Annotated in this window: 91 protein-coding genes and 1 other annotated feature (2 of these 92 cut by a window edge); of the genes, 37 read left to right on the forward strand and 54 right to left on the reverse strand. The window is 45.9% G+C overall.

The features are described 5' to 3' along the window. The 8 genes from ribD to MKS89_RS11625 all read right to left on the reverse strand — a co-directional run. A protein-coding gene (gene ribD / locus MKS89_RS11590; protein ID WP_072956237.1) for a bifunctional diaminohydroxyphosphoribosylaminopyrimidine deaminase/5-amino-6-(5-phosphoribosylamino)uracil reductase RibD crosses the window boundary here: on the reverse strand, window positions 1-124 show its start. The gene continues 998 nt to the left of window position 1, outside the view; the window shows 124 of its 1,122 coding nt (coding positions 1-124); its start codon is at window positions 122-124; its stop codon lies beyond the left edge, outside the window. A gap of 12 nt (window positions 125-136) precedes the next feature. Continuing rightward, a complete protein-coding gene (gene nrdR / locus MKS89_RS11595) occupies window positions 137-586 on the reverse strand; it encodes a transcriptional regulator NrdR (RefSeq protein ID WP_072956235.1) in 450 nt (149 codons plus the stop codon). 111 nt (window positions 587-697) lie between these two features. Continuing rightward, window positions 698-1,948: a glutamate-5-semialdehyde dehydrogenase gene (locus MKS89_RS11600; protein ID WP_072956232.1), complete on the reverse strand. Its 1,251-nt coding sequence runs from the start codon at window positions 1,946-1,948 to the stop codon at window positions 698-700. Window positions 1,949-1,962: 14 nt separating this feature from the next. Then, window positions 1,963-3,099, reverse strand: a complete 1,137-nt coding sequence (proB, locus tag MKS89_RS11605) for a glutamate 5-kinase (RefSeq protein ID WP_242656016.1) — start codon at window positions 3,097-3,099, stop codon at window positions 1,963-1,965. Window positions 3,100-3,220: 121 nt separating this feature from the next. Beyond that, a complete protein-coding gene (gene crl, locus MKS89_RS11610; RefSeq protein WP_072956226.1) occupies window positions 3,221-3,613 on the reverse strand; it encodes a sigma factor-binding protein Crl in 393 nt (130 codons plus the stop codon). A gap of 83 nt (window positions 3,614-3,696) precedes the next feature. After that, window positions 3,697-4,941 carry an esterase FrsA gene (gene frsA, locus MKS89_RS11615; RefSeq protein ID WP_072956223.1) on the reverse strand — a complete coding sequence of 415 codons (1,245 nt, stop codon included), beginning with the start codon at window positions 4,939-4,941 and terminating at the stop codon, window positions 3,697-3,699. 98 nt (window positions 4,942-5,039) lie between these two features. Continuing rightward, window positions 5,040-5,504 carry a xanthine phosphoribosyltransferase gene (gene gpt, locus MKS89_RS11620; RefSeq protein ID WP_072956220.1) on the reverse strand — a complete coding sequence of 155 codons (465 nt, stop codon included), beginning with the start codon at window positions 5,502-5,504 and terminating at the stop codon, window positions 5,040-5,042. 38 nt (window positions 5,505-5,542) lie between these two features. Then, the gene (locus MKS89_RS11625) at window positions 5,543-6,832 is read right to left on the reverse strand and encodes an NCS2 family permease (protein ID WP_072956217.1); all 1,290 of its coding nucleotides are present in this window, start codon (window positions 6,830-6,832) and stop codon (window positions 5,543-5,545) included. A gap of 888 nt (window positions 6,833-7,720) precedes the next feature. Between MKS89_RS11625 and MKS89_RS11630 the strand changes: the two genes are divergently transcribed. The 3 genes from MKS89_RS11630 (at window position 7,721) to rimK (ending at window position 10,896) form a co-directional block, all read left to right on the forward strand. Continuing rightward, window positions 7,721-9,202 (forward strand): aminoacyl-histidine dipeptidase, encoded by a 1,482-nt coding sequence (locus MKS89_RS11630; protein WP_072956214.1) that lies wholly within the window; start codon window positions 7,721-7,723, stop codon window positions 9,200-9,202. Between the two features lie 351 nt (window positions 9,203-9,553). Then, window positions 9,554-9,994, forward strand: a complete 441-nt coding sequence (locus MKS89_RS11635) for an ATP-dependent zinc protease family protein (protein ID WP_072956211.1) — start codon at window positions 9,554-9,556, stop codon at window positions 9,992-9,994. After that, the gene (gene rimK, locus MKS89_RS11640) at window positions 9,991-10,896 is read left to right on the forward strand and encodes a 30S ribosomal protein S6--L-glutamate ligase (RefSeq protein WP_072956209.1); all 906 of its coding nucleotides are present in this window, start codon (window positions 9,991-9,993) and stop codon (window positions 10,894-10,896) included. The genes MKS89_RS11635 and rimK overlap by 4 nt, the downstream gene beginning before the upstream one ends. 122 nt (window positions 10,897-11,018) lie before the next feature. On the opposite strand, the gene MKS89_RS11645 is transcribed toward rimK, so the two are convergent. From MKS89_RS11645 to MKS89_RS11655, 3 genes are all read right to left on the reverse strand, one after another. After that, the gene (locus MKS89_RS11645; RefSeq protein ID WP_072956206.1) at window positions 11,019-12,377 is read right to left on the reverse strand and encodes a sodium-dependent transporter; all 1,359 of its coding nucleotides are present in this window, start codon (window positions 12,375-12,377) and stop codon (window positions 11,019-11,021) included. A gap of 218 nt (window positions 12,378-12,595) precedes the next feature. Beyond that, window positions 12,596-13,654, reverse strand: a complete 1,059-nt coding sequence (dinB, locus tag MKS89_RS11650; protein WP_072956466.1) for a DNA polymerase IV — start codon at window positions 13,652-13,654, stop codon at window positions 12,596-12,598. Window positions 13,655-13,935: 281 nt separating this feature from the next. After that, a complete protein-coding gene (locus tag MKS89_RS11655; protein WP_072956203.1) occupies window positions 13,936-14,865 on the reverse strand; it encodes a DMT family transporter in 930 nt (309 codons plus the stop codon). Between the two features lie 93 nt (window positions 14,866-14,958). Between MKS89_RS11655 and MKS89_RS11660 the strand changes: the two genes are divergently transcribed. Further along, window positions 14,959-15,858: a LysR family transcriptional regulator gene (locus tag MKS89_RS11660; protein WP_072956200.1), complete on the forward strand. Its 900-nt coding sequence runs from the start codon at window positions 14,959-14,961 to the stop codon at window positions 15,856-15,858. A 491-nt stretch (window positions 15,859-16,349) separates the two neighbouring features. On the opposite strand, the gene MKS89_RS11665 is transcribed toward MKS89_RS11660, so the two are convergent. The 9 genes from MKS89_RS11665 to MKS89_RS11705 form a co-directional block, all read right to left on the reverse strand. After that, window positions 16,350-17,417, reverse strand: coding sequence for a PA0069 family radical SAM protein (locus tag MKS89_RS11665; protein WP_072956198.1), 1,068 nt, complete (start codon window positions 17,415-17,417; stop codon window positions 16,350-16,352). Between the two features lie 283 nt (window positions 17,418-17,700). Next, on the reverse strand, window positions 17,701-17,934 hold the full coding sequence (nqrM, locus tag MKS89_RS11670; RefSeq protein ID WP_072956195.1) for a (Na+)-NQR maturation NqrM: 234 nt from the start codon (window positions 17,932-17,934) through the stop codon (window positions 17,701-17,703). Between the two features lie 276 nt (window positions 17,935-18,210). After that, on the reverse strand, window positions 18,211-19,434 hold the full coding sequence (nqrF, locus tag MKS89_RS11675) for an NADH:ubiquinone reductase (Na(+)-transporting) subunit F (RefSeq protein WP_072956192.1): 1,224 nt from the start codon (window positions 19,432-19,434) through the stop codon (window positions 18,211-18,213). A gap of 32 nt (window positions 19,435-19,466) precedes the next feature. Further along, entirely contained in the window at window positions 19,467-20,063 is a 597-nt protein-coding gene (gene nqrE, locus MKS89_RS11680) for an NADH:ubiquinone reductase (Na(+)-transporting) subunit E (protein ID WP_072956189.1), read from the reverse strand. Between the two features lie 6 nt (window positions 20,064-20,069). Beyond that, window positions 20,070-20,702, reverse strand: coding sequence for an NADH:ubiquinone reductase (Na(+)-transporting) subunit D (locus tag MKS89_RS11685; RefSeq protein ID WP_072956187.1), 633 nt, complete (start codon window positions 20,700-20,702; stop codon window positions 20,070-20,072). Beyond that, a complete protein-coding gene (locus MKS89_RS11690) occupies window positions 20,702-21,487 on the reverse strand; it encodes a Na(+)-translocating NADH-quinone reductase subunit C (protein ID WP_072956184.1) in 786 nt (261 codons plus the stop codon). Before MKS89_RS11690 ends, MKS89_RS11685 begins: the two co-directional genes overlap by 1 nt. Beyond that, window positions 21,474-22,724 carry an NADH:ubiquinone reductase (Na(+)-transporting) subunit B gene (locus MKS89_RS11695; RefSeq protein ID WP_072956182.1) on the reverse strand — a complete coding sequence of 417 codons (1,251 nt, stop codon included), beginning with the start codon at window positions 22,722-22,724 and terminating at the stop codon, window positions 21,474-21,476. The genes MKS89_RS11690 and MKS89_RS11695 overlap by 14 nt, the downstream gene beginning before the upstream one ends. A 5-nt stretch (window positions 22,725-22,729) precedes the next feature. Then, complete coding sequence (locus MKS89_RS11700; RefSeq protein WP_072956179.1) at window positions 22,730-24,070, reverse strand: Na(+)-translocating NADH-quinone reductase subunit A; 1,341 nt, start codon at window positions 24,068-24,070, stop codon at window positions 22,730-22,732. Between the two features lie 463 nt (window positions 24,071-24,533). Further along, window positions 24,534-24,848 carry a BolA family protein gene (locus MKS89_RS11705; RefSeq protein ID WP_072956176.1) on the reverse strand — a complete coding sequence of 105 codons (315 nt, stop codon included), beginning with the start codon at window positions 24,846-24,848 and terminating at the stop codon, window positions 24,534-24,536. A 183-nt stretch (window positions 24,849-25,031) separates the two neighbouring features. Between MKS89_RS11705 and MKS89_RS11710 the strand changes: the two genes are divergently transcribed. From MKS89_RS11710 to csdA, 7 genes are all read left to right on the forward strand, one after another. Continuing rightward, entirely contained in the window at window positions 25,032-26,168 is a 1,137-nt protein-coding gene (locus MKS89_RS11710) for a methyltransferase (protein WP_072956173.1), read from the forward strand. A gap of 205 nt (window positions 26,169-26,373) precedes the next feature. After that, a complete protein-coding gene (locus MKS89_RS11715) occupies window positions 26,374-26,943 on the forward strand; it encodes a YajG family lipoprotein (RefSeq protein ID WP_072956171.1) in 570 nt (189 codons plus the stop codon). Next, window positions 26,943-27,542: a peptidylprolyl isomerase gene (locus tag MKS89_RS11720; protein WP_072956168.1), complete on the forward strand. Its 600-nt coding sequence runs from the start codon at window positions 26,943-26,945 to the stop codon at window positions 27,540-27,542. Before MKS89_RS11715 ends, MKS89_RS11720 begins: the two co-directional genes overlap by 1 nt. A gap of 11 nt (window positions 27,543-27,553) precedes the next feature. Further along, window positions 27,554-28,924, forward strand: a complete 1,371-nt coding sequence (locus MKS89_RS11725; protein ID WP_232471951.1) for an AmpG family muropeptide MFS transporter — start codon at window positions 27,554-27,556, stop codon at window positions 28,922-28,924. A 58-nt stretch (window positions 28,925-28,982) separates the two neighbouring features. After that, window positions 28,983-29,873 (forward strand): 2-dehydropantoate 2-reductase, encoded by an 891-nt coding sequence (gene panE, locus MKS89_RS11730; RefSeq protein ID WP_072956164.1) that lies wholly within the window; start codon window positions 28,983-28,985, stop codon window positions 29,871-29,873. Then, window positions 29,870-30,469, forward strand: coding sequence for a DJ-1 family glyoxalase III (locus MKS89_RS11735; RefSeq protein ID WP_072956161.1), 600 nt, complete (start codon window positions 29,870-29,872; stop codon window positions 30,467-30,469). Before panE ends, MKS89_RS11735 begins: the two co-directional genes overlap by 4 nt. A gap of 15 nt (window positions 30,470-30,484) precedes the next feature. Next, window positions 30,485-31,687 (forward strand): cysteine desulfurase CsdA, encoded by a 1,203-nt coding sequence (csdA, locus tag MKS89_RS11740; protein ID WP_072956159.1) that lies wholly within the window; start codon window positions 30,485-30,487, stop codon window positions 31,685-31,687. A 45-nt stretch (window positions 31,688-31,732) separates the two neighbouring features. Here the strand turns inward: csdA and MKS89_RS11745 are convergent, their stop codons facing one another. The 3 genes from MKS89_RS11745 to mltA form a co-directional block, all read right to left on the reverse strand. Continuing rightward, window positions 31,733-32,167 (reverse strand): SufE family protein, encoded by a 435-nt coding sequence (locus tag MKS89_RS11745; protein WP_205409090.1) that lies wholly within the window; start codon window positions 32,165-32,167, stop codon window positions 31,733-31,735. Between the two features lie 12 nt (window positions 32,168-32,179). Next, window positions 32,180-32,989, reverse strand: a complete 810-nt coding sequence (tcdA, locus tag MKS89_RS11750; RefSeq protein ID WP_072956153.1) for a tRNA cyclic N6-threonylcarbamoyladenosine(37) synthase TcdA — start codon at window positions 32,987-32,989, stop codon at window positions 32,180-32,182. A gap of 103 nt (window positions 32,990-33,092) precedes the next feature. Then, a complete protein-coding gene (gene mltA, locus MKS89_RS11755) occupies window positions 33,093-34,175 on the reverse strand; it encodes a murein transglycosylase A (protein ID WP_106406927.1) in 1,083 nt (360 codons plus the stop codon). A 219-nt stretch (window positions 34,176-34,394) separates the two neighbouring features. Here mltA and argA point away from each other — a divergent pair, with 219 nt between their 5' ends. Both argA and MKS89_RS11765 read left to right on the forward strand, forming a co-directional pair. Beyond that, on the forward strand, window positions 34,395-35,738 hold the full coding sequence (argA, locus tag MKS89_RS11760) for an amino-acid N-acetyltransferase (protein WP_072956147.1): 1,344 nt from the start codon (window positions 34,395-34,397) through the stop codon (window positions 35,736-35,738). A gap of 321 nt (window positions 35,739-36,059) precedes the next feature. Continuing rightward, window positions 36,060-36,245, forward strand: a complete 186-nt coding sequence (locus tag MKS89_RS11765) for a hypothetical protein (RefSeq protein WP_072956145.1) — start codon at window positions 36,060-36,062, stop codon at window positions 36,243-36,245. 57 nt (window positions 36,246-36,302) lie between these two features. On the opposite strand, the gene recD is transcribed toward MKS89_RS11765, so the two are convergent. The 3 genes from recD to recC all read right to left on the reverse strand — a co-directional run bounded on the left by recD (window position 36,303) and on the right by recC (window position 45,844). Continuing rightward, on the reverse strand, window positions 36,303-38,387 hold the full coding sequence (recD, locus tag MKS89_RS11770; RefSeq protein ID WP_072956143.1) for an exodeoxyribonuclease V subunit alpha: 2,085 nt from the start codon (window positions 38,385-38,387) through the stop codon (window positions 36,303-36,305). After that, window positions 38,384-42,013, reverse strand: coding sequence for an exodeoxyribonuclease V subunit beta (gene recB, locus MKS89_RS11775; protein ID WP_072956140.1), 3,630 nt, complete (start codon window positions 42,011-42,013; stop codon window positions 38,384-38,386). The genes recD and recB overlap by 4 nt, the downstream gene beginning before the upstream one ends. A gap of 327 nt (window positions 42,014-42,340) precedes the next feature. Next, entirely contained in the window at window positions 42,341-45,844 is a 3,504-nt protein-coding gene (recC, locus tag MKS89_RS11780) for an exodeoxyribonuclease V subunit gamma (protein ID WP_072956138.1), read from the reverse strand. Between the two features lie 137 nt (window positions 45,845-45,981). Between recC and MKS89_RS11785 the strand changes: the two genes are divergently transcribed. The 8 genes from MKS89_RS11785 to MKS89_RS11820 all read left to right on the forward strand — a co-directional run bounded on the left by MKS89_RS11785 (window position 45,982) and on the right by MKS89_RS11820 (window position 54,943). Continuing rightward, on the forward strand, window positions 45,982-46,878 hold the full coding sequence (locus MKS89_RS11785; protein WP_072956464.1) for a LysR substrate-binding domain-containing protein: 897 nt from the start codon (window positions 45,982-45,984) through the stop codon (window positions 46,876-46,878). A 66-nt stretch (window positions 46,879-46,944) separates the two neighbouring features. After that, window positions 46,945-47,256, forward strand: a complete 312-nt coding sequence (locus tag MKS89_RS11790) for a YebG family protein (RefSeq protein ID WP_072956136.1) — start codon at window positions 46,945-46,947, stop codon at window positions 47,254-47,256. 203 nt (window positions 47,257-47,459) lie between these two features. Then, window positions 47,460-48,488 carry a 2,3,4,5-tetrahydropyridine-2,6-dicarboxylate N-succinyltransferase gene (gene dapD / locus MKS89_RS11795; RefSeq protein WP_072956133.1) on the forward strand — a complete coding sequence of 343 codons (1,029 nt, stop codon included), beginning with the start codon at window positions 47,460-47,462 and terminating at the stop codon, window positions 48,486-48,488. Between the two features lie 279 nt (window positions 48,489-48,767). Next, on the forward strand, window positions 48,768-49,781 hold the full coding sequence (locus tag MKS89_RS11800; protein ID WP_072956130.1) for an adenosine deaminase: 1,014 nt from the start codon (window positions 48,768-48,770) through the stop codon (window positions 49,779-49,781). A gap of 31 nt (window positions 49,782-49,812) precedes the next feature. Beyond that, window positions 49,813-50,367 (forward strand): gamma-glutamylcyclotransferase family protein, encoded by a 555-nt coding sequence (locus tag MKS89_RS11805; protein ID WP_072956461.1) that lies wholly within the window; start codon window positions 49,813-49,815, stop codon window positions 50,365-50,367. 232 nt (window positions 50,368-50,599) lie between these two features. Beyond that, a complete protein-coding gene (locus MKS89_RS11810) occupies window positions 50,600-51,601 on the forward strand; it encodes a substrate-binding domain-containing protein (RefSeq protein ID WP_072956128.1) in 1,002 nt (333 codons plus the stop codon). Between the two features lie 168 nt (window positions 51,602-51,769). Next, window positions 51,770-52,915: an HD-GYP domain-containing protein gene (locus MKS89_RS11815; protein WP_072956125.1), complete on the forward strand. Its 1,146-nt coding sequence runs from the start codon at window positions 51,770-51,772 to the stop codon at window positions 52,913-52,915. Between the two features lie 312 nt (window positions 52,916-53,227). Next, entirely contained in the window at window positions 53,228-54,943 is a 1,716-nt protein-coding gene (locus MKS89_RS11820; protein ID WP_072956122.1) for an AMP-binding protein, read from the forward strand. A 59-nt stretch (window positions 54,944-55,002) separates the two neighbouring features. On the opposite strand, the gene MKS89_RS11825 is transcribed toward MKS89_RS11820, so the two are convergent. Next, window positions 55,003-55,209, reverse strand: coding sequence for a DUF1127 domain-containing protein (locus MKS89_RS11825; RefSeq protein ID WP_072956118.1), 207 nt, complete (start codon window positions 55,207-55,209; stop codon window positions 55,003-55,005). A gap of 100 nt (window positions 55,210-55,309) precedes the next feature. On the opposite strand from MKS89_RS11825, the gene MKS89_RS11830 reads away from it, so the two are divergent. Next, a complete protein-coding gene (locus MKS89_RS11830; protein WP_072956115.1) occupies window positions 55,310-56,248 on the forward strand; it encodes a LysR substrate-binding domain-containing protein in 939 nt (312 codons plus the stop codon). A gap of 147 nt (window positions 56,249-56,395) precedes the next feature. Here MKS89_RS11830 and fusA read toward each other — a convergent pair whose 3' ends face one another. Next, a complete protein-coding gene (fusA, locus tag MKS89_RS11835; RefSeq protein WP_072956113.1) occupies window positions 56,396-58,483 on the reverse strand; it encodes an elongation factor G in 2,088 nt (695 codons plus the stop codon). 179 nt (window positions 58,484-58,662) lie between these two features. After that, window positions 58,663-60,042 (reverse strand): DNA repair protein RadA, encoded by a 1,380-nt coding sequence (radA, locus tag MKS89_RS11840; RefSeq protein WP_072956110.1) that lies wholly within the window; start codon window positions 60,040-60,042, stop codon window positions 58,663-58,665. Window positions 60,043-60,178: 136 nt separating this feature from the next. Here radA and MKS89_RS11845 point away from each other — a divergent pair, with 136 nt between their 5' ends. Next, on the forward strand, window positions 60,179-62,527 hold the full coding sequence (locus MKS89_RS11845; RefSeq protein ID WP_072956109.1) for a PilZ domain-containing protein: 2,349 nt from the start codon (window positions 60,179-60,181) through the stop codon (window positions 62,525-62,527). A gap of 72 nt (window positions 62,528-62,599) precedes the next feature. On the opposite strand, the gene serB is transcribed toward MKS89_RS11845, so the two are convergent. Further along, window positions 62,600-63,541, reverse strand: a complete 942-nt coding sequence (gene serB, locus MKS89_RS11850) for a phosphoserine phosphatase (protein WP_072956106.1) — start codon at window positions 63,539-63,541, stop codon at window positions 62,600-62,602. A 102-nt stretch (window positions 63,542-63,643) separates the two neighbouring features. On the opposite strand from serB, the gene MKS89_RS11855 reads away from it, so the two are divergent. Then, window positions 63,644-64,255 (forward strand): YtjB family periplasmic protein, encoded by a 612-nt coding sequence (locus MKS89_RS11855; RefSeq protein WP_072956103.1) that lies wholly within the window; start codon window positions 63,644-63,646, stop codon window positions 64,253-64,255. Between the two features lie 43 nt (window positions 64,256-64,298). Here the strand turns inward: MKS89_RS11855 and deoD are convergent, their stop codons facing one another. From deoD to MKS89_RS11890, 7 genes are all read right to left on the reverse strand, one after another. Further along, window positions 64,299-65,018 (reverse strand): purine-nucleoside phosphorylase, encoded by a 720-nt coding sequence (gene deoD / locus MKS89_RS11860; RefSeq protein ID WP_072956101.1) that lies wholly within the window; start codon window positions 65,016-65,018, stop codon window positions 64,299-64,301. Window positions 65,019-65,052: 34 nt separating this feature from the next. Further along, complete coding sequence (gene deoC / locus MKS89_RS11865) at window positions 65,053-65,832, reverse strand: deoxyribose-phosphate aldolase (protein WP_072956098.1); 780 nt, start codon at window positions 65,830-65,832, stop codon at window positions 65,053-65,055. A gap of 212 nt (window positions 65,833-66,044) precedes the next feature. Next, entirely contained in the window at window positions 66,045-67,307 is a 1,263-nt protein-coding gene (locus tag MKS89_RS11870) for a NupC/NupG family nucleoside CNT transporter (RefSeq protein ID WP_072956096.1), read from the reverse strand. A 750-nt stretch (window positions 67,308-68,057) separates the two neighbouring features. Continuing rightward, window positions 68,058-68,888: a TatD family hydrolase gene (locus MKS89_RS11875; protein WP_072956094.1), complete on the reverse strand. Its 831-nt coding sequence runs from the start codon at window positions 68,886-68,888 to the stop codon at window positions 68,058-68,060. Continuing rightward, window positions 68,872-69,015: a DUF5363 family protein gene (locus tag MKS89_RS11880; protein WP_159439607.1), complete on the reverse strand. Its 144-nt coding sequence runs from the start codon at window positions 69,013-69,015 to the stop codon at window positions 68,872-68,874. Before MKS89_RS11880 ends, MKS89_RS11875 begins: the two co-directional genes overlap by 17 nt. Window positions 69,016-69,036: 21 nt before the next feature. Beyond that, a complete protein-coding gene (gene yaaA, locus MKS89_RS11885; RefSeq protein ID WP_072956092.1) occupies window positions 69,037-69,810 on the reverse strand; it encodes a peroxide stress protein YaaA in 774 nt (257 codons plus the stop codon). A gap of 165 nt (window positions 69,811-69,975) precedes the next feature. Continuing rightward, window positions 69,976-71,403, reverse strand: coding sequence for an alanine/glycine:cation symporter family protein (locus MKS89_RS11890; RefSeq protein WP_072956089.1), 1,428 nt, complete (start codon window positions 71,401-71,403; stop codon window positions 69,976-69,978). Window positions 71,404-72,073: 670 nt separating this feature from the next. Here MKS89_RS11890 and MKS89_RS11895 point away from each other — a divergent pair. Beyond that, window positions 72,074-72,253 (forward strand): DUF3545 family protein, encoded by a 180-nt coding sequence (locus tag MKS89_RS11895; protein ID WP_072956086.1) that lies wholly within the window; start codon window positions 72,074-72,076, stop codon window positions 72,251-72,253. Window positions 72,254-72,292: 39 nt separating this feature from the next. Here the strand turns inward: MKS89_RS11895 and MKS89_RS11900 are convergent, their stop codons facing one another. The 3 genes from MKS89_RS11900 to nfo all read right to left on the reverse strand — a co-directional run bounded on the left by MKS89_RS11900 (window position 72,293) and on the right by nfo (window position 74,771). After that, window positions 72,293-72,844 carry a hemerythrin domain-containing protein gene (locus MKS89_RS11900; RefSeq protein WP_072956083.1) on the reverse strand — a complete coding sequence of 184 codons (552 nt, stop codon included), beginning with the start codon at window positions 72,842-72,844 and terminating at the stop codon, window positions 72,293-72,295. Between the two features lie 102 nt (window positions 72,845-72,946). Next, window positions 72,947-73,624, reverse strand: a complete 678-nt coding sequence (gene ung / locus MKS89_RS11905; protein ID WP_072956080.1) for a uracil-DNA glycosylase — start codon at window positions 73,622-73,624, stop codon at window positions 72,947-72,949. A 268-nt stretch (window positions 73,625-73,892) separates the two neighbouring features. Beyond that, window positions 73,893-74,771, reverse strand: coding sequence for a deoxyribonuclease IV (nfo, locus tag MKS89_RS11910; protein WP_072956077.1), 879 nt, complete (start codon window positions 74,769-74,771; stop codon window positions 73,893-73,895). 295 nt (window positions 74,772-75,066) lie between these two features. Between nfo and grcA the strand changes: the two genes are divergently transcribed. After that, entirely contained in the window at window positions 75,067-75,444 is a 378-nt protein-coding gene (grcA, locus tag MKS89_RS11915) for an autonomous glycyl radical cofactor GrcA (RefSeq protein ID WP_072956075.1), read from the forward strand. Between the two features lie 98 nt (window positions 75,445-75,542). Here the strand turns inward: grcA and thrC are convergent, their stop codons facing one another. The 5 genes from thrC to MKS89_RS11940 form a co-directional block, all read right to left on the reverse strand. Beyond that, window positions 75,543-76,826: a threonine synthase gene (thrC, locus tag MKS89_RS11920; RefSeq protein WP_072956072.1), complete on the reverse strand. Its 1,284-nt coding sequence runs from the start codon at window positions 76,824-76,826 to the stop codon at window positions 75,543-75,545. Beyond that, complete coding sequence (gene thrB / locus MKS89_RS11925; RefSeq protein ID WP_072956069.1) at window positions 76,823-77,794, reverse strand: homoserine kinase; 972 nt, start codon at window positions 77,792-77,794, stop codon at window positions 76,823-76,825. The genes thrC and thrB overlap by 4 nt, the downstream gene beginning before the upstream one ends. A gap of 4 nt (window positions 77,795-77,798) precedes the next feature. After that, window positions 77,799-80,261, reverse strand: a complete 2,463-nt coding sequence (thrA, locus tag MKS89_RS11930) for a bifunctional aspartate kinase/homoserine dehydrogenase I (RefSeq protein ID WP_072956067.1) — start codon at window positions 80,259-80,261, stop codon at window positions 77,799-77,801. A gap of 28 nt (window positions 80,262-80,289) precedes the next feature. Beyond that, window positions 80,290-80,406, reverse strand: a sequence feature (Thr leader region). Window positions 80,407-80,590: 184 nt separating this feature from the next. After that, on the reverse strand, window positions 80,591-81,076 hold the full coding sequence (locus MKS89_RS11935; RefSeq protein ID WP_072956065.1) for a putative 4-hydroxy-4-methyl-2-oxoglutarate aldolase: 486 nt from the start codon (window positions 81,074-81,076) through the stop codon (window positions 80,591-80,593). Between the two features lie 108 nt (window positions 81,077-81,184). Next, the gene (locus MKS89_RS11940) at window positions 81,185-81,589 is read right to left on the reverse strand and encodes a DUF3293 domain-containing protein (protein WP_072956063.1); all 405 of its coding nucleotides are present in this window, start codon (window positions 81,587-81,589) and stop codon (window positions 81,185-81,187) included. 312 nt (window positions 81,590-81,901) lie between these two features. Here MKS89_RS11940 and arcA point away from each other — a divergent pair, with 312 nt between their 5' ends. After that, a complete protein-coding gene (gene arcA / locus MKS89_RS11945) occupies window positions 81,902-82,618 on the forward strand; it encodes a two-component system response regulator ArcA (RefSeq protein WP_072956062.1) in 717 nt (238 codons plus the stop codon). Between the two features lie 57 nt (window positions 82,619-82,675). On the opposite strand, the gene arcB is transcribed toward arcA, so the two are convergent. From arcB to mnmL, 3 genes are all read right to left on the reverse strand, one after another. Further along, window positions 82,676-85,057: an aerobic respiration two-component sensor histidine kinase ArcB gene (arcB, locus tag MKS89_RS11950; RefSeq protein ID WP_072956060.1), complete on the reverse strand. Its 2,382-nt coding sequence runs from the start codon at window positions 85,055-85,057 to the stop codon at window positions 82,676-82,678. 90 nt (window positions 85,058-85,147) lie between these two features. Continuing rightward, complete coding sequence (locus tag MKS89_RS11955; protein ID WP_072956058.1) at window positions 85,148-86,545, reverse strand: GGDEF domain-containing protein; 1,398 nt, start codon at window positions 86,543-86,545, stop codon at window positions 85,148-85,150. 164 nt (window positions 86,546-86,709) lie between these two features. Beyond that, window positions 86,710-87,642: a tRNA modification radical SAM protein MnmL/YtqA gene (gene mnmL, locus MKS89_RS11960; protein ID WP_235862478.1), complete on the reverse strand. Its 933-nt coding sequence runs from the start codon at window positions 87,640-87,642 to the stop codon at window positions 86,710-86,712. Window positions 87,643-88,235: 593 nt separating this feature from the next. On the opposite strand from mnmL, the gene gltB (MKS89_RS11965) reads away from it, so the two are divergent. The 9 genes from gltB (MKS89_RS11965) (at window position 88,236) to MKS89_RS12005 (ending at window position 105,002) form a co-directional block, all read left to right on the forward strand. Continuing rightward, entirely contained in the window at window positions 88,236-92,765 is a 4,530-nt protein-coding gene (gltB, locus tag MKS89_RS11965; RefSeq protein ID WP_072956055.1) for a glutamate synthase large subunit, read from the forward strand. After that, entirely contained in the window at window positions 92,765-94,234 is a 1,470-nt protein-coding gene (locus MKS89_RS11970; protein ID WP_072956053.1) for a glutamate synthase subunit beta, read from the forward strand. Before gltB (MKS89_RS11965) ends, MKS89_RS11970 begins: the two co-directional genes overlap by 1 nt. Before the next feature lie 344 nt (window positions 94,235-94,578). Continuing rightward, window positions 94,579-99,042 (forward strand): glutamate synthase large subunit, encoded by a 4,464-nt coding sequence (gene gltB / locus MKS89_RS11975; RefSeq protein WP_072956051.1) that lies wholly within the window; start codon window positions 94,579-94,581, stop codon window positions 99,040-99,042. A 20-nt stretch (window positions 99,043-99,062) separates the two neighbouring features. Further along, window positions 99,063-100,475: an FAD-dependent oxidoreductase gene (locus tag MKS89_RS11980; RefSeq protein ID WP_072956049.1), complete on the forward strand. Its 1,413-nt coding sequence runs from the start codon at window positions 99,063-99,065 to the stop codon at window positions 100,473-100,475. Between the two features lie 154 nt (window positions 100,476-100,629). Continuing rightward, the gene (gene mtnN, locus MKS89_RS11985; RefSeq protein WP_072956046.1) at window positions 100,630-101,331 is read left to right on the forward strand and encodes a 5'-methylthioadenosine/S-adenosylhomocysteine nucleosidase; all 702 of its coding nucleotides are present in this window, start codon (window positions 100,630-100,632) and stop codon (window positions 101,329-101,331) included. A gap of 20 nt (window positions 101,332-101,351) precedes the next feature. Next, window positions 101,352-102,305 (forward strand): cobalamin biosynthesis family protein, encoded by a 954-nt coding sequence (locus MKS89_RS11990; protein WP_072956043.1) that lies wholly within the window; start codon window positions 101,352-101,354, stop codon window positions 102,303-102,305. A gap of 61 nt (window positions 102,306-102,366) precedes the next feature. Then, the gene (btuF, locus tag MKS89_RS11995) at window positions 102,367-103,212 is read left to right on the forward strand and encodes a vitamin B12 ABC transporter substrate-binding protein BtuF (protein ID WP_072956040.1); all 846 of its coding nucleotides are present in this window, start codon (window positions 102,367-102,369) and stop codon (window positions 103,210-103,212) included. 114 nt (window positions 103,213-103,326) lie between these two features. Next, entirely contained in the window at window positions 103,327-103,938 is a 612-nt protein-coding gene (locus MKS89_RS12000; protein ID WP_072956037.1) for a TRIC cation channel family protein, read from the forward strand. Between the two features lie 197 nt (window positions 103,939-104,135). Then, entirely contained in the window at window positions 104,136-105,002 is an 867-nt protein-coding gene (locus tag MKS89_RS12005; protein ID WP_072956034.1) for a LysR family transcriptional regulator, read from the forward strand. Here the strand turns inward: MKS89_RS12005 and MKS89_RS12010 are convergent. From MKS89_RS12010 to secA, 6 genes are all read right to left on the reverse strand, one after another. Then, a complete protein-coding gene (locus MKS89_RS12010; RefSeq protein WP_072956032.1) occupies window positions 104,932-105,714 on the reverse strand; it encodes a TSUP family transporter in 783 nt (260 codons plus the stop codon). The two genes, MKS89_RS12005 and MKS89_RS12010, sit on opposite strands and share 71 nt — an antisense overlap. Before the next feature lie 189 nt (window positions 105,715-105,903). Further along, window positions 105,904-109,128 (reverse strand): carbamoyl-phosphate synthase large subunit, encoded by a 3,225-nt coding sequence (gene carB / locus MKS89_RS12015; protein WP_072956029.1) that lies wholly within the window; start codon window positions 109,126-109,128, stop codon window positions 105,904-105,906. 17 nt (window positions 109,129-109,145) lie between these two features. After that, on the reverse strand, window positions 109,146-110,285 hold the full coding sequence (gene carA / locus MKS89_RS12020) for a glutamine-hydrolyzing carbamoyl-phosphate synthase small subunit (protein WP_072956027.1): 1,140 nt from the start codon (window positions 110,283-110,285) through the stop codon (window positions 109,146-109,148). Between the two features lie 482 nt (window positions 110,286-110,767). After that, the gene (dapB, locus tag MKS89_RS12025) at window positions 110,768-111,577 is read right to left on the reverse strand and encodes a 4-hydroxy-tetrahydrodipicolinate reductase (RefSeq protein WP_072956460.1); all 810 of its coding nucleotides are present in this window, start codon (window positions 111,575-111,577) and stop codon (window positions 110,768-110,770) included. 154 nt (window positions 111,578-111,731) lie between these two features. Beyond that, window positions 111,732-112,133, reverse strand: a complete 402-nt coding sequence (gene mutT / locus MKS89_RS12030; protein WP_072956024.1) for an 8-oxo-dGTP diphosphatase MutT — start codon at window positions 112,131-112,133, stop codon at window positions 111,732-111,734. A gap of 97 nt (window positions 112,134-112,230) precedes the next feature. Continuing rightward, window positions 112,231-114,951, reverse strand: a complete 2,721-nt coding sequence (gene secA / locus MKS89_RS12035) for a preprotein translocase subunit SecA (RefSeq protein WP_072956021.1) — start codon at window positions 114,949-114,951, stop codon at window positions 112,231-112,233. Window positions 114,952-115,269: 318 nt separating this feature from the next. Here secA and MKS89_RS12040 point away from each other — a divergent pair, with 318 nt between their 5' ends. Then, window positions 115,270-115,343, forward strand: the start of a protein-coding gene (locus MKS89_RS12040) for a DUF721 domain-containing protein (protein WP_072956019.1). It continues 391 nt past the right edge of the window; the window shows 74 of its 465 coding nt (coding positions 1-74); it begins with the start codon at window positions 115,270-115,272; its stop codon lies beyond the right edge, outside the window.

The raw sequence follows: 115,343 nt of genomic DNA on the forward strand, positions 1-115,343 counted from the left end.
TCTGACCGGCTTTGGCGAGCACACAGCCTACATTAGGGTTGGGAGTCGTGGTGTAAACACCCCGCTTTGCTAATGCGATCGCTTTTGACATCATTTGATAATCAAACGCGCTAAAAACACTCATCAATACAGCCTTCTAGTCTTCCAATCTGGCAATTTCTTCACCAAATTCCCGAATATCTTCGAAACTCCGGTAAACCGAGGCGAAACGAATGTAAGCAACTTTATCAAGCTCTTTCAGCTGTTCCATCACTAAGTTACCAATCAAGTCACTCGGAACTTCTCGCTCACCCGTCGCTCGCAGCCGCGACTTAATCGTGCTAATGGATAGATCAATAGAATCAGCACTGACGGGCCGCTTTTCCAACGCCCTCAGCATCCCATTGATCATTTTATCCTCATCAAATGGTTCACGGTTACCATTTGACTTAATCACTCTGGGCATGACCAACTCTGCGGTTTCAAATGTGGTAAACCGCTCATGGCAAGCCAGACACTGTCGGCGACGACGTACTTGGTGTCCATCGGCAACCAAACGCGAATCGATGACTTTCGTATCATTTTCCGAACAAAAAGGACAATGCATAACACCTCCACTCCAATGAGAGTGAGTTTAACGGAATTGCTAACCGGAGGGAAAGAAAAAGGGGCAAAAATGCCCGCTTATCACACAATCCATTTGATTCATCTAAAAATATCAACTTCTGGACAAATAATCGGCTCGACCGACCCACTTATAGCTGGTGAGTTCTTCGAGTCCCATCGGTCCTCGGGCATGTAATTTCTGCGTAGAAACAGCGACTTCAGCACCTAAACCAAACTGTGCACCGTCAGTAAAACGCGTTGAAGCATTGACATACACCGCAGCAGAATCAACAGCATTAATAAATTGTTCAGCATGATCGAGTCGGTTGGTCAAAATCGCATCCGAGTGACTCGCATGATGCGCTCGCATATGTTGAATCGCTTGCTCGATATTCTCCACAACTTTCACACCCAGCGTATAACTGAGCCATTCGGTATCAAAGTCACCGTCCTGAGCCGCTCTCAGAGATGCTGCGCCCGTCAGACCAGCCAGTGCTGATGCATCGGCAACAAAAGTCACCTTATCACTCAAACGTTGCACCAATTGGGGTAAAAACTCAGCGGCAACCTGCTGATGAACTAATAATGTATCTAAGGCATTACAGGCAGATGGACGCTGCACTTTGGCATTTTCAATCACATCCAGAGAGCGATTTAGGTCAGCACTAGCGTCGATAAACATATGGCTGATACCAAATCCACCAATAATCACGGGGATTGTACTATTTTCCTGACACATTTTGTGTAGTCCGGCACCACCGCGTGGAATAATCATATCGACGTATTGATCCAGTTTCAGGAGCTCACTGACCAGAGCGCGGTCAGGATTTTCGATATATTGAACCGATGCGGCCGGTAACCCGGCTTTTTCCAATGACAATTGAATGACTTTGACCAGTGCCATATTTGAGTTGAACGTCTCTTTTCCGCCCCGCAATATACTCGCATTACCGGTTTTCAAACATAGCACGGCAATATCGATTGTTACATTGGGACGCGCTTCATAAATGACACCGACAACCCCCAACGGCACACGACGACGAGAAAGAGACATGCCATTTTCCAGAATACGACGATCCATTTCTTGACCCACCGGGTCCTGTAAACCAACCACATTCCGTACATCACTGGCAATGCCGGCTAAACGCTCAGTGTTGAGTAATAACCGATCCAACAAAGCCTCGCTTAATCCTGACTGACGCCCTTGCTCAATATCTTGTGCATTCGCTGCCAAAATTGCATCACGGTTTGCTTCCAGCTCATCGGCAATAATGGTTAAAGCCCGGTTTTTCTGTGCCGTTGTTGCTGTTGATAATTGGAAAGCAGCTTCTTTCGCAGCTTTTCCCATCGATATTAGATCCACGCTATGCTTCCTTTTTATTCCTGAATCACGACCATATCATCCCGATGTACAACTTCGGAACCATAATCATGCCCCAGCAGTTCATTAATTTCTTTACTATGTTTTCCCTGAATAATCTCTAGATCCTGACTGGAATAGGAAGAAATCCCTCGGGCGATCACCTGCCGTGACTGATTGAGAATAATGGCCACATCACCTCGGGAAAACACACCATAAATACCGATAATCCCTTTCGCCAGCAGGCTACTTCCCTGAAAAACAACTGCGTTCACGGCGCCATCATCAATCATAATTTCGCCAGATGCTGCCGGCCCGGCCAGAATCCAACGCTTGCGATTCTCCAACGCTTCTTCCAATGGTAAGAAACGCGTCCCTTGAGGATGTTCGCTCAATGAATCCGAAATCACATTTGGTGCCCGCCCTGAAGCAATAATCACTTCAATACCAGCCCGACGAGCAATATCTGCGGCTTGTAACTTAGTTGCCATGCCGCCAGTACCGAGTGTCGTACCGCTTCCCCCTGCAATTTTCCGCAGCGTATCATCAATTTTTTTGACTTCCCGAATCAACTCAGCATTTGGATCTTTACGCGGGTCTGCTGTAAAAAGTCCCGATTGATCGGTTAAAAGCAGAAGTTTATCTGCACCACATAATATACCGACTAACGCGGATAGGTTGTCATTATCACCCACTTTAATTTCAACGGTTGCGACAGCATCGTTTTCATTCACGATTGGAATAATGTCATGGGCGATTAACGAATTCACGGTATCTCGTGCATTTAAAAAACGTTCACGATCTTCTAAATCAGCACGAGTCAGTAACATCTGACCGATTTTGAGATCGTAAATCGAGAATAGAGATTCCCAGACCTGTATGAGCTGGCTTTGACCGACGGCTGCCAGCAATTGCTTACTTGCGATCGTATTCGGCAATGCCGGATAGTCAAGATGTTCCCTTCCGGCAGCGATTGCCCCCGAAGAGACTAAGACAACTGCATGCCCTTGCCGCTTCAGCTCAGCACACTGCCGGACAAGCTCTACCATTTGTGCCCGATCAAGCGCTAGCGTCCCGCCAGTCAGAACACTGGTTCCCAACTTGATAATAATTGTTTTTGATTGTCGTTCGTTTTCAGGTTGTTCTATCGCCATCATCAATCATACGATCTAAGTAGAAAAGGAGAGATTCTTTTTAGCAATCAAAAGGGCAATTCACAAGTAGAAAAAGGTGCAACCGCACCTTTTTTAACAGAATGAGAAAATAAGAGGAGAATTATTTATCGACTAACAGAGGATCGCAGGTGACTAGCGCATAGCCAAATTTATCATTGAGTAACGTTTCAAGCTTTTCGTGGAACGCTTTTTGAGTTCGATGAACTTCTGCTAATGCCTTAGGTTGAGGCTCTTCAAGGACCCAGTTTCCGACGTGATCATATCGCCCAATCGCATATTTTGCTTCAAACTGCTGTTCATCCGTGTGTGATAATGACATCCACCACCCCCAAAATTCCCTCACTTCCGGTGATTTTTTATCATCGACGCAAACAGCCAAACAATCAAATTGATAAGTGCCACTCTGATACTGTTCTTCTCTCAAATATGGACCTAACAATTTAAAGGCTGCATTCAGTCGGTGGTAGGTTGGTTCCTTGCTCAATCCTGGCATTTCAGCACTCCTTTTTTACAGAATTGCATGTCACTTTAAAACTCAACAAAGCGCATATCTTGTACATAAAATAGCACAAAAATTCACTGAATCAGTTCATCTTCTAGCCAGTTTATCGCCAAATCGAGGGCTTGCTCATATCCGTGAAATAATGTCTTTGACTTAATCTCTTTTGCCTGCCCGCCAACACTATAAGTTGCAACCAATCGATTATCTGAAGGCGGTGATACCGGATCGCCCTCTAATCCCAAAGCCAAGATAGGCGTTTTTGTTTTTCTACCGGAAAGAAACCCTTGCGCTTTCAGTGACCACGCTCGCAACTGCATGGATAGACTGTCAATATCGACCACATTTTTCCCTAATCGAGATGCCAGCACATCCAAATACATCTTCGGCATCCGTTTTAATTTTTCAGGAGAAGACAGAATATCATGCACGGGTGCTCCCAAAACGATACAGGCTTTGATTTTATTGGATTCAATAAATGACAGTCGGACCATCGCGTTGCCGCCAAAACGAAAACCGATCAATCCGACACGATGGTGATCAACCCAGGGCAAACGAGCCAGTTGATTCAGCACAGTTTGGTGGAGAACGGAGGTATCTTCGGTTAAAGGCCATTGCGAGTTGTATCCGATAGACGGCATGTCAATCGTCAACATCGCAATATCCCGATGTGCCAGATAATCTCGGAATAAGCGCCACATATCGGTTTGCAGACTATCAAGACCAGCCGTCACAATGACAACGGGCTGGGGACGCTCGGTATGTGATAAATGCAGATGAGCAATAATGTTCTTGTTCTTATACGGAAATTCTAATTGTTTCACAATGTATCCGGAACGTTTCGCGGCTTCCGTATAAGCGGTATTTGCCAATGCCTGAGCCTGAATAGCAAGCGTGTCATTTTTCAGATGAGGATATCCGGCGATACTAAAACATAAGGACGCAGCAAACATTCGCTCAGCTGAGGCTTCGCCCTCAAGCCGAGCGGATTCATGTTGATAACGGGTACCTAATTTATTCCATTCATAAGCCCAGTTTCCTTGCCGATATCCCATCACTGTATCCAGCCATTCATCAACAGTTCTCGAATGTGATGAAGATGCGATCCGCGCTAAAACTTCTTCCTGATCAATCGAATCAATGCCCTGCCATGCCCATTGCATTCGCCTTAATGTCCGATACCAAGCGCCCTCAATTTTCTGAGTCACAAACCCTTGACTACTTGACATGTACTGGGTCAATGCAGAGGTTTCCTTCGCCTGTTTATGGTTATCAAACAATCGCTCAGAAAGGTTGTCACTGTTCTTGTTACTCTTAAACATAAATTGGGACCACTTCGAAAAACGTTTAAATTCACCAAAAAAAAATGGCCCATAACAGGACCATTTTCTCAAATTAGTATCAATTCATACGAAAAGATCTATTTCAGCTTACGATTCACTGGCTCAACATAGGATAGTACAGTATCCCAAGGTTGTTCAATCCATGTATCCTGAGCCACATCGACGATGTATTCATCAACTAAATCTTTACCGGCCGGTTTGGCGCACACGGTCACGAGTTTAGCTTTTGGGTACAACTCGCGAATTTTACGTGCGGTATCACCACTATCGACCAAGTCATCAATAATCAAGTACCCTTCACCATCATGCTCAGGGGCTTTCAGCACGCTCATATCACGCTGATGGTCATGGTCATAGCTGGAAATACAGATCGTATCAACGTACCGAATACCCAATTCTCGGGCAAGAATTGCTGCTGGCACAAGTCCACCGCGACTCACCCCAATCAGACCTTTCCACTGTTCTGCAGGCATTTGGCGCTCAGCAAGTTGACGACAATACATCTGCATATTATCCCAGGTAATCAGGAATCTTTTGCTCATTGTTTTCTATCCAATTTTTTATCTAAAATCTAAATTCGTTAACCTGCGATATATTTTACAACAAAAATCGCAGCCATGAACCACACGCTGAGTGAAACATGACGGGCTTTACCACTTAAAAGTTTAATCACCGCATATGAGATAAACCCTAAAGAGATACCTTCTGCAATTGAAGATGTAAGAGGCATCATTAAACAAGTCACAACAACGGGGGCAGCCTCTGTGAGATCACGCCAGTCAATACCAACCAACCCTGATAGCATCAGAATAGAAACATAAAGGAGTGCACCAGCGGTTGCATAGGCGGGAATCATCCCTGCAAGAGGCGCAAAGAATAAAGCAAACAGGAAGAGAATTCCAACAACAACAGCAGTCAATCCTGTTCGTCCACCTGTCGCAACACCAGCAGCACTTTCAATAAAAGAGGTCGTATTCGATGTTCCGAACAATGCACCCGTAACTGTTGCTGAAGAATCAGCCAATAACGCCCGGTTCAGACGAGGAATTTTTCCATCTTCACCAATTAGATCTGCTTTTTGAGCGACACCGACTAATGTTCCGGCAGTATCAAACAGATCCACGAACAAGAATGCAAATACAACCGAGATCATCCCAACATCTAATAACGCTGAGAAATCGAGCTGTAAAAATGTCGGAGCAATACTTGGTGGCATCGAAACCACACCGGCCCAGTGAACATCACCAAGCATCAAGCCAATGGCACTGATCGCCAGAATAGAAATCATCACACCGCCTTTTACGTTGCGATAAACCAGAGCGATAGTGAGAAAGAAACCGAGAGCACCTAAAACACAGTGAAGCGAGGTAATATTGCCAAGAGAAACCAGTGTGGCTGGATTATCAACGATGATACCTGCATTTTTTAATGCAATAAAAGCAAGAAATAAACCGATACCCGATGAAATGCCGGTCCTTAAAGACATCGGAATTGAATTGATAATCCATTCTCGAATCTTGAATAAACTCAGTATGATGAACAATACGCCTGAAGCAAATACCGCAGCCAAAGCAACCTGCCACGTATACCCCATGCCAAGCACGACGGTATAGGTGAAAAAGGCATTCAGCCCCATCCCCGGCGCCAGCGCAATCGGATAATTCGCGATAAATCCCATGATGAAGCAACCAACAGCTGCCGCCAAACAGGTTGCAACAAAAACGGCGCCACGATCCATTCCCGTATCGGCTAAGATCGCTGGATTAACAAAAATGATATAAGCCATGGTCAGAAAAGTCGTGATTCCCGCAATGACTTCTGTTCGCATGGTTGTGCCATGTTCACTCAGTTTAAATAGCTTCTCGAGCATGATAGTTCCTGTATAGATTCAAGTAAACGGTTGCGTAAACGATTGGGAGGCGATTATAGAGAGTAAAGACGGCAAATTCTAGCGTAATTCATATAAAAACTGACCTAATAGTCAGTTTATGAAACCTTGCAAATATTCCGATTTACGTAACAAAAGTCATCAAAAATGCACTGGTCATCTTCATCACTGACAGCGTCAGGCCAGCCAATACCATGCGAAAGGATAAAAAAACGCCACTTCACATGAAGTGGCGTTGGAAAGGGATTAAAATCTTCCAAAAAATTAGGGGTGAACAAAAATGTCCGAGCTGCAAGTTTCCATCGTGTCCAATTCTACAACAGACCATCAGAGCAAATTGGTCTAGTCTGAGTCCTGAATCTCCCCCCCATCAACTTCGCAGGGGAATGCTTCATTCAGGCAACTCAATAAATGGGTTAAATAGAAGCATCGCAAACACTGTTGAATATACCATAAAGAAAATTTATTACAATAATAACGTAATCAAAACCAAATAAAGTGAATTGAGACACTTTTTATTGAGATTTGTGTAATTTAATTACCAAAAACAAACCAAACGATGAAAATTTATTCCTTAATCACAACAGTTATAGTCAATACAACTCATATCTGATTTTTTAAAAAAACATGTCTCATGCTATCCCCTGCATGATGAGGGTGATATTCTCTTGCTATCGACTGGTGCGCATGGTCTTCAGTACTCTCGATTTCTTAAGTACAGACGATTTCTCAAGTACAGACGAATTCTTAAATACAGATGAAACATGAAGCACCAACTCAGTTTAATTTGATCCACTTTTTATCAACCACATTGTTTTTCATCAACCATATTGTTTTTTCATCAACCATATTGTGGAACAGGAGTCTTCAGTGTCAGAATTCCAATCCGAAATTAGTCATCTCTCACCATCTCTCGTCTGGACGTTTTTCGATAAAATATGTTCTATCCCACACCCTTCATATCATGAAGAAAACTTAGCTCAATACATTATCGAGTGGGCCGAGGAACAGTCACTTGATGTCAGACGTGATCCGACGGGTAATATCTTTATTAAGAAACCAGCAACATCAGGCATGGAAAACCGCAAGGGTGTCGTGCTACAAGCACACTTGGATATGGTGCCACAAAAAAATGAGGAGACCGTACATAACTTCGCACAGGATCCAATTCGTCCTTATATTGATGGTGACTGGGTCACCGCTCAAGGCACCACTCTCGGCGCAGACAATGGGATCGGGATGGCAACTTGCCTTGCTGTTTTGGCTTCAGACAATATCCAACACGGTCCTTTAGAAGTACTGTTAACGATCAATGAAGAAGCTGGTATGACCGGTGCATTTGGTCTGGAGCCGGGTTATCTGGAAGGAGAAATCCTGCTGAATACCGACTCTGAACAGGAAGGTGAAGTTTACGTCGGATGTGCCGGAGGCATTAACGGCTTGCTCGCTTTTGATATTGAACGCAGTCAAGTTCCGGCAAATCATGTGGTTCGCAAACTCCAGCTTAAAGGTCTCAAAGGCGGCCATTCTGGTTGCGATATCCATCTCGGCCGAGGCAATGCTAATAAACTATTTGCTCGTTTTTTGGCACAACATGCCGAGCCTCTGGCGTTACGATTGATTGATTTTCAAGGCGGCTCACTGAGAAATGCCATTCCTCGTGAAGGCACTGTGACCTTATGCCTCCCTGAAGAAAATGTCTCCAAACTGACTGAAGCATTCCAACATTTCACCGCAACGATTCGTCAGGAGCTGGAACAAACAGAAGGCAATATCATCACCGAATGCCATGACGTTGAATTGGTTCCGGAGCAGCATCAGGTAATGGATTTACCGACTCAGCAACGTTTCATTGCAACACTCAATGCAAGCCCCAATGGGGTGATCCGTATGAGTGATGATTTTCCTGGTGTGGTCGAAACGTCACTAAATCTGGGGGTCGTCAAAACTGATGCTTCAACTATTTCTATCCTCAGCTTGGTCCGTTCTTTAATCGACTCCGGTCGTCAACAGGTAGAAAGCAGTTTGAGATCAATTGCCGAACTCGCAGATGCGACAGTCGATTTCTATGATGCTTATCCCGGTTGGAAGCCTGACACGAATTCCGCCATTATGGCTATCTTCAGAGAGCAGTACGAAAACATCTATGGTCATAAACCGAATATCATGGTAATTCACGCAGGCCTCGAATGTGGCTTATTTAAGCGCCCATACCCAAATATGGATATGGTGTCGTTCGGTCCGACGATTAAGTTCCCACATTCCCCTGATGAAAAAGTGCAGATCAGCACGGTTCAGCAATTCTGGGAACAAATGATCGTTATGCTGAAAAGCATCCCTGAAAAAGATTAAGTCCAATATGCCGTAGCGGAAAGAATCGTGTCCGCTACGGTGACCCTATTTTATATGGCGTAAATTCAATCAACCTATCCCATTGAAAACAAAAATTATTTGGTGGCAAGCTTCCATGTTTGGCATCTATCATGATTATTTATCGTCACGGATAATTTTTTTATTCGCTCAATACTGAAACTGCTGGTAGTGTTCCCTCAGGCAACGTTGCATCTGTTTAAAAATTAAGCGCATTTCTGTCTAAGGTTCACCCTAAGAGCTATGATTGTTGATGGGGGGTAGCCTTACAGGAATAAAATTGCCCAGCGCCTTTCCTATCGATTCACGTCTATTAATCGAAGAACACAAAAGATGAATGAAAAAATTATGATTGGCTGGAGAGAGACTCTCAGTCTCCCAGACTTAGGAATTCCCGCGATCAATGCCAAGATCGATACTGGCGCAAAGACATCGTGTCTCCACGCATTTAAAGTGAAAGCCTTCAAAAAAGAAGGCGTACAATGGGTGCGATTCTGGTTACATCCCCGTCAAAAGGACGATTCGGAAATTGTCATTTGCGAAGCGCCAGTGATCGATCGACGTATCGTTAGAAACTCCGGTGGCTATGAGGAAAAGCGTTATGTAATCCGCACAGAGATCAAGATTGGTACGGAGCAATGGCCGGTCGATATTACACTGACCAATCGTGAAAATATGGCATTCCGAATGTTACTAGGCCGGACAGCGATGCGCCCAAAAATTATCGTTGATCCGGATGCATCATTTCTACTGACCTCTGGTGATAACGTATGAAAATTGGCATTCTTTCGAGAAACAGCTCGCTTTATTCAACTCAGCGACTGATTGAAGCGTGTAAAGAGCGGGGACATGACTACAAAGTGATCGATGCCTTACGCTGTTACATGAATATCAACTCAGAAAAACCAGAAATTCACTTTAAAGGAGAACAGTTGTCTGAGTTTAACGCCATCATTCCACGTATCGGTGCCTCTGTGACCTTTTACGGCACCGCAGTCTTACGTCAGTTTGAAATGATGGGGGTTTATCCGGTCAATGAATCTGTCGCAATCAGTCGTTCCAGAGACAAACTTCGTTCCATGCAATTACTGTCCAGAAAAGGCATTGGTATGCCGATCACCGGATTTGCCAGCAAACCCGATGATATTAAGGACTTATTAAACATGGTTGGCGGAGCGCCGGTTGTGATCAAACTTCTTGAAGGAACACAAGGAATTGGCGTCGTTTTAGCAGAAAACCGCAAAGCTGCGGAAAGTGTGATTGAAGCCTTTATGGGGCTCAAAGCAAACATTATGGTGCAAGAATACGTGAAGGAAGCCGGTGGTGCTGATATCCGCTGTTTTGTGATCGGTGATAAAGTCATTGCATCAATGAAGCGTCAAGGCGCTGAAGGCGAGTTTCGTTCAAATCTGCACCGTGGCGGGACAGCAACACTGATCAAGATTTCTCCTCAAGAAAGAAAAACAGCCATTGATGCAGCAAAGATTATGGGACTCAATGTTGCCGGTGTTGACCTACTCCGCTCTGCTCGTGGCCCACTGGTGATGGAAGTCAATTCATCTCCCGGTTTAGAAGGTATTGAGAAAGCGACAGGTAAAGATATCGCAGGCATGATCATTGAATTTGTCGAGAAGAATGCGCTTTTGAAAACAACAAGAACACGGGGACGAGGATAATACTCCCCCTCAAGAGCCATGTGACAGGCTCTTGAGGGGATATCGGTAACGGAAGGAACATCGATAACGAAAAGTAGTCACTGACATTAAAAGACAAATAAAATCTCAAGTTCCCTCTTCAACTAAGAAAATAGAGAGAACCACATCACAGCAACAACAAAGAAAGGGCAAACATATTTAATATATGCCGGCCATAAACGTCCAAACCAATGTTGAGATACGCCCGGAAAACCATGCTGAAGTTCTGTAATTTTAGCGCGATGACGCCAAACCCATCCCCCGAACAGACAGAACATCAGGGCTGCAAGCGGCTGTAGATACTGCGTCGACAACATGACCACCAATCCAAAAAGTGCCGAGAAATGATAGAGCACCACGACACTCAACAGGGCAATAACCGCCCCCAGAGCCCAAGTTGTACTATTTCGGCTGGTATTCCACCGCTCACTCACAAGCGTAACCGGACATTCAAGCATTGATATTGATGACGTCAGCGCAGCAATCGTCAATAACAAAAAGAAGACGATAGCAAAAAATTGCCCGAAAATTCCCAAACTCTCGAACATCATAGGTAGTACACGGAAAACTAAGGTATCGGAATTGAGTAAGCTTCCATCCGCCGCATAAATTTCAACGCCTTGTTTCATTGCCACAAACATTGCCGGCATAACAACCAATCCCGCGATGAAAGCAACGCCGGTATCAACCAGTGTGACACTCAACGCCATTTTGGGAAGATTTTCTTTTTTACTCAAATAGGAGCCATACACCAGCATCGAGCAGCCACCGATTGTCAGCGAGAAGAACCCTTGCCCCATCGCAGCAAGAATCAGGTCTTTATTCCATATTTTTGTGAAATCAGGGATCAGATACTGCTTGAGCCCTTCAACGGCTCCGTCTTGCATCAAAATATAAATAAACAATACGGCAAAGAGAGCAAACAGAGCAGGCATCAAACGTGTCGACCATTTTTCGATGCCCTGCTTAACCCCCCCCTGAACAATCAGAATTGTTAGAACATAGAAAATCACGGTTCCGAACAAGTTGCGCTCAACAGAGAAACCTTCTAACCACTGGGATAGTTCTCCCCAACCCAATAACTGACAGAAAGCGGCCAGAAAGAAACAGATGATCCAGCCCCCGACAATACTGTAAAACGCAAGTACGGCACAGGGAACACTTAACCCCAACCACCCCACACCCACTGCGAATTTCTGAGCTTTCGGATCAGAAGAAAGAGCACGCATACTATCAACTGGATTCGCTTGACCGTGGCGTCCAATTGCCATTTCAACAACCAACATCGGAAATGCAACAAAAGCAATCAGCACCAGATAGACCAACAGGAAAGCACCGCCGCCATTACTGGCAACCTGAGTCGGAAATCCCCAGATATTGCCCAAACCCACCGCAGCACCGGAAGCGGAAAGAATAAAACCAAGTCGAGACGCGAAAAAATCACGCGAAGAAGATTGTGCCATACCACTTATACAACATATCAATAAACTAGTTGATGAGTACAATAATCAAAAAATTGGCTTTTCACAATCAAAAAAGTGTATATCCGATATGCAACGCTCAAATGTTCCTATATTCAACTGTAAATAAACATAAACAAACAATAAGTCTCTATTTTCATCCACCAATGAATACAACATTGTGAGTGGCAACAATCGGTGGTAACGCTGATTACTGTAAATTACCAATCAAAACTCATCTGCTCTTTTTCACTTTGCTCGACATTCAGTCCAACTGACAGACCGATAAGACGAATCCCTCGACTTTGTTGTCTCAACAATGCATCTCGCAATAATGCAGTGAAAAAGTCTTTATCTAATGTCTGTTGTTTATGCTCAACTGTCGTTTGCTTAAAATCATCAAACTTCAACTTTATCCCTTGGCGGATGATTTCCTTTTCCGGGGATACTTTTTCGAGTCGAGTGACTAAGTCTGGATATAGTCGGTCAATCACCGCTAAGCATTCTGCTTCCGTATAAATATCTGCACTAAATGTCCTTTCAACACCGACGGATTTTCTCACTCTGGAAACGTCAACGGTTCTCTTATCGATGCCGTGGCATCTGTCCCATAGCGTTTGACCAAACCGGCCAAAATGTTTGACCAGCAGATGATGTTCATATGCTTTGACATCCTTGCCATAAAACAGACCTAACTTGTGTAGTTTTTCTAATGTGACTTTTCCTACGCCGGGAATTTTCCCCAGATCCAACACTTCAATAAAAGAATGCAACTCGCTCGGAGGAATGACACAAATCCCATTTGGTTTATTGATATCTGAAGCCACTTTCGCAACGAATTTAATCGGGGCAACCCCTGCACTCGCGGTTAAATTCAGCTCAGATTCAATGGTCTTTCTGATATCTTGAGCAATCAACGTCGCAGAGCCTTGAAACAACTTGGTATGTGTTACATCCAGATAGGCTTCATCTAAAGACAGTGGTTCAATCACATCGGTATATCGGGTAAAGATTTCACGGATTTGCTGAGAAACCGCTTTGTATTTCTCCATGTTTCCAGAAATCACCGTCAGATGCGGACATAATCTGAGTGCATGAGCAGTTGGCATTGCTGAACGAATACCATATTGACGCGCTTCATAACTACAAGTAGAGAGAACCCCGCGTCCAAACTGAGACCCTCCGATAGCCAATGGAATACCTCTCAGGCTGGGATCATCTCGCGCTTCAACCGCTGCATAATAACAATCAAGATCTATGTGAATGATTTTATTCGTCATCGTCATTCTCGATACTGAGTCACGTGTATTAAATTGGCTATCAAGCAGCATAGATATGCTCTGCCAGTCAATCATGAACAATATATACTGTTATTATATACAGTATATAGTTTTTCAGAGCCTCTTTTAAGTCATCATCAGTAAAAAACTGATTGATGAAATGTCAGAAGGGAGTACGTTCCGCCACTATCGAGATGGATATAAAAATTCTGTCGTATACGCTGAACATGATAAAGGCGGGAATCGCCCGCCTTTATCATAAGTTTACAGAGTGAGTTCAATTAAAATTCAGAGCAAGGTTTAGACCCGCGTTTCAACAACCGAATTCGTGGCAGTAACAAACCGGTAATCACAATCACAATCCCGAGTAACTGTAACTGAGTCACAGCTTGACCAAACATAAACGAAGTGAGCACAGAAAAGATCGGAACAAAGTTGAAAAACAGTGCAGCATCCGCAGAGCCAAGCTGACGTACGCCGTTTAACCACAGTAGATAACCCGCAACTGTGCCAAACACACCAATATAAACGATTTCCGAGATCCCCAATGCTGAACTCTTCCACAATTCAGTAAACGGAGACACTTCCGGAGATATCAGACACATAATGCCAATCACCGAAGCGCCGCTCAACATACCGATAAAGGTATAGGGAATCATAGGCATCCAGCGACTAATCCCCTGACTAAAATATGTATAAAGACTCCAAGCAAACATTCCACCAAAGATCAACTGATCACCGTGATTGATCTGCATGGAGAGTAACGTGTCAAAATGCCCATTGGTGAGCACCATCAATACCCCGGCCAAACTGACTAGCAGACTTAAGCATTGTACAAAAGACGGTAAAGTACGCTGTGCTACACTCGCAATGAGAGATGTCATCAATGGGCTAAGCGCCATAATGAGTGAACCGTTGGTCGCATTGGTGGTTGCCAGACCGGTAAACAGACCAAGATTGAGGCCACCAACCCCGATAATACTAACCGAAATAACCCAACTCCACTGAAATACACTCAAGTGCATTGCTGGCATACGTTTAACCTTGAGATACACCGCCAGACATGAAGCGGCAATAATAAAGCGCCAGAACACTAAAGTGAGAGCATGCACCTCACCTAACGCATGTTTACCTACGGGAAAGCTGCTGCCCCAAAAGAAGGTACAGATAATGAGAAGGACAACCGCTTTTATGATTGAATTAGATTTCATCGTTACTCCGACTGACTTGCCAAGACTTATTGACTAGTGTATTAATTTCAATAATTAGATAAACAAGCAATTTTAAGACGGTAAATACCAATAATGAAACCTAGCTATTCGTTAGACGACCTGCGCTGTTTCTGTACTGTGGCACGAGCAGGCAGCTTCAAAGATGCCGCTCAGTCTTTGGGAATGCCCCTCTCCACGTTAAGTCGTCGTATTCGTCAGTTAGAGACGGATTTACAGCTTCGCCTACTCAACCGAGACGCTCACCGAGTGTCGCTGACTAGCACCGGTGAACAGTATTTTCAGCGCTCCGCCATGCTGTTTGATGAACTCAATGATATTGACGAAGATCTACATCGGGATAAATATCAGCCACAGGGAAAAATCCGGATTTCCGCGCCAATCAATGCTGGCTCACAGTTTCTGCGAGACATTTTTTATGATTTTTTACTGCAATATCCAGATATTCAGTTAGATCTGAGTTTTTCCAACTCTCTGATTGATATTGAAGCGGAAGGGATGGATGTGGTGTTTCGAGTCGGAAACCCAATCGTCGACAACTGGATCGCGAGACCGTTAAAGCACATCCACTTTATTTTATGCTCTCATTCCGATTACGATATTTCCGACATAACTACACCAGAAAGGTTGTGTGGTCATCCAACCATCATTTGTCGTCCAATAATACCGTGGCAGTTAGTACACAAAGAAAGTCATGAAACATTTGATTATCACCCGCAGAAAGGAGTCAGACTGGAAGTAGACGAGATTTTGACGCTGGTTCACGCCATTACGGCAGGGGTCGGGATCGGATACGTACCAGATTACTTTGCACTACCGATGATAGCTCAGGGTGAGATCAATCATGTGTTACCTGACTGGCGCAGCCAAACTCGCACACTATTTATGCTATATCGCGATCGTGACAACTTACCCATGCGGGTACGCTTGTTCATCGAATTCGTCATCAAACATTTTGATGAGCGAACTCACTAAAATAAAAATCACCTGCTCTTGCTTTAGCGCCTGCTATTTCTAATGCGCATGATGACCTCGGCATCACCCAGTGGCCATGGATGCAAGGCTATTCATGGATACCCAACGGCCCACATTCGCACACTGGGGATGGATATCCTTTATCATCTAATGGTTCGATATAGTTGGTTATACGACACGCGAACTCGACGCAAAGTGTGCCGGAATCAAAGTGTTGACAACCCAGCTCGTTAGAACTTCGGTTTGCCTCATTTTATAAAAGGATAAATTCTAATGTTCAATTTCCCACGACTTGGGGAAGATTGAACATATCAAGTTGCTTTCAAGTTCTTATCCCCAAGTCCTCAAGATTGCTTTCAACTTAAAGCGTCTTTTTATAACACAGCACCTTCCTGAGCATAACGTTTCATGCTGACCGTCTCAGGTGTTATTGATTCGTCACAGCCTCAGAATATCTCTTAGAATAGCCATCATTAGCAAAAATGCTTAACTCAGAATAGCGCGATTTGTTCCCCACAACGGGGAGGTAATCGGAAATGACTGCTATCTAATATACCTGACTCACGCCGATCGCCCCCAGATTTACGCCTTGCCAGATGAAAACGTTGTCGAATGAAATCAGCATAAACACCACTGCCGGTCATTCGTTTACCAAATCCGCCTTGATAAAGCTGTCCGCCATGCATACTACGAAGATGACTAAGAACTCGCTCAGCCCGTAGCGGGAAATGTATGTTTAACCAATCTTCAAATAAAGGAGCAACTTCATGAGGCAAACGTAACATCACATATCCAACACGCTCAGCACCAGCTTCAACACTCGCCTGTATGAGAGTCTCCATTTCATGATCGTTAATAAATGGGATCACTGGTGCGATCATCACGGTCACTGGTATATTTCTCTCCCTCAACGCACGAATCATTTTCAAGCGGACAGATCCAGGAACGGCTCTTGGTTCAAGCCTGCGCGATAAGTCATTATCGAGCGTCGTCAAACTAACGCCGACATGAACCAGGTGTTCTGATGCCATCGATTGTAATAAGTCGATATCTCTCAAAATCAGAGAGCTTTTCGTGATCAACGAAATTGGCTGTTTATATTCATAGGCAATATTCAACAATTTCTGAGTAAGCTTTAGCTCTTTTTCTATGGGTTGATAGGCATCAGTATTAATACCAAGCGCGATGGGTTGGCACTGATAATTCGGATTTCTGAGTTCTTTTTCAAAAATCTCAGGAGCATTGATCTTGGCTGTCAGACGTGTCTCAAAATCAATGCCGGGAGAAAGATCCAGATACGCATGTGTCGGCCGAGCAAAACAATAGATACAACCATGTTCACAGCCTCGATATGGATTCACTGAAAGTCGAAACGGGACATCCGGTGATTGGTTTGATGTAATCAAAGTCTTTGCGTATTCGTAGCGAACCTCAGTATCCGGTGAAGATACTGAATGAAAATCATCCTCTGTTTCTACAATACGGACGTCAAAACGCCCGGGGATAGCTGACATCGTTCCACGATTTTGAAACCGTTTCCCTGATACATCGCGTGACATAACAACCCACAATACTGTTTATATACACAGTATATGATAAGCAATTTTTCTCTAAATCGCGATCTAATTTTTGTTATGCCTGACACAACAGACATTAGAACCGGTAGACGAACTGACAGATAGAGACTGGTCAGAATGGGAAGAATGGATACTTTCGAAACAATCGAGGACGATATATCAGTCAGAAGAGAAATAACGAAGTCAAATAGAGAAATTTAGGCAGGATGCCGCTCTCAGCATCGAACCGTTAAGAGCAGCATAAACATCGGCAAAGCCAGATCAATTAAACAATACGGTCTTTGTTCCATTCAGCTAAACGATCAGCTCTAGCCACCGCTTTGGCTTCACGCTTCTTGCGAGCATCACAAGGCTCTGGACAGTTGCAGACTTTTTCAATACCGACAGCCCCCAGACCACCACAGCTACCACTCACCATTTTCTTTTGGAATATATATCCAACCGCCATCGCTGTAATCACAACAACAAACATTGCAAAAGTGATTAGGAAAGTACTCATATTTATACCTCATTCACGGTTTAAACAGGCGGGAAGCCTCCAAAGAGAGCTTCTTTGAACCAAAAATTTCGTTTCACCAGCCACACAACTTTAGTGATTCATCCACAAGCGAGTCACCTCCCCTGCTTTTACCAAATACCTAAATCTCAACAGCAACAAATTTTGTGCCGATAATCATGGGAAACTCTGTCATTAACCATAACAAAATACAGCATTTAGATAAAACAATGGCTGACTTTACAGTCAGCCATATCGTACGGGGAATGAAATGACAGCTTAACCGCCAAAGTCATCAAGAAGAATATTTTCTTCTTCGACACCCAGCTCTTTCAGCATGTTAATGACAGCAGCATTCATCACTGGTGGCCCACACATGTAGTATTCACAATCTTCAGGTGCTTCATGCTCCTTCAGATAGTTCTCATACAGAACATTATGAATAAAGCCGGTATAACCATCCCAATTATCTTCTGGTAATGGATCGGACAGCGCACAGAACCACTTAAAGTTGTCGTTATCTTCTTGTAAAGCATCAAAATCTTCTACATAGAACATTTCACGCTTCGAACGTGCACCATACCAGAAACTGATCTTACGCTGAGACTTCAGGCGTTTCAGCTGATCAAAGATATGTGAACGCATTGGTGCCATACCTGCACCACCACCGATAAAGACCATTTCTGCGTCGGTATCTTTGGCAAAGAACTCACCAAATGGACCAGAAATTGTAACTTTATCTCCCTCTTTCAGAGACCAGATATAAGATGACATTTGACCTGGCGGTACATTTGGATTATTCGGTGGCGGCGTTGCAATCCGAACATTCAGCATAACAATGCCAAATTCTTCAGGGTAGTTTGCCATCGAATATGCCCGAATGATGTCTTCGTCAACTTTCGACTCGTAACGGAACAGATTAAATTTTTCCCAGTCAGAGCGATACTCTTCAGGAACATCAAAATCTGAGTACTTAATATGGTGCGCTGGCGCTTCAATCTGGATATATCCACCCGCACGGAACGGTACAGATTCACCATCAGGGATTTGTAACTTCAGCTCCTTAATAAAAGTCGCTTTGTTATCATTAGAGATAACAGTACAGTCCCATTTTTTCACCCCAAAGATCTCTTCCGGTAATTCAATTTCCATATCTGCTTTTACGGAAACCTGACATGCCAGACGCTCACCTTCACGAGCTTCGCCTTTGGAAATATGGCTTAATTCTGTAGGAAGAATGTCACCACCACCGGATTTAACTCTTACTTTGCACTGGCCACAAGAGCCACCACCACCACAAGCGGATGATACGAAAATACCAGATCCCGCCAGTGCGCCCAGAAGTTTACCACCCGGGCTCGTGACGATCGCTTTCTCAGGATCGTCATTAATTAGAATCGTAATGTCACCTGTTGGAACAAGCTTAGATTTGGCGAATAGAATCACCAAAACTAAAACCAGTACAATCAGAGTAAACATCACTACACCAAGAATAATGTCCATTGACTATTCCTTATTGCTGCGGTTTACCCGACTTACAGTTGAACACCAGAGAATGACATAAAGCCTAACGCCATCAAACCGACCGTGATAAACGTGATACCAAGACCACGTAACCCGGGAGGAACGTCAGAATATTTCATCTTCTCACGGATACCTGCAAGCGCAACGATCGCAAGCATCCAACCAGCACCGGAGCCAAAACCATAAACAATTGACTCAGCAAAATCATATTCGCGTTGTACCATAAACGATACACCACCAAAGATCGCACAGTTCACCGTAATGAGCGGTAAGAAGATACCCAGTGCGTTATATAAAGGTGGGAAGAAACGGTCAAGAACCATTTCCAGAATCTGTACTAACGCCGCGATTACCCCGATGAAAGTGATGAAGCTCAGGAAAGTCAGATCAATACCATCAACCAGTGCATTTTCTTTCAAAACAAGGTTATAAACCAAGTTATTGACTGGCACGGAAATGGTTAACACAACCGTAACGGCAATTCCCAAGCCAAATGCTGTTTTGACTTGTTTTGAAACAGCCAGAAACGTACACATCCCCAGAAAGAAAGCCAGCGCCATGTTTTCCAGGAAAATGGATCGTACGAGTAAACTAATATAATGTTCCATTGTTCCTTACTCCTTCGCTTCCACTTGTTCTGGTTTGAATACACGGATGCCCCAAATCAAGAAGCCAATCAAGAAGAATGCAGATGGAGCAAGTAGCATCAAACCGTTTGGTTGATACCAACCACCATTATTCACTAATGGCAGAACTTCCATCCCAAAGATTTTACCCGAGCCAAACAACTCACGGAAGAAACCAACGCTGATCAGGACAAAACCATAACCCAGACCATTTGCAATTCCGTCAATTAAAGAAGGAATTGGAGCTTCTTTCATCGCAAATGCTTCAGCTCGTCCCATAACAATACAGTTCGTGATGATCAAGCCAACAAAAACTGAAAGTTGTTTGGAAATCTCATAAAGGTATGCTTTCAAAACCTGGTCAACCACAATTACCAACGAAGCAATAATTGCCATCTGGACAATGATACGCACACTGTTAGGAATGTGATTACGAATCAATGAAACGAAAAAGTTAGAAAGCGCGGTTACAAACATGACCGCCAACGTCATAACAAATGCTGTTTCAAGCTTCGTTGTGACCGCTAGTGCGGAACATACGCCAAGAACCTGCAGTGCAATTGGGTTGTTGTCCAACACCGGTCCTAACAGACTCTTTTTCAGATCTTTCACAGTAGACATTAGTTCAGACCTCCGTCACGGACTTTTGCCAGGAATGGACCAAAGCCCTTATCACCCAGCCAGAAGTCAAATTGATGCTGGACGCCTGCACTGGTCAGAGTTGCACCTGACAGTGCATCAACGCCATGTATCGATCCTGCAGGTGCACCACCTTTGACGATCTTAATTGCTGGTTTGTGATTTTCATCATAAAGCTTCTTACCAACAAACTGTTTACGCCAGTTTGGGTTTTCCACTTCACCACCGAGCCCAGGGGTTTCACCTTGCTCATAGTAAATGATGCCATCAACCGTATTACCATCTGTCTCTACTGCGACAAAGGCATACATCATTGACCATAGCCCCTTACCATGAATTGGCAGGATCAAACGTTGAATTTTGCCACCCTGCTTCACAAGATAGACCAAACCATAATCCGCTCTATAACGAATTTGTGCCGGGTCTTCAGATGTAGTCAGTTTCAGAGATTGTGATTCATCTTTTGAAGCTGCACGTTGATCATAGTCAGACGCGGTTTGCCCCTCAGGAGTCTTCTCAACAAATTCACCGGTTTTAAAATCGACCAGTTTCGTTTCGATATATTGCGTATAAAGTTCTTTGATACTACCGGATGACATATCAACACCGGAGACTTCCAGAATCTTTTCCTGCTTATCCAAAACTGCATTTATTTGTTGCTTACTACGCAACCCTACAGCTGCCGTTGAAACGATGATTGAGCACACTAAGCTCAATACGATAACAACAAACAACGTTTTCTTAATGCTATCGTTATTGTTTGCCATAGCGCGCTAATCTCCGTTTGACATTCTTTTCAACGACAATATGGTCGAATAATGGTGCAAAAAGATTCGAGAACAGAATCGCCAGCATCATCCCTTCCGGATAAGCTGGGTTTACAACACGAATCAAAACACACATTGCCCCAATCAACATTCCATAAGCCCATTTACCTTTATCAGTAAACGATGCGGAAACGGGATCGGTCGCCATAAAGAACATACCAAAAGCAAATCCACCAAGAACGAGGTGCCAATGCCAAGGCATATTAAACATTGCGTTGGTATCTGAGCCAATTACATTGAACAGGGTTGAAAGCGCAATCATACCGATCATCACACCACCGATGATTCGCCATGAAGCAATTCCCATGTACACGATAAAAGCAGCACCAATCGCAAGCGCTAATGTAGACACTTCACCAATCGAGCCTGGAATATTGCCAAGGAATGCATCCATCCAAGAGATAGTCGCACCTGTGACATTATTGACCAATGCACTATGACCACCCTGAGACCACTGACTCAGTGCAGTTGCACCAGAGAACCCATCGGCAGCAGTCCAAACTACATCACCGGAGATTTGAGCCGGATAAGCAAAGAACAGGAATGCGCGGCCAGCCAATGCTGGGTTGAGGAAGTTACGCCCCGTTCCACCAAACACTTCTTTACCGACAACAACACCAAAGGTGATCCCTAACGCGGCCTGCCACAAAGGCAGAGTTGGCGGAACAATCAGTGCAAACAGAATTGACGTCACAAAGAAACCTTCGTTGACTTCATGTTTCCGCACAATACAGAACAAGACTTCCCAGAAACCACCGACAATAAAGACGGTCAGGTAGATCGGAAGAAAATATGTGGCACCAAGCAACATCTTGCTGCCCCAACCAGCCGTATCGGCCATTAGGGTGCCACCCAGTAGTTCGGTAAACCAGTAATGCCAGTTGCCATCAATCACGCTTAACAGTTGTTGACCCTGATAAAGATGATTCAATGCAGCAATCGCCTGACCGCCAGCGTTATACATTCCCCAGAACATTGCAGGGAAAACTGCTAACCAAACCATGATCATAATGCGCTTTAGATCGACGCTATCACGAACATGTGAGCTTTTTCTCGTCACCGTGCCTGGTGTATAGAAGATTGTCGCAGCCGCTTCATACAGCGCATACAATTTCTCATACTTGGCACCCGGTTCAAAGTGATGCTCAATGTCTTCAAGAAACTTTTTAAGACCCATGGAAATTACCCTTCCTTCTCAATCTTGTCGAGACACTCACGGAGTAACATGCCGTACTCGTATTTGCCTGGACACACAAAGGTACATAGTGAGAGATCTTCTTCATCGAGCTCTAAAATCCCGAGACGCTGAGCACTGTCAGTATCACCGGCACAGATATCACGAAGGAGCAATGTCGGTTCCATGTCAAGTGGCATTATTTTTTCATAACTGCCGATTGGAACCATCGCACGCTCACTACCATTTGTGGAGGTTGTCATATTGAAAAGCTGGCCTTGGAAAAGGTGTCCAAGGTACGAACGTGTGACGGAGAATTTATGTTTACCGGGAACTAACCAGCCAAACAATTCTTTCTCACGACCTTCACGAAGCACTGAGACTTGAAGATGATAACGTCCAAGATATGCATGAGGACCACTGGCTTTCACTCCGGAAAGGACTGAACCAGAAACCACACGGACTTCTCCGGGCATAATTTCGTTATCGATCAATTCGTCTAAGCTAGCTCCAATCGTCGTACGAACCAGACGTGGTTTATTCACAACCGGTCCAGCCAGAGACACAACACGATCAACGTATAACTCTCCGGTCAAGAATAGATGACCGATAGCAATAACGTCCTGATAGTTGATACTCCAAGCCACATGGTTGAGATCCACAGGATAGAGGAAATGCATGTGTGTTCCGGGCAATCCAGCTGGATGTGGCCCTTCGAATACATGCTCTTCCACGTTCGATTGAGCGGAACGAGGTAAGCTCTTACCTTGTTTACAAACGTAGACTTTACCTTCTGTCAAAACAGATAGAATGTCTAAACCTGCGACGAAAGCATCTGATTGTTCATTAATAATCAGTTGTGGATCAGCAGCCAAAGGATTTGTATCTATTGCAGTTACAAAGATAGCTTTGGTTGCAGAATCGATAGCAGGAACCTTGCTAAAGGGACGAGTACGTAACGCAGTCCACATGCCGGAATCAACCAGCTGTGTTCTCACTTGCTCGCGATCCAAGCTTGCAAGTTGACTCGCGTCAAACTTATCGAATGTCACCTGTGCATCACCAGCAACTTCAATCACAACGGATTGAAGCACTCGTTTTGCACCACGGTTCACTTCGATAACTTTACCGCAGACCGGTGAAGTAAATTTAACCCCCGGATTCTTCTTATCTTCAAAAAGAATTTGAGCTTTCTTTACTTCATCACCTACGCGGACATGCATCGTAGGACGCATACCAACGTACTCTTCGCCAAGCAAGGCGACTTTGTTGATGGTTTTACCATCACTTATCACCTGGGAAGGAGTTCCAGCAATAGGAAGATCCAATCCCTTCTTTATTGTAATCATACGCACTTGCACTATTTTATCGGGAAAAAGATTCTTTAAAATTCTGTAAATAATTGGCTTTGTTTAGTGATTCAAATCGAGGACAAACACCGAAAAAACACTAAATAAGCCCTAGACACGACACTGGTATCCAGCCTTGATTCTTTTTTACAACAAGGTCATAACACCCTATTTCAAACAGGCCTCTTACTCATTTGAGGCATATTATCAGACATGGGAGTGTACCATCTTTTAGGCATTTGATGCCATGCTCTAAGCTGCTTTTCTTTCTTCATTCGGGTACAATATAATGCAAAGAATTATCATAATTTTGACGAATAGCACACTTATCTCAAGTCGTTTCAAAGATGTATATTTTTAGTAACATGTTGTTTAATCAGATAGATAGAATGATCAAAGCATAAACGGCCATAACAGAAACAATCATACCTCATGATCGTCAATCCACTCAGCTCGCCATCGTTCAGCTCTCTTTATGACCACCACCATGACACATCGGGCTATCAGGCGCCTGAGAATTCTGTCGCCACTGCTCAGGTGTATAAGTATGAATCGACAATGCATGAACCCGACCGGCTAATTCATCAGCTAAAACCTGATTCACTGCTCGGTGCTGTTCAATTAAACGCCGTCCATCAAACGAGGGGCTGACAATTACAACTTTGAAATGGCTTTCGGATCCAGCCGGCACATTGTGCATATAACTTTCATTAAGCACTTGCAAGTACTCAGGCTGGAATGCCTGATGTAACTTCGCTTCAATTATTTCTTGTATCATGTACTTTCTCTCTTCGAGATCACCGGAAAAACGTGTTGAGCACAGATAAAAATGTTCCGGTGAACCTGTGGCGACATATATTACTACTCTCTGACGTTCAGAAAAAGGTTTCAGTTTCTTGTTTGTGCTGCATTTGCGACAATAATCGACAATTTAATAAATCGACACTCCTGATTGAAAACGATGAAGACAGAATTATCATTAAACGAACGAACGCTGACACTGCACCGCTACCCTGAGCAACATTATGAAAATCTACAGGCGTGGGATGCCGGAGACGAGTATCTCATTCGTCATGTTGAAGCAATGTCACTATCTCCCGGCAAGCATATCTTGATTCTGAATGATCATTTTGGCGCACTGTCATGTTGGTTTGCTCAAAATCATCAAGTCACCCTGATGAGTGATTCATATCTGTCCCATCAAGGAGTACAACAAAATTTGGCCCGGAACGGTAACCACGCGATCACCTGCCTGACAACGATCGCTGATCTACCTACCGATATTGATTTGGTTTTGTTTCAGTTACCTAAAAATAATCGCCACCTTATCTGGCAGCTCAGTCAGCTCCGCACTCATCTATCAAAAACCTGTCCTGTGATTGCGGTCAACAAGGCGAAAGATATCCATACCTCAACATTACAACTGTTTGAGAAATATCTCGGCACCACTCAGACGTCTCTCGCTTGGAAAAAGCATCGCTTAATATTTGCCAATGCGGATGCTCCTCTCCAAGCAGTATCTCCGGAACTGATATGGGACGCAGCAATTGATCACCAATCGATCCGATTAGTCAATCTGCCCAATGTCTTTTCCGGAGAAAATCTTGATCTGGGAGCGCGCTTTTTCCTTGACCACATTCCAGAAAAACCGAATTGCAAGCACATTATCGATTTGGGATGCGGTAATGGTGTGCTCTCTATCAAAGCGGGACAACAGAACCCGCAAGCGGCTTTAACCTGTATCGATGAAAGCTTTATGGCCGTCGAATCAGCCCGAAGAAATTTAAGTTATCACTTCGGCAACCGCGCAAATATGCAGTGCATCGCTAATAATTGTCTGGATGGTTTGGCGCCCGCATCAGCTGATTTGATTTTATGCAACCCACCTTTTCACCAACAGAATGCCATTACTGATCATATTGCCTGGCAGATGTTCTGTGATGCAAAGCATGTTCTGGAAAAGAGAGGGGAATTATTAGTGATCGGTAACCGTCACCTCGGCTACGATGGAAAACTCACAAGAATATTTGGAAAATCTAACGTAAAAACTGTCGCGATGAACAAAAAATTTGTTATCTTACAGGCAACTAAATCGTGAACAGCTAAACTTCTGACCATCGATGTCGGAGAACGGAAGCACGAAGGATAAATGCTGAAAATGAAGTGTTTATCACTCTACTTCTCAATATTGGCTCACTCACGAATCGTATAACGTTTTTACACAAACCTAGAGTTCCATACAGACTTGGTTTTCCATACATATCTGTTAATGTGATTACTCGATTTTGAACAAGGAACCACTCATGAAAAAACTGGTTATTGCAGCGACTGTCGCACTGCTTGCCGCCTGTTCAGGCCCACAGCAGCAACAAATCAACTTTGCCCCTCAGCCGGCCCTCAGCCAGAGTGATATTGTGAAAGGAAAAACTTTTACCCTGATGAGTAAAGATGTCAGAACCTCTCAATATGTTGCGTTAGTTGATAGTGGCCGTGCACATATCGAACCGGTTCATGCGCGCCAAAATGTGCGTATCGCGATTGAGAATGCGTTGTCACAACAATTTTCTTCTCAAGGTTTTACAACCAGCGTCAATAGCGAAAACTCAGTGACGGTAGAGATCCAAGAAGCACTCGTTTCAGTGAAGCATTCAATTATGGAAAGCAAAATGAACGCAAGTGTTGTTCTTGAAATCACGGCAGAAACGCCAACCGGAAAATTAGTCAAAACTTACCATGGTACCGCAGAGAAAACGTCAACATTTAGTGCATCGAATGATGATATCGAGATGGTCTTTAATGATGTCGTCAACAATGTCCTGAAAAAGATTGCCCAAGATGACGAGTTGAAAAACTATATGCGGGAGCACTTTTAATGCGTCGGTATCGCTTCTCAGCCATACTGGCCTGTTGCTTTTTTTCACTGTTTAGTCTCGGCGCTTCGGCGTCCCCCAGTGTGGCATTTGAAACCACACTGGGTTCGTTTACCATCGAATTGAACAGCGAACAAGCACCGGTCACAGTTAAAAACTTCCTGCGTTATGTTGAAGATGGCAGTTACGTCGGCAGTATTTTTCACCGGGTCATTCCCGGCTTTATGGTTCAAGGGGGTGGATTCAGTACCCAAATGGAACGGCTGAAAACTTACCCGCCAATCGCCAACGAAGCCAATAACGGTTTGTCCAATCAAACCGGAACCATCGCAATGGCCAGAACTCAGGATCCAAACTCCGCTACCCGGCAATTTTTTATCAATCTGGTTGATAATGACTTCCTCAATTACGGAAAGCGGCCACCAGGTTATGCAGTATTTGGTCGGGTCACGGCAGGGTTTGACGTGATTCAAAAGATTGGTCAGCAAAAAACGGGCATCCAGAAATATATGAAAGATGTTCCCGTAGAGCCAATTATTATCACACGTGTTTTTGTTGTCCCTGAAAAAGACACCACAGCAACGACATCAACAGCACAATAGAGGTTTATTCGTTGCAAAAATCATCCTACACGTGGAAATCCACTGTTCAGAGTTATTTCGATAAACGTTTAGCATGGGTTCTCATGCTTGGATGTTCCAGTGGATTTCCGTGGGTATTAATCGGTTCCAATATGTCCGGCTGGCTAAAAGATGCTGGATTTACCAATACGGATATTGGTTATTTCAGCAGTATTTTTGTCGCCTACTCAGTCAATTTTTTATGGTCTCCTCTTGTAGACCGAATTCATATCCCACTGGTGAGTCGGTGGCTCGGGCAACGGCGTAGCTGGATTTTTGTCTGCCAATGCATCATTTTGTTGTCCACACTGGCAATTGCTTCTTTTTCCAATCCCACCACCACTCATTTTATGATGACCTACGGGATTGCACTGGTGATCGCATTTGTCTCAGCGACTCAAGATATTGCGATTGATGCTTTCCGGATCGACACCTTCAATAAAGCTGAGGAATCAAAGCTACCTCAAGCTTCTGCAATGGCCGTTATCGGTTGGTGGACGGGTTATTCTCTACCGGGGTATCTGGCATTTACCAATGCCGATCAATATGGCTGGAATACGGTTTATTTTGGGATGGCCGCAGTCATGGTTGTGCTGATCATCTTCACACTGATGACCAGAGAACCCGTCACCCACCGGGATCTTTTGCAGCAAAAAGCGGAAGCGCGTCACCATCAGTATATTGAATCGCCGGCTCTGCTATGGCTTTCCGTTACCGTGGTCGAACCGTTTATTGATTTCTTCAAACGAAATGGCGTTCGGGTTGCATTAACAATTTTACTATTTGTATTTTTGTTCAAAATTGGCGAAGCGTTTTTGGGCAAAATGTCGATTTCATTTTACCGAGAGGTCGGGTTCACCAATGAACAGATTGGTTATTATTCGAAAATGATCGGTTGGTGGACAACGATGTTCTTCACGCTGATCGGGAGTATGGTGACAGTACGATTCGGGATTGTGAAAGGCTTGATGATCGGCGGAATCGCCATGTCAGCCAGCAATCTAATGTTCTCATGGATTGCGCAGGCAGGCCCGAATGAACACCTTTTTCTCGCAACGGTCATCGTCGATAACTTTACCACGGCTTTTTCAACCGTCGCATTTGTCTCGTTCCTCACTTTAATGACCGGACAAGCTTTTTCGGCAACGCAATATGCGCTATTAGCGTCTTTAGGCAATGCCGGGCGCACCGTCCTCTCATCATTCAGTGGCGCGATGGTCGATTATCTTAACAACTGGCCGCTATTTTTTGTCCTGACTGCGGTGATGGTTGTCCCGAGCCTGATCATGCTTTACCTGCTCCGACATTACTTTACGGATCTGTTGGAAAAAGCAAAAGCATCCAGAAAACAAGATTGCATTTAAATCAGGCTTGATTAGACTCGCTAATCGTTCGGAACAAATCAATGAGCCCCAATAAAGCATGAATATTCTGGTGATTGGCCCGGGAGCGATTGGCTCGCTTTGGGCCATCAAATTACAGCAAGACGGACATCAAGTCGCAGTGTTTGGCAGGCAAACCGAATCTCACTATCAGTGTCAGTTCGGTGAACACAGCTATACATTCCGCAACCGGCAGATCAACGATATCAAACACGCTGATCTCATTTTGGTAACCGTCAAAGCCTGGCAGGTCACTTCGGCCCTTCATTCACTGGCCCATCAGATCAATCCAGACACCATCATGATGCTCATGCACAACGGAATGGGGACGGTTGAGTCAGTCAGAACCTTATTACCAACCAATCCAATCATTCTGGCGACGACGACACATGGCGCTTTCAAGCCATCGTCGACACAACTCTTCCATACCGGACAAGGTGAAACCTTAATCGGTGCTGCGAATGAGCAAGGTCATCGGTGTCAGTTTCTGACTGATGTCTTAGAACATGCATTTCCCGAGGTTCACTGGCACCCCCAGATCGAACACGCCCTATGGCGCAAACTTGCCGTCAATTGTGTGATCAATCCCCTAACCGCCATCCATCAATGTCCGAATGGCAATTTAGCACTTCCCGAATATCAAGCTGTCATCTCTCGTCTGATCGCGGAAGTGGGTACCGTCATGGCAGCTGAGAACATTCCGGTTCATCTTGAAGAGTTAACCACTCATATTGACCGAGTCATCACTGCAACAGCGGAAAATAAGTCGTCGATGCATCAAGATGTTTACCACCGGAGAAAAACTGAAATAGACTTTATTACGGGATATCTGCTCAGCAGTGCGAAAAAGCATAGAATTGCAGTCCCAGAAAACGAAGCCTTATATCAGCACATCAGGATATTGGAACAACAGTGGGAGTCACTCATATGAGTTATAACATCTTAGTACCAATTGCGACCGGCAGTGAAGAAATCGAAGCGATCACGATCATTGATGTGATGGTTCGGGCGGGTTATCACGTGGTCATCGCCAGTGCCGATCCGACAGAACAACTGGTAATGAAAGCTTCGCGAGGCGTGATGTTGACCGCAGAAACACCGCTTCGCCACGTCATAAACCAACCGTTTGATGCGATTATTCTGCCCGGCGGTCTCACCGGTGCAGAAAACTTCCGCGATAATCCGCTCCTCATTGAGCAACTCAGACAGCAAAAACAAGCCGGTCGTCTGGTTGCTGCGATCTGTGCTGCGCCGGCAATTGTATTACAGCATCATCACCTGTTCCCTGAAGCTCAGTTCACCTGCCACCCGAATTTTCAACAACAGATTCCCGATGCTCAGAAAAGTACACAACGTGTGGTTTACGATAGCTCAGCCAATTTGTTAACCAGTCAGGGGCCGGGAACCGCCTTAGAATTCGCTCTGGAATTGGTTCGTCTGCTCTCCGGAGAACAACACATGTGGCAGGTCGCTGAACCGATGATTCCGCCGGCTGAGATTACGCCAGTTCAACCGCTTAATACTTAATGAGTCGTAACCGTCATGACATTTGATATTTCGTCCGTTCGCCAACAGTTTCCGTCGTTAAACGATGCTGCTTATGTCTATTTGGACAGCGCTGCAACCACGCAAAAACCACAATGCGTAATTGACCGATTGTCTCACTATTATCAGTATCAGAATGCCAATGTTCACCGCGGTAGCCATCATCTCACTGCCGAGGCGACCCAAGCATTCGAACAAGCTCGCTCATTGGTTGCCAACTTTATCGGTGCGGCCTCCGAACAGGAAATTATCTGGACAAGGGGCGCAACAGAATCCTTAAACCTGATCGCTCAAAGTTGGGGAAGAGCGAACTTGAGTGCAGGTGACGAAATTTTAGTGAGTGAAACCGAACATCACGCGAATATCGTGCCGTGGCAATTAGTTGCGGAACAAACAGGCGCACGGGTCGTCAAGATCCCGATGACGGCACAGGGAGAGTTTGGCTGGGAGGCTTATACACAACTGCTCAATGCCAAAACCAAACTGGTGGCGGTTGCGCATATGACCAATGTCACCGGTACTCGGCTACCGCTAGAAGCGATTATTCCGCTGGCTCATCAGACTGGCGCTGTCGTCGTGGTGGACGGAGCACAAGGGATCGTCCATGAATCAGTCAATATGATTGAAATGGACGCTGATTTTTATGTTTTCTCCGGTCACAAACTGTATGCCCCCACCGGCATCGGCGTTCTGTATGGCAAACAGCACTTGTTGGATGCCATGCCACCTTGGCAAGGTGGCGGCAAAATGGTCGAGAAGGTTTCTTTTGAGCAAACCACATTTACCGGATTACCCGGTAAATTTGAAGCGGGAACCCCCAACATCGCCGGTGCCATTACGCTGGCTGAAGCCATTCGCTGGTATCAGTCTGTTGCAGTCGAAGACCGGGAACAGCATCTGCACCAGTTACAACAGTTGGCCTATCAGGGATTAAGTCAGTATGAAGATGTGCGGGTCATCGGATACCAGCCCAATGCCAGTATTCTCAGTTTTGTCGTGGAAGGTGTGCATCATCAGGATGTTGCCACGCTCTTGGATCAACAAGGCATTATTGTCAGATCGGGCCATCATTGTGCTCATCCTTGTATGGATGCGTTTGGCATTCAAGGAACCATTCGTCTGTCTTTCGGGATATATAACACCATGGCGGATGTGCAAAAGTTTATTGCCGCCTTGGACAAAAGTCTGAGCTTTTTCTAACCGCAGCGTTTCGCACACAACACCGAGTGACACGCTGCCAGTCTGTCAGCGCTGACTCAGTGTCTGGATTTGCCGGACGATAGCGCGAAGGCCATTGCCCCGGGATGGGCTGAGATGATTTAACAATCCTAAGCGGGAAAAATAGTCTTCGATAGGGAAAGCCGCAATCGCATCACCCGTTTTCCCTTGATAAGCCGCCATCACAATCGCAATCAATCCACGGACAATTCTGGCATCGGAATCTGCACAAAAGATCCACTGTTCCTGTTCCGATTCCGCCACTAACCAGACATGACTCTCGCAGCCCGAGACCTGAACGCGTTCGGATTTCAAATCCTCCGGCATCGCGGGTAACTGTTTTCCCCACTGAATCACTTGGCGATACTTATCTTCCCAGCCGTGAAGGCTTGCCATGATTTGCTGCACATCGTCAGCAGTGATTTCTCGACCAAATGGCGACAACGGTAAATTAGACATCATATTATCCTTCCATCACTGTTGATATTTGCGGATCAGTTTTTCGACAATTTTAGCGGCTGCCACAAAGCCGAAGCTTGCAGTGACCATGGTTGCGGCACCAAACCCCGTGGCACAATCCATCCGCTTCGGACCTTCGGCCGTCGATTTCATCGCACAAACCGAGCCGTCAGCCTGCGGATATTTTAATTGCTCGGTCGAAAAGACACATTCAATACCAAACTTTCGCGCCGGATTTTTTGGAAAATGATAGTCTCGCCGTAAACGATCTTTCAGTTTCTTCGCCAGTGGATCCTGAATCGTCCGGGTCAAATCCGCCACCTGTATCTGGGTCGGATCGACTTGCCCACCGGCACCACCCACGGTAATCACTTTGATCTTATTGCGGCGACAATAAGCTAATAATGCAGCTTTCGCTTTCAGGCTATCAATCGCATCCAACACATAATCAAATTCGGGTTTCAGATACAAATGTTGGTTGTCAGGAGAGATGAAATCATCAATCAAATTGACGCGACACTCAGGGTTAATCAACCGGATTCGCGCCGCCATTACGTCGATTTTGCTTTGACCAACCGTCCCCTGCATCGCATGGATCTGACGATTCACATTAGTCACGCATACATCATCCATGTCGATTAAAGTCAGTTCACCGATACCGGTTCTTGCCAACGCTTCCGCCCCCCATGAACCAACGCCACCCAGACCAATGACACAGACATGTGCCGCACGGAGAATCTCAACCGCATCATGACCATAAAGACGGCGGGTTCCGCCAAAACGCTGGTTGTAATCATCAGAAGCCGGCGTATCTAATTCACGCATTACATTCCCCAAAGTCAAAACCATTTTGCCAAAGTATCTTGAAAAAGAAAGAGTGCGATTTATACGCACTCTTGCTGCAAAAGTCTAGAAAACCATCCGGAAACTATTCTAATTTTTCTGGCGGTAAAGCCCACGGAGCCTGCGTCGGAGAGTTTTCTAATCCCAGTTTCCATACGCGTCCGAAATGACGGTAATGACCGGCAGCGATCCCGGCTCGTTCACCCATACCATGATAAAGATCGAGATGGTTATCTTTCACCGCACCGCCGGTATCGAGCACAATCAACAATCGCAACTCATGTGTTCCACTCCAACTGCCATCCGCATTGAGCAATGGAACTTCGGCCAAGATCGGCGTTCCCATCGGAAAAATCCGTCGGTCCCCGGCAACCGAAGCCATCGGTAACAGTTGAATACCGGCAGAACCGGTTACTGGTGCCGCGGCTCTTGGCTCAAAAAACACATAGGACGGATTTTGTTCCAGCAAGGTTTTTACCTCATCTTCAGGATGCGTCATGACCCAGTGTTTGATCGCTTTCAACGACATTTTTTCACGCGGGATCTCGCCCTGATCGATCAGCACTTTGCCGATACTGATATAGGCTTTGTTGTTTTTTCCTGCATAGGCAAAATATTCCAGAGAATCGTCATCCCCGAAATGAACAAAGCCGCTGCCTTGCACCTCCATAATGAACGGATCAATCAGATTCGCGGAATAACCCAGTTCCAATCCCTGCCCGGTGAGTGCTCCTGCATAAATCTGCGCCCGGGTCGGACAATCGGCCTCACAGACCGGCATGGCATATAGCGGATAACGAAACACCTCATCAGGAGTATGACGTAGTTCAATCACTGGTGAAAAATAACCGGTAAATAAAACATTCCCCTGTTGATCGCCCCCTTGAAGCTGAGCCGCCTGAACCCCGTACTGTTGCAATTTCTCAGGATCGCCACTTTCTTGAATCCACTCTTTCAGATGCTGATAAAGCGGCTGATAGAGCATCGCCAGTGACGGAGAATTTTGCACCACCAGATCACTCTGGAGCGGAAATTCGGTAAAATCCCGAGGCGCATTGGAAGTAATGGTCTCTGTTCGGTTGAGATCATTTGATAATGTGCCGTCGAGATACTGTTGAGCACGATCGGTCGGGTGCACACACCCATTGAGTATCACAGACGCCAGCATCAGGCCCAATATTTTTTTCACAGTTCGTTTTCCATCATTTACGGTTGGCAAAGCATGACAAATTGATCCATCATCTGCAATCGACAGGACGGATATTTAAACGAAATTTATCAACTTCTGACGTGCAGACAATCATGGACGAAAAAGCAATAAAAAACACTTGCTCAACAATGAATAAAAAGTCATTATTTCAACATAAATAAACATGGACATTTTACTGTGAAAAACAGAAGTACTGCACTGGTTAAAGGCTTTCGTCAATCAACACCATACGTCAATGCGCACCGTGGAAAAACAATGGTCATCATGCTCGGTGGTGAGGCGGTCGCGGACAAGAATTTCACCAATATCATCAGTGATATTGCCCTGCTGCATAGTCTGGGAGTAAAGCTGGTCGTGGTGCATGGTGCTCGTCCGCAAATCAATCAGATTTTGCAGGAACAAGCATGTGCAACGCCCTACTATAAGGGCATTCGGATCACCAATGAAAAAGCTTTACCACTGGTCATGCAGGCCGCAGGTCAGCTCCAGCTTTCAATCACCGGAAAACTCTCCTTAAGCCTGAATAATACACCGATGGCAGGTAACCAACTGAATGTCGTCAGCGGTAATTTTGTCATTGCCCAACCTTTAGGGATTGATGATGGCATTGACTACTGTCATAGCGGACGGGTGCGCCGCATCAATATCGATGGGATCAACCGGGCTTTAGAACAAGACTCCGTCGTCCTGCTCGGCCCAATCGCCAGTTCGGTGACCGGAGAGTGTTTTAATCTTCTGTCGGAAGAGGTCGCCACGCAAGTTGCGATTCGTCTCAAAGCCGACAAACTGATCGGATTCTGTTCCGAACAAGGCATTATTGATGAACACGGCAACTCGATTGCTGAACTGTTTCCGGCCGACGTCGAAGCACTATTGAACCGAATGGAACCCGATCCCCAAGACGAAGAACAACAAGACATTCATACTGGCAGAGTCCGTTTCCTCAGAGCTGCGATTTCAGCCTGTCGTGCAGGCGTCCCTCGCAGTCATTTGGTCAGCTACAAAGAAGATGGCGCCTTGATTCAAGAGCTGTTCTCTTTTGATGGTATCGGTACTCAAGTCGTGATGGCCAGTTCAGAACAGGTTCGTCAGGCCACCATCGATGATATCGGTGGTATTTTCGATTTAATCCAGCCACTGGAAGAGAAAGGCATTTTGGTACGTCGTTCGAGAGAACAGCTTGAACAAGAAATTCATCGCTTCACCATTATTGACCGCGACGGCCTGATTATCGGTTGTGCTGCACTTTATCCTTATGTGGAAGAAAGCATGGCAGAAATGGCATGTGTCGCTATTCATAATGAATACCGAGATAGTAATCGTGGACTGATGTTGCTCAATCATATGAAAGGACAAGCGAAAAACATGGGGATCAAACATATGTTCGTACTCACCACGCATAGCCTGCATTGGTTCAGAGAACAGGGATTTGTCGAGATGGATGTGAGTTCACTACCAGCAATCAAACAAAACCTGTACAACTACCAACGCCGCTCTAAAGTATTGAGTCTCGAACTGTAACGAGCGTGGACGATCAGGCTTGGATAGTCACTGGTGCAATGAATCATATAGCGACATTCAAGCCCGTTTACTGTTTTACTGTTTATTGTTTATTGTTTATTGTTTATTGTTTATTGTTTATTGTCAGTCATAGCAAAGACTTAGGTTGCACTGAAACTGAACAGATAACAAACAGCTTTACTCTATTTTCAAATTGTGTAAAATTCACCCAATCAATTTAGAGATGTATTTTTTGAGATATGGATCACGGTATTTACTCAAAGTAAAAAGTAATGCAAGGATGCTTTTAGTCACTAAAATAGTCATTAAGAGCACAGAAATATGAGAACAGTTATCTGTAATTCACTTCAAAGCTTCTGGGACATGGGAGACCATCAGTTTTTAGAAGGTCATAATGTTCATTGTGTTTTTCCGATGAATGAACAAGTTAAAAGCTTTATTCTGGAATGTCAGTCTCGTTATAAAATTCGCGCCATCACATTCACATCAATCGTCCTAAATCGATAAATGATGTTCATCGATTTGCAAGCTAATTCCGGGCTTTTTCGGAATTAGCTCAAGTCGTCACTCCGCCATTTTTTCTCTTAAACCACTCACTCGCTGTGTTTTCACTCTGACAGCTGCCTGCAAGATTTTGGGGGACGTAAAGAGTGCCAACCGCTTTCTCGCCCGAGTAATACCGGTATAAACCAGCTCCCGCGTCAAAAGCGGAGTATGATCCGGTGGTAGCAGCAACAACGTAAAATCAAATTCGCTGCCTTGCGACTTATGGATTGTCATGGCATAAGCGGTTTCATGTTGAGGAATCCGGCTTGGCAGAAAACCTCGGACATGGCCGTCAAATTGTTCAAAATAGACCTTCAGTCGATCATCCTGAGGATCTCGCATACAGATGCCGATATCCCCATTATATAACTCAAGATGGTGATCATTACGGGTGATCATCACCGGACGACCTTCATACCACGGTTCATCACTTTTACGAATCAGTTGATGGCGACTTAAGGCTCGCTCCACTCTCTGATTAACACCTATGACACCAAAGTCACCTTCTCTAATCGCGCACAATAATCGACAGCGATGAAATAGCCGCAGCACATATTCCGCTTTTTTCTCAGGAGAGGTCCTCTCAGCGATTGCGGATTGATCTGCAATTGCGTGCAAGTAATGCGCATACTCGGCCACCAACGTCTGTAACATTTGATGATAGCTTTCACTATCCAACCCATGAATTTGCACATCGGCGTAGCTTTGTTGTGTTATCTGAAACAGCTGAGATACATCACCTGAATTCACCGCTTTGGCCAGTTGCCCGATCCCGGAGCGAGCATGGAAACGGTAACTTTTCTGTAATAGGCACAAACTGTCCGCCAGTGCCGGCACGTCTTGATGAGGAAGTGGTGAAGCAAATTGGTATCCCGTTAACCGAGCCAACTGAGTGATTTGACTCCGGCTATATCCCTGAGTCTGAAACGCACAAATATCGCCTAACACCGCTCCGGCCTCAACAGAAGCCAACTGATCCTTATCGCCCAGTAGCACCAAACGAGCATGATCAGGTAAGGCCATCAATAACTTATACATCATTGGTAAATCGATCATCGACGCCTCATCAACCACCAGCAGATCAACATGAAGCGGATTGTGCTGATGATGGCGAAACTCGGCACTATTCGGAATCGCACCTAATAACCGGTGCAACGTACTTGCCTGAGTCGGTATCAATGCTTTCATCTCCGTGGGAATGGTCAATCGTTCAACCGCCTGACCGATCGATTCAGTCAACCGTGCCGCGGCCTTTCCGGTCGGGGCAACCAGCTTAATCACCAGTTTCTGCTGAACCGCATGATTTTGACTCACCAATGCCGCCAGCAACCGTGCGACGGTCGTGGTTTTCCCCGTACCCGGCCCACCGGAAATTACGGCAAAACGGCGACTTAACGCAATCGCGGCTGCGACCTTCTGCCAATTCAGACATACCGATTCCGGCACCAACATATTTAGCCCCGAAAGTGCCGAACCACCGGATGCTTGCTGTAATAATTCATCAATCGACGTCCAGTCCAACGCAGATTCTTGAATAACATCGAGATATTCACAGACCAAACGCTGCCGCTCTCCCACTGACGACACCTGTTGTAGCGCCTCAAATAAGCTGTCATAGGGGCGGGGAAATAATTGATTTAACGTTTCAGCTAAATATTCAGTTTGTGCCGTATCGTTCAGAACGGGTGATGACAACCTCTGCAAGCGCAACGCCAACTGATGCTCATAAAACCAATAACGCTGGAGATAAAGCCGTTTTCCATCAAAAATCAGGGGCAAATAACTGCCCGGCTCGCCAATCAATGGGCAATGCGTCAGCACCGCCAACCAATCAAGTGATTCCACACAATCTCTGACCATGTGCAACTCAGCAACCGCATGACCGAATAATAATTGCGACCGCACCACTCGCCCTTCATCATCCACCAGTGGTACACAAATGTGTCCGCGACCCAGTTCATAACTCACCAGCGCAGCGAGCCATGCCACCGCAGCCTGATCCTGTGAGCACTGGTGAGCAATAAAACGGGCAAATTGTTGATCCAACGGACGAATCACACGTTTTTCAGCTAACGATGCCAGAGACTGAGCCAGTTGGATCATAAGTCGAGCTCCATTTGTCCTTCCTGCGTTGCACGCATATTGTCATCTTCTCCGGCAAAAAAACGGTCTAATGCATTAATCAGTTCAAATTGAGGGCGATGGGCAAATACCCCCGACGGGGTTTGTCCATCCATACCACGCAGAAACAGATAAAACACGCCACCAAAATGTTGCTCATAGGTATAGTCCACCATACGACTGGCTAAAAATCGATGCAGTGCCAACGTATAAATTTGATACTGGAAATCATAGCGATGTTCAACCATCGCAGCATCGAGATGAGAGGCGCTATAGTCTTCAAGCTGATTTCCCAAATGGTTTGATTTCCAATCCAGCACGTAATATCGCCCCTGATATTCAAATACGAGATCGATAAATCCCTTCAGCATCCCTTCGACCTGAGCAAAATTGAGCTCCCCGGCCTGAGCGGACAAAGCATCGTACCGTTTCAGAATCCGGTTCAACAGGGGGGAACGTAATTTATCAATCGGCAACAAAAACTCCATTTCAACCAAACGCTGCCGGGCTGGAATTTGCCCCAGACGCAATTTTTTACCATCTAAAGGTGTCTGTAATACATGCATAAGCATCTGTTGTAATACCGGCAGCCAAGACTCATCAATCGCAGCCGACGTCATCAACGTTTGTATCACCTCGGTATTTGCCGGACTGTCCGGAGCCTCGGTAAATTCAATCTGCTCAAACAAACTATGCAGAAATGTCCCTGATGTTGCCCCTTTCGGAAAGGTGAAAATCGTCTGTTCTTGTGGGTCGAACAGAGATTCATCCGCTTCTCCGGCCGAATCGAGATCGAATCCCGGAACTTCTTGTGTGGCATCGAGAAATGCATGATGGCCGGATTGTTTGACCAGATTGGAATAACTGGTCATGCGCCACGCCCGCTCAATCGGTTGTTGTTTCTGTTGCGCCGTTAACGTGTGTTGCGGTGCGTCAACTCGGGGCAAAGGCGACTCGGGGAGTTGCGGTGGCATGTCGATAACCGTGTGCCCTTCACTATCACACTGGGATGCAATGCCCTGCTGCAATAATTCGGCATCACCGGGTTCGCCCTGTTGCAACAAATAACCGATTGCAGATAAATGAGCGCTGCTCGCTCCCTTTCCTGAACGCCCTTTCAGCGGCGCGATCCCAACATAACAACCATAGATTGAACGCGTTAAAGCCACATATAACAAACGTAAGTCTTCGGCCAACCGCTCTTGTTCTGCTTTTGCAAGCGCTGCTTCTTGACGGGTGATATCCAGAACAATTCGATCCTGCTGCTCATCGTAGTAACGCGCCTCTTTGGCCTCACGGAAACTCATCACGAACGGGAGAAACACCAAATCATATTCGAGCCCTTTCGACTTATGAATCGTCACGATTTGCACCAGATTTTTTTCTGATTCTAACCGCTGGATCGACGTTTCCGGATGACCTCCCTGAGTCACATCAATCATCGACTGAGTCAGCCAGCGCAACAGACCATGATCACTTTCAATTTCGGCTCCCGCTTGCTGTAACAGTTCACCGATGTGTAAATAGTCCGTCAACAATCGTTCTCCGCCTTTGAGTGCGAGCCAACGCTCAGCAAGATGGCGCTGATAAAGCACCGACCGTAACATGGGCAGAATCCCGCGTTCTGACCAGATGGTACGGTACTGACGAAACTCCTGAACCACGCGCTCCCATAAGGACTCATTGCTATTCAATGCATCCAAATCCTGAATTGCCAGTCCGAACAAAGGAGAGGCCAGTGCAGCCCGGAGCGGGCGCTCCTGCTCCGGAGTCAACACCGCCTGCAACAAACGCTGAATATCCACTGCAATGTCACTGGCAAAAACACTCTCCCGATTCGATAAATAGACACTGGCAATATCCTGACGCGCCAACGCTTCTTTGATGAGTCGTCCTTCACGCCCCGTCCGAACCAACACTGCCATGTTTCCGGCCTGGATTGTTTTCGGTCCATTTTTGGAACAAAGGATCCCTGCCTCATCATGTGCGGCCTGTAGAACCGTTTGGATTTGAGCCGCGGTCGCATTTGCCATGACTTGTTCGTATTCACCTTTGGTCATGACGGAATCCGATTCAAGATCATCCGGCCACCAGTAAGTCATGGCAGGTTGCACTTGCTGATACAGTTGCCATTGGCGTTGCTGCGCCTCGGGTGGGCCTGCGACCTGAATGAACGGAATATCCGAATCATGGAGAAAAGGACTATCAGACGAGGCAAACAATCGGTTTACCGCATCGATCATCGACTGCCCGGATCGCCAGTTGGTCGCCAGCGTAAAATGGGAGCTTACCTGACGACGCGCTTTGATATAGGTAAAGATATCCGCCCCGCGGAACGCATAAATCGCCTGTTTCGGGTCACCAATCATCAACAAGCCACACGCAGGATGCGGGGCGTAGATATGGCTGAAAATATGGTATTGCAGCGGATCGGTATCCTGAAACTCATCAATCATCGCGACTGGATATAATGTGCGAATCCGCTGCGCTAACTGACCGGTGCTATCCAGATCCAAGGCTGATGAAAGTTGAGACAGCAAATCATCAAACGATAACCACTGCTGTTCCGACTTTGCTTTTGCCAACAAATGACGACAGCTGTCAATCGCATGTGCTTTCAAAGGTGCTTCAATTGACACCGGTGTTGCAAGAAACGTATCAATTGCCTCAAATAACGGATGCTCCGGTGGCGTACCGGTTGGCGTTTTCTCATACAACACTTGTTGCGAAAAACGAGACAACTGTTCGGGAACCCAGTAACTATACGTCTCCGCTTCCGCCCATTGAGACACTTGCCCAATCCACTGTGGCCGGAATTTTTTGGTGTACACGCGCTTATTGACATCCGATTCAGCAATACACGCATCAATATCAGACTGATACTGTCGCCATTGTGCCTTCATCTCAACGATACGCTGCAAGTTATCTTGATGTAGTTGTTCAAGGCTAGCATCCATCGCACTGACGGAAAGCGCTGGTGCCTGACCACTCAGATAAGCACCGATTTGTGCCAGTAAATCGCTTGGTGTCGGCCATAAGTGACGAACTTCGGCTGCCAGCTCAACCGACAGCGGATAAAACTGTCGTCGCCAATAATCCGCCACGACCTGCGCTTTGAGGCGGCTTTCATCTGTAATGAAATCGTGATGAAAGCGGCTCCCCGATTCAAACGCATTCTGAACTAACATTCGCTGACAGAATCCGTGGATCGTATAAACCGCCATCGTATCCATCTCTCGCTCTGCCTGCAGCAAAATACTGGCAGCTTCTGCATGATCAGGAATTTCATCGAGAAAGGATTGCAGCAGCGGGTCATCACTATGATGTCGGGCAAATGCCAGTCGGGCTTCATGAATCCGGGCACGAATCCGCCCTTTCAACTCGGCAGTGGCTGCTTCTGTAAATGTCACCACTAAAATCTGATCCACCCGCAGCGGTGCCGCATGGCGCACCTGTGCATCGCCATGTCCTAACAACAGGCGCAAATAGAGACCGGCAATCGTAAATGTTTTTCCTGTCCCAGCGGATGCTTCAATCAAACGCATCCCATGTAACGGAAATCGCATCGGTTCTAGCGGGATCATGCCATCAGATGCTGTGTGACTCATACCCGTTTGTTCTCCAAGTTAACTGTTGATTCAGCATGGTGGAGTGTGATCTAAGCAATATAATTGACATAAATCGATTCACGCTGCTTATACCTGACAAGAGAGTGAGATCTAACTCACGGATAACTAACCCTTTCATCATTAGTATCTCGCTCCAAGTTAAAGACATCCTCAGTTGAGTGAAAGACTCAACTCATAGAATAATGGTCCCTCTGACCTGTGGCCGTACAGCAAACACCCTACACAAAATAATGATTTTCTGGCGGCCACCACTTTCCTCTGTTCACCATCTCACGCTGATTTCATACTTACGTGATACCCTGAGTTTCATGATCCATCAGAGTCTGTTCTGACCCAAAGCATCGGGGGCAGCAGAATCTGTGCCGCATAAGAACGCACCGTCTGACTTAAAGCGTCTGACCACTGCGGCCAGACGCGGGCAATATAAGCATTTTGCCCTTCGCCACCAACCGCACTAAAGTCATTACCGATGAAGGCCTCTTGCATTTTTTTCGCGGCTTTTTCTTCATCTTCGTGCCATTCCCGCTGACGATTGAAACCCGCTTCAATCCCGGCCAACGCAACTTGCGGAAAATAAGCTAAAGGATGATTCATACCCTCAACGTAGAGACGGATGAACTCATCCAGATAGGCTTGGGCCTGCTGAGCCGCCATCGCAGGATAATAAAGGTGCTGAACGCCACTCTTGCGCTCATAACCGATAAGATGTGTCGGACATGATTCACCCATGACCGCAACAGCCAGATGATCCAGCCATGCAGATAAATAATCCTGCGCACGTATGCGGCCGACCCGATAGCGCACCAGACCGGATTGAAAATAGTCAGTCACCCAACCGAGTAATTGAATCGGCCGCTCAGCCCCCAACGCCGTGGTATAGAGATTAAGCTCACAGTCGGGCTTCGGCTGTTGACATAATTCGTCGATGACCTCAGTCAGTGCAAGCGCTTGTTCATAATGCTCGCGGAATTCAAGTTCACCGAAAGCTCCGATAGGGAGCTGTCCTTGTGCCCGCTTTGTTTGAATAAAATGCTCAACCTGCTGTGTTTCTGAGCGTTCTGCTGTCCCTCCCGAATGGTGCTCCGGCTCAGCGGCACTACGACGCGCACTCAGCAGGACTGCAACTAATTCCTTGAGCAGGTGATAACGTGCCAAGCCATTGAGTGAAAACGGTTCTTCATCCTGCAATGACACCAACTCATTTTCGAACCAGACACGCAAACGGCGATTGAAAAAATACTGAGCAGGCAAACGCCAAAAACGTTGTAACTCGACAAAGTCCAGTTCCAATGGAAATGTCACATCGGCAAAGAAATCAGGCAATTGTGCGGCTGCAGCGATTGGCTCGGGTAACACCGTTCCCGTCGCTGCCGGAAGCCACTCTCTGGCATAACTACCATGCGGACTGGTGAAGGCATCAGGACTATACGGCACCATCGGGTGAGACGAGGTCATTTGTTGTACCAGCCGATCTCCGGAGGAATCACTGGCGAGCGCTTGATCCCCGTCCAAACAATAATTCTGATGGCAATACGCCACCAGCTCACTCACCAAAACCGATGGCAAACTGAGACTATTATCTTGAACTGAACGTCCGACATAGCTGATATACAGACGTTCGCGGGCGGAGAGCAATGCTTCAAGAAACAGATAGCGATCATCGTCCCGGCGTGAACGATCACCGGGGCGCGCCTGCTCTGCCATTAAATCAAATCCTTCGGCCGGCACCGTTCGAGGGTAAACTCCGTCGTTCATCCCCAGTAAGCAAACGACTCGAAAAGGAATCGAGCGCATCGGCATTAAGGTACAGAAGTTCACTTGACCGGCGAGAAAGCGCTGACTGACTCGGGCATTGGATAACTGCCCGGTAAGGTAGTGATATAAAATGTCCGGTGCAATCGACGCTTCATAATGCGCATCCTGTAACTGTTCCTGAAGATGACTGAGCGTATCGCGGATATGCTGAAAGCTGACTTCCTCTTCCACCGAAGCAACAAAAAAGTTATCCAGCAAGGCATGGAGTAATTCACGCCATTCGGCAACCGACAATGTCTGCCGCAACTGCTGACGGTAATCCCGAATCCGACTGATAAACGCAGCCAGTTTGCCGGCCAACTCAGCGTCGAGGCCCTGAATCTCGTTATACGGCGCAACATTGTGACCATCCAGTTCCAGCATGGTTGTGGAATCGGACATCGCATAGCCAGCGAGCATTCGGTCAATCCCGAACTCCCATGTGTTTTGTCTCGTTGGCGGTAAATCGAACTCGCTCGCAGTCTGCTCATTCAGCCCCCAACGAATCCCGGCCGCTTCAACCCAACCCTTCGCCTGTAAAAATTCGGCTTCATTGATATCAAACCGTGCCATCATCGTCGGGGTTTCCAACAATTCGAGTAATTCCGAAGCGAGACAGCGAGAGCGCGGTAACTGAAGCAACCGCATGAACGCCTGCAAAACCGGGGATTCTTGATCCGCAGTGCGGTCAGAAATTGAAAATGGAATATAGCGCTCAGCGGATGCATTACCGAAGACAGCTTCAATCACCGGACTGTAGGTATTGATATCGGCAACCATCACGATCACATCCCGGGGCTTGAGATCAGGGTGACGGTCAAACAATGACAACAGCTCATCGTGCAGGACTTCCACTTCTCGCAGCGGACTATGACACTGATGAATCGACAGAGAGTCATCATTGGTATTGATCAGTTGCTTGTGCTCACTGGAGGTCAGAATCTGATCATTCTGATGTTCTTCGAGATGGAGAATATCGGCCTGAATCTGATGTAATAGCGTATCTCGGGGCGTTTCAATAAAAAACTCATGTTCTTCACTTTCAATCTGCGACAGCAGGTAGAGGTTATCGCGCCCAAGTTTCCCCATTGACGCCAGCAAACTATTCCCGACCGCTTGCTGCAAATGCAGTTCATCGTCAAGATTGGCGTCGATTCCCCCTTTTAATGGCGAGCGTTCGCCACCTGTAACCCATTGGCCTTCCTGTAATACAACCTGTTTACGCTTCAGACTCGCAACCCGGGCCAGATACTTTCGATCACGGATTTCCCCCCAATAATGCTGACACGGATTGGTTAACATCAGGTGGACATCGGTCTGTTCCCCCAAAGCTTGGAGCGCGTCCAGATAACGAGGTGGCAGGGCCGTGATACCAAAAATAAACAACCGCTTGGGCAAAATGCCGTCAGGAACCCGGGTCTGTTGTAACTGTTCGATGAACTGTTGATACAAGTTGCCGCGGTGATAATGCGACTGCCCCAACTGCTTGGTGTCCTCAAACAACCGTTGCCACAATAGTGGTTGCCATGGATGGCGATCAGCCAGTGATTCAATCGCTTGATCAGCTTCCCAACGCTCAATCCAGTCGGGGCGATAAACCAAATAGCCATCGAAGATATCGGCAATTTTTTCAGCCAACTGGAATCGTTTCAACGCTGAATTGTCATCCGCCAGATACTGCTGTAACGGCATGAATTCGGCTTGATCGAGCATTTCCGGTAAAAGTCGCATCAACTTCCAGGTCATCGCTTCTTTATTGAAGGCACTCCGCTTCGGGACATCCGGTAACACACGGGAAAACATCTCCCAGATAAATGTCGCCGGCAACGGAAAATCAATGTTAGCCGTGATGCCAAGTTCCTGCGCTAGCGCCATTTTCAGCCACTGCGACATCCCCGGACTCTGAACCAAAATTTGCTCGGCTTCAAACGGGTGAGTCAATGGATCACTTTGAATTAAATGAACCAGCAGGATCTTGAGAGTATCAAGTTGATTTGAATGATAAACAGTAAACAAGTGTTATCCGGATTGAGAAACCATCATTGTTGACTAGATTAGCATATTGCCTGTTCGCTTTCCCATGTCACTGACTTGAATAAAAAGATAAAATGTCGAAAGATGTAGATTCTTATCCGTTGAGAACTGAACCCAATATGCTCACTCATATCACCCTCCGGCAATTGCACATTTTTACGGTGGTTACCCGTAACAATACCCTCACAGAAGCCTCCGAAGAGCTATTTCTGTCCAAAGCAGCCGTGAGTATGGCGCTCTCAGAGCTGGAGAAACAGCTGGGACATGCGTTATTTGACCGGGTGAATCATCGGCTGATTCTCAATCAGGAAGGCCGAAAGTTGCTTCCCTTAGCGGATGAACTATTAATCCGGGCCAATAACATTCCGCTATTATTTGAGCACGAAAACCGGCTACATGGTCAGTTGCGGATTGGCGCCAGTGATACCATCGGCAATCAAGTTGCGCCTTATCTTCTGAGTCACTTCCGGCAGCAATATCAGCACAGTACACAAACATTATTTATTTCTAACTCAGCGCAAATTTGCCAAAAACTGATTGATTATGAGCTGGATATTGCCCTAATCGAAGGAAAAACGTTACATCCGACCTTAGTGTCCAAACAATTTAGTCAAGATGAAATGTGCATCATCTGTGCACCTGAACATCCGCTGACTCAAAAAACCGACATCCAGTTATCGGATTTCGAGCATAGTCAGTGGCTACTGCGCGAAGCGGGTTCCGGTTCCAGAGAATTCTTTCTCCGCACCATCGCACCTCGTCTGGAAAGATGGTATGAAGCATTTGAACTCAATACAACCGAAGCATTGATTAACAGTGTATCCGCCGGGTTAGGGTTCGGGTGTCTGTCCCGACTGGCGGCCAAGGCAGCTTTGCAAGATGGTCGGGTCGCTTCGTTATCAGTCCCTTTGGATATGCGCCGACGCTTCTGGTTGCTGGTCCATAAAGAAAAATATCAAAACCCGCTATTGAAATGCTTTATTCAATTTTGCTTTGAATGGCGTCGCAATGAATAGACTTACAACGATTTTTACTGTATAAAATAACAGTATTTATCATTCAACCAAAACAGAGGAATTACCATGGCTGTAATCGTCAAGTACGTGGTCGAGCGGAATGGAGAAGAAAAAATGACTTTTACCTCTAAAGCCGAGGCAGATGCTTATGACAAAATGCTCGATATGGCAGATGAGTTATTCACTTTACTCGGTAAAAGTGAGTTACTGGATAATGAAGAAAAACAAGAAGAATTGGCAATGTATCTGGCACAAAACAAAGAAGAAGTGCTGTACGCCTTAGGTGCCAAACGCAGACCGGCACCAGCCAAGCCTAAATCAGAGAAAAAGCCAGCCCCCAAAGCAGCAACCACCGACGCCGATGATCAGGCGGCCTGATTGAAGGTTTCTTTATAGGATGATATATCGCTAAAACGACAATTCATATCAATTGACAGACGTTCTGCGTTTAAAGGCTTTCATCCTGTGTAGTGGCTCTTTATGATGGCCATATCTGATATCAATGCCCGCGTTGCTGACTCAGACGAACGGCTTACCATCATGAGCCTATGTCACAACGCGATTCATCAACGGAGAAAACAATGGCTTATTTTGCACTAGCGCTTGGAACAACAACGAAAAACCGTGACGGGAAAATTATCGAAGCATATTTCCCAACCCCGATTATCAACCCGAGCGATGCTTTGGTTTCCCAATTGACCACAATACTCGACTATCAGGGCGGCAACGAAACATTTGAAGTGACTCAGACTCAAGCCGCTGAGCTGGCGCAAGCATTTCAGTCTGAGCATGAAGCCAGCGCTGTATTTGCAACTCAGGCTGCATCATCTGAACAACCGCTTGTCGGGGTGATTCTGGCAAGCGATGAGAAACCGCAAACGGTCGCAGAAGGATTCCTTAAGCTTCAGTTGATCTCACATCGCTTAGTTCAACCACACGGCATCGTGCTGGATGGCATCTTCGGCCTGCTCCACAACATTGCCTGGACCAACGAAGGGCCGATTGACTTACCGGAACTGCCAGAACGCCAAATGGCAGCGCGTCTGGCGGGTCGCGTCCTCAGTGTTGACTGTATCGATAAATTTCCGAAGATGGTTGACTACGTGGTCCCGGCAGGCGTACGGATTGCGGATACCTCACGCGTTCGTCTCGGTGCTCATGTGGGCGAAGGCACCACAGTCATGCATGAAGGTTTTATCAACTTCAATGCCGGAACAAAAGGCGTCAGCATGGTTGAAGGCAGGATTTCTGCGGGCGTACTTGTCGGCAACGGTTCAGATATCGGTGGCGGTGCGTCTATCATGGGAACACTCTCTGGCGGTGGTAAAGTCGTTGTATCTATCGGTGAAAACTCGCTCCTCGGTGCCAACGCCGGCTTGGGCTTCCCTCTGGGTGATCGTTGTACGCTTGAATCTGGTTTATATGTCACCGCCGGAACCAAAGTCCAAATGCTGGATAAAGATGGCAACAAAGTTGAAGTCGTCAAAGCGCGTGATTTAGCGGGCGTCTCCGATCTACTCTTCAGACGTAACTCTCAGACCGGACAGGTCGAGTGTCTCGCCAATAAGTCAGCGGTAGAACTCAACGACGAGCTGCACAGCAACAACTAAGTCTGATGCATGAATTCATCTCTCCTTGATTCACATCCAAAGCCGGCCCTGATAAGCCGGCTTTTTTGTGATGACATTCATCCCTTCTACATATTGAACTCAGTAGAAAAGCGTAACTTCTTTGCCAGACAAGTGATGAACAACACCGATTTTTTCAGTAGAATCCGTGACACAGATATAATGGCGGGTAAAAACATTCATCATACACCGCTATCATGAGCAAATATTCGTGAATCGCTTGATTCACTGTAGAGTTACCTGATTGTCACAGAGGCAGATATGCAAAACTTTATCCAGAATCTCCCCAAGGTCGAGTTACATCTTCATATTGAAGGCACGCTTGAGCCAGAACTGATGTTTCAACTGGCAAAACGTAATCAGGTTAAGATCCCCTTCCAGACACCAGAAGAAGTCCGGGCCGCTTATCAGTTTAGCAACCTACAATCTTTCCTTGATATCTATTACCAAGGCGCAGATGTATTGCTTCATGAGCAAGACTTTTTTGACCTGACTTGGGCCTACCTACTGCGCTGTCAGGCTGATCGTGTGATTCATACTGAGATATTTTTTGACCCACAAACGCATACTGCCCGTGGCGTTGCCTTTCAAACGATCATCAACGGAATCTCTGCAGCACTGGACAAAGCTAAACAAGAACTGGGGATTTCCAGTCAGTTAATCATGTGTTTCCTGCGTCATCTCAGCGAAGATGATGCCATTGAAACCTTAAAACAAGCCCTGCCTTATCAGGACAAAATTATCGGTGTCGGGCTGGATTCTTCAGAGCAAGGTCACCCACCGGAAAAATTTGCCCGGGTATTTCAAATGGCGCGGGATGCGGGCTTTATTCCCGTCGCCCACGCAGGAGAAGAAGGCCCCGCCAGTAATATTGACGATGCTTTGAATCTCTTGGGTGTCCAACGGATTGATCACGGGGTTCGCTGTGTCGAAGATCCACAACTCGTGCAACAACTGGCCGAGACACGTATGCCACTCACGGTTTGTCCGCTTTCCAATATCAAGTTACGCGTATTTGATGATATGCAACAGCACAACATCGTCGAGTTATTAAGACAAGGGCTATGTGTCACCATCAACTCTGATGATCCGTCTTATTTTGGTGGCTACATGACTGATAATTTCCTTGCAGTGGCTAACGCCCACGAGATGACACATGCTGAACTCGCTCAGTTCACATTCAATGCGATTGAAGCCAGCTTTATCTCAACCGCAGAAAAAGCGCGCATGAAATCAGAAGTTGAAGCCTATCTCAATCACGCCGACACAGAATAAACAACAGCATCACAGCGGAGGTTTTGTGGCAATTTACATTTTTGGGTATGGTAGCCTGATGAATTCATCTTCACGACAATTGACCGGGCAGACAGGTTTAACTTGTCCGGCTGTGGTCGAGGGTTTAACCCGAACTTGGGGAATGGTGGATGACAGCTATCAGGCTTCACCGCTGGTTGCCCAGATCGGTGACGGCATCGTGAATGGGGTGCTGCTCAATGTATCAACCGAAGGGCTGGCTCAGTTCGACCGGCGTGAACGGGGATATCATCGTCTCCGGTTGTCGGCTGCCAACATCGACACTGAATTGCCACTCTCCGATAAAGATGCTGTGTGGGTTTATGTCAAGAATCAACCTATGCCACCGAGTTATGAGCGGCCAATCCTGCAAACGTACATCGATACGGTTCTCACCGGTTGCCTTGAGGTTTCAGAGGCCTTTGCACAACTGTTCGTCAAACACACGTATGGTTGGGAGTATCCACTGGAGAATGATCGCCATGCCCCCAAATATGAAAATTATGCCGGGATTCATCCGCAACACTGGCCTAAAATCGACCAACTCCTCACTCAAGTTCCGGTCTGACAATGCACGGCCTCTTCCCTGAGGCCTGATTTTATTTTGCCCTCACGAAAACTCAGACTTTTGCGGTCGTTACATTTTTATGCCTGCACGTTCATGATAGAATCCGCCTGTTTACAGAAAATGTCCCCAAGATGGCATCATCCGAAGACACAATCCCATCTTCATTTAACGGGCTATGATGTCATCGTTTCGCTGCACTATATTTTATCTGAATGATGTATAGAGGAATGCAATGGCAACGATAAAAGATGTTGCACGAGAAGCAGGTGTGTCCGTCGCAACCGTTTCGCGTGTCGTGAATCAGTCTCCGAAAGCCAGTCAGTCATCCATTACAGCGGTAAAAGCCGCAATGCAAAAATTAGGCTATCGTCCCAATGCCGCAGCCCGGGCTCTGGTGAGTCAAAGCACCAATATTATCGGTGTTCTGGTCAATGATGCGTCTGATCCATTTTTCGGCACCCTAGTGAAAGCCGTCGATAAAGTCGCCCATGAGAATGGTAAGCAGGTGTTGATCGGTCATGGTTACCATCATGCTGAACATGAGCGCAAAGCAATCGAGTTGTTGATCAACAGCCGCTGTGATGCGCTGGTCATTCATGCGAAAGCACTTTCTGATAACGAACTGATCGACTATGCCCGGGAGGTTAAGTCGATGGTGTTGATTAATCGTTACATTCCAGAAATCGCTGATCGCTGTATTTCTCTGGATAATTTTAAAGGGGCGTATCTGGCGACGGAATATCTGATTAAAAATGGGCATAAAAATATTGCTTGTATCAGTTCTTCGCATCCGATTGAAGATACCGAGCAACGTATTTCCGGATACAAAGCCGCACTACATGATTATGGTATTTCGCTGCCTGCCAGTTATATTGAGCAAGCCGAGCCTAATACTGAAGGGGGCGAAGTCGCTACTACGAATTTATTACTAAAATCGCTTGATATCACAGCGATCGTTGCCTACAACGATAATATGGCGGCGGGTGCAATTTTTGTGTTGGAAGAAAACGGCCTGACGTTACCGGATCAAATCTCGATTATCGGTTTTGATGACGCATTAATTTCTCGCTATGTCAGTCCCAAATTAACCACAGTTCTCTACCCGATTCAACTGATGGGAGAACAAGCCGCACAACTGGCTCTCAATCTGGCCAAAGGCACCTCATCAGACTCACAACCGTTACGTTTTTCCCCCACACTAGTCAGACGAGACTCGGTAAAAAAACACGACTAACCACTCGTCAAAAACCACCGCACAGAACAACAGTCTCGAGTCTGCGACAGTCACGAATGGGGCGCTCGAAAATAATGCATTTTTTCGACAACTAATTGCTATTTTTATGCACAATTCTTCTAAACTAAAAATAAGGTATTGGTGAGAAATCGTAACAAGGGTATCGACATGAGTCATTTTGATCACAATGATGTTCAACAAACATCCCATCAGCGTAGTCTGAATGAACAGTTTGTTGAAATTCATGCACATATTCGCGAGCAACTGCCCCAAATTGCCCGAATCTCATTTGCCCTGTACGAGCCATTTTCCGACCATTTAAAGACCTATGCCGATAGCACCCCGGATAATGATGTTTTACGCAACTACGAATATCCGCTGAATCAACTCACCGGGCTGAAGCGCTGTGCTGCTGAACACAGCGATCGCTGTATCAACGATCCGACTCAGCTACTGGGAGTCGATACACCTCACAATCAATGGCTCAAACAACAACGTTTTGGCGCATCACTCGCCTCCCCGATGTATTATGAGAATGAATTTATTGGTTTCATTTTTATCAATACTGCCGAAGGATATCATTTCGACGAACAACTCAGTCAACAGCTATCCACACATATTGACACGATTCGTCAGGCCATTAGCCGTGAATATGAAACCGTTTACAAGATTCTGGATATGACGAGTTTCATTCTTAAACAGAATCCGAAACATCTGGCCCAAAGCCGTGATCATCAAGAAAGAATGTATCATTTCACCAAAATCATCGCCTGGGGTGTCTCACAGCATTATCATCTGGACGATGAGAAAATCGACCATATTACGCTCTTTTCCCGATTACATGATATCGGTAAGCTCTCGATACCACACCATTTGCTTTTAAAACCCGGAGAACTGGAAGTGGCGGAAAAGCATCAGGTTATTGGGCATATTGAAAAAGGGATTGAGATTATGGAATCAGTCTTGTTGCGTGCCAATTGTCTGGATCATGTCTGTATCCAGACACTGAAAGAAATTGTTTCTTACCACCACGAGTTGATGGACGGTAGCGGCTATCCACACGGACTCAAAGCTGATGATATTCCGATCTCTGCAAGAATTGTCACGGTTGCTAATATTTTTGATGCACTGACCACCCATCGACCTTATAAACAGGCTCGCTCTGTCCCCTTTGCCCTATTGGAACTAGAGAAAATGGTTGCCGAAGGAAAACTCGATAAACATTGTGTCAATGCGCTGAGAAACCATCAGGAATATTTAAAAGACATCACTCGAAAATACCCAGAACCGGATCCCTGTCATTTCTCCGACTAAATCGCCAGTTCTTTACTGCACTCCTGTCAACATCAAGCAGCAGAGTCAGTCACTTTCTGACGCAACTTACTCGAAATACATCACAAAAACGAATCGCGCAAAGAACAAATTTATCGAAATCATCTTAAAGTAACGCTAATCCAATCAAAACTTTGAAACTTAATGAAGCAGCCAGTTAATGACTCGCTATAAATTATAAATATAGAGTATAGATAAAGGCGCGTGAATGATGACGCTCTCCGAGTCATGTATCGTGAGTTCACTTGGACATCAACGCCACCAAATAATACCGTCTGATAATGGATATACCTTATGCTCAACAAAGGACATCAAACCCATACTGATTGCAGTACATTAAAAACACCTTACGAATGTATGCTCCACTGGGCTGAATTGCGACCTGATGATATCTATCTGAAACAGATCAAACATCGCCGCTTTGAGACCTATACATTTGCTCAAGTAGCCGACCATGCGCAAAGGTTGGTCAGTGCATTACATGATCTCAACCTGAAACCGGGAGACTGCGTCGCAATCATTTCTAAAAACTGTGCTGAATGGTTTATTTGTGATCTGGCTATTATGCTGGGCGGTTTTGTCAGTGTGCCGATCTTTCCGACTGCCAAAGAAGACACCATCGATTATTGCCTGACTCACAGTGAGTGCAAAGCAGCGTTCATTGGCAAACTGGATGACATGACTGCCGTGATGAACATTTTGAACAACAAACCTGAGTTGCTCAGTATTTCTCTCCCGTATGATAGTGCGCCACACTGCCAGTATCAGTACAACCAACTGATTTACGATCATCCCCCTACGACCTACAAGCCGCACCATGATGAACAGTCGCTGATGTCAATTGTATACACATCAGGTACATCCGGTACCCCCAAAGGAGCGATGTTAAGTTATGGTGGTTTTGCTTGGTCAGTCAGCCAGCTAAGCCAGTGTATCGGAATCAAGAGCCATGATCGGCTTTTCTCGTATCTGCCGCTGGCTCATATCACAGAGCGCGTTTATATTTTTGGCTCTTCCATCTTCACCGGTGTACAGACTGCGTTTCCGGAATCCCTCGATACGTTTATCGAGGATGTAAAAATGCATTGCCCGACACTATTTATTTCCGTCCCTCGGCTATGGACGCTTTTCCAGCAACGAATTCTGGATACCCTCCCACAAAAACGGCTTGATCTGCTTCTCAAGATCCCATTGATTCGAACCATCATCCGCAATAAAGTCGCCCATGCATTAGGCTTGAATAAAGCGAGAGTTCTTGGCTGCGGCTCGGCACCGGTCTCTCCTGAACTATTGCTTTGGTATGATCAACTGGGTTTGAAGATTACAGAGGCTTGGGGAATGAGTGAGTCTTTCGCCTACTCAACCCTCAACTATCCTTATCAAAAATCCAAAGTCGGCACTGTTGGCCTCGCGGGGCCGGGGGTCACTCTCAAGATAGCTGAAGAAGGTGAAGTTTTAGTTCAGAGTAAAGGGCTATTTACCGGTTACTACAAAAATGAACAGGCAACCCGGGAAGTTTTAACCGATGACGGCTGGCTGAAAACGGGTGATATTGGCAAAATTGATTCGGAAGGTTATCTGTCGCTTCTGGGAAGAAAAAACGATACTTTCAAAACAGCGAAAGGGAAATTTGTCTCTCCGGTTCCCATTGAGAAAAAACTCTATCAAGCCAGCCGAGTTGAAATGCTATGTCTCATCGGTTTAGGTCTGCCCGGACCGCTCCTGTTGGTCGTCCCGCATAATATCCCCAATTTCAATAAAGCCCGATATGAACGGTCAGCCAAACGTATCGTCGAAGCATTCAATCAAGAGCTGCAATCTCATGAACAAATCAGAGGAGTGTTAATGGTTAAAGATGTCTGGAGTATTGAGAATGGTATTCTGACGCCCACACTCAAGATCAAAAGGCACTTGCTGGAGCAACAGTATCACCAACTGGGATTACACTGGCCAAAAGATAAGCTTGTGGTATGGGAAGACGCAATCTCCGAAAATCATCCATATGGCTGAGCTTATGAATGACTTTCGGATACTTGGTACGGAAAAACAAACACCGGAATCACCGCCGATTAATCCCAGAAAGATTTCTGACACTCTTTGTGGGCTTCTTCTCGGCTCAGACCAATATCTTCCAACAGATGTTCCGGCAATTCTGATAATTGTCGGCGTGTCTGATAATTTTGCTGCCAATGTTTTATCAAAGAGTAGATATTCTTAACCCAAAAACGATAAGTATCAATCAAAGGTGGTTGAGTTTTATTGACAATAACGTTCATAGTTTATCCTTGATATATGGTGTTTTCGTGGTTAAATGATTATCGAAAATAGCTCGTGGCACAAACGATAAAATCTGACACTCAATTAAGGAAAACTTAAGTGAAAAGTCGCCTACCTCCTTTACAATCTGTCTATTATTTTTACATGGCAGCACAAGCAGGCAGCTTCAAAATTGCATCTGAGCAGCTTTTTGTCAGTGCCGCGGCAATCAGCCAGCAAATTCGTCAACTAGAAGAGTGGTTGAAATGTGAATTGTTCATTCGTCAGCACAGGCGTGTCCATCTGACAACTGAGGGACAGATCCTATATAAATATGCGCAAAAAGGGTTTTCCGAGCTCTATGCAGGAATACAATATTTAACGCAGGATCCGTCACCGAATCAGCTATCAATTTCGACTCATCCGGCTTTCGCCCAACACTGGCTCGTCCCCAAGCTCCAAGAGTTCAGACAAAAACATCCGGATATCATACTGCTGATCGATCCGAAAGATGCATTGGTGACATTTCAGGATGATTCAGTTGATCTCTGTATTCGTTATGGACAAGGAAACTATGAAAATCTGACCAGTATCAAGCTGATGGATGAAGTACTCTATCCCGTTTGTCATCCTCTCTATCAAAAACAACATCGCATCGAATCAGTAAATGATTTATATCGTGTTGATTTAATTGAAGATATGATCCCAGACATGAGTTGGGAACTGTGGTTGAATTCGATCGGAGCCCCAACCGGACGCCCAACCCTTCAATATGAGGGATCGCTGTTTGTGCTGGAAGGCGCATTAGCTGTACAAGGTGTTGCCCTGATGAAACACACATTGGCTCATCGCTATATTCAGGAAGGAAAACTCATCCGCATAGGGCGTCAGGCGATTCGGTCTCGTTACAGTTACTATATTTGTGCCCCAGAAAGTTACCTGCAGAGAAAAAAGGTCAAAGTCTTTATTGCTTGGATCCAAGAACAAATCGCAACCTTTACTCTTTCCGGCTTAAACGAGCTTGATATTATTGAACAGACCATTATCGAACGTACCTAAAACAACGTACGTAAGATGCAGATGATAAAAAGCTTCAGCGCAAATTCGCGGAGTGAAAAACATCACCATCGGTTTAGAACTGACAACAAAAAGCCCCGGCAGCTTTCGCTAACGGGGCTTTATCGTTAAAGGGTTAACCCAGAAGAATTACTTCTTCGCGTTACGTTCTTTAACTTCAGCGATCACTTTCTCAGCAACGTTTGCTGGACATGCCGAGTATCTTTCGAACTCCATAGAGAACTGACCACGACCTGAAGTCATCGTACGCAGTGTACCGATGTAGCCGAACATTTCTGATAGAGGAACGTCTGCTTTGATACGTACGCCAGTCGCACCAGCTTGTTGGTCTTTGATCATACCACGACGACGGTTCAGGTCACCGATGACGTCACCAACGTTATCTTCTGGTGAGAACACGTCAACTTTCATGATTGGCTCAAGAAGCTGTGCGCCTGCTTTTGGCATTGACTGACGGAATGCGCCTTTCGCTGCGATTTCAAATGCGATTGCAGATGAGTCCACTGCGTGGAAGCCACCGTCAAACAGTTCAACTTCAACGTCCAGAGTCGGGAAGCCAGCCAGAACACCGTGCTGCATCATACCTTCGAAGCCTTTCTCGATTGCAGGCCAGAATTCTTTAGGAACGTTACCACCAACAACAGTTGATTTGAAAGTAAAGCCAGAGTTTGGCTCACCTGGTTTGATACGGTAATCGATCTTACCGAACTGACCAGAACCACCAGACTGTTTCTTGTGCGTGTAGCTGTCTTCGATTTCTTTGGTAATCGTTTCACGGTAAGCAACCTGAGGCGCACCAACTTCCAGCTCAACGCCGTAAGTCCGTTTCAGGATGTCTACTTTGATGTCCAGGTGAAGTTCGCCCATACCTTTCAGGATGGTTTCGCCTGAATCTTCATCAGTCTCAACTTGGAATGATGGATCTTCTGCAACCATCTTACCGATCGCGATACCCATTTTTTCAGTAGAACCTTTATCTTTCGGAGAAACCGCGATAGAGATTACTGGTTCTGGGAAGATCATTGGCTCAAGAGTACATTCGTGTTTTGGATCACACAGCGTGTGACCAGTTTGAACGTTCTTCATACCAACAACTGCGATGATATCACCAGCTTGTGCTGAAGTAATTTCAGTACGGTCATCTGCCTGCATCTCAACCATACGGCCGATACGCTCAGTTTTACCTGTTGCTGAGTTAAGGATTGTATCGCCTTTCTTCATCACACCTGAGTAGATACGGATGAAGGTTAGAGCACCAAAGCGGTCATCCATGATTTTGAATGCCAACGCTTTCAGTGGTTCTGCTGCGTCTACTTTCGCCACTTCACCAGTAGGTTCACCAGTTTGTGGATCAGTCAGTTCTTGTGGATCAACTTCTGTTGGGTTTGGCAGATAATCAACAACTGCGTCCAGAACTAGCTGAACACCTTTGTTCTTAAATGCAGAACCACAGTAAGTTGGGAAAAATGCTAGATCACGTGTTCCTTTACGGATACAACGTTTGATGTCTTCGATAGAAGGCTCTTCGCCGTCCATGTAAGCCATCATTAAGTCGTCGTCTTGTTCAACAGCAGTTTCAATCAGGTACTCACGGTATTCATCTACCTGATCAACCATATCTGCTGGAACATCTTTGATTTCGTAGTTTTCTGGTAGACCTGTGTCATCCCATACGTAGGCTTGACGAGTCAGAACGTCAACAACGCCCACGAATTCGTCTTCACGACCGATAGGTAAAGTCATTACCAATGGAGTTGCTGCCAATACGTTCTTCACTTGCTCAACAACGTTGAAGAAATCTGCACCCATACGGTCCAGTTTGTTAACGAAGATGATACGTGCAACTTCTGATTCGTTCGCGTAACGCCAGTTAGTTTCTGATTGTGGTTCAACACCACCAGAACCACAGAATACACCGATACCGCCATCAAGAACTTTCAGTGAACGGTATACTTCTACTGTAAAGTCAACGTGTCCAGGAGTATCGATAACGTTTAGACGGTGGTTTTTCCACTCACAAGTTACCGCAGCTGATTGGATAGTAATACCGCGCTCTGCTTCCTGCTCCATGAAGTCCGTAGTAGATTCACCATCGTGAACCTCACCAGTTCTATGGATTTTACCAGTAAGCTTAAGAATACGCTCAGTGGTAGTGGTTTTACCCGCGTCAACGTGCGCGAAAATACCAATGTTTCTGTATTTCGATAAATCTGCCATTGTCTTACTCTGTTAATAAGGTATAAAGTGCGCGCAGAGTATATCATAATCCGTCAAGACTGATAGCCCCGCTCGCGGTTTGGTGAAAAATATTTTCCATCGCCTTATTTCAAGGCGGTTTTCAATATTTTCGCTGGTTATTCATTTGAGAAACAAGCTAAATTTCTCAATCTGTGCTGTTAAAGCTCATCAAATGCTTGAATCGCATCGGCCAATTTTTTCACCGCATGGATTTGCATCCCTTCAATGCCGCCTTTCGGCATATTTGCATAAGGAATAATGGCTTTTTTAAACCCATGCTTAAAAGCTTCATTTAACCGCTCCTGACCACTTGGTACAGGGCGAATCTCTCCCGCAAGCCCAACTTCACCAAAAATGACCACATCTTTGGGTAAAGCCCGGTCCCGAAAACTCGACAATAATGCCATCACCAGCGCCAAATCCGCACTGGTTTCGGTCACTTTCACCCCGCCGACTACATTCACAAACACGTCTTGATCAGCCATCATCAGACCACCGTGCTTATGTAACACAGCCAGAAGTAAAGAAAGACGGTTCTGCTCAAGGCCGACTGCCACCCGGCGCGGGTTCGCAAGTTGCGAGTAATCTACCAGTGCTTGAATCTCGACCAAGAGTGGTCGCGTGCCTTCCCAGACAACCATGACTGAACTACCGGATGTTTCTTCTTCACCTCTGGATAAGAATATAGCAGAGGGATTAGTGACTTCTCTCATCCCCTGTCCGGTCATCGCAAAAACACCCAGCTCGTTCACCGCCCCGAAGCGGTTTTTGTGGCTTCTGAGCGTTCTGAAGCGACTGTCGGTTCCGCCATCCAATAACACTGAGCAGTCAATAATATGTTCAAGCACTTTCGGCCCAGCTAACGTACCATCTTTTGTCACGTGGCCGACAATAAACAGTGCAACATGATTTTGTTTCGCATAACGAGTCAATGCCGTAGCAGATTCCCGGACTTGAGACACACTGCCCGGCGATGACTGAACATCAGCAATATGCATGACTTGAATCGAGTCAATCACCATAACCTTCGGCTGCTCTTGTTCTGCAATCTGGCAAATTCGATCAACACTGGTTTCAGATAACATGCGGAGCCGATCTTTCGGCAATCCCAAACGAGAAGCGCGCATTGCAACCTGCTGGAGCGACTCCTCACCGGTGACATATAGCGTCGGAACCCCGCTGGCGAGATAACACATGACCTGTAACAATAACGTTGATTTCCCAGCCCCTGGATTGCCACCGATCAAAATGGCAGCACCGGGGACGACACCACCACCCAAAACACGGTCTAACTCTTTGAACCCACTGGTAAAACGAGGCAGTTCCTGTAGATCAATATCAGCCAGTGTTTGAACCTTCGTTTCAGTCACGCCACCGGCATAACCACTCAATCGCTCGTTCCGAGAAACCTGAGGAGAGGCTGCCAGCCGGACTTCCGTAATGGTATTCCATGCACCACATGCATTACATTGCCCTTGCCAGCGAGGAAAATCCGCACCACAATCATTACAAACGTATGCTCTTTTTGTCTTCGCCATATCCCCTCAACTCGATTATGGAATGTGATTCAGTATACAATTTAATTCGAGTAGACCCGAAAATAATAAATAACTCATTAAATTATTGACAAAAAAAGCCGATAATTATTTCAGAGCGTGGACATCATAAATAATTATGCAAAAAACAGAAATTAGATCTATCGCGGAAAAATTAATTCCAGCTTATAAGTCAGAGGATTTTGAAAAAATTCTGTCACAGATAACGGAAGGTGAACAGCCCTCGACTAAATTACTTGTAAAAATGGAACTAAATCGAGTCATGGGTCCTTGCACCAAGATCGTCGATCTCCGTGGACGTGTTCAGGGTGAATGTCGAGAATATCTCCTGAATGGTCTGCGTCACTGGCTCGATGATGTCGCTTTTAATGACTATTACAAATATATCAAAAAATTTGGTGGTTATACCGAAGGTGTATGGGAAGCGCTTTATAATACCCGCAACAATTTTCGGGTGATGAAAGAGAGAAATACCGACAACCAGCCCAGTCTTACCGATTCAGATAGCCCTTTTGAAGTAGAAACGATTCAATTAGGCTACGATCTGAAGCGCAAAGAAAACCGGATGAAGTTTGCTTCACAGGTTGATGTGACATTATCCAATGGACAACGGCTTGTTGCCGTCACACTCGATTTTTCCCCTTCTGGCGCAAAAATCAAAGTGCCTGCGGCATTTGATTATAAATTGGGAGAAAGCATCCAGCTTCATTTCTCGGAACTTGAGCTGAAACACCCGCACCTTGAAGCCCTCCAATCTCCAATCGAGTACCGTATACTCGGTATCGATGAATCTCTTGAAAATGATGCAGTAAAATTTCTTCGACTGATCAAACTGACCGAGACACAGGTGATCGAACAAGTCATTCAGGAGCACCTGTTCAATGAAACGCAGAAAGTGCGCCACGATAATCAAGACAAAATCATGCGGGCCAGAACCCGTGCCTACGAACATACATTTCTGAAGCATGCTTGTCAGCTTCCGGTGTTTTTTGAGGGCGATGAGCTCAAAGTTGTTCTTTTGACCGAAAGCAACCACAATATCTGGCAGTATTGGCATGATGAAAGAAATCAGCAGTCGTTGGGCAATCTGTTTAACCAGCAACGGATGTCACTTCTTGCGAAACAAGGTGTGAGTGAAAGTAGTAATACCCTCTATACTTTTAAACACGACTATCAAGGAAAATGTTTGTTTTTTTCCATGATGAAGTCAGAAGCGACGCCCGAATTGCGCAAATTATTTTGGCACATCGGTGCCAAAAAGGAATCGTGGCGAGCTTTTCGAATCTCAATGTTTGAACTCAGCGCTCAGGAACGGAAAAGTCTTGCCACAGAATCACCGGAGCTGACTAAGCATCTTTCCTCACTGACTCACTGTGGGATATTGCAAGAGGTCAGTAATCCAGAAACCGCTGCAGATTACCTGCTGGTCGATAAACCGAAAATGCCTAGCAGTGAATTAAATATTTTCCGTCATCCGAGAAAAGTGAGTGGTTATCCTGTTTCAATCTTCTTTGATGCCCGCTCTCAACGCAGAGAGCCCCGCTATCGGCTGAGTTCACAGGTCTCTATCGAAACCGCTCAAGGCGATGTTATCAACGGCAAAACCATTGATCTGTCCAAACGGGGAGTTTATATCACCCTTGAAACCCCCGTTGTCTTGAAGGTCGGGGATCTGATCAAGGTCGATTTTATTGAACTCAAACTCTATAACAAGAAATTACTGCTGGATCAGGTCCCCTATCAAGTCGCCCGAATCACGCCAAATGGTCAGCGTATTCAGCTTGCCATTCAGGAAGATAGTCAAACGATAAAAATAATCCGTTTTTTCAATCGGTTAATTGAAAGCAACCGAGATAAATTAATCGAAAATGACGAAATACGACCCACCTTAGCACTACTCGAGGGACTGCATCATATTCTCTTGGATAAGATTGTCTGCTCACCGATCTTTGTCGAACGACAAGGCGCCTATCTCAAAACCACAGCAATTGGAGTCAGTCGCTCACTCGAGCCCTATCAGGTGTTGCTGGCAAAACTCGGACATGGAGAAGGCTATATATCCCTGGATCCGATTTTCAAAGGACATAGTAATACTCTGATCGCGCAACCGATGAAACATGTTGATGGCGCACAACCTCACCATTTTGATATCTATTTTTCCGTCAGGAAATTCGGTAGTCGGGTCCAGTCGCTTGAAACACGCTTGTTATCTGATTTTACAACCACCCAAGAACGAATATCCTTCATTCAAGAATCGTTAGCGATGGGGGATATTTATATCCTCAGATATTGTGCAATCGCAGTATTCCACCCAGTGGCAAAATTATTACGTTCCGATCTGGATGAGTTGTCACTAATTAATATGCATTATGCCAAAGCCATCGAAAAATCGATTGCTTCTATTGTCGGTTATGGTGAGTTTTTTGATATTACCGAAGAGGTACTACTCCGTCTGGAAATCAACTAATTCACATGGGAAGGAGCGCAAGATACGAGTACCATCTGTTTCTTGCGCTCACAACGACTGTGACTCAATTGATTAAGACTGTAATACCAAACTTGCTGATAAAATACAGAGAATGCCACCTAGCTGCGCATAGCGAATCGCAGACTGAGCCTGAGCTTCGACTTTCGGTTTTGCATGGAACGCGATTCCTAATCCGGCAGCATCCATCATCACCAAGTCATTCGCACCATCACCAACCGCAACTGTATTGGCCGATTGAAGATTGTACTGCGTCGTCAGGCTTCGTAAAATATCGGCTTTGGTCTGTGCAGAAACAACCTCACCTAACACTTTACCCGTCAGTTGACCATCGACAATTTCCAGTACATTAGACTGAGCGAAGTCCAGCGCGAGCATCTCTTGCAGATAATCAGAGAAATAAGTAAACCCACCGGACGCAATCGCAGTTCGCCAGCCGAAGTCTTTTAATGCTGAGATCAACTCACGCAATTCCGGCATCAAAGGCAGCACCGCCCGAACCTGTGCGAGAATATTTGCATCCGCACCGGTCAACTGAGCAACACGCTGACGGAGACTCTGCTCGAAATCGAGCTCACCCTGCATCGCTCGCTCCGTGACGGCTGATACTTCCGCACCAACTCCCGCCAGTTTGGCAATTTCATCAATACATTCAATCTGAATGGCTGTCGAGTCCATGTCCATGAGTAACAAGCCCGGTTGGCTTAAATCGGGCAGCGCTTCAAGACAAGCATAATCAACCTGCAACTGTTGAAGGCTCTTTTCATGAGATGCGGTTAAATCTCCTGCCATTAAAGCGACATCATAGTGGCCTACGCGCCAAATCCGATTGATTGGATTGAACATGCCGGTTAATTCATCAAGCTGTGTAAAAAAATCAGGAGACAGGGAGGCACTGTATAAAATCCAGTTCGCCTGAACATGTTGTATCCGTTGCTGTAACTGTTCTGCGAGTGCCGTCTTTTGTGTAATTAACAATGTCTTTTGCGAGTTCATGAAATTTACCTGTAATGAAAGTAACCCGACGTTAACCTATTGCAATTTAAAAACGCAAGTATCAATATGACTTCTGATAAAAATTCTTGTGGTTAAGGTACGATGAGTGGTTCCCTGTTTTCGTTACGCGTATTTCTACGTATCATTGCTGTCCTCAGTGTTGTTATGATGTTTGTCTTTACGGCAGAAAACAGCGTGATGATTAGTAAGGGCAATGAAAAAATTCAGACGAATCAACTGGAGACGCTGACCAAACTGCTGATCTCACAAGCCTCACTCACGGCCAGTAGCTTTTTAGCGGAGCAGGATGAAGAAAAACTGAAATCGCTGACCAATCAACTGGCACGTGATCGATTAGTGTTTGATGCCACGATCTATGATGCAGAAGGCGTACAAATTGCCGCAAGCGACTCAGCGCTCAGCGTCAGGGATGTCTTAGGTCTGGATACTCCGTTGAAAACGGCAAGCATTGGTAGGCAACAGTTGGTTGAACCGGTGTTACACGACAACAACGTGATCGGTTTCATTCGCATTACTTTTGAAACGGGGAAAGTGACGGCTATATCTGATCACCATTACCGGAAAAGTGATCGTTATATGTATTTAATGATCTTGGCAAGCTTTACCAGCGGTATTCTGCTGACCTTATTACTCCGTCGTCAAAAAAGACGTGTCCGTCAAGGTGAGAATTTACTGTTAAAAAATGCAGGATGACGACAGTCACCCTGCACGTTCAATCACTCAACAAAGTCGAGTCTTACTGCGCGTCACCAATCAATACGGATTCAAGTGCAATCTCAATCATGTCGTTGAATGTCGTTTGACGTTCCTGAGCGGTGGTCTGTTCACCAGTCTTGATATGATCGGATACGGTACAAATCGTGAGTGCTTTCGCACCATATTCGGCAGCAACACCATAAATACCGGCAGCTTCCATCTCTACACCGATAATGCCGTATTTATCCATCACATCAAACATGTCTGGATCCGGTGTATAAAATAGCTCGGCTGAAAACAGGTTACCGACTTTCACATCAACACCGCGAGCTTTGGCGGCTTCTTCAGCCGCTTTCACCATCTGATAATCAGCAATGGCTGAAAAGTCATGATTTTTGAAGCGGATACGATTGACTTTAGAATCGGTACAAGCCCCCATTCCGATGACCACATCACGAATATGAACATCTGAACGAACCGCTCCACAACTGCCAACCCGAATCACTTTCTTGACTCCAAAATCTTTAATCAGCTCTGTGACATAAATAGAACAAGATGGAATCCCCATACCATGCCCCATCACAGAGATCTTCCGCCCTTTATATGTTCCGGTATAACCGAACATATTTCTCACGTCGCAAACTTGTACGACATCATCTAAAAAAGTTTCAGCAATATATTTTGCTCTCAGTGGATCTCCCGGCATCAAGACGACATCGGCAAAATCTCCCATTTCAGCATTAATATGTGGCGTAGCCATTTTTTCTCCTTAACTAACTATCAGATCACGCTGATTAATATGAATCAGAACTTTGAGAAACTTCTGTGCCTTCCAATGTTGCCAATAGCGCATTTAACAAACTGGATGCACCAAAACGGTAGTGGCGACTGTCAGCCCACGATTCACCCATGATTTCATCAGCCATCGACAGGTAAAGTGCAGCTTCTTGTGCGGTTCTTACGCCACCGGCTGGTTTAAAACCAACTTTACCCGCAACACCCAGATCACGAATAACTTCCAACATCATCTTGGCATAAGCAGGCGTTGCATTTTCTGCTACTTTCCCGGTTGACGTTTTAATAAAGTCGGCACCCGCACGAATCGCAATCTCAGAAGCTTGTTTAATCAGTGCTTCTGTTTTTAATTCACCCGTTTCAATAATCACTTTTAGCAGTACATCACTACCACAAGCCGTTTTACATTGTTTGACTAAATCGAAACCAATCTGCTCATTCCCGTTCATTAAAGCACGGTAAGGAAAAACAACATCGACCTCATCCGCACCATAAGCAACCGCAGCCCGAGTTTCTGCAAGCGCAGACTCAATATCATCTCGCCCGTGAGGGAAATTAGTGACCGTTGCAATCTTGATATCCGGCGTACCTTGCTCCCGGAGCGTTTTTTTAGCGATAGGGATAAAGCGAGGATAAATACAAATCGCAGCGGTTGTTCCAAAAGGCGTCTTCGCACTTTGACACAACGAAATCACTTTTTCTTCAGTATCATCGTCATTCAACGTAGTTAAATCCATTAAGGTTAACGCCCGTTGAGCCGCTGACTGTAATTCGTTCATACATAACTCCATTTTAATAAACCATCTCAAATCGACATCCGACTATTTTATCTTATCAACAAGTCAGGGATATAGGAGAATAACCGCTCTACCGATCACGCAATCGGTTTGTATCTCATTATGTTATTGGCGATTAGAATCATCACAAATAAAAAAGGCCTCAAGGTATCCCCCTGAGGCACATATCATCATGACTGTTCACCCTACTCTCACTAGAAAGAGAGGAAGAATCCGGCAATCGTTGCAGCCATTAGATTAGATAATGTCCCGGCAACGACAGCTCGCACACCCATCCGGGCAATATCATGTCTCCGGTTCGGTGCAATTCCCCCCAAACCGCCTAACAAAATGGCAATTGAAGATAAATTCGCAAAACCACACAGGGCGAAGGAGATAATTGCAGTTGTTTTCTCTGACATCACTTGCCCTGTCGCAGCAACAACCTGAGCATGATCACCCATGTAAGGCACAAGGTTGGAATAAGCGACAAACTCATTCAACACAATTTTCTGCCCAATAAACGAACCGGCTGTTGTTGCCTCAGCCCAAGGAACACCAATGATATAAGCCAATGGTGAGAACAACCAACCAAGCAGCAAATCCAAAGAAAGTTCAGGCATCCCGAACCAGCCACCGATACCGCCAAGCATACCGTTGACCAAAGCAATCAAACCGATAAATGCCAGTAACATTGCACCAATATTTAACGCCAGTTGCATCCCTGTCGATGCACCGCTTGCTGCGGCATCAATCAAGTTCGATGGCTTATCATTGCCTTCGTCAAAATTCGTTATTTCCTGATTATGGGGCGTTTCGGTTTCTGGTTTCATAATTTTTGCAAAAAGTAAACCACCCGGTGCGGCCATAAAAGATGCTGCAACCAGAAACTCCAAACGAACACCCATCGCAGCATATCCGGCAAGTACACTACCCGCAATCGAAGCTAAACCACCACACATGATGGCAAACAGCTCAGACTGTGTCATTTTCGGAACGTAAGGACGCACCACTAATGGCGCCTCGGTTTGTCCGACGAAGATGTTTGCAGCCGCAGACATGGATTCCGCACGAGATGTTCCCAATGCTTTCTGCAACGCACCACCAATAATTTTAATGGCAATCGGCATAACACCAATGTAGTACAGCACCGCAATCAGAGAGCAAAAGAACACAACAGCCGGGAGCACTTGAAACGCGAAGATGAAGCCTAATCCATCAACCGAAAAATTGACTAAACTGCCGAACAAGAACCCTGTGCCATCTTTACCGTAGTTAATGACGTTCTGCACACCAGCGGTTAACCCCGCCAGAAGATCGCGTCCCCAAGGGTTATAAAGAACAAAACCACCTAATAAAAATTGGATGGCAAAAGCTCCGCCAACCGTTCTAAAATTGATCGCTTTACGATTATCTGAAAGCAGAAAGGCAATTCCAATTAGAACAACCATCCCTACTAAGCTCATAAACAAGCCCATAGTTTATGATTCCTTATATGTGAATTATTCGTTTGAGTGGAGGAAGACGTTTCGGTGGCGGATTATACGATGCCCCAAACCAAAAGCAATTACGGGTCACACATTTATCCACAAAAGAAAAATCATTCACCACAATTATTGATGCTAATCACAAAAACTGCCCAACTAAAAACCATTTAATATCATCAGTTAACAAAAAATCAACATCAAGCAAACAAGGTTATACGCAACAAACACACAATGAGATTATTTGCATACATCCAACGATTGCACCAAAAAATAGAATCAGTCGGCAAAATAACTATATCAGATATACCATTTGAGAATTGTTGTGGCATATCAAATATTACATTATATAGAAATATCAACTAGTTGATGTTGAATTTCTTGTCCTTGAAATTGCACCAAAATGAAACAAAACTAGTTAAATTACAAAAATAAATGATACGACTCTCAAAAAAATCACATCTTTTACTGTAAAACATGCCGATATTAACAAAAAACAAACACAAACAGTTAAATACCACATTAAATGTCAATAAAAATGTGATCTAAGTAGAAAAGACATTCTTTTATTAACACCACCGTCCGACTGCTCGTCTACCTAATCTATGCATTTATAAATGCATTCAGTGAATATGTTGATATTAAAAGTAGACCAAAAATGGGATTTCAATATAAGGATATAGAAACATAGAAGTGAAAAATGAAGGGACTTATTGCTCAAATAAGAAGTCTGTTTTCAGCCAGTCAATCTGCGTCAAGGCCAAAGATCTGATGGCTGTTCTGCCATAAGTGCTCGGCAATATCTGTGACGGCACACTCCTTCAGTTGCGCCAAAGCTTGCAAAACCAGTGGTAAATATTTGGGATGATTTGACTGCCCCTGTAATCCGAACAATGGCATATCCGGGGCATCTGTTTCTAACACCAAAGCCTCTATCGGAAGCTGAGCAACGGCGCGACGCGTCTTGGCAGCCCTTGAATAGGTAATCACACCGCCAATACCAATTTTAAATCCTAATTGAATAAATGCCTGCGCTTGCTGTTCACTGCCTGAAAATGCGTGTAGTACACCACCACGGGTAAATTGATGCTGTTTAATCAACTGTAATAAGCGTGACTGGGTCTTCCGGCTATGGAGAATCACTGGCAATCCGGCATTCTGGGCGATACTCAGTTGAGCAATAAAGATCGCTTCCTGAAGCGCTGACGGAACATCAACAACGGCATCCAATCCACACTCTCCAATTGCCACACAATTTTCATCAGCAACAACCAAGCGTGCTTCCAGAAAGCTCATGCGTTCAGAGCAGCTCATTTCAGCGCAATCGGTATTTAAAAAATAGGGGTGGAAACCAAGGGCATAGAATAATTGCTGCGGTGCGATGGTCGTCAGTTCTTGTACCGCATCCCAGTTACCGATCCCCACCGAAGGAATCAGGAGTCGTGAAACACCGGCATCAGAAGCCTGTTGCCAGTGTAATACGCTCTCAGACTGAAATGGCTCAAAATCAAAATGACAATGTGTATCAAACAATCGGGGTGTATCAAATAATCGAGGCTTAACGATCTTGGTCATGCTCTTGCTTTGCATCGGTCGTTTCACTCCGATAAGGGACACAACTTCGTTTTTGTGCCGGTGTTAAGCCCATACGCAGACACCAACTATCGTAACGCGCCAAACAACGTTTCAACCAACACCACATCAGCCTATCCTCCGAACACAATTATTGTTCTTCTCGTTTAAATACTAACTCGGTTGCTGTGGACTCTCCAGCATCATAGCGATACCCGGCAACATCGAAGTCCAACAATTTCTCTACAGACGAAATTCGATTCTCAATGATATAACGAGCCATCATGCCTCTTGCTTTTTTCGCATAGAAGCTAATCACTTTATATTGACCATTCTTGCAATCTTTAAACACCGGCGTGATCACTTGAGCATCCAGAGATTTAACCTGAACCGATTTAAAATACTCGTTGGAAGCCAGATTGACCAAAATGTCATCACCCTGCGCCTGAATCGCCTCATTGAGCTTTTCTGTAATCACATTCCCCCAAAACTGATAGAGATTGTTACCACGAGGATTGGTCAGTTTAGTCCCCATTTCCAGCCGATAAGGCTGCATTAGGTCAAGGGGCTTCAGTAAACCATAAAGACCAGACAACATCCGCAAATGCAACTGTGCATAATCCAGATCATCGTCAGAAAGGGTTTCAGCTTCAAGGCCAGTATAAACATCCCCTTTGAATGCCAGAATCGCTTGACGAGCGTTTTCAAAAGAGAATGTGTTCTCCCACTCTGCGAATCGGGCGACATTGAGGCCGGCAATCTTATCACTCACTTTCATCAGTGAAGCAATATCAGCCGGGGTGAGCTGACGACAAACATCAATTAAAACTTTTGAATGTTCGAGCAATTCAGGGAACGTATGTTTATCGGTCCTTAAAGGCGACTCATAATCCAGTGTTTTAGCGGGGGAAACGACGATTAACATACTCTATTCCTTTCTCTGCTGATCATTATATTGATGTTATATGTATGACGGTCATAACGAACCGGATTCACGGTGAACACGACATGTTCTATTGTATAGCGTACAAAAAAAGCCATGCGTTGTCTGCATGGCTTTTTCAATCCTTATTATTGGTTTTACCGATAATTAATCTTTCGGGTTTTCCCAAATGCCTTCTTCTAACTGAGATTGCAATTCAGGGTAGTCCTTCACATTAAAGGTCGGTACTTTTCCGGCTTTCAACTGGCGGTTATAGTCTTTTGCCAATTTCACCACGATGCCGGATAGCAACAGAATCGCAATCAGATTCACAATTGCCATCAGTCCCATGGAAACATCCGCCATTGACCAAACAGTCGGCAATGTTGCTAAAGAACCAAACATAACCATCGCCAGGAAAACCACCCGGAAAATTGCTAAACCTCTTTTATTATTGTGTTCCAGAAACACCAAGTTAGTCTCAGCATAGGAGTAGTTGGCAATAATGGATGTGAAAGCAAAAAAGAAAATGGCAAAGGCAACAAAAATACTGCCCCATCCACCGACCTGAGAATCCAGCGCACGTTGCGTTAATTCAATCCCGGTGATTTCACCATGTGGTACGTACTCGCCTGACATCAAGATAATCGCAACCGTGGCAGAGCAGATCACGATGGTATCAATAAACACCCCCAGCATCTGAACATAGCCCTGAGATGCAGGATGCGGTGGATACGGTGTAGCCGTTGCAGCAGCATTCGGTGCAGATCCCATCCCGGCCTCATTTGAAAACAGGCCACGTTTGACACCATTGATCATAGCTTGAGCAATCATATAGCCCAGACCACCGGCAGCAGCTTCCTGAAAGCCAAAAGCACTTTTAAAAATCAGGCCAAAAACTGCCGGAAGCTTCTCAAGATTCGTCAGCAGAATGAAAACCGCAATCGCCAAATAGGCCAGAGCCATCACCGGAACAATTAATTCAGCCGTGCGGGCAATTTTCCGGATACCACCGAAAATCACAAACGCTGCTAAAATCACAATACCGACACCGATATACATGGGTTCATAGCCAAATGCGGTATTCATGGCATTGGTAATCGAGTTGGCTTGCACGGCGTTGAACACCAGACCGAATGCAATCATCAGGAAAATAGAGAACAGGATTCCCATCCAACGCATTCCCAAGCCTTTTTCCATGTAATAAGCAGGACCACCACGATAATTACCATCCCGATCTTTGGTCTTATACAATTGCGCCAATGCACTTTCGGCAAAGGACGTTGCCATCCCGACCATCGCAGTCATCCACATCCAGAAAATGGCGCCCGGCCCACCGACTGTCAGTGCCACGGCAACCCCTGCCATGTTTCCGGTTCCGACTCTGGCAGCAAGACTGGTACATAATGCCTGAAAAGAAGAAATGCCTGCCTTATCTGATTTACGGCTATTTTTCAACACACTGAACATATGGCGGAAATGACGAATTTGAATAAATTCAAGTCGGATAGTAAAGTAAATCCCGACGCCCACCAATAGATAAACAAGGATTGACCCCCAAAGCAGGTCATTTAATAAGTTGATTAAGTCTGTCACAAGAACCTCTTTAAGAGTTCAGAGCATAAGTTTGCTCTACACCATCACTTGATATGTCCCTATCTTATAATAATTAATTTAGCAACAGTCCCTGTTGTCCTCGCATATATATCCGAATAAAACGCAAACACATTCACTCGGCGCGGAAGATAATGCTATCGAACCACCAAAAAATCAATACACAACACTGCTCGCAAACGCTATTTCTATAATCATACCCACAACAAAACAGAACAAATTAAAAACAAAAAAATAACATTTATTTAAAATAATGCTTTACAAACCCGTTAAAAAAAGCGAATTTTAGAGCGACAGAGGCATTGCATGATTCAAGCGTTTCACCAATGTTGACAGTTACCTAAGACGTTACCGAAGACAAGTCACCGGATCCGCTTGGAACATCACCTCAACATTGACACATTCAGTTGTCTATCACTCAAGTTTGTTAACAATCTCAGAAAAATTTACAGTATATTCGCGACGCTGATAGAACAAAAAACGTACAACTTCATTTTCCTCAGCATAAAAATAGGGATCTTTGTTCAGAAATAAGTCATCAAATCGAAACAAATGAGAAACATATCATAGATATACTTACTGCGATTGTGATATTTAAGACTCATACAGAGCAGATTTCGTCATAGAGCATACATAATAGAAGAGGCTAATTATGGATGATTTGCACTTTGAAGATATACTTGAAAAAGAGATTAGTAAAATCCGTGTAACCCGCTCTAAACCAACCAAGCGAATGTGGAGAGAAATAGAAGCAATACGCGATAAACGCCGATTACAGAAAGAATTAATGGAGATGGATATCAGTCTTGAACTCGATGATATCGATATCTGATAAAGTAAAAAGGTTCCCGTTCGGGAACCTTTTTTCGTCTTATTCGCCTTCCAGCATCTCTTCTCTAACGAGCTGAGCAAGCTGTTTATATCGATCAGCAATGGTCTCACCAAAAACGGGGTCATCTTCGTTTTCTGTCCATTGCCCTTCAACGTACTGCCAATCTTCTACAGTAAAGGTCTGCTTAATCAGCGGCAAAATTTCTTGTTCTTCCAAATCCAAATGCCGTTTCTGTTCCACAATAAAATCAGATAACTGATTAATAAACACATCCTGAGGAACAATAACGTCCTGTAAAATCATATCAATCACACCAAGAAACTCATGTGTTTTCTCCGACAGATTACGATGGTCAGCTTCCAAATCAGCGATATACTCCCTTTCCCCGTACTTTTCCATATAGTACTGGTAGATTAAATCCTCTTTTGGATGGTGAGCAGCTTCTGAATGTGAACACAAATAATCGACAATCTCTTTAATCAGGGAATAATTGACAGCCTGCTCACTCTTCAGTCTTTGCAACTTTCGTTTGAGGATGGCTAATAAACGGGTCATGTAACCATGTTCCCGGCGAATCCGTTCTATCATCATGTCGCCTCTCCGGTTCATAATGTGATAAACAAATTGTATATAACTTATCGGGAGACTGATTTGATTCTGGTCGTAAAAAATACAATTTTTCGCTACAGTGCCCTAGTCCAAAATTGGTTGCCAGTTGATCGGTGTCTCTCCATGTTCTTGAAGATACTGATTTGCTTTAGAAAAATGTTTACAACCAAAAAAGCCGCGATGTGCCGATAAAGGAGAAGGATGCGGTGCAGTCAAAACACAATGTTTTTGACGATCAATAAAATGTCCTTTTTTCTGTGCATGAGCCCCCCACAGGAGAAAAACAACGTCTTGGCGATGCTGGTTAATTTCTGCAATGACTTTGTCTGTAAACGTTTCCCAGCCAGTCCCTGCATGAGAATGAGCTTGCCCTTGTTCGACGGTTAAAACCGTATTGAGCAGGAATACGCCTTGCTCTGCCCAACTTTTCAGATAACCATGCTCCGGTATCGAAAAGCCGGGAATATCTTGAGCAAGCTCTTTATACATATTGGCTAAGGAAGGCGGTGTTTTCACACCGGGCAACACGGAAAAACACAATCCATGAGCCTGATTCGGCCCGTGATACGGGTCTTGTCCGAGGATAACAACTTTCACTTCACTGAATTCCGTGTAACGAAAAGCGTTAAACACATCTTTCGCTGGCGGATAAACGACCTTCCCACGCTGACGCTCTTTTTCTACATAAGTCAGCGTTTCTTGAAAATAAGGCTGTTGTTTTTCCGCACCGATTACATCGTGCCAAGTCAGTGAGTTTGTCATGAACCATCCTAAAGTAATGTCGAGAATGGTTCTATTCTACTCATAAAAAGAATCGAGTTGCACCTGCAAAAGTGTCAATCCGTTTCATCGGCCACGTGGTGGCACAACACTGCGATGACGTCCCCCCGGACCAGAGACATGACGGTTCGGCATCGGTAAAGGAGATGACGGGCGGGATATTGAATGGATCATGCATGACATAACAGCCTCCAGAGACACAATGTCTGAAAATAAAACACCCAATATTCCATGAAAAAAATATGCCAAGTTATACAGGGAGAATGTCTGAATGAACCGTGGCAGCATAATCACGTAATGTCTGGATCTCTTGCGGCCATAACTCTGGTTTAATTGTTTCTAAAATCAATGGGATATTATTAAAACGTGGGTCTTTGGCTATATATTCAAAGCACGCCCAACCAATCATCCCTTCGCCTAATGAATGATGACGATCAACTCGTCCCCCCAGATCGATTTTTGAATCATTAAGATGCATTGCTCTGAGATAGTGCATCCCAACATGTTGATCAAATTCAGCAAATGTTTGCTGACAAGCTTTTGCCGTTCTCAGATCATATCCGGCGGCAAATAAGTGGCAGGTATCCAGACACACACCGACGCGTTCCTGATCATCGACCAACTCGATAATTCGGGCCAGATGTTCAAACCGCCAGCCAAGATTACTACCCTGTCCTGCCGTATTTTCAATCACGGCAACGACTTCCGGTACCTGTTGGTGAGCGAGATTAATCGATGTGGCAATGGTTTCCAGACACGCATCTTCGCTAATCTGGTTCAAATGACTGCCCGGATGAAAATTCAGTAAATGTAGTCCGAGTAATCGGCACCGAGCCATTTCATCAATGAAAGCAGCCCGTGATTTTTCTAGCTTTTCCGGATCAGGTGTCCCCAAATTAATTAAATAGGAATCATGCGGCAGGATATGCCGGGGTTCGAATCCATATCTCCGACAATTCGCCCGAAATGCATCGATGGAACTTTGCAACAACGGTTTAGCCTGCCACTGCCGCTGATTCTTAGTGAAAAGCGCAAAGCTATTTGCACCAATCTCATATGCGCGCAGTGGTGCATTTTCAACACCACCGGCGGCAGAAACATGGGCACCGATAAATTTTTGATCTTGCATTGAATGGCCTCACATCCACGAATTGAGTTGATAGACCCATTTCATTTTTGTTGTAAATTTACAACATCAGAACATTGTAAAATAATTTTTAAATATTAAAAAAAATTTAAATTCATATTTTTTAATAGCTTATTGACAAAAATCAATAAAACAGCATCAACTAGTCTCGATTTTACTGTCATTTTTTGACCTATATCAATACAATAAAAAAGGTTATTTGCTATATAATACTTAGCTCAACTTATTTTGAAAGTTAACACCAATCAGCACCACATTAGTGGATGAGGAGAAAGCAATGCTTCAAGGTATCCAAATTACAAAAGCCGCGAATGATAATCTGATCAATTCTATCTGGTTACTTGACCAAGAAAAAAACGAAGCACGTTGCATGGCAGCAACCGCCGGTTATCAATACGATCAAGTCATTCCTGCCAGCGATCTGGGTGAATATGAGTCTCGTGAACTCGCGATTGAGAAAGCACCACGTATTGAAGGCGGTCAGCATCTGAACGTTAATGTCTTGAAAAGAGAAACGCTAGAAGACGCTGTTGCCCATCCAGAAAAATACCCACAGTTAACGATTCGTGTCTCTGGTTATGCCGTACGTTTCAACTCATTGACTGCGGAACAACAACGTGACGTCATCGCACGTACTTTTACTGAATCACTGTAATTGATGATAAACCAAGCATAGTCAATGATGACACGCTTGGATTTCTCGATAGACCATCAAAAACGGCACCGAAAGGTGCCGTTTTCTTTTCGTGATGTTTATGACTGGACTCGACGTAAAATCGTTTTCAGTGCCTCAAAATCATCATCAAGTTCTTCAGAAAGCAGTGCCATTTGAGCATGTTTTGCCAATGGTCCCGGCAGCGGGATATCTGTATCCAAAATCTCATCAACAACTTCTTTAAATTTCGCAGGATGAGCGGTACAGAGGAATAACCCAGTCTCTCCCGGCTGTAGTTGTTGATCTAAGGTTCGATAGGCAATCGCACCATGCGGCTCACATAAATAGCCCAACTCATAAAGCTCACGTACCGATGCAGCACTTTGCTCATCCGTAACCACACCTTTACCAAGCGTTTCTAGGCCCCAACCCTGAATACGGCACAATTCTTCAATGCGTGGCCAGTTATTTGGCTGGCTCACATCCATCGCATTGGATGTCGTGGCAATCGTAGCTTTCGGTTCCCACTGACCGGTTTCCAGATAACGCGGTACAGTATCATTCACATTGGTTGCCGCGATAAAACGCTGAATTGGCAATCCCAATGCTTTGGCTAACATGCCAGCCGTCAAATTACCAAAATTACCACTTGGTACTGAAATAACCAGATTTTCGCGCTCTGCTTTGCTCATTTGAGCCGCGGCTTCAAAGTAGTAACAGATCTGAGCCATCAAGCGACTGATGTTAATTGAGTTGGCAGAATTCAGCCCGACTTCATCACGCAGCGCCTGATCATCGAAGGCTTTTTTCACTAAAGACTGACACGCATCAAAATCACTGTGAATAGCAACCGTATGGATGTTTTTACCCAGTGTGCAGAATAACTTTTCTTGCAACGGACTAATCTTTCCTTGCGGATATAAGATCACGACCTGAATATTCTCCATGCCATAGAAAGCATGAGCCACGGCGGCACCGGTATCACCGGATGTTGCCGTCAGAATGGTGACTTTTCCGCCATTTGATACGGCAGCCAAAGACTGGGCCATGAAACGCCCACCAAAGTCTTTAAAAGCCAATGTCGGACCATGAAATAGCTCTAATGCATAAACCTGATCTTTCACCTTCCGGATCGGTGCAGGAAACTGAAACGCATTCTCAACCAAAGTCTTCACGGCTTCGGGAGACAGTTCATTACCGATCAACGCCGACAAGATTTTTGCACTGCGGGAGACAAAATCCTCAGCTAACAATCCATCAATATCATCAAAACGAGGGAGTTCTGATGGGAAAAATAGTCCTTGATTACGGCCAAGCCCCTGACGGACTGCCTGACCAAAAGAAACCTGCTCATCATTCTCTTTTATATTATAAAGCTTCATAGCTTACTTCCTGTCTGTTTGGAGCCTTGCTTATTCAGGCGACAAATATGGACGAATCCATTTTCATTCTGTACATAATTCTGTTCAAGCCACTGAGCGACACGTTCGGCAACATCACACTCCCGGCAAACACTAAATAACGTTGGGCCACTTCCGGAGATCCCCGTGGCTAGCGCACCGGCTGAAATCGCATACTGGCGAGCCGCAGCAAAACCGGGCAGTAGTTTCTCACGATACGGTTCGGCAATCACATCTTTAATCATTTTTGCCGCTAACTCCGGCTGATTCGAGTGACAAGCATGGATAAACCCGGACAAATAGCGACCATGCGCAATGATGTCCTGACGCCGATACTGAGCCGGTAAAATGGCGCGTGCTTCAGCAGTTGAGACTTTGATTCCCGGATAAGCCATCACCCAGAACCAATCATCGAAACAAGGAACTTCTTGGCTGATGATTCCCAGTTCTTCAATCATTAATTGCACGCCGCCAAGATAGCATGGCGCAACATTATCATAATGAACACCACCGGAGATCTGCCCTTCCATCTCGCCCATCAGCGCAAGGAGTTCCATCTTATTCAAAGGGTTACCATGAAACTGATTCAAAGCATCCAATGCCGCCACAATCGAACAAGCGCTCGAACCAAGTCCTGATCCGATGGGCATATTCTTCTCAAGTGTCATTTCAAGCGGCTTTAAATCAACCGCTTTCTTTTTTAGTTCTCGTCCAAAAACAACCCAGCAATCATAGACAATATTGTCTTGCGGATTAGCAGGCAATTTATCCACAAAGCGCCCGACAGCGTTGAGAGAAAACGCAGATTCACCGCTTTTCACTTCCACTCGATCACCGAGCAATGTACCGTCTATCGGAGACACCGCAGCACCTAGAACATCAAATCCGACACTGACATTACCGATAGAAGCCGGTGCATAGATCACCACACTTTCTTGTTGTGTGCTCATAAAATTAAACCCCTAGTTTCCAACCGAGTGTCCGCATCACATCCGCAAAGACACCAGCAGCCGTGACTTCCGTACCTGCGCCATATCCTCTCAGCACCAGAGGAATCGGTTGATAATAACGGCTATAAAATGCCAATGCATTCTCGCCATCTTTGATTTTAAACATTGGATTATCTTCGCTCACCTGTGCAATACGTACGCGGCATCGCCCATCTGCAATTTCCCCGACATAGCGTAGAACTTTCCCTTCGCCAGCCGCTTTTGCATAAAGTGATGCAAAATAATCATCAGCTTGAGGTAAACGCGCCATAAACTCATCGACACTCCCTGAAGCATCAAAGCCCGGTGGCAATGCCTGATCAATGTCGATATCACTCAGTTCAAGCTTCATTCCGGCTTCACGGGCCAGAATCAATAGTTTACGGGCAACATCCATTCCTGACAGGTCATCCCGAGGATCTGGCTCGGTAAACCCTTTCTCTTTCGCAACTTGAGTCGCCTGACTTAACGTCAACCCTTCATCCAATTTACCAAAAATAAATGAAAGAGAGCCAGACAGAATTCCATTGAAACGCTCCAGTTCATCTCCGGCAGCAATCAGATTCTGCAGGTTTTCAATGACCGGTAAACCGGCACCGACGGTTGTCTCATACATCAGTTTCCGACGTGAGTTTCTCGATACTTGACGCAATTGCTGATAATACGCCATGCTTGCGGTGTTCGCCCGTTTGTTCGGTGTGACGACATGGAAACCGGCACTGAGGAAATCAACATATTGATTGGCAATCACTTCACTTGAAGTACAGTCAACCAAGACGGGGTTAATAATATGATTGCGTTGCACTAAAGCGGTTAGCCTTGCCAGACTGAATGACTCTGAGGCACTTTCTTGCAAACGCTGACGCCAGTTATCGAGAGGAAGCCCTTCGGCATCTAACAGGCAACCTTTACTATTGGCAAGACCACACACTCGGATCACAATATCTTTCGATGCCAACTTCTCTTGTTGACGATTAATTTGATCAATCAGCTCACCACCGACACCACCGACACCAACGACAAAGACATCCAGATAATGTTTTGAGTTGAACAAATTCTCATGACACGCTTTGATCGCTTCAGAAATCTTATCTTCCGGAATCACTGCTGAAATCGCACGTTCCGATGATCCTTGAGCAATCGCCACGATATTGACGTGAACTTCAGCCAAAGATGAGAAAAATTGCGATGCAATTCCCCGCGCAGTTCTCATTCCGTCACCAACCAGCGTCACAATCGCCAGATCATCCATGAAGTCAACGGGTTCCAGCAGACCATCTTTCAGTTCTAATTCAAACGCTTCAGACAGCACTCGTTTGGCCTTCTCTTTATCCTGAGATTCGATACAAAAACTGATTGAGTATTCAGACGAAGACTGGGTAATCAAGACAATGGAAACACCGGCAGAAGACATCGCCCCAAAGACTCGGCTGGCCATACCAACCATCCCTTTCATTCCGGGACCTGAGACATTGACCATGGTTAAATCATTGAGCGTGGTAATACCTTTGATTGGCAGTTTGTCTTCACCGGTATCTTGACCGATGAGCGTGCCGGCTCCCTGTGGGTTAAAACTATTTTTAATCAGGCAGGGAATCTGGAAGCGAGAAATCGGGGCAATAGTTTTGGGATGTAACACAGAAGCGCCGAAATAAGAAAGTTCCATGGCTTCTTGATAACTCAGAGACTTGAGTAATCGGGCATCATTCACTAAGCGCGGATCACAGTTATAAACACCGTCAACATCCGTCCAGATTTCACAGCATTCGGCCCGTAAACAAGCAGCTAAAACAGCCGCAGAATAATCCGAACCATTGCGCCCTAAGCAAACCAGCTCACCTTTCGGATTACCCGCAGTAAAACCGGGCATGATATACACATGATTTTGAGGCAGTGGTGAACGTTTAAAGTTTTCTGTGGATGCGTCAACATCAACCATCGCCTCAAGATAACTACCGTTGGCTCGCAAGTATTTCACCGGATCAATCAGACTGACATCATAGCCTTTTGCTTCAAGAACCGCCTTCATCAATTGGATGGAGATGCGCTCACCTTTACTGATAATCCGTGCATTCACATGTTCCGGGCACGCGCTTAACAATCCGATCCCATGAACATAACTTCTCAACTGGGACATTGACTGACGGACCGTCTCGTCAAATGCTTCCCCTTTGAGGTTGGGTAATTCAGACTGGATGTCTTGATACAAACTGTGGAAAGAGGCTTCTAACTCATTGATCTGTAATCCCGCTTCCCCGATTGTCTGTGCAGATTCAATCACTGCCACTAACTTGTTGGTCGTTTTTCCCGGTGCTGAAAGCACTACAGAGATATCTTCTTGTTGGGCATTATTGGCAATAATTTGTGCAGCTCTAAGAAAACGGTCGGCATCCGCCAAAGATGACCCACCAAACTTTAATACACGCATCCCTTCCTCCAGTGTGATTAAATAGTATAAAAAAAAGGCCTGTATCTTGTGGGGATACAGGCCTTTTTTTGAAGTTTTTTCGCTCAGCAGCCTGCCCCAACATAAATGGTGTCGGTAATAATAATGGTGGTGGTGCTAATCATTACTACAGGGTGGCTGAATGTCATGTAACTTCGACTCAATAAGATAACGTTTTCCTACGTGTACCTTATTATGAGGGGGAGAGTCAATTAAAAATTATATTTTTTTGCCCATTGAAGAGAAAATACGCTCAAAATAAGATTCTTCATAACTTTCCCTGAATGTCTCCAAATGGAACCATCAGTGAATTAGTTGACTTCTAATGGTTGCTCTGAAACCAGAATGCCATTCCAATCGGCATAAATGTAGTCTCCGGGTTGAATCATCTGATTCATGATAGAGAGTGTCACATTGATATAACCTGCATCCTTTTTCTCGGTTCTAAACGGGCAGGCTCCTAAAGCTTTTACACCTAAGTCCAGCTCTGATAACGCCACGACATCTCTGACTGCGCCATAGATAATGATACCTTCCCAACCGTTTTTTACGGCGTCGTATGCCATCATGTCTCCCATAAGCGCTTTCTTACATGAGCCATGTCCATCAACGACCAAGACTTTCCCCTTACCGTTTTGCTTCAGTACATCTCTCACTTTCGAGTTATCGTGATAACAACGAACGGTGACAATTTCGCCCCAAAAGGCATCTCTCTGCCCAAAGTTCTGTAAAGGCAGGTCAAGCAAAGTCACCTGTGACTCATACTTATCGCAAAGATCTGGTGTTATATCTCTCATCGTTCCTCCATGATTTCTCATTCTAAATTTGGCTACAGACGGATTACGAGTGACCTCTTTATCTTTGGTCGCGGTCAATCCTAACCGCCCTGACAAGGTCAATATTCGTTATCCAGACACATAAATTCTTTCGGACAATACTCCCAATTCATCACATCTGGAATCAATACAGGAATGCAAGAAAACCGTCTCATTTTGGACATAAAATATAGCATTCTGTTCAAACTTTCGGCCTAAATTCAAAGCTAATTCAAGACAAATTGCAACTGCAAAACTTTCTTCTACCCACTCAAAAGCAGCATCACCTGCTAAAACGGGGGTCCATGGGGAGGTGTTGAACTGCTGACATAATCGCTCATTATTCGCTTTATTGTCCTGATAAGACAATCGACAACTTCGCGGGTTCCATGCCGTGATGATAGAGAACTTAGGCCCGGGCAACGGCTGAGAAAAAAGAAAATGTGTCGATGCATAAGCTTGCCACAGTCGATCATCAATCTGATATTTTTCCATTACATCAACCCTATATACACCGATGTTTCAGGCATTGACGTCTATTGACATAAATCAACAAACTGTTGGGTATTAACAATCTATCGTTGTTACCATGCTGTTAACAATATAAAATCCACCGCAACAAACAGAAAAACAGACAAGGTTACGGAGCACCTTGCAGAACACATCCACGGATGGCGGGACAATGAGCATGTTGTATTCTATGTGAATACTTTGATTTTTTATCAACATATCATTACTGGTGTGTTATATATTACCAATAATAAGTTCTATATTTAGTACAAATTTTTCATAAATTAGGTACCGCCGATGCAAACCCCGCAGATTCTTATCGTAGAAGACGAGCAAGTAACTCGTAACACTCTTAAGAGTATTTTCGAAGCAGAGGGATACGCTGTATACGAAGCTAGTAATGGCGAAGAGATGAACCATATTCTCTCAGACAAATCCGTTAATCTGGTGATTATGGACATCAATTTACCCGGCAAAAATGGACTACTCCTCGCTCGTGAGCTAAGAGAACAAGCCGACGTTGCGCTGATGTTCCTGACCGGTCGTGATAATGAAGTCGATAAAATTCTTGGCCTAGAGATCGGTGCCGACGACTACATCACTAAGCCATTTAACCCCAGAGAACTCACGATTCGTGCCCGCAACCTCTTGAGCCGCTCCATGAGTTCAAATACCACCTCTGAAGAAAAGCGTTCAGTCGAACACTATGTTTTCAACGGGTGGGAATTGGATATCAATAGTCGTTCGCTGATCAATCCAGATGGTGAAAGCTATAAGCTGCCTCGTTCTGAGTTTAGAGCACTGCTACATTTCTGTGAGAATCCCGGCAAAATTCAGACGCGTGCCGACTTGCTGAAAAAAATGACAGGGCGTGAGCTCAAACCTCATGATCGGACAGTTGATGTCACGATTCGCAGAATTCGGAAACATTTTGAATCAATTCCGGGCACCCCTGAAATCATCGCGACCATTCACGGTGAAGGTTATCGCTTCTGTGGTGATATCGAAGAGTAACACTTCAGGTTGTGCACTGATTAAAAAAGCCTCCGTCCCGAGAGGCTTTTTTATTGGTTATTTTTCATTGAGCCACTGGCGAAGACATTGAATATCTTGCGCATATTCAGTTTTTATTTCTTCAACCCAATCGGTAATATTTTCCCACCAGGCCGGTGCTTGTGGGGATTGTGCTTTTTGTGCCACCGCCTGAATTCGGGCCAATCCGATGGAACCCGCTGCACCTTTGATTTTATGAGCTTCGGAAACAATGCCATTTTGATCTTTGGCAACCATATTTGAATCCAGAATATCGAGATAATCCGGCATCATCGCTTCGAACATCTCAATACTGTCCAGAACCGGTTGTTTTCCGACGATATCAACATAAGCCCCCAGCATATCCAAATCCAGAATACGGCTATAATGTTCCTTTTTCTTATCGGTTTCAGCGTGTTGATGAGGCGTATCCACCACATGATCGATCCGATGCACAACCTCCCTTTCGGGTTCATGCTCGGCACCGAAATACCGATGAATAACATTCTGGACAGCAACTACTGAAAGCGGCTTACTAATGGCATCATCCATGCCTTTCTCCAAATATTCCTGCTTATCTTTTAGTACATTGGCCGTTAAAGCCACCAGTGGCGGCAATTGATAATCTTGCCCATATTGTTGCCGATAGAACTGAGCGACATCAAAGCCGGTCATATCCGGCAACTGGATATCCAGCAAAACCAAATCATAGCGATCCGGCACAAACAGTTTTTTCGCTTCTTCACCACTCATAGCAACCGTAATTGAATGCCCTAAACTTTCCAGCAGCGATTTGGCGACCGTCACATTCAATTCAATATCTTCAACCATAAAGATATTCAGTGTTTTCTGCGTCACAGGAGAATCTGGCGTCAACAGCGCATCATCAGCCAAAGGCACATTGAGTGAAATGGTAAAGGTACTGCCGAACCCTTCTTCACTACTGACAGTAATATCCCCATCCATCAGGTTTATCAGTTGGCGTGATACCGCCAGACCAATCCCGGTTCCGACGGCATGAAGATTATCTTTGCCCGACTTCACCTGATAATACATGGCAAAGATCTTATCCAATTCTGTTTCGGCAATCCCAATCCCCGTATCTTCAATATCCATGATGATATGCGCACTATCTTCCTCGATCTCAGAACTGACGGTCATCACGATGCCGCCTTCGCGGGTAAATTTCATCGCATTACTGATCAGGTTCCAAAGCACCTGTCGTAGCCGAGTACCGTCGACCATTACCACATATGACAGTTCGGTCAATCTTTCCAAATCAAAACGCAACCCTTTCTGTTCTGCCATTAATGCAGCCAGACTCTCAATTTCGGTGACAAATTCACCAAGATTCAACGGTTGCGGGAAAAGCTCTAGTTTGCGCTGATCAAACTTATCCATATCGATAATATCGTTAAAAATATTGCCCAATGTGATCGCACTGATATGAATGGTTTGTAGATACTTCCGTTGCTCCTGAGTCATGGTTGTATCCAATAGCATCCGACTCAGTCCCACAATCCCATTCAGTGGCGTTCTTAACTCATGACTAATCGTGGCAATGAAGGTGGTTTTATCGCGACTGGCTTTTTCCAATGACTCTTCATGACGCTTCCGTTCAGTGATGTCCCGACCAAAGCCAACCAAGCCCAAATGGCGGCCTTCTTTGCTGTAAAACGGTACTTTCCTGATTTCAAAATAGTTCTTACGACCATCGGGGTATTCCAACCACTGTTCATAGGTTACGGCACAATTTTGAGAGAACAGTTGTTGATCCGTTTCCACAATCGGCTGAGCAATTTCTTCACTGTAAACATCCCATGGTGTCAATCCAACCAACTCTCTTTCTTTTTTCCCCGTCAACTCTTCCATCGCCCGGTTACAACCGGAGAAAACCCCCTCAGCATTGCGGTAATAAATCAAATCAGGCGAAGCATCGATAAATGATCGTAATAATGCGGTTCTCTCAGCAAGCTCAAGCTGGGTCTTTTCCCGCTGATAAACCTCATTTTCCAGATCAGCCATGGCTTCTTCCCGCGCTTCTTCGGCTTTGATCCGCTCTTCAATTTCCTGATTCAGTTTGACAATATTCTGCTGTAACTGGTAATTCAGCTCTTGATCGCGCGAGCGCATATCTTTCAATTTTGCGACCAGCTTGGATAAGCGCTGTCTCGACTCTTCGAGTTGATCCACGACGACAGAAAGAAAATAGACCGCCCAAGGTGTAATGATCAATCCAAAAAACACCGAACGGATAATATCGATATTATCGACATAGCCATGCAGTGCCAGAGTAATCCCAACCTGAACGACCACCGCCAGTGCCACCAGCGCCAAGGCTAAAAGAATTGAAAAACGGAGAATCCCCAGCTTAACCAATAGGTCTACATAATACTGAGCCAGATTTTTCATCGGTTTCATTAAAAACGCTCCAGACAACGATATCGCGCTAAATTCGGAAGGAAGAACAAGTTCGGACCAAGGCCGTCCAAACGGCGAGCAGACAATCCATTATCGCCTGCCCAAAGATTCATAATAAATACATGTGCGGTTACGTCCCTGCATTTTTGCCTGATGTAGTGCCTGTTCCGCGTAGGCAACAAATTGTTCGGACAACTCATCTGTTTTGGGCACCAGAGAAACAATTCCCATACTCACCGTGACATGGTTCGAGACATCCGACACCGGATGAGGCAACTGAATCTGTTTAAATTCAGAATGAATTTTTTCAGCAACCCAACAAGCTCCGTCAATATGGGTATTGGGCAAAATAAAGGCAAACCGATCACCATCATAACGGGCGATACAATCTGAAGAACGACTGATTACCCGTTGCAGCGCCAATGCAACCGTGCATAGCGTTTCATCCCCTTGCTCATCACCATAATGCTGGTTGTAACTCTCAAAACAATCGACATCACACAAGATAACCGCCAATGGTTGCTCCTCTCGAATATGAATATGCCATAGTGTTTCCAACGTTTCATCAAAACGCCTGCGGCTGACAATGCCCGTCAGTTGATCAAAAGAGTGGATGTGGTGGGCATTGAGCAACTGTGCTGAAGGCTCACCAGAATACCACGCTGTAATATCGCGGATAATTACCAGTGCAAGCACTTGATTGGTCGCCGGTGAACGATAAACAGATTTCACTACATCAAACCATTGTCGAGGTTCTCTTGCTAACTGATCGATGTAACGAATGGGTTGTTTGGCAGCGATATCTTGTTCGGTCAACGCAAACATCTGTTGAAAAAAGGGCGCCTCTTGTGCCGGCCAAGTCAGCCGTTGGCCTGTCACTTGTGCCATCTCATCCTGACCTAACAAATGTGCAAACGATAAATTACAGGAACGACAATAACCATCATCCTGTATAACCGCGATCGCATCCGGAGAAGCATCCCAGAGTTGTTGCATCAGATCATCGGTTCGAATCGTGCGCTGTTCCTCATTCGCTTCAGCACGTTCATGATGAATCAGCATTTGTACCATCCAGGCTGTTTGTCCTTGAAACACGGTATCCTTGACTTGAAATTCAATCTGTACTGAATGATCTTCGCCCACTGGCCAATCGATGAACTGGCGGGAGTGCTCTTGATAACTTTTATCGATGAGCTCAGAAAAATACTCGCGTTGAGAGGCGCTCACCCAAGGAGAAAACTGGACAAGGCGCCCATGTATCTGAAGCTGAAGTGCATGTTGTGCCAACGCGTTGGCAAACAAAATTTGATGATTTTTCCGCGACACCATTAACAGTGCACATGGCACATCAACAAACATGTCGTGCAGATGGCGAACTTTTCGACGGTATACCATCCATAAGGCAATCCCGGCGAGTACAGCAATGATACTCCCCATACCAAGCGCAATTTCCAGCTGAGTATAATGCTCCCATGTCAACTGCGACATCGCTATTACCTTCTGTTAACAATTCTTCTTATAAGAATAACAAGTTATTTCATAAATACTCTATACGTTTGAGTAAGATATCTAACTGTGTCACTGAAAAAATACAAAGCACCGCAAAACAGTCGCTCGGTCCGCGATTCACTAGCACGCCATTACTTGATGTTTTACGCCTGAGGAAACACAAATTCTTCGCCGGTTAAGGAACCTTGCCCCCCTTTTTGATTGAGAGCACGTTCAATTTCCGTCATTGCCAGCCAGCGATTTTCACACCACAACGGTGCAAGCAGTGTCGGCCTGCGGGCTGATGCGGAGACTCGATGATAAATCACATCGGCCGGTGTTCGGCGGATGATATCACTGGCGGTTTCAACATAGAGAGACAATTCCGGCGCCTGAAGTCTGCCAGCGCGCCAAGACTTTGCCATCACACTGCCTTCCACAATATGTAACCCATGCAGCTTAATCCCATCCGTGCCCGTATTCAGAACCTGATCAAGCGTTTCAAGGTTATCACACGGTGATTCACCGGGAAGTCCGACGATCAAATGAGTACAAACTTTCAGCCCCAACGCCCGGGCTTGTCTTGTGACCTGATCATAGCAAGTAAAATCATGGCCCCGGTTAATCCGTTTCAATGTTCGCTGATGTGCTGTTTGTAATCCCAGTTCCAGCCATATTTCATAGCCTTGCTGTTGATAATCAGCAAGCAGTTCCAACACTCCGGGAGCCACACAGTCCGGACGCGTGCCGACACACAACCCCACAACATCTGCCGCGCAAAGCGCTTCTTGATACATTTGTTTGAGTCGTTCAACCTCTGCATAGGTACTGGTATATGCTTGAAAATAAGCCAGATACTTTCTGGCACGCGAGACTTCGCCCGCTCTGGCGACCAGTTGCTCACGAATACTTTGATGCTGAGTCTGTTCATCCGCAAATGAAGCTACATTGCAAAACGTGCACCCGCCCCGCCCTATCGTGCCATCCCGGTTCGGGCAGCTAAATCCGCCATGTAGCGTTAACTTATGGACCCGTTCACCATAACGACGTTTCAGATCTTGTCCTAATGTATTAACCAGCTCGTGTAATTGTTTCAAACCCGCCTCGGAATAAATATTCAAATGCATCCATAATAAAGGTCGCCAAACGCATTGGCACACCGATTTCCAGCCGTTCAATTTCTTAGAAGAAACAACAACCTGTCACGAAATAAAATTACAATATACTGATAATTTCTCTCATTTTAGAATAATCAATCCGAGGGCACCCTAACCCACATCAATAAATAAACACGCATTCAATGTTAAACAAAAGTTAATTAACACCTCATTTGCAATCGATTAACTTGCATAAAAATTCCATCGCTTTGCTATTGGATTTTATGTCACAAAAATGTAGGATAGTTTCAGTTTCGTTCGTATTTGTCATATTTGGAGATGACGCAACGGATGAAAATTCGGTGATAAGCTAATCCACCAAAATAAAGCACTGGCTGCATATAAATAATGACCTGCATATCACCAAGGATTGTTTTTCCCACCCGATTTCCGGTGGGAAACGGAACGGATTCAAGCCGACGTCATCCGTCGGCTTTGAGACAATAAAGATAAAAAAAGGACCAGACACATCATCATCCGGGGAAGCATTCTCCGGTTCGTGTGCGTCTTTATTGAACTGGAAGGATGTATCAATGTTAAATTCATCAGGGCTATACACGCCCGAACTGGAGCATGACGCCTGCGGTATCGGCTTTGTCGCCCATTTAAAAAACCGTAAATCCCATCAGGTTGTGACTCAGGCACTGGACATGCTGGCTCGAATGGAACACCGCGGTGGTCAGGGATGTGATCCATGCAGTGGCGACGGTGCAGGGATTCTCCTACAGAAACCTCATGAGTTTCTTCTTGAAGAAACCGTCAAACTCGGGATTCGTCTTCCTTCATTCGATCAATACGGTGTAGGTGTGGTGTTATTTCCGAAGGATGAATACAAGCGCGAACAGTGTCGTGACATTCTAGAAAGAAATGCCAAGCGTCTGGATTTGGAAATTCTCGGATACCGCGTTCTTCCGACCGATAACCATATGTTAGGGGCGGATCCACTCAGTAGCGAACCACAATTCGAACACGTCTTTATCAGTGGTGGCCCGGGCGTCACCCCGGAAGAACTGGAACGCAAACTCTATGTGCTGCGTAACTATACGGTTCGCGTTTGTCTGGAAAGTATCTCCAATATCGGAGATGACTTTTACATCAACTCCATGTCATATAAGACGCTGATCTACAAAGGCCAGCTGACCACCGAGCAAGTCCCGCAGTATTTCCTTGATCTGCAAAATCCCACGATGGTCACTGCGTTGGCCTTAGTGCATTCTCGATTTTCTACCAATACTTTCCCGAAATGGCGTCTGGCTCAGCCTTTCCGTTATATTGCCCATAATGGTGAAATTAATACGGTTCGCGGCAACCTCAACTGGATGAAAGCCAGAGAAGCCATTCTTGAATCTGAGCGGTTTACCCAAGCTGAAATCGACATGCTGTTACCGATTTGTCAGGAGGACAGCTCCGATTCATCAAACTTCGATATGGTACTGGAACTGCTGGTTCTTTCAGGGCGCAGCCTGCCCCATGCGCTGATGATGATGATTCCGGAAGCATGGCAGGAAAATAAAAAGATGGATGCCAAGCGACGGGCATTCTATCAGTATCATGCCAATGTTATGGAACCGTGGGATGGCCCGGCATCAGTCTGTTTCAGTGACGGTGTGATGGTCGGTGCGACATTGGACCGCAATGGCTTGCGTCCTTCCCGCTATACCGTTACAAAAGATGATTTCCTGATCATGGCATCAGAGTCAGGCGTCGTCGATATCGCAGCAGACAATATTCAATACCGGGGTCGCCTCCAACCCGGCAAAATTTTTGTCGCCGATTTGGAAGAAGGTCGGATTATTTCCGACGAAGAGATTAAAGAAAGTGTTGCGAACGCACAGCCTTACGAGCAGTGGGTTCAAGATAATCTACTCAGTCTCAAATCACTTCCCGAAGCAGAAACCGGACACAGCCAACCGAAACCAGAACGATTGCTACATCGCCAGCAGGCGTTTGGCATCAGCAGCGAAGAAGTCAATCAGATTATTCTGCCACTGGCTCAAACCGGTTACGAACCACTCGGTTCTATGGGAGCAGACTGGCCTCTGGCTATACTGTCTCACCAGTCTCAGCATTTATCTCACTATTTCAAACAGTTGTTTGCTCAGGTCACCAACCCACCGATCGATCCGATCCGTGAACGGATGGTCATGTCACTGAACACCTATCTGGGAAAAGATCAAAATCTACTCAACGAGTCACCGGCACACTGTCGCAAAGTCGAACTCGAATCACCGGTCATTTCCAATGCTGAACTCGAAAAACTCAGAGCGATTGATAACGAGCACCTGCAAGCAAAAACGCTGGATATCGTTTTTCAGGCCAGTGGTGAACCGGGTAAACTTGAACGCGCGCTGAAACGCATTTGTCAGTATGCGGAAGATGCCGTCATCGATGGTTATTCGATTATTTTGCTGACTGACCGCGCAGTGAACTCAAACCATGCCGCGATTCCGGGGATGCTGGCTGTCGGTGCGGTCCACCATCACCTGATCCGCAAAGGATTACGGGCCAAATGTGGTATCGTCATCGAGACAGGCGATGCGCGGGAAACCCACCACTTTGCCACGTTACTCGGTTATGGTGCCAATGCCGTCAACCCATACTTAGTCACGGAAACCATTGTCGATCTACAACAGAAGAACAAGTTGGATCAACAAGTAGATATCAATACGCTCTTCGATAACTATCGTAAAGGGGTCAACGGTGGTCTGCTGAAGATTTTCTCGAAGATGGGAATTTCGACCCTTCAGTCTTATCACGGTGCGCAAATTTTTGAAGCGCTGGGGATTAGCAAAGCCGTCGTTGATAAATACTTTACCGGAACAGTGACCCGGATTCAGGGGCTGACACTGGACGACATCGCCAAAGAAGTTCTGATCCGTCACCGCCTTGGCTATCCGTTACGCGAAATTCCGCTGCAAGTCTTAGATGTCGGTGGCGTTTATCAGTGGAAACAACGCGGTGAACAACACTTGTTCAATCCGGAAACGATTCACTTGTTACAGCAATCAACGCGTCATCAAGACTATGCACAGTTCAAAGCATATGCCGAAGCGGTTGATCGTCAGGGTGACAAGGCCGTCACACTTCGCAGCCAGCTTGAAATGGTGAAAAACCCGGCCGGACAGATTGCACTGGATGACGTTGAGCCGATTGAAAGTATCGTCAAACGTTTTGCCACCGGTGCCATGTCATTCGGTTCCATCTCCTACGAAGCGCACGCCACCTTAGCCGTTGCGATGAACCGCCTCGGCGCGAAATCCAACTCCGGTGAAGGCGGTGAAGATCCGATCCGCTTTGAGAAGAAAGAAAACGGCGACTGGGAACGCTCCGCGATCAAACAGGTTGCTTCAGGCCGTTTCGGTGTAACCGCCTATTACCTGACCAATGCGGATGAATTACAGATCAAAATGGCTCAGGGCGCCAAACCCGGAGAAGGCGGACAACTTCCCGGAGATAAAGTTGATGATTGGATCGGGGCAACCCGTCACTCCACTCCGGGTGTCGGTCTGATTTCCCCACCACCACATCACGATATTTATTCTATCGAGGATTTGGCTCAGCTCATATTTGACCTGAAAAATGCAAACCGTGCCGGTCGTGTCAACGTTAAACTGGTTTCTGAAGCCGGTGTCGGCACCATCGCTTCTGGGGTAGCCAAAGCCAAAGCCGATGTCGTGTTGATCGCAGGCTATGACGGTGGTACTGGGGCATCCCCGATTTCATCGATTCGTCATACCGGTCTACCATGGGAGTTAGGGCTGGCTGAAACGCACCAGACCCTGCTGAAAAACGGGCTACGCAACCGAATCGTCGTTCAGGCGGACGGACAGATGAAAACGCCGCGAGATCTGGCGATTGCCACCCTACTCGGTGCTGAAGAATGGGGTGTTGCCACTGCAGCACTGGTGGTCGAAGGCTGTATCATGATGCGTAAGTGTCACAAGAATACTTGTCCGGTCGGCATTGCCACGCAGAACAAAACCCTGCGTGAACGATTTGATGGTCGCGTCGAAGATGTGGTGACATTCTTCCGCTATATGGCGCAAGGACTTCGTGAAATCATGGCAGAACTGGGATTCAGAACCATTGATGAAATGGTCGGTCAGGCCAATAAACTGAAAGTCAGAAGCAACATCGAACACTGGAAGTATCACAACCTTGACCTGAGTCCGCTACTGTATATGGAGTCACCAAGAAGCGGTGATGGTATTTACTGCCAGACGACTCAGAATCATGCTCTGGAAAATGTCTTAGATCACCAGTTGATTCAGGTCGCCCAACCGGCCTTGACGCAGGGGAAAGCCGTTCAGGCTGAGTTTCCGATCCGCAATACAGACCGGAGCACAGGCACCATGCTCTCGAATGAAATTTCGAAAGTATATCGCGATCAAGGCTTACCTCAGCTCATGCAGGTCAAGTTTACCGGCTCTGCCGGTCAGTCTTTCGGGGCATTTCTGAATCAAGGCGTGCAGTTTGAAGTGGAAGGAGACGCAAACGACTACTGGGGCAAAGGTCTGTCCGGTGGCACCCTGATTCTTTATCCAAACCACAATACATCGCTTGTTCCCGAAGAAAATATTGTGGTCGGTAATGTCTGTTTCTATGGCGCAACGTCCGGTGAGTCTTACATTCGAGGGAAAGCCGGTGAGCGTTTCTGTGTCAGAAACTCCGGCGCCCGTGTCGTGGTTGAAGGCATTGGTGATCACGGTTGTGAATATATGACGGGTGGTGTTGCAATCATTTTGGGTTCAACCGGTCGTAATTTCGCAGCCGGCATGAGTGGTGGTGTTGCCTATGTCTGGGATACCGATGGTGATTTCCATAACAAACTCAACCCTGAACTGGTTGATCTGGATCCACTGGATAACGAGGACATCAACTTGCTTGAGACCATGCTCAACAACCATATCCGTTTCACCGGGAGTGAAGTGGCTCAGCGCTTTATGGATAACTTTGAGCAGAACTTGCAATCTCTGGTGAAAGTCATGCCGAGAGATTACAAAGCTGTCCTGCAAAAACGGGCAGCACAACAAGTACAAGCGACGGAAGCGGAGGCCGTGTAATGGGAAAACCAACTGGATTTTTAGAACATGGTCGGGAACTGCCCGCCAAAGTGGCACCGGAAGTCAGAATTGAACACAACCGGGAGTTTGTGCTCAATGAGGAGTTCGGTGACAAAATTAATACGCAGGCTTCTCGTTGTATGGATTGTGGTGTGCCCTTCTGCCACAGTGGCTGTCCGATCGGCAATATCATTCCTGAATTTAATGATGCGGTTTACCGCAACAGCTGGCAAGAAGCATGGCAGATCCTCAGTTCAACCAACAATTTCCCGGAATTTACCGGTCGCGTGTGTCCGGCGCCCTGTGAAAGTGCATGTGTGCTGGGTATCAATCAGGATCCGATTACCATTTGTAATATCGAGAAAACGATTGTCGAAACGGCTTATCGCGAAGGGTATGCCCAACCGAAAACCCCACGCAGCCGCACCGGCAAAACCATTGCGATTATCGGCTCCGGCCCGTCAGGATTATCTGCTGCCGAACAACTCAATAGTGCCGGTCACACCGTCACTGTGTATGAGCGGGATGAAAAAGTCGGTGGATTACTGCGCTTTGGGATCCCTGACTTTAAGCTGGGTATGGATGTCATTGATCGCAAGATCGAGTTGATGCGTCAGGCTGGTATCAAATTCGTCGTCGATGCGCATATTGGGGTCAACATCAATGCTCAGCAACTACGTCAGGAATATGACGTCGTACTGCTGACCGGTGGCTCCACCGTCCCTCGCGATCTGCCGATTCCGGGCCGAGACTTGAACGGTGTTTATTTTGCGATGCAGTTTCTTGCTCAAAATAATCGCCGCGCCAACAACATGGATCTCAAAAGCGAAGAAATCCACGCCAAAGGGAAACATGTGGTCGTGATCGGTGGTGGTGATACAGGCTCCGACTGTGTCGGGACCTCAAACCGTCACGGGGCAGCAAGCATTACTCAGGTTGAGATCATGCCGATGCCACCGGAGAAGCGTCCGGCGAATATGCCATGGCCGCAATATCCGATGATTCTGCGGACTTCAACCTCTCATGAAGAAGGATGTGAGCGTCACTGGAATATCCTGACCAAAGCATTTATCGGTAATGAGCAAGGTCAAGTGACGGGTTTGAAGGTTGCCGACATTGTCTGGCAACCCGCCAAGGCTGGTGAACGTCCGAGTTACGAAGAAGTGGCAGGCAGTGAACGGGTCATGCCGTGCGATATGGCATTTCTGGCAATGGGCTTTCTTCACCCTGAACCGCATGGCGTGTTGGCCCAATTGGATATTGAACTTGACGAACGTGGTAATGTGGCAACAACGGATTACCAAACTAATCAGGCTGGCGTATTCGCCGCTGGGGATATGCGTACCGGGCAATCACTAGTAGTGCGGTGTATCAATGAAGGACGCGAATGTGCCCGTGCCATTGATACCTATCTGATGGGTGAGAGTAACCTCGAAGCCAGAGCGGATTCTCTGATGCGTTCGGCCTAAATCGTCCTATATCGGCCTCTCTGTCTTCCCCTATCTGACAGAGGGGTCGCCTCAACAAGCGACACCTCAATATTGCTTTATCAAGCACTTTTTCCACTTAAATCTTCGATATATCAATCACTCATAATCGTTACTTATTCACCACAGTCATTTATTGCCGCTATTTTCTATGAATCACTTGATCTTTGGTTCTATAAAGGATAGCGTTTAAGCTCGCATTGTTTCGGGCGCTCAATTGAATGTATTTTTAACCCGATTTAATGCATAAAGATTCAAAAAAATAACAACAACGTAGAATAGTTAGTCATTCACTGTCGAAGACAGCACGCAAAGGGAGACTTGCAATGGCTCTATATGATCCAAGTCTTGAGAGAGATAACTGTGGGTTTGGCCTGATCGCGCACATGGAAGGTCAGGCGAGTCACAAACTGGTTCGTACGGCAATTTCAGCACTGGACCGTATGACACACCGTGGCGGTATCGCAGCCGATGGTAAAACGGGGGATGGCTGTGGCTTACTCCTGCAAAAGCCAGATTCTTATCTCAGACACATTGCACAAGAACAAAACTGGAAGCTGAGCAAACAATATGCCGTGGGGATGATTTTCCTGAGCCGGGATCCGGTAAAGGCACAATCAGCCTGCGACATTATCAATCAAGAACTCGCACAAGAAACACTCTCGGTGAGCGGGTGGCGTCAAGTGCCAACCAACCCAGACGTGCTCGGGCCTATCGCCGCCCAATCATTACCGGACATTCAGCAAGTCTTTATTTCCGCGCCAGCCGGATGGCAGCAGCAGGATATTGAACGACGCCTGTATATCGCCCGACGTCGTATCGAGAAAAAAATTACCGATGATGCTGATTTTTACATCTGTTCACTGTCTACTCAGGTCATCGTCTATAAAGGGCTGTGTATGCCCGCAGATTTACCCCGTTTTTATCTGGATCTCGCTGATTTGCGGATGGAATCGGCTATCTGTCTGTTCCACCAGCGCTTCTCAACTAACACGCAGCCTCGCTGGCCGCTGGCTCAGCCTTTCCGCTATTTAGCCCATAACGGTGAAATCAACACCATTGAAGGGAACCGTCAGTGGGCGAGAGCAAGAGCGTATAAATTCGCTTCACCTTTATTACCAGACCTACAGTCAGCGGCTCCGTTCGTCAACGAAACCGGCTCTGACTCATCAAGTCTGGATAATATGTTGGATCTGTTCCTCGCCGGTGGCATGGATCTGTTCCGAGCTATGCGGATGCTCGTGCCGCCGGCATGGCAGAACCATCCGGATATGGATTCAGAGTTACGCGCATTCTACGATTTCAACTCCAAGCATATGGAACCATGGGATGGCCCGGCCGGGATAGTTCTGTCAGACGGACGTCATGCAGCCTGTAACCTTGATCGCAATGGACTGCGACCAGCCCGTTATGTGATCACCAAAGATAAACTCATTACGCTGGCGTCTGAAGTTGGTATCTGGGATTACGCACCGGACGAAGTCGCGACCAAAGGTCGGGTTGGCCCCGGTGAATTACTGGTGATTGACACCAAAACAGGCAAACTGTGGCAATCGTCAGAAATCGATAACGAATTGAAGAGCCGCCACCCTTATCAAGAGTGGATGGAACACAACGTCTATCGCCTTAAACCATTTGCAGAATTGGGTGACGATCAAATTGGTCAACGTGATTTTGATAATGCGCAACTGAAGATTTACCAGAAACAGTTTGCCATGACCAATGAAGAGATGGATCAGGTGCTGCGGGTGTTAGGCGACATGGGGCAGGAAGCCGTTGGTTCAATGGGTGACGACACCCCGATGGCTGTGCTTTCCTCCAAAGAACGTCTAATCAGTGACTACTTCCGGCAAAAATTCGCGCAGGTGACCAACCCACCGATCGATTCATTACGTGAAAAACATGTGATGTCGCTGGCAACCAGTATCGGTCAGGAAATGAATGTCTTCTGCGAAACCGATGGCCATGCTTACCGGGTGACATTTGATTCACCGGTGCTGCTCTATTCCGACATGCAGCAGTTGTTAAGTCTGGATGACAAGCACTATAAAAACACTATTCTAGATATCAACTACGACCCACAGGAAAAAGATCTCAAACAAGCGATTCTTGATCTGTGTGACACTGCCGAACAAGCAGTACGTGATGGAACAGTCCTGATCATTGTATCGGATCGCGCCCTCACCAAACATAAACTACCGATTCCTGCCGCTATGGTTGTTGGTGCTGTTCAAACTCGTCTAGTCAATACACAACTGCGTTGTGACGCTAATATTATCGTCGAAACAGCAACTGCCCGTGATCCACACCAATTCGCGGTGCTGCTGGGCTTTGGTGCGACAGCTGTTTACCCCTACCTCGCTTACGAAGCGCTCAGCAAAATGCTGGATGAAGGGGTGCTCAACAAAAGTTATCGGGAAGTGATGCAAAACTACCGTTATGGCATCGATAAAGGCCTGTATAAAATCATGTCGAAAATGGGCATTTCAACCGTTGCTTCTTACCGTTGTTCCCAGCTTTTCGAAGCGGTCGGGCTACACCGAGAGCTGGTAGATCTCTGCTTCCACGGTGTCGCGAGTCGGATTCAGGGGGCGAACTTTGAGGATTTCCAACAGGATCTATTTAACCTGTCACGTAAAGCTTGGGCGAAACGCAAATCGATTGAACATGGCGGGCTGCTGAAATTTGTCCACGGTGGCGAATATCACGCATATAACCCCGGAGTTGTGAATCAGCTGCAAACTGCGGTTCGCTCCGGCGACACGCGGGATTACGAGCAATTTGCCGCACAAGTCAACCAACGCCCTGTGGCGATGTTACGTGACTTGATGAAACTGAAAAAATCAGACACACCGCTCGCACTGGAGAAAATCGAACCTGCGACAGACCTGTTTAAGCGCTTCGATTCTGCCGCGATGTCAATCGGCGCACTCAGTCCGGAAGCGCATGAAGCGCTGGCAACGGCCATGAACCGTTTGGGCGGTCATTCAAACTCCGGAGAAGGGGGAGAAGATCCACGCCGTTTCGGTACCGAGCGTAACTCTCGCATCAAACAAGTTGCATCCGGACGCTTTGGGGTAACCCCGCATTATCTGACGAATGCCGATGTCTTGCAGATCAAAGTGGCTCAAGGCGCAAAACCTGGTGAAGGCGGTCAGTTGCCCGGTCATAAAGTGACGGCTGAAATTGCTCGTCTGCGCCACTCAGTCCAAGGCGTGACTCTGATTTCACCACCACCGCATCACGACATTTACTCAATTGAAGATTTAGCTCAATTGATCTTCGATCTGAAGCAAGTCAATCCGAATGCTCTGGTCTCGGTAAAACTGGTTTCCGAACCGGGTGTCGGTACCATCGCAACCGGTGTTGCCAAAGCCTATGCTGACTTGATTACGATCTCTGGTTATGACGGTGGAACGGCAGCCAGCCCGCTCACGTCGGTCAAATATGCCGGTAGTCCGTGGGAATTGGGGCTTGCAGAAACACAGCAAGCGCTCGTGGCTAATGGTCTGCGCCATAAAATCCGCCTTCAGGTCGATGGCGGTCTGAAAACCGGATTAGATGTGATTAAAGGGGCGATTCTGGGGGCAGAAAGCTTTGGATTTGGTACATCACCAATGATTGCCATGGGATGTAAATTCTTGAGAATCTGTCACCTGAATAACTGTGCGACGGGTGTTGCCACTCAGGATGAAACTCTGCGTCGGGATTATTTCAAAGGATTACCGGAGATGGTGATCAACTACTTTACCGGATTAGCCAATGAAGTTCGTGGCTATCTGGCTGAATTAGGTGTTGAGAAATTAACCGACCTGATCGGACGTACCGACCTGTTAGAAGTAGTTGAAGGCTTGACCGCCAAACAGACCAAACTGGATCTGTCCGACATTTTGGAGGCACCTGTGTCTCCTGCGGGTCACCCACTCTTCTGCACAGAACCCAACACACCATTTGATAAAGCCGCGCTCAACCAAAAAATCGTTGAAGATGCGCTCAGTGCAGTTGAAAGCCAGCAATCGCTGAACCTGTACTACGATATCATCAACACCGATCGCTCTGTCGGCGCCCGGTTATCCGGAGAAATCGCCAAACGTTATGGCAACCAAGGTGTGGCGGCATCGCCAATCCGGATTTACTTACAAGGGACTGCCGGACAATCATTCGGTGTCTGGAATGCCGGCGGCGTGGAGCTGCACCTGACAGGTGATGCGAACGACTATGTCGGTAAAGGTATGGCTGGCGGAAAAATTGCTATCAAACCGCATTTGGGCACTGCTTTCAAATGTAATGAAGCTACCATCATCGGTAATACCTGCTTATACGGTGCGACTGGCGGTAAACTGTTCGCTGCCGGTAAAGCTGGCGAACGTTTCGGCGTTCGTAACTCCGGGACCATTGCCGTGATTGAAGGCGCTGGCGACAATGCCTGTGAATACATGACTGGCGGCGTAGTGGCCATACTGGGCGCAACCGGCGTGAACTTCGGTGCAGGGATGACCGGTGGATTTGCCTATGTCCTCGATGAGAACGAAGACTTCCAAGGCCGTGTGAATAATGAATCTGTTGAAACGATTTCGCTACAAGAACTCTACATTCATCAGGAACATTTACGTGGTTTAATTGCAGAACATCTGGAGCAAACCGGCTCCGTTCACGCTGAATCGATCTTAGCCAATTTCGATGCGTGGATTCCGAAATTCTATCTCGTTAAACCACAAGCGGCTGATCTGCAAACACTACTGGGGCATCAAAGCCGCAGTGCTGCAGAACTTCGCGTTCAAGCACAATAATTGGAAGGAGCCAGATTATAATGAGCCAGAACGTTTATCAGTTCATTGATGTCAATCGAGTCGATCCGGCCAAAAAGCCGCTCAATATCCGCAAAATAGAATTCGTTGAAATCTATGAACCATTTACCCGCCAACAGGCAACCGCTCAGGCAGATCGCTGTCTTGACTGCGGTAACCCCTATTGTGAATGGAAATGTCCGGTCCATAACTACATCCCTCAGTGGCTAAAACTGGCCAATGAGGGCCGAATTATCGAAGCTGCGGAACTCTCACATCAAACCAATAGCCTGCCGGAAGTGTGTGGCCGAGTCTGTCCTCAAGACCGTCTGTGTGAAGGGTCTTGTACACTGAATGAGGATTTCGGTGCCGTCACCATCGGTAATGTTGAAAAATATATTACCGATAAGGCCTTCGAAATGGGCTGGAAACCCGACCTTTCTCAAGTCGAATGGACAGACAAAAAGGTGGCGATTATCGGTGCCGGTCCCGCAGGTTTAGCGGCAGCGGATGTATTGGTCAGAAACGGTGTCAAAGCGGTCGTCTTTGATCGCTACCCGGAAATCGGCGGGCTGCTCACTTTCGGAATTCCTTCATTCAAGCTGGAAAAAGAAGTGATGCAAAACCGACGTCGTATCTTTACCGAAATGGGTGTTGAATTCCGTTTGAATACCGAGGTTGGTAAAGATGTCGAACTTCAATCGTTGATCGATGAATACGATGCGGTGTTCCTTGGCGTCGGCACCTATAAAAATATGCGTGCCGGACTGGACAATGAAGATGCCAACGGCGTGTACGATGCTTTGCCATTCTTGGTGTCCAATACCTATCGGGTCATGCAGTTGGAAGATTCACAACCCTTCATTGATATGGCCGGAAAAAAAGTGGTTGTTCTCGGCGGCGGCGATACCGCCATGGACTGTGTCCGAACATCAATCCGTCAACAGGCAACCCATGTTATCTGTGCCTACCGACGCGATGAAGAGAACATGCCGGGCTCACGTCGTGAAGTTAAAAATGCCAGAGAAGAAGGCGTCGAATTCATGTTCAACCTGCAACCGCTCGGTATCGAAGTCGATAGCCGTGGTCAGGTCACCGGTGTCAAAGTTGTCAAAACAGCGCTGGGTGAGCCGGATGAAGCCGGACGTCGTCGTCCTGAGCCAGTCCCTGACAGTGAACATGTACTCGCTGCCGATGCAGTCATTATGGCATTTGGCTTTCAGCCACATGCCATGCCATGGCTTGAGCCTTTCGGTGTCGAGCTTGATCAATGGGGCCGCCTCAAAGCACCGAATGACGGTCTGTACCCTTATCAAACCACCAATGAAAAAATCTTCGCCGGTGGCGATGCGGTTCGCGGGTCCGATCTGGTCGTAACGGCCATTGATGAAGGCCGTAAAGCTGCCAATGGTATCCTCGACTACTTGGACGTCTGATTTCACCGACAGACAAGCGAGTCACTCAAATCATCCCGGTACTGACTTCAGTACCGGGATTTTTTTGCGCCGGATTCCGGCTCGGATAACTAGTTGAATCCCAAAAAATCATGCTAAACTCAGCGCTAATCTGAATAAAGAAAAGAGACTTGATATGAAAATTGGCATCATTGGCGCAATGGAGCAAGAAGTTGCGATTCTCAAATCGTCAATCCAGAATCTGCAAGAAGAAAAAAAAGGTGGCTGCACCTATTATTCTGGTCAAATCAATGAGTTGGATGTGGTATTGCTCCAATCAGGTATCGGTAAAGTTGCAGCAGCAGTCGGCACCGCTTTGTTGTTAGAACTCTATAAACCCGATGTCGTCATCAATACAGGTTCAGCCGGTGGTTTTGATCCATCACTGACCATGGGTGATGTCGTCATTTCAACTGAAGTCAGACACCATGATGCCGATGTGACGGCTTTCGGTTATGAAATCGGTCAGATGGCAGGTCAACCGGCAGCTTTCCAAGCCGATGAAAAATTAATTCAACTGGCAGAAGATGCACTCGCACAGTTGGGAGATAAACATGCGGTCCACGGTCTGATTTGTACCGGTGATACCTTTGTCTGCCAACCAGAAAGACAGGCATTTATCCGTCAAAACTTCCCACAAGCAGTTGCGGTCGAGATGGAAGCTTCTGCGATAGCTCAGACATGCCATCAGTTCAAAACACCGTTTGTGGTTGTCCGGGCAATCTCTGATGTCGCCGACAAAGAATCACCGATGTCATTTGATGAGTTCTTACCCCTCGCCGCGGCAAGTTCTTCAGAAATGGTACTGAAGATGCTAGAACGTCTACATCAGGCATAATCGAACCGTATCTGCCGCTCATGAGCCATATTCAAGAATTACTGCAAACGCAAAGTGCGCTCCTCATCATGTGGGGAGCGCTGCTGATTCATCTGATACTGCCTTTACCAAGAGCTGCTCATCCGGCTCTGCTGTGGCACAAATTTGCAGAAATTCTGGCAGACAAGGTGAATACACAGGGCAGCTATGCACAGCGGACACTGTCCGGCACATTAGCCACATTTTTGATGCTCATTCCGGCTCTGATGGTGCTGGTCGCACTGGAACCATTGGTCTGGCAACCGGAGCTCTATCACCTGTTGTTATTGATTCTGGCCCTCGACTGGCGAGGGTTAACGACCTTGAGTAAGCCGCTGTTTCAGGCGCTGGCGGTACAGGATAAACCCCAAGCCCGCCAGTTACTCGCAGAGCGGCTGAATCGTCAGACAGATACGTTGTCAGTGGTTGGATTAGGCAAAGCAAGTGCTGAGTTACTGATTGTCGGTCAAGCCCGTCAGGTCATCACTGTTCTGTTCTGGTATGGCTTACTGGGCGGTATCGGGGCATTCATGTATCGTCTGATTGTTGAACTGAGCCGAGTCTGGTCACCATCTGTGCCGGCCAACTATCCTTTTGGTCTGGCAGCCAGTCGTCTCAACGTTTGGTGTGAATGGATCCCGTCCCATCTCTTTGCACTGCTACTCATGATGGGGCAAAGTCTGTCGTCGACTTGGACTCAGACTCGCCAGCAAAGTTGTACCTGGCCATCCCGAACTGCTGGCTGGCTCTTATGTTCAGTCGGACATAAACTCAACCTTTCACTCGGCGGACCAGCCATTTATGAGGGGAAAAAGAGTGTCCGGGCAAAACTCGGTGGTCGGGTTGTCCCTTCGGTCTTACATCTGTCCCAGATTCAGCGCCTCCTCAATCAACGCACTTATATCTGGATCGGTGTCGAAAGTCTGCTGATATTGATTGCGACACAACTGCTCTAAATGATAATAGCCCAGTTCATAAAAACGCGTTCGTAAACCCTCTCAATCACAAGGTTGCCATATGTTGATTCACCGACTTCATTTATTCACGTTGCTGCTTTGTATCTCGGGGAGCACCACGGCAACGACATCGGTTCAGCGCATTATTACCCTTGCACCTCATGCCACCGAACTCGCCTATGCTGCCGGTCTCGGTAACAAAATCGTTGCCGTAAGTGATTACAGCGACTACCCACCTCAAGTAAAAAACTTACCGAAAGTTGCGAACTACAAGGGCATCAAAATTGAAAAAATTCTCAGCCTCAAACCAGATTTGGTGATCATCTGGCCGGATGGCAATCCGCCCCGGGAACTACAGAAATTGAAACAGATGGGAATCCGAACTTACCCCTCTCAAATTCATCGACTGGCCGATATTGCAGATAACATCGAGGCGCTCAGCCAATATGCAGACAATCCTCAAATCGGACGTAAAAATGCGCAGCAATTTCGCCAGAAGCTGGCGGCTCTAAAACAGCGGTATCAACATGTCCGCAAGGTTCGCTTCTTCTACCAGCTCAGTGAAAAACCGATTATCACCATCGCGCAAGATCACTGGCCCAGTGAAGTGTTTGAGTTTTGTGGCGGAAAGAATGTATTTGAAAATAGTCCGGCCCCCTACCCACAAGTGAGCCGAGAGCAAGTATTACTGGCACAACCTGATGTCATTTTCAATTCCCGTCATGCGGTTGAAAATATGGATATGTGGGCAGACTGGTCGCGCATTCCAGCCGTTCGCTTACATCATATCTGGACGCTCAATTCAGACTGGCTCAATCGCCCCACCCCCAGAACCATTCGGGCGATTGAAGAGATCTGTAGTTATCTCGATGAGGCTAGAAAAAATCCCTCCGACTTGAACCACTGAAAAGTTGGGTTATAAAACAGTCGGGTTATAAAACTATCGGTTAATACCATTTTCCCGTACAATGCGCCCTGTTTTTCCCCTATGCTCAAATAATATTGTGGAACCCCTCAGCGTATGTTTCTTTATCTGATTGATTTATTCGGAACAATCGTATTTGCCATTTCCGGCGTGCTGTTAGCTGGCCGGTTAAAAATGGATCCATTCGGTGTTGTTGTCCTTGCCAGTGTGACCGCAATTGGCGGTGGAACGATGCGCGATATTGCTTTGGGAGCCACCCCTGTATTCTGGATTACCGATACCACCTACCTTTGGGTTATTCTTGCCACCAGCTTCCTGACGATGCTAATCATCCGTCGCCCTAAGCGCCTCTCTTGGTGGGTGCTGCCGGTCTGCGACGCGATTGGGCTATCTGTATTTGTGGGGATTGGCGTCGATAAGTCATTGCTTTATCAGGAGTCGTCGCTGGTCGCAATTATTATGGGTGTGCTGACTGGATGTGGCGGAGGTATCATTCGAGATATTCTTGCTCGGGAAATACCAATGGTGCTGCGCAGTGAAGTGTATGCGACCGCCTGTATCGTCGGCGGTATTTTCCATACCACGGCACTGCAAATGGGCTACGACCACAAGACGGCATTCTTATCCGGGTTCCTCTCTACTCTGATTATTCGTCTTGGCGCAATCCGTTGGCATTTATCACTGCCGGTTTTTGCGATTAATCGATAATATTATTCATAATAAATTGATAGCGTTTTTGTAATGAATCGATGGTGTTTTGGTAATAAATTAATCGTGTTAGCACCCACCCATCGTGTTTCTGTCTGTTACGCATAATTTTTCCCGATCAAACATTCCTGTATCGCAATCAGAGACAGCTTTCGCTAAAGTAAGCGCATGCTCTCTTTGATTGATGTTTGAAAACTATGTTGCTTGAAGGTATAGAAACGCTCTTAATTCTCAGCAAAGAAAAAACTATGAGCCGGACCGGCAGCGTACTGTATATCAGTCAATCTGCCGTCAGTAAGCGCATCGCCAATTTAGAAAACCGACTGGGGAAAAAACTGGTGGCTCCCGATGGTCGACATATCAAACTCACTGCGGATGCCCAGGCATTAATCGAACGTGTTGGTCCGAGCTTTCACGAATTAAGCGGATTAATCTTTGAACAACAGGCGCTGGAAGACCATACCCTGATCCGGTTTGATTGTTCAGAAACACTGGTCGCGGGCTTACTCAGCCATGTGATGGGGGAATATTTCCGTCGTGACCACAATATTACCATCACCACGAACCACACCCCCAGAATCGTCGAACATGTCCAGTCAGGCAAAGCCACACTTGGACTTTGTGCCGGTTATCTGCCCGGTAATCATGGTCTGCAAACATTTCATCTCTACAATGAACCGTTTTTTATTGTCAATCAGACACCGTTACAGCAACTCCCCCAACAAATTATCACCAATGATCTGTCTAATAGTGCCAATACTTATCAGGCTTCTGTGCTGGATCATCTCGCGATTACACCCATCATGGAAATGGATTCATACACAGCCGCAGCACAACTGGCATTAAAGGGAGTTGCACCCGCCTTGATCCCACTTTCTGTCTTACACATCCTGTCGATTTCTCCCCGTTTCTGTTTCAGCTTTGACGAACTTCAGCCGTTATTCCGACCGATTCATCTCTGTTTGAGGACAATGACCTACCGCTCCCCACGGATCAGAACACTGATAGCAGCCATTGTTGATGCTGTTCCCAAAGTAACTTCAGAGCCATCGATAAAGACATAAGAATCACCAAGGGACGAATCCATTTTTGACCTTTATTCATGACGATACGAGCACCGACTCTCGCACCGATAAATTGCCCGACAGCCATGACCAATCCAATTTTCCATATCGGTAGTCCTGCCGCCAGAAAGAAAATCAGCGCTGCAATATTCGATGTAAAATTCAGCACTTTCGCACGCGCTGTCGCTTCAATAATCGATAATCGGCCAATAACGACAAAACAAACGGCAAAGATCGCGCCGGTCCCCGGACCAAAGAAGCCGTCATAGAACCCGATACTTGTTCCGACCAACAAAGCAAATAATCCATCGGATAAAACCGCTTGTTTATTCGTCTCAGCTTTGGCTTGAGGAGCCAGTAAAAAATACAACGAAATCGCAATCAATAAACCGGGGATCAGGCTGGTCAATAAGTCAGCATCAAGAATCTGTACTAATTCAGCACCAATGGCGGCACCGGTAAAGGTACACACGATGGCTAACCACATTTGCCGGAGCGAAACCAAACCATGACGAACGAAGTAAAATGTAGAAGAAAAGCTACCGAACGAACTTTGCAGTTTATTGGTTGCAATCGCTTGTGCAGGAGATATACCGGTTGCCATTAACACCGGGAGTGTGATCAAGCCACCACCACCGGCAATCGCATCAATGCATCCAGCCAATGACGCCGCCACAAAAAGCAACGCCAGAATATCGATTGAAATTTCCATATTATTCCTTAAGCGATTAGATAAGGTTCAAAATTACCATTTAAAAATAAACAGATATAGTGAAAACACGGACAGCGTCCTATTCCATATATTCATCATTACGTTTGATGCACAGATAAATATGTCGCGATCAAAAAACCCGGGAAAATCCCGGGTTTTAATCACACTCAATAATGGACGCGTGATGGATTAAGCATTTCGGACTTGCTCATGCATTTCTTGTACAGAAATGACTAAAGCTTTCGGGTCAGCGGTATGCCCCATTGCAGTCGCAAATGCAGCATTCAGGGTTGTTGCATAATTCACTTTCTCTACCAACGCACCGCGGCGGAGAACCTTTGAATCTTCAATGGCCTGACGCCCAGAAGCGGTATTGATAATGTAGGTATATTCATTGTTCTTGATCCGATCAAGAATATGAGGTCGACCTTCATGAACCTTGTTTACCAAACGAGGATTAATCCCGGCTTCACCAAGAACCACAGCCGTACCATGTGTCGCATCCAGCTGATAACCTAATTGAATCAACTTCTCTGCCAAAGCAACCGCACGCTGCTTATCACTTTCGCGAACCGAAATCAGCGCTCGTCCACCTTCAGGGTAAACACAGCCACATGCTAACTCCGCTTTTGCAAAAGCTTCGGCAAATGTACGCCCGACACCCATCACTTCTCCGGTTGAACGCATCTCAGGGCCAAGTAATGGATCAACACCCGGGAACTTGTTAAATGGCAATACAACTTCTTTCACCGAGTAATACGGTGGAATGATTTCTTGGGTAAAGCCTTGCTGCTCCAGACTCTGTCCGGCCATCACCCGCGCAGCAATTTTTGCCAATGGCGCACCGGTTGCTTTAGACACAAACGGTACTGTCCGCGCAGCACGTGGGTTCACCTCGATGAGATAAACTTCGTTGTTTTTGACCGCAAACTGCGTATTCATCAGTCCACGTACACCCAGTTCAAACGCCAGCTTTTCAACCTGCTCACGCATCACATTCTGGATATCCTGACTCAATGTATAGGCTGGCAGTGAACATGCTGAGTCACCGGAGTGAACCCCGGCCTGTTCAATATGTTCCATGATGCCACCGATAACGACACGTTCACCATCGCAAATCGCGTCAATATCGACTTCAACTGCATCATCAAGGAAATGATCCAGCAAGACAGGAGACTCATTAGAGACACTGACCGCTTCATTGAAATAACGACGCAAATCTGCTTCATCATAAACAATTTCCATCGCACGGCCACCGAGAACATAAGATGGACGAACAACCAGTGGGTAACCAATTTCTTTGGCTTTATCGACGGCCAGCTCAAGGGCTGTAACCGTCGCATTTTCCGGTTGCTTGAGACCTAAACGCTCAACGGCGTGTTGGAAACGCTCCCGGTCTTCAGCACGGTCAATCGCATCCGGACTGGTACCGATAATCGGCACACCGGCCGCTTCTAATGCACGAGCCAGTTTCAGCGGTGTTTGACCACCATACTGAACAATGACGCCTGTAGGTTTCTCAACACGAGCAATCGCTAACACATCTTCTAGAGTCACCGGCTCAAAGTAGAGACGATCCGAGGTATCGTAGTCGGTTGAAACCGTTTCAGGGTTACAGTTAACCATGATGGTTTCATATCCGTCTTCCCGTAATGCCAATGAGGCATGAACACAGCAGTAGTCGAATTCAATACCTTGACCAATACGGTTCGGACCACCGCCCAAGACCATAATTTTCTTGTTATCCGTAGGATAAGCTTCACACTCTTCATCATATGAGGAGTACATATAAGCAGTTGAAGAAGCAAATTCCGCGGCACACGTATCGACACGCTTATAAACCGGATGGATGTCGAACTGATCGCGCAAGCGACGGATTTCATGTTCAGAAACCCCAACCAATGTCGATAAACGCGCATCGGCAAAGCCTTTACGCTTCATACGGCGGAGTACATCTTGGGTCAATCCGGCAAAGCCACTGGTTTTAATCTCGGCTTCCAGCAAAATTAACTCTTCAATCTGCACCAAGAACCAACGATCAATACCTGTCAGGTTAAAGATTGCGTCAACAGACATACCGGCACGGAAAGCATCACCGATATACCAGATCCGCTCTGCACCGGCTTCTTTCAGTTCATGACGAATCTTCGTCAGTGCTTCCGGAGATGCCAGATCAACCATTTCATCCAAGCCATCGGCACCAACTTCAAGCCCCCGCAGTGCTTTTTGCAAAGACTCTTGTTGGTTACGCCCGATTGCCATCACTTCACCAACAGATTTCATCTGAGTGGTAAGCTTCGCATTGGCACCAGCAAATTTTTCAAAGTTAAAGCGTGGAATTTTGGTGACAACATAGTCGATCGTCGGTTCGAACGATGCAGGTGTCGCCCCTCCGGTAATATCATTCATCAATTCATCAAGCGTGAAACCAACCGCAAGCTTCGCAGCAATCTTCGCAATCGGGAAACCCGTCGCTTTCGATGCCAGTGCTGAAGAACGAGAAACCCGTGGGTTCATTTCAATGATCACCATCCGGCCATCTTCAGGATTGATACCGAATTGCACATTCGACCCACCGGTTTCAACACCAATTTCACGTAATACCGCTAAAGAGGCATTTCTCATCAGCTGGTATTCTTTATCTGTGAGTGTCTGCGCCGGAGCAACCGTAATTGAATCTCCGGTATGAATCCCCATCGGATCAAAGTTTTCAATTGAACAGACGATGATACAGTTGTCGCTCTTATCCCGAACCACTTCCATTTCATACTCTTTCCAGCCAATCAGCGACTCATCAATCAGGAGCTCATTGGTTGGAGAAAGATCGAGTCCACGGTGACAGATTTCTTCGAACTCTTCTTTGTTATAAGCGATACCACCACCGGTGCCGCCCATCGTAAACGAAGGACGGATAATACATGGAAAGCCGACTTTCTCGAGAACTTGATACGCTTCGTCCATGCTCTTTGCCGTATCGGCCCGGGGGCATTCCAGACCAATCGATTTCATCGCGGCATCGAAACGAGAACGGTCTTCCGCTTTATCAATCGCATCGGCAGTAGCGCCGATCATTTCAACACCGAACTCGGCCAGAACCCCTTGACGATCCAGCTCAAGCGCACAGTTCAATGCAGTCTGACCGCCCATTGTCGGCAGAACAGCATCGGGACGTTCTTTTTCAATAATTTTACGGACAACTTCCCACTGGATCGGCTCGATATAGGTTGCATCAGCCATCTCAGGATCGGTCATAATCGTTGCCGGATTCGAGTTGACCAGAATAACCCGATAACCTTCTTCTCTCAGAGCCTTACATGCTTGTGCTCCGGAGTAGTCAAACTCACAGGCTTGGCCGATTACAATCGGGCCTGCACCTAAGATTAGAATACTTTGTATGTCACTACGTTTTGGCATCGTCTACTCGCTCCGAATTAAGCACGGTTTTGTTGGATAAGTTCAATAAAGTGATCAAATAGAGGCGCTGCATCATGTGGCCCGGGGCTCGCTTCGGGATGCCCCTGGAAACTAAACGCTGGTTTATCAGTACGATGAATGCCCTGAAGGGAACCGTCAAATAATGATTTGTGGGTCGCTTTCAGCGTTGCCGGCAAACTGGTTTCATCCGCAGCAAAGCCGTGGTTTTGCGAGGTAATCATTACGACATCCCGCTCGATATCTTTGACCGGATGGTTCGCACCATGATGACCGAACTTCATTTTGATCGTTTTTGCACCGGATGCCAGTGCGAGGATTTGATGACCCAAACAGATACCAAACAGTGGAATCTCTTTTTCCAAAAAGGTTTGCGTCGCTTCAATGGCGTATGTACAAGGTTCCGGATCCCCTGGCCCATTCGACAGGAAAATACCATCAGGATTCATTGCTAAAACCGTTTCCGCTGGAGTTTCTGCCGGAACCACGGTCAGACGGCATCCGCGGTCAACCAACATCCGCAGAATATTTCTCTTGGCGCCAAAATCGTATGCAACGATATGATAAGGAAGCTCACTTTGATTTTTAGCCTGAGGGAATCCACTTGCCAAAGACCAAGATCCTTGAGTCCACTCATAAGCTTCTTTGGTCGTCACGACTTTTGCCAAATCCATGCCTTTCAGGCCGGGAAACTCTTTCGCTTTTGCTAAAGCAAGTGACTCATCCAAATTATCACCGGCCATAATACAACCGCTTTGAGCACCTTTTTCACGCAGGATCCGAGTCAATTTTCGTGTGTCGATGTCCGCGATACCAACGATATTTCGGCCCTTCAAATACTCAGATAGGGTTTGCTCACTTCTGAAGTTCGACGCAATCAATGGCAAATCACGAATGATGAGTCCTTGGGCATGAATGTCTGAGGATTCTTCATCTTCTGAGTTGGTGCCTGTATTACCAATGTGGGGATAAGTCAGTGTGACAATTTGTTGAGAGTAGGAAGGATCAGTGAGGATTTCTTGGTACCCCGTCATCGAGGTATTAAAAACGACTTCACCAACGGAGACGCCATCTGCGCCAATGGACAGTCCGTGGAACACTGTCCCATCTTCTAGGACTAACAGTGCTGACTTGCTCAAGACAACCTCCAGAATAAAAATGCAAAAAATTTAGATTAAACTGCAAATTTGCCTTCCTTAGTCACTATAGGTTAGAACCATAGTGTATTTCGGACAAATTAGACGCATTTTATAGATATGTGTGATTTGTGTCAATATTCAAAATTTATCAAATATGTTTTTTTACCGTGTTATATAAAAAAACAAAATGAACAGAGTAAAAAGACACATTAAATATGCATTATCAAATGCTAAAAGGGAGACATAAGTCAAAAAAAGGGAGAATGTGGAAAAATGAATCACAAAAAAATTAAAAAACTAACGCAATCGATAACGGAAGCAGCAAAAGATAACTTTTCTTACCTTTAATACAAATAAAACCTCATCTCTTTTATTATATAAAATAAAAAAGGCCCTCGCGCGGCTGATGATGGGGCACATGTAAGATTTATAATTTGAGAAAAATCGAATGCGCCGGAGACATCCAGCGCATAATTATGTATTTAAAGTTGATTAAGAGAAAGGACATCCGTCATCGTATAAAAGCCAGCAGGTTTATCTGATAACCAGATCGCAGCTTTCACAGCGCCATTGGCAAAAGTCATCCGGTCAGAAGCTTTATGTGAAATTTCAACACGCTCCCCCAGATCAGCAAACATCGCGGTGTGTTCACCAACAATATCTCCGGCCCGAATCGTCGCAAAGCCAATTTCTTCCCGGCTCCTTTCACCCGTAATTCCTTCTCTGGCATAGACGGCAACATCTTTCAGTTCATTACCCATTGCATGAGCAATTGCTTCTCCCATCCCTAAAGCAGTCCCGGACGGTGCATCGACTTTGTGACGATGGTGAGCTTCAATGATTTCGATATCACAATAACTGCCCATCACCTTGGCGGCTTTTTCCAAGAGTTTGAATACCAAATTCACACCAACACTATAATTAGGCGCCATGACAACGGGAATATCTTGTGCAGCCTGATGAATTTGGGCAATTTCAGAGTCAGAAAATCCAGTTGTACCAATGACAATACTTTTGCCATAATTTTTACATAACGCGATATTTGCCAAGGTGCTCACGGGTGACGTGAAATCAATAATAACGTCGAATTGATCAATTGCACTTTCCAGATTATCAACCAATGTGACACCAAAGTGTCCCTCACCACATAACTCTCCGATATCAACACCTACCAATGATGATTCCGGACGTTCAGAACCCACTCCTACAGTTGCGGCATCATGATGATGTGTAGCTTTGACGAGATTACGCCCCATGCGACCAGCAGCACCTGCTATTGCAATTTTAACCATTGCTAACTTCTCCATTCTGATCAGATACGAATCGAAAAATTCCATCCGTATTTCATATAACGATTTATTTTTCTAAACTACCAACATTCAATCCATGTGGCTAGGCTTGTTCACGCTTCATAACCGAATATCACGACATTGACGCCAGCTCGGCTCAACGGGAAAAGTCATGAATGAGTTGTTCAACGATAGGTAAATTCGCTTCCGGAAATTGATAGTCAACCAACGCAGCAATAGAAACCCATTGCCCTTCCTGACCTTCTCTGCCATAAGGCGTGCCGGTAAAATCCGTCACCGAAATAAAATCAAACACCAGTGATTTATCCGGATAATCATGAGTCAGATGCTGATATGGATGTTGCACAACAACGTCAATGCCGATTTCTTCGTCTAACTCACGGTGAATCGCTGCTTCAATCGACTCCCCGCTCTCAACTTTGCCGCCGGGAAACTCCCAGAATCCACCTTTATGTAGATGAGCAGGCCGTTTCGTAATATAAACTTGTGATTGCTCCTGATTGAAAATGATCGCAGCAACAATATGTGTTCTTTTCATACTTTCCTCTGACACGCAATTATCCATCGAGTCTAACGATAATTGCCCGGCAAAAAAAGAGCCGCTTTATCAGCGGCTCTCAGATCATGTTGAATTTTTATGCAATACGTCCGTGGCACTGCTTGTATTTTTTGCCGCTACCACATGGACAAGGCTCATTACGTCCAACTTTTTTCTCTTCACGAACCAGTGGCTGATGGCCTTCATGTGATTCGTCGCCTTGTAAGGAATCGCTAGCTGCGTGTTGTGCTTGCGCATGACGAGCCGCCTCTTCAACCTGTGCTTGACGACGTGCTTCCATCTCATCAACTTCTTCAGGTTGTTGCACCCGAACTTTTGACAGAATTGTAATCACATCAGATTTCAGAGAGTCCAGCAGACCTTCAAACAGTTCAAACGACTCGCGTTTATATTCCTGCTTAGGGTTCTTTTGCGCATATCCACGTAAATGAATCCCCTGTCGTAGATGATCCATCGCTGCCAAATGTTCTTTCCATAATGTATCCAGCGTTTGTAGCATGACGGATTTTTCGAAATTACGCAGTACTTCTACGCCAACTAATGTTTCTTTCTCTCGGTAGACTTTGACCGCTTCGGCAATGATACGCTCACGAAGTACTTCTTCATACAGCTTATCATCTTCATCCAGCCATTCCTGAATCGGCAAGTTCAGATCAAAATCGAGCTTCAGACGATTGTGTAATCCCTCAATATCCCACATGTCTTCCAGAGACTGCGGTGGAATGTATTCATCAATGACAGCAGTGAAAACATCGAAACGGTTCTGCTCGAGCATTTCCTGAATGTCTTCCGCTTCCATCAACTCATCACGAAGCTCATAGACGACCTTACGCTGATCATTGGCAACATCATCATATTCCAGCAACTGTTTACGGATATCGAAGTTGCGTCCTTCAACCTTACGTTGTGCTTTTTCTATAGAGCGAGACAGCAGTTTACTTTCAATCGCTTCGCCTTCATCCATCCCACTTTGAATCAGGCCAGCCATTCGATCCGAAGTAAAGATTCTCAGTAGTGCATCTTCCATTGAAAGATAGAAACGCGATGAACCCGCATCCCCTTGACGGCCAGAACGGCCTCTCAACTGGTTATCGATCCGGCGAGATTCATGTCGCTCGGTACCGATAATATGCAAACCACCGGCTTCAAGTACCTGTTCATGTACTTTTTGCCATTCCGCTTTGATTTGATCAATCTGTTCTTGAGTCGGATTATCCAGAGCATCAACTTTTGACTGCCAACTCCCACCTAAAACGATATCCGTCCCACGACCGGCCATATTGGTTGCAATCGTAACAGAACCAGGCTTACCCGCTTCAGCAACAATTTCAGCCTCTTTTTCGTGAAACTTAGCATTCAATACATTGTGTTTTACTTTGGCCTTTTTCAGCGCCTGAGACAGAAGCTCGGATTTCTCAATTGAAATCGTCCCGACTAGGATGGGCTGCCCTTTTTGTACCCGCTCTTTAATATCTTCAATGATCGCTGCGAATTTTTCGGTTTCAGTCCGATAAACCACGTCCGCCATATCATCACGAATCATCGGTTTATTGGTTGGGATGACCACCGTCTCCAAACCATAAATAGTCTGGAATTCGAATGCTTCTGTATCGGCAGTCCCGGTCATACCTGACAGTTTTTCATAGAGACGGAAGTAGTTCTGGAAGGTGATCGAAGCTAGTGTCTGATTCTCATTTTGGATTTTCACCCCTTCTTTGGCTTCAACGGCCTGATGCAAACCATCAGACCAGCGACGACCGGGCATTGTCCGTCCTGTATGTTCATCGACGATGATCACTTCACCTTCGTTTGAAACGATGTAATCGACATCTTTCTCAAACAAAACATGTGCTCTAAGCGCTGCATTCACATGATGGAGCAAGCTGATATTCGCCGGAGAGTATAGGGTATCCCCTTCATTCATCAGGCCATTTTTCACCAACAGTTCCTCGACATATTCTTGCCCGGTTTCTGTCAGGTAGACCTGTTTCACTTTTTCATCAACGGTGTAGTGCTCATCGCCTCGATACTCTTCCGAATCTTCTTTTTCTTGCCTTTTCAGCGAAGGAATCAAGGTATTAATGCGAGTGTACAACTCAGAACTGTCTTCAGCAGGACCGGAAATAATCAATGGCGTTCTGGCTTCATCAATCAGAATAGAGTCCACCTCATCGACTATCGCGAAAAAGCGAGCTCTCTGAACGCGATCTTCTTTACGAAACGCCATATTATCGCGCAAATAGTCGAAGCCGAACTCATTGTTTGTCCCATAAATAATATCGGCCAGATAGGCTTCTTGCTTCTCTTGAGGCATCATTCCGGGGACATTGACACCAACGGTCATACCCAAAAACTCAAACAGCGCCCGGTTGGTTTCAGCATCCCGTTTGGCAAGATAATCGTTCACGGTAACGACATGGACACCATGTCCTGGTAAAGCGTTCAGGTAAGCAGCTAGAGTCGCTGTCAGAGTTTTCCCTTCACCGGTACGCATCTCGGCGATTTGCCCGCCATTAAGCACCATCCCACCAATCAACTGAACATCAAAATGGCGCATACCGAACACGCGTTTCGATGCTTCGCGCACCGTCGCAAACGCTTCAGGAAGGAGTTGATCGAGTGTTTCTCCCTGAGCTAAGCGCTCCCGAAATTCAATCGTTTTCGCTTTTAAATCTTCATCAGAGAACGCTTCATAAGCAGGTTCATAATTATTGATTTCTTTAACAATTTTTCTCAGGCGTCGCAATGTTCTGTCATTGCGGCTACCAATAACCTTAGTCAGTAGCTTAGTTATCATTTTTATCCGAATCTCTCTGTGCTTAGATCATTTGAGATCTATTCTTGTTCCATCAGTCTCTACCAGTCATCAACTAAGTGTACTGAGATAAATCATGTCTATCCGATATTGAGGCTTATCGATGGTTTTTCAAGACAATTCTTTTAAGAAGGACATAGTGTAAGGAATTTTTAGTCTGATCACCAATATCACCAACGATTTGTTTGATTGCAATACTTAAAATCATTCATCAAACGAAGAAAGAAACACCGGACACGCCATTAACGAGTGATTTGAGATAGAATAGAACAGCGAAAGTGATGCAAACTGGATCCCATAATGAGAAACCACCGCCCGACTGCGACGAATGAATTAATCAGCCATTCAAAGCTGAAAGAAATTCAGAAACATGC

Origin of the sequence: Vibrio gazogenes (assembly GCF_023920225.1) — a bacterium.
Lineage (GTDB): Bacteria > Pseudomonadota > Gammaproteobacteria > Enterobacterales > Vibrionaceae > Vibrio > Vibrio gazogenes.

Bases quoted from the DNA above. Each gene is read 5' to 3' on its own strand.
- MKS89_RS11825 (WP_072956118.1), bottom strand. From the start codon at position 55,209: ATGAACGTTATTGTCAATAAAACTCAACCACCTTTGATTGATACTTAT.
- MKS89_RS12005 (WP_072956034.1), top strand. From the start codon at position 104,136: ATGTTGCTTGAAGGTATAGAAACGCTCTTAATTCTCAGCAAAGAAAAA.
- ung (WP_072956080.1), bottom strand. From the start codon at position 73,624: ATGACAAACTCACTGACTTGGCACGATGTAATCGGTGCGGAAAAACAA.
- MKS89_RS11845 (WP_072956109.1), top strand. From the start codon at position 60,179: ATGCAAAAAACAGAAATTAGATCTATCGCGGAAAAATTAATTCCAGCT.
- nqrF (WP_072956192.1), bottom strand. From the start codon at position 19,434: ATGGACATTATTCTTGGTGTAGTGATGTTTACTCTGATTGTACTGGTT.
- MKS89_RS11685 (WP_072956187.1), bottom strand. From the start codon at position 20,702: ATGTCTACTGTGAAAGATCTGAAAAAGAGTCTGTTAGGACCGGTGTTG.
- MKS89_RS11660 (WP_072956200.1), top strand. From the start codon at position 14,959: ATGAAACCTAGCTATTCGTTAGACGACCTGCGCTGTTTCTGTACTGTG.
- mtnN (WP_072956046.1), top strand. From the start codon at position 100,630: ATGAAAATTGGCATCATTGGCGCAATGGAGCAAGAAGTTGCGATTCTC.
- dinB (WP_072956466.1), bottom strand. From the start codon at position 13,654: ATGACGAATAAAATCATTCACATAGATCTTGATTGTTATTATGCAGCG.
- nrdR (WP_072956235.1), bottom strand. From the start codon at position 586: ATGCATTGTCCTTTTTGTTCGGAAAATGATACGAAAGTCATCGATTCG.
- proB (WP_242656016.1), bottom strand. From the start codon at position 3,099: ATGGCGATAGAACAACCTGAAAACGAACGACAATCAAAAACAATTATT.
- MKS89_RS11745 (WP_205409090.1), bottom strand. From the start codon at position 32,167: ATGATGTCTAATTTACCGTTGTCGCCATTTGGTCGAGAAATCACTGCT.
- serB (WP_072956106.1), bottom strand. From the start codon at position 63,541: ATGAACTCGCAAAAGACATTGTTAATTACACAAAAGACGGCACTCGCA.
- MKS89_RS11790 (WP_072956136.1), top strand. From the start codon at position 46,945: ATGGCTGTAATCGTCAAGTACGTGGTCGAGCGGAATGGAGAAGAAAAA.
- yaaA (WP_072956092.1), bottom strand. From the start codon at position 69,810: ATGTTAATCGTCGTTTCCCCCGCTAAAACACTGGATTATGAGTCGCCT.
- arcB (WP_072956060.1), bottom strand. From the start codon at position 85,057: ATGAAACCGATGAAAAATCTGGCTCAGTATTATGTAGACCTATTGGTT.
- panE (WP_072956164.1), top strand. From the start codon at position 28,983: ATGAATATTCTGGTGATTGGCCCGGGAGCGATTGGCTCGCTTTGGGCC.
- dapB (WP_072956460.1), bottom strand. From the start codon at position 111,577: ATGGTTAAAATTGCAATAGCAGGTGCTGCTGGTCGCATGGGGCGTAAT.
- MKS89_RS11655 (WP_072956203.1), bottom strand. From the start codon at position 14,865: ATGAAATCTAATTCAATCATAAAAGCGGTTGTCCTTCTCATTATCTGT.
- deoD (WP_072956101.1), bottom strand. From the start codon at position 65,018: ATGGCTACGCCACATATTAATGCTGAAATGGGAGATTTTGCCGATGTC.
- arcA (WP_072956062.1), top strand. From the start codon at position 81,902: ATGCAAACCCCGCAGATTCTTATCGTAGAAGACGAGCAAGTAACTCGT.
- secA (WP_072956021.1), bottom strand. From the start codon at position 114,951: ATGATAACTAAGCTACTGACTAAGGTTATTGGTAGCCGCAATGACAGA.
- mutT (WP_072956024.1), bottom strand. From the start codon at position 112,133: ATGAAAAGAACACATATTGTTGCTGCGATCATTTTCAATCAGGAGCAA.
- MKS89_RS11690 (WP_072956184.1), bottom strand. From the start codon at position 21,487: ATGGCAAACAATAACGATAGCATTAAGAAAACGTTGTTTGTTGTTATC.
- MKS89_RS11875 (WP_072956094.1), bottom strand. From the start codon at position 68,888: ATGACCAAGATCGTTAAGCCTCGATTATTTGATACACCCCGATTGTTT.
- MKS89_RS11955 (WP_072956058.1), bottom strand. From the start codon at position 86,545: ATGTCGCAGTTGACATGGGAGCATTATACTCAGCTGGAAATTGCGCTT.
- MKS89_RS11940 (WP_072956063.1), bottom strand. From the start codon at position 81,589: ATGGAAAAATATCAGATTGATGATCGACTGTGGCAAGCTTATGCATCG.
- MKS89_RS11710 (WP_072956173.1), top strand. From the start codon at position 25,032: ATGAAGACAGAATTATCATTAAACGAACGAACGCTGACACTGCACCGC.
- gltB (WP_072956055.1), top strand. From the start codon at position 88,236: ATGTTAAATTCATCAGGGCTATACACGCCCGAACTGGAGCATGACGCC.
- MKS89_RS11785 (WP_072956464.1), top strand. From the start codon at position 45,982: ATGCTCACTCATATCACCCTCCGGCAATTGCACATTTTTACGGTGGTT.
- MKS89_RS11705 (WP_072956176.1), bottom strand. From the start codon at position 24,848: ATGATACAAGAAATAATTGAAGCGAAGTTACATCAGGCATTCCAGCCT.
- thrC (WP_072956072.1), bottom strand. From the start codon at position 76,826: ATGAAGCTTTATAATATAAAAGAGAATGATGAGCAGGTTTCTTTTGGT.
- MKS89_RS11870 (WP_072956096.1), bottom strand. From the start codon at position 67,307: ATGGGCTTGTTTATGAGCTTAGTAGGGATGGTTGTTCTAATTGGAATT.
- MKS89_RS11900 (WP_072956083.1), bottom strand. From the start codon at position 72,844: ATGATGATAGAACGGATTCGCCGGGAACATGGTTACATGACCCGTTTA.
- MKS89_RS11735 (WP_072956161.1), top strand. From the start codon at position 29,870: ATGAGTTATAACATCTTAGTACCAATTGCGACCGGCAGTGAAGAAATC.
- MKS89_RS11625 (WP_072956217.1), bottom strand. From the start codon at position 6,832: ATGCTCGAGAAGCTATTTAAACTGAGTGAACATGGCACAACCATGCGA.
- gltB (WP_072956051.1), top strand. From the start codon at position 94,579: ATGGCTCTATATGATCCAAGTCTTGAGAGAGATAACTGTGGGTTTGGC.
- MKS89_RS11820 (WP_072956122.1), top strand. From the start codon at position 53,228: ATGCTCAACAAAGGACATCAAACCCATACTGATTGCAGTACATTAAAA.
- radA (WP_072956110.1), bottom strand. From the start codon at position 60,042: ATGGCGAAGACAAAAAGAGCATACGTTTGTAATGATTGTGGTGCGGAT.
- MKS89_RS11810 (WP_072956128.1), top strand. From the start codon at position 50,600: ATGGCAACGATAAAAGATGTTGCACGAGAAGCAGGTGTGTCCGTCGCA.
- MKS89_RS11855 (WP_072956103.1), top strand. From the start codon at position 63,644: ATGAGTGGTTCCCTGTTTTCGTTACGCGTATTTCTACGTATCATTGCT.
- nfo (WP_072956077.1), bottom strand. From the start codon at position 74,771: ATGCAAGATCAAAAATTTATCGGTGCCCATGTTTCTGCCGCCGGTGGT.
- MKS89_RS11765 (WP_072956145.1), top strand. From the start codon at position 36,060: ATGAGAACAGTTATCTGTAATTCACTTCAAAGCTTCTGGGACATGGGA.
- carB (WP_072956029.1), bottom strand. From the start codon at position 109,128: ATGCCAAAACGTAGTGACATACAAAGTATTCTAATCTTAGGTGCAGGC.
- deoC (WP_072956098.1), bottom strand. From the start codon at position 65,832: ATGAACGAATTACAGTCAGCGGCTCAACGGGCGTTAACCTTAATGGAT.
- MKS89_RS11635 (WP_072956211.1), top strand. From the start codon at position 9,554: ATGAATGAAAAAATTATGATTGGCTGGAGAGAGACTCTCAGTCTCCCA.
- MKS89_RS11990 (WP_072956043.1), top strand. From the start codon at position 101,352: ATGAGCCATATTCAAGAATTACTGCAAACGCAAAGTGCGCTCCTCATC.
- MKS89_RS12010 (WP_072956032.1), bottom strand. From the start codon at position 105,714: ATGGAAATTTCAATCGATATTCTGGCGTTGCTTTTTGTGGCGGCGTCA.
- thrB (WP_072956069.1), bottom strand. From the start codon at position 77,794: ATGAGCACACAACAAGAAAGTGTGGTGATCTATGCACCGGCTTCTATC.
- tcdA (WP_072956153.1), bottom strand. From the start codon at position 32,989: ATGCGTGAATTAGATACGCCGGCTTCTGATGATTACAACCAGCGTTTT.
- MKS89_RS11720 (WP_072956168.1), top strand. From the start codon at position 26,943: ATGCGTCGGTATCGCTTCTCAGCCATACTGGCCTGTTGCTTTTTTTCA.
- MKS89_RS11970 (WP_072956053.1), top strand. From the start codon at position 92,765: ATGGGAAAACCAACTGGATTTTTAGAACATGGTCGGGAACTGCCCGCC.
- MKS89_RS11880 (WP_159439607.1), bottom strand. From the start codon at position 69,015: ATGTGGTGTTGGTTGAAACGTTGTTTGGCGCGTTACGATAGTTGGTGT.
- MKS89_RS11935 (WP_072956065.1), bottom strand. From the start codon at position 81,076: ATGAGAGATATAACACCAGATCTTTGCGATAAGTATGAGTCACAGGTG.
- fusA (WP_072956113.1), bottom strand. From the start codon at position 58,483: ATGGCAGATTTATCGAAATACAGAAACATTGGTATTTTCGCGCACGTT.
- MKS89_RS11800 (WP_072956130.1), top strand. From the start codon at position 48,768: ATGCAAAACTTTATCCAGAATCTCCCCAAGGTCGAGTTACATCTTCAT.
- nqrM (WP_072956195.1), bottom strand. From the start codon at position 17,934: ATGAGTACTTTCCTAATCACTTTTGCAATGTTTGTTGTTGTGATTACA.
- MKS89_RS11645 (WP_072956206.1), bottom strand. From the start codon at position 12,377: ATGGCACAATCTTCTTCGCGTGATTTTTTCGCGTCTCGACTTGGTTTT.
- recB (WP_072956140.1), bottom strand. From the start codon at position 42,013: ATGAGTCACACAGCATCTGATGGCATGATCCCGCTAGAACCGATGCGA.
- MKS89_RS11895 (WP_072956086.1), top strand. From the start codon at position 72,074: ATGGATGATTTGCACTTTGAAGATATACTTGAAAAAGAGATTAGTAAA.
- grcA (WP_072956075.1), top strand. From the start codon at position 75,067: ATGCTTCAAGGTATCCAAATTACAAAAGCCGCGAATGATAATCTGATC.
- thrA (WP_072956067.1), bottom strand. From the start codon at position 80,261: ATGCGTGTATTAAAGTTTGGTGGGTCATCTTTGGCGGATGCCGACCGT.
- btuF (WP_072956040.1), top strand. From the start codon at position 102,367: ATGTTGATTCACCGACTTCATTTATTCACGTTGCTGCTTTGTATCTCG.
- dapD (WP_072956133.1), top strand. From the start codon at position 47,460: ATGGCTTATTTTGCACTAGCGCTTGGAACAACAACGAAAAACCGTGAC.
- mltA (WP_106406927.1), bottom strand. From the start codon at position 34,175: ATGCTGGCGTCTGTGATACTCAATGGGTGTGTGCACCCGACCGATCGT.
- MKS89_RS11665 (WP_072956198.1), bottom strand. From the start codon at position 17,417: ATGTCACGCGATGTATCAGGGAAACGGTTTCAAAATCGTGGAACGATG.
- gpt (WP_072956220.1), bottom strand. From the start codon at position 5,504: ATGAGCAAAAGATTCCTGATTACCTGGGATAATATGCAGATGTATTGT.
- MKS89_RS11715 (WP_072956171.1), top strand. From the start codon at position 26,374: ATGAAAAAACTGGTTATTGCAGCGACTGTCGCACTGCTTGCCGCCTGT.
- MKS89_RS12000 (WP_072956037.1), top strand. From the start codon at position 103,327: ATGTTTCTTTATCTGATTGATTTATTCGGAACAATCGTATTTGCCATT.
- MKS89_RS11815 (WP_072956125.1), top strand. From the start codon at position 51,770: ATGAGTCATTTTGATCACAATGATGTTCAACAAACATCCCATCAGCGT.
- crl (WP_072956226.1), bottom strand. From the start codon at position 3,613: ATGCCAGGATTGAGCAAGGAACCAACCTACCACCGACTGAATGCAGCC.
- frsA (WP_072956223.1), bottom strand. From the start codon at position 4,941: ATGTTTAAGAGTAACAAGAACAGTGACAACCTTTCTGAGCGATTGTTT.
- MKS89_RS11695 (WP_072956182.1), bottom strand. From the start codon at position 22,724: ATGGGTCTTAAAAAGTTTCTTGAAGACATTGAGCATCACTTTGAACCG.
- nqrE (WP_072956189.1), bottom strand. From the start codon at position 20,063: ATGGAACATTATATTAGTTTACTCGTACGATCCATTTTCCTGGAAAAC.
- rimK (WP_072956209.1), top strand. From the start codon at position 9,991: ATGAAAATTGGCATTCTTTCGAGAAACAGCTCGCTTTATTCAACTCAG.
- csdA (WP_072956159.1), top strand. From the start codon at position 30,485: ATGACATTTGATATTTCGTCCGTTCGCCAACAGTTTCCGTCGTTAAAC.
- MKS89_RS11700 (WP_072956179.1), bottom strand. From the start codon at position 24,070: ATGATTACAATAAAGAAGGGATTGGATCTTCCTATTGCTGGAACTCCT.
- MKS89_RS11980 (WP_072956049.1), top strand. From the start codon at position 99,063: ATGAGCCAGAACGTTTATCAGTTCATTGATGTCAATCGAGTCGATCCG.
- recD (WP_072956143.1), bottom strand. From the start codon at position 38,387: ATGATCCAACTGGCTCAGTCTCTGGCATCGTTAGCTGAAAAACGTGTG.